98 protein-coding genes, 2 tRNA genes and 14 pseudogenes (1 of these 114 running past the window's edge) are annotated in these 115,343 nt (G+C 34.2%); 56 read left to right on the plus strand and 58 right to left on the minus strand.

Annotated features, from left to right (window positions below; genetic code table 11):
* Positions 1 to 191: 191 nt before the first annotated feature.
* From wVul_RS00005 to wVul_RS00030, 5 genes and pseudogenes are all read right to left on the minus strand, one after another.
* A pseudogene (locus tag wVul_RS00005) lies at positions 192 to 738 on the minus strand (IS256 family transposase); the annotation flags it as partial.
* Positions 739 to 987: 249 nt separating this feature from the next.
* Positions 988 to 2,256: an IS4-like element ISWpi18 family transposase gene (locus tag wVul_RS07940; RefSeq protein WP_076611312.1), complete on the minus strand. Its 1,269-nt coding sequence runs from the start codon at positions 2,254 to 2,256 to the stop codon at positions 988 to 990.
* Between the two features lie 89 nt (positions 2,257 to 2,345).
* Positions 2,346 to 3,062 carry a hypothetical protein gene (locus wVul_RS00020; protein WP_153295345.1) on the minus strand — a complete coding sequence of 239 codons (717 nt, stop codon included), beginning with the start codon at positions 3,060 to 3,062 and terminating at the stop codon, positions 2,346 to 2,348.
* A 564-nt stretch (positions 3,063 to 3,626) separates the two neighbouring features.
* The gene (gene ykgO, locus wVul_RS00025) at positions 3,627 to 3,755 is read right to left on the minus strand and encodes a type B 50S ribosomal protein L36 (protein ID WP_047758654.1); all 129 of its coding nucleotides are present in this window, start codon (positions 3,753 to 3,755) and stop codon (positions 3,627 to 3,629) included.
* A 69-nt stretch (positions 3,756 to 3,824) separates the two neighbouring features.
* Positions 3,825 to 4,643: a pyruvate, water dikinase regulatory protein gene (locus wVul_RS00030; RefSeq protein WP_047758655.1), complete on the minus strand. Its 819-nt coding sequence runs from the start codon at positions 4,641 to 4,643 to the stop codon at positions 3,825 to 3,827.
* 126 nt (positions 4,644 to 4,769) lie between these two features.
* Between wVul_RS00030 and ccmC the strand changes: the two genes are divergently transcribed.
* The 5 genes and pseudogenes from ccmC to wVul_RS07945 all read left to right on the plus strand — a co-directional run.
* Positions 4,770 to 5,480, plus strand: coding sequence for a heme ABC transporter permease CcmC (ccmC, locus tag wVul_RS00035; protein ID WP_047758656.1), 711 nt, complete (start codon positions 4,770 to 4,772; stop codon positions 5,478 to 5,480).
* Positions 5,481 to 6,217: 737 nt separating this feature from the next.
* A complete protein-coding gene (locus tag wVul_RS09505; RefSeq protein ID WP_202966465.1) occupies positions 6,218 to 6,790 on the plus strand; it encodes an IS110 family transposase in 573 nt (190 codons plus the stop codon).
* A gap of 268 nt (positions 6,791 to 7,058) precedes the next feature.
* Positions 7,059 to 7,457 (plus strand): hypothetical protein, encoded by a 399-nt coding sequence (locus wVul_RS09510; RefSeq protein ID WP_202966466.1) that lies wholly within the window; start codon positions 7,059 to 7,061, stop codon positions 7,455 to 7,457.
* Positions 7,458 to 7,500: 43 nt separating this feature from the next.
* Positions 7,501 to 8,489: pseudogene (locus wVul_RS00045) on the plus strand (IS110 family RNA-guided transposase).
* Between the two features lie 168 nt (positions 8,490 to 8,657).
* Positions 8,658 to 8,917, plus strand: a pseudogene (locus tag wVul_RS07945) (transposase); the annotation flags it as partial.
* A 431-nt stretch (positions 8,918 to 9,348) separates the two neighbouring features.
* Here wVul_RS07945 and tyrS read toward each other — a convergent pair.
* From tyrS to rsfS, 3 genes are all read right to left on the minus strand, one after another.
* Complete coding sequence (gene tyrS / locus wVul_RS00055; RefSeq protein WP_047758658.1) at positions 9,349 to 10,599, minus strand: tyrosine--tRNA ligase; 1,251 nt, start codon at positions 10,597 to 10,599, stop codon at positions 9,349 to 9,351.
* 83 nt (positions 10,600 to 10,682) lie between these two features.
* Positions 10,683 to 10,838 (minus strand): hypothetical protein, encoded by a 156-nt coding sequence (locus wVul_RS07950; protein ID WP_153295347.1) that lies wholly within the window; start codon positions 10,836 to 10,838, stop codon positions 10,683 to 10,685.
* Positions 10,829 to 11,146, minus strand: a complete 318-nt coding sequence (gene rsfS / locus wVul_RS00060; RefSeq protein WP_047758659.1) for a ribosome silencing factor — start codon at positions 11,144 to 11,146, stop codon at positions 10,829 to 10,831. The genes wVul_RS07950 and rsfS overlap by 10 nt, the downstream gene beginning before the upstream one ends.
* A gap of 183 nt (positions 11,147 to 11,329) precedes the next feature.
* Here rsfS and wVul_RS10360 point away from each other — a divergent pair.
* The 4 genes and pseudogenes from wVul_RS10360 to wVul_RS00080 all read left to right on the plus strand — a co-directional run.
* Positions 11,330 to 11,452, plus strand: a pseudogene (locus tag wVul_RS10360) (AAA family ATPase); the annotation flags it as partial.
* 273 nt (positions 11,453 to 11,725) lie between these two features.
* Positions 11,726 to 13,052 (plus strand): annotated as a pseudogene (locus wVul_RS00070) (IS110 family RNA-guided transposase).
* Positions 13,053 to 13,205: 153 nt separating this feature from the next.
* Complete coding sequence (locus tag wVul_RS00075; protein ID WP_047758660.1) at positions 13,206 to 13,694, plus strand: RNA pyrophosphohydrolase; 489 nt, start codon at positions 13,206 to 13,208, stop codon at positions 13,692 to 13,694.
* Positions 13,684 to 14,472, plus strand: a complete 789-nt coding sequence (locus tag wVul_RS00080; RefSeq protein WP_047758661.1) for a TatD family hydrolase — start codon at positions 13,684 to 13,686, stop codon at positions 14,470 to 14,472. Before wVul_RS00075 ends, wVul_RS00080 begins: the two co-directional genes overlap by 11 nt.
* A gap of 244 nt (positions 14,473 to 14,716) precedes the next feature.
* On the opposite strand, the pseudogene wVul_RS07955 reads toward wVul_RS00080, so the two are convergent.
* Positions 14,717 to 15,501, minus strand: a pseudogene (locus wVul_RS07955) (IS5 family transposase).
* 33 nt (positions 15,502 to 15,534) lie between these two features.
* Between wVul_RS07955 and wVul_RS07960 the strand changes: the two are divergent.
* The 3 genes and pseudogenes from wVul_RS07960 to dcd all read left to right on the plus strand — a co-directional run.
* Positions 15,535 to 15,879 (plus strand): annotated as a pseudogene (locus wVul_RS07960) (transposase); the annotation flags it as partial.
* A gap of 124 nt (positions 15,880 to 16,003) precedes the next feature.
* Positions 16,004 to 17,455 (plus strand): TrkH family potassium uptake protein, encoded by a 1,452-nt coding sequence (locus wVul_RS00090; RefSeq protein WP_047758663.1) that lies wholly within the window; start codon positions 16,004 to 16,006, stop codon positions 17,453 to 17,455.
* A 415-nt stretch (positions 17,456 to 17,870) separates the two neighbouring features.
* The gene (dcd, locus tag wVul_RS00095) at positions 17,871 to 18,428 is read left to right on the plus strand and encodes a dCTP deaminase (RefSeq protein ID WP_047758664.1); all 558 of its coding nucleotides are present in this window, start codon (positions 17,871 to 17,873) and stop codon (positions 18,426 to 18,428) included.
* 5 nt (positions 18,429 to 18,433) lie between these two features.
* Here dcd and wVul_RS00100 read toward each other — a convergent pair whose 3' ends face one another.
* Both wVul_RS00100 and wVul_RS00105 read right to left on the minus strand, forming a co-directional pair.
* Positions 18,434 to 19,438, minus strand: a complete 1,005-nt coding sequence (locus wVul_RS00100; RefSeq protein ID WP_047758665.1) for a hypothetical protein — start codon at positions 19,436 to 19,438, stop codon at positions 18,434 to 18,436.
* 299 nt (positions 19,439 to 19,737) lie between these two features.
* Positions 19,738 to 20,619, minus strand: coding sequence for a hypothetical protein (locus wVul_RS00105; RefSeq protein ID WP_047758666.1), 882 nt, complete (start codon positions 20,617 to 20,619; stop codon positions 19,738 to 19,740).
* Between the two features lie 280 nt (positions 20,620 to 20,899).
* Here wVul_RS00105 and wVul_RS00110 point away from each other — a divergent pair, with 280 nt between their 5' ends.
* From wVul_RS00110 to wVul_RS00130, 5 genes are all read left to right on the plus strand, one after another.
* Positions 20,900 to 22,153 (plus strand): ankyrin repeat domain-containing protein, encoded by a 1,254-nt coding sequence (locus wVul_RS00110; RefSeq protein WP_047758667.1) that lies wholly within the window; start codon positions 20,900 to 20,902, stop codon positions 22,151 to 22,153.
* A 363-nt stretch (positions 22,154 to 22,516) separates the two neighbouring features.
* Positions 22,517 to 23,851: an ATP-binding protein gene (locus wVul_RS00115; protein WP_047758668.1), complete on the plus strand. Its 1,335-nt coding sequence runs from the start codon at positions 22,517 to 22,519 to the stop codon at positions 23,849 to 23,851.
* Between the two features lie 268 nt (positions 23,852 to 24,119).
* Positions 24,120 to 27,323: a glycoside hydrolase/phage tail family protein gene (locus wVul_RS00120; RefSeq protein ID WP_047758669.1), complete on the plus strand. Its 3,204-nt coding sequence runs from the start codon at positions 24,120 to 24,122 to the stop codon at positions 27,321 to 27,323.
* 68 nt (positions 27,324 to 27,391) lie between these two features.
* Positions 27,392 to 28,597, plus strand: coding sequence for a hypothetical protein (locus wVul_RS00125; RefSeq protein ID WP_047758670.1), 1,206 nt, complete (start codon positions 27,392 to 27,394; stop codon positions 28,595 to 28,597).
* Between the two features lie 139 nt (positions 28,598 to 28,736).
* Positions 28,737 to 29,588, plus strand: a complete 852-nt coding sequence (locus wVul_RS00130; protein WP_047758671.1) for a hypothetical protein — start codon at positions 28,737 to 28,739, stop codon at positions 29,586 to 29,588.
* Between the two features lie 320 nt (positions 29,589 to 29,908).
* On the opposite strand, the gene dnaG is transcribed toward wVul_RS00130, so the two are convergent.
* Complete coding sequence (gene dnaG, locus wVul_RS00135) at positions 29,909 to 31,660, minus strand: DNA primase (protein WP_047758672.1); 1,752 nt, start codon at positions 31,658 to 31,660, stop codon at positions 29,909 to 29,911.
* A gap of 170 nt (positions 31,661 to 31,830) precedes the next feature.
* On the opposite strand from dnaG, the gene ubiG reads away from it, so the two are divergent.
* The 3 genes from ubiG to tsaB all read left to right on the plus strand — a co-directional run bounded on the left by ubiG (position 31,831) and on the right by tsaB (position 34,858).
* On the plus strand, positions 31,831 to 32,997 hold the full coding sequence (ubiG, locus tag wVul_RS00140) for a bifunctional 2-polyprenyl-6-hydroxyphenol methylase/3-demethylubiquinol 3-O-methyltransferase UbiG (protein ID WP_047758673.1): 1,167 nt from the start codon (positions 31,831 to 31,833) through the stop codon (positions 32,995 to 32,997).
* 125 nt (positions 32,998 to 33,122) lie between these two features.
* Positions 33,123 to 34,253, plus strand: a complete 1,131-nt coding sequence (locus tag wVul_RS00145) for a cation:dicarboxylate symporter family transporter (protein ID WP_047758674.1) — start codon at positions 33,123 to 33,125, stop codon at positions 34,251 to 34,253.
* Positions 34,253 to 34,858 (plus strand): tRNA (adenosine(37)-N6)-threonylcarbamoyltransferase complex dimerization subunit type 1 TsaB, encoded by a 606-nt coding sequence (tsaB, locus tag wVul_RS00150; RefSeq protein ID WP_047758675.1) that lies wholly within the window; start codon positions 34,253 to 34,255, stop codon positions 34,856 to 34,858. The genes wVul_RS00145 and tsaB overlap by 1 nt, the downstream gene beginning before the upstream one ends.
* Here the strand turns inward: tsaB and wVul_RS00155 are convergent.
* The gene (locus tag wVul_RS00155) at positions 34,828 to 35,457 is read right to left on the minus strand and encodes an adenylate kinase family protein (RefSeq protein WP_047758676.1); all 630 of its coding nucleotides are present in this window, start codon (positions 35,455 to 35,457) and stop codon (positions 34,828 to 34,830) included. The two genes, tsaB and wVul_RS00155, sit on opposite strands and share 31 nt — an antisense overlap.
* Before the next feature lie 243 nt (positions 35,458 to 35,700).
* Between wVul_RS00155 and wVul_RS00160 the strand changes: the two genes are divergently transcribed.
* The gene (locus wVul_RS00160; protein ID WP_047758677.1) at positions 35,701 to 36,411 is read left to right on the plus strand and encodes a class II aldolase/adducin family protein; all 711 of its coding nucleotides are present in this window, start codon (positions 35,701 to 35,703) and stop codon (positions 36,409 to 36,411) included.
* Between the two features lie 24 nt (positions 36,412 to 36,435).
* Here wVul_RS00160 and wVul_RS00165 read toward each other — a convergent pair.
* A pseudogene (locus wVul_RS00165) lies at positions 36,436 to 36,867 on the minus strand (integrase core domain-containing protein); the annotation flags it as partial.
* 234 nt (positions 36,868 to 37,101) lie between these two features.
* On the opposite strand from wVul_RS00165, the pseudogene wVul_RS09595 reads away from it, so the two are divergent.
* From wVul_RS09595 to wVul_RS00185, 4 genes and pseudogenes are all read left to right on the plus strand, one after another.
* Positions 37,102 to 37,356: pseudogene (locus wVul_RS09595) on the plus strand (transposase); the annotation flags it as partial.
* A 79-nt stretch (positions 37,357 to 37,435) separates the two neighbouring features.
* Positions 37,436 to 37,633: a hypothetical protein gene (locus wVul_RS00175; protein WP_047758679.1), complete on the plus strand. Its 198-nt coding sequence runs from the start codon at positions 37,436 to 37,438 to the stop codon at positions 37,631 to 37,633.
* Between the two features lie 413 nt (positions 37,634 to 38,046).
* Positions 38,047 to 39,513, plus strand: coding sequence for an ankyrin repeat domain-containing protein (locus wVul_RS07970; RefSeq protein WP_153295351.1), 1,467 nt, complete (start codon positions 38,047 to 38,049; stop codon positions 39,511 to 39,513).
* A gap of 50 nt (positions 39,514 to 39,563) precedes the next feature.
* Positions 39,564 to 40,367, plus strand: coding sequence for a hypothetical protein (locus wVul_RS00185; protein ID WP_047758680.1), 804 nt, complete (start codon positions 39,564 to 39,566; stop codon positions 40,365 to 40,367).
* Here the strand turns inward: wVul_RS00185 and wVul_RS00190 are convergent.
* From wVul_RS00190 to rpsD, 9 genes are all read right to left on the minus strand, one after another.
* Positions 40,349 to 40,534, minus strand: coding sequence for a hypothetical protein (locus wVul_RS00190; RefSeq protein WP_047758681.1), 186 nt, complete (start codon positions 40,532 to 40,534; stop codon positions 40,349 to 40,351). The two genes, wVul_RS00185 and wVul_RS00190, sit on opposite strands and share 19 nt — an antisense overlap.
* A gap of 2 nt (positions 40,535 to 40,536) precedes the next feature.
* Positions 40,537 to 40,872, minus strand: coding sequence for an ankyrin repeat domain-containing protein (locus tag wVul_RS07975; protein WP_153295354.1), 336 nt, complete (start codon positions 40,870 to 40,872; stop codon positions 40,537 to 40,539).
* A 26-nt stretch (positions 40,873 to 40,898) separates the two neighbouring features.
* A complete protein-coding gene (locus tag wVul_RS00195; protein WP_153295356.1) occupies positions 40,899 to 41,117 on the minus strand; it encodes a hypothetical protein in 219 nt (72 codons plus the stop codon).
* Positions 41,118 to 41,169: 52 nt separating this feature from the next.
* Complete coding sequence (lipA, locus tag wVul_RS00200) at positions 41,170 to 42,033, minus strand: lipoyl synthase (protein WP_047758682.1); 864 nt, start codon at positions 42,031 to 42,033, stop codon at positions 41,170 to 41,172.
* A complete protein-coding gene (gene rpmB / locus wVul_RS00205) occupies positions 42,026 to 42,340 on the minus strand; it encodes a 50S ribosomal protein L28 (RefSeq protein ID WP_047758683.1) in 315 nt (104 codons plus the stop codon). Before rpmB ends, lipA begins: the two co-directional genes overlap by 8 nt.
* Positions 42,341 to 42,394: 54 nt before the next feature.
* Positions 42,395 to 42,718, minus strand: a complete 324-nt coding sequence (locus tag wVul_RS00210; protein ID WP_047758684.1) for a DUF721 domain-containing protein — start codon at positions 42,716 to 42,718, stop codon at positions 42,395 to 42,397.
* Between the two features lie 246 nt (positions 42,719 to 42,964).
* Positions 42,965 to 43,159, minus strand: coding sequence for a Fe-S cluster assembly protein IscX (gene iscX, locus wVul_RS00215; protein WP_047758685.1), 195 nt, complete (start codon positions 43,157 to 43,159; stop codon positions 42,965 to 42,967).
* A gap of 20 nt (positions 43,160 to 43,179) precedes the next feature.
* Positions 43,180 to 43,266: transfer RNA gene (locus wVul_RS00220), tRNA-Leu, on the minus strand.
* A 10-nt stretch (positions 43,267 to 43,276) separates the two neighbouring features.
* A complete protein-coding gene (gene rpsD / locus wVul_RS00225; RefSeq protein ID WP_047759056.1) occupies positions 43,277 to 43,891 on the minus strand; it encodes a 30S ribosomal protein S4 in 615 nt (204 codons plus the stop codon).
* Between the two features lie 105 nt (positions 43,892 to 43,996).
* Between rpsD and tkt the strand changes: the two genes are divergently transcribed.
* Positions 43,997 to 45,958: a transketolase gene (tkt, locus tag wVul_RS00230; RefSeq protein WP_047758686.1), complete on the plus strand. Its 1,962-nt coding sequence runs from the start codon at positions 43,997 to 43,999 to the stop codon at positions 45,956 to 45,958.
* Positions 45,959 to 46,320: 362 nt separating this feature from the next.
* On the opposite strand, the gene wVul_RS00235 is transcribed toward tkt, so the two are convergent.
* On the minus strand, positions 46,321 to 48,273 hold the full coding sequence (locus tag wVul_RS00235; protein ID WP_047758687.1) for an AAA family ATPase: 1,953 nt from the start codon (positions 48,271 to 48,273) through the stop codon (positions 46,321 to 46,323).
* Positions 48,274 to 48,558: 285 nt separating this feature from the next.
* Between wVul_RS00235 and wVul_RS00240 the strand changes: the two genes are divergently transcribed.
* A complete protein-coding gene (locus wVul_RS00240; protein ID WP_047758688.1) occupies positions 48,559 to 49,479 on the plus strand; it encodes a ribose-phosphate diphosphokinase in 921 nt (306 codons plus the stop codon).
* Positions 49,469 to 49,822, plus strand: coding sequence for an Asp-tRNA(Asn)/Glu-tRNA(Gln) amidotransferase subunit GatC (gatC, locus tag wVul_RS00245; RefSeq protein WP_047758689.1), 354 nt, complete (start codon positions 49,469 to 49,471; stop codon positions 49,820 to 49,822). Before wVul_RS00240 ends, gatC begins: the two co-directional genes overlap by 11 nt.
* A 41-nt stretch (positions 49,823 to 49,863) precedes the next feature.
* On the opposite strand, the gene wVul_RS00250 is transcribed toward gatC, so the two are convergent.
* Positions 49,864 to 51,114, minus strand: a complete 1,251-nt coding sequence (locus wVul_RS00250) for a Tol-Pal system protein TolB (protein ID WP_047759057.1) — start codon at positions 51,112 to 51,114, stop codon at positions 49,864 to 49,866.
* 205 nt (positions 51,115 to 51,319) lie between these two features.
* Between wVul_RS00250 and wVul_RS09410 the strand changes: the two genes are divergently transcribed.
* Positions 51,320 to 51,472 (plus strand): hypothetical protein, encoded by a 153-nt coding sequence (locus wVul_RS09410; protein ID WP_179943839.1) that lies wholly within the window; start codon positions 51,320 to 51,322, stop codon positions 51,470 to 51,472.
* A 109-nt stretch (positions 51,473 to 51,581) separates the two neighbouring features.
* Here the strand turns inward: wVul_RS09410 and wVul_RS00255 are convergent, their stop codons facing one another.
* The 4 genes from wVul_RS00255 to wVul_RS00275 form a co-directional block, all read right to left on the minus strand.
* Complete coding sequence (locus wVul_RS00255; RefSeq protein WP_047758690.1) at positions 51,582 to 53,216, minus strand: ribonuclease J; 1,635 nt, start codon at positions 53,214 to 53,216, stop codon at positions 51,582 to 51,584.
* Between the two features lie 169 nt (positions 53,217 to 53,385).
* Positions 53,386 to 54,498, minus strand: a complete 1,113-nt coding sequence (gene dnaJ, locus wVul_RS00260) for a molecular chaperone DnaJ (RefSeq protein ID WP_047758691.1) — start codon at positions 54,496 to 54,498, stop codon at positions 53,386 to 53,388.
* Positions 54,499 to 54,580: 82 nt separating this feature from the next.
* A tRNA-Arg gene (locus tag wVul_RS00265) sits at positions 54,581 to 54,658 on the minus strand.
* Between the two features lie 766 nt (positions 54,659 to 55,424).
* Complete coding sequence (locus tag wVul_RS00275; RefSeq protein WP_047758693.1) at positions 55,425 to 58,406, minus strand: AIR synthase-related protein; 2,982 nt, start codon at positions 58,404 to 58,406, stop codon at positions 55,425 to 55,427.
* 107 nt (positions 58,407 to 58,513) lie between these two features.
* Here wVul_RS00275 and wVul_RS00280 point away from each other — a divergent pair, with 107 nt between their 5' ends.
* Entirely contained in the window at positions 58,514 to 61,105 is a 2,592-nt protein-coding gene (locus tag wVul_RS00280; protein WP_047758694.1) for a PD-(D/E)XK nuclease family protein, read from the plus strand.
* Here wVul_RS00280 and wVul_RS10195 read toward each other — a convergent pair.
* Positions 61,062 to 61,250, minus strand: a complete 189-nt coding sequence (locus wVul_RS10195) for a ribose-phosphate pyrophosphokinase-like domain-containing protein (RefSeq protein WP_410543403.1) — start codon at positions 61,248 to 61,250, stop codon at positions 61,062 to 61,064. The two genes, wVul_RS00280 and wVul_RS10195, sit on opposite strands and share 44 nt — an antisense overlap.
* Positions 61,251 to 61,421: a ribose-phosphate pyrophosphokinase-like domain-containing protein gene (locus wVul_RS10200; RefSeq protein ID WP_238580331.1), complete on the minus strand. Its 171-nt coding sequence runs from the start codon at positions 61,419 to 61,421 to the stop codon at positions 61,251 to 61,253.
* A 402-nt stretch (positions 61,422 to 61,823) separates the two neighbouring features.
* Between wVul_RS10200 and wVul_RS00290 the strand changes: the two genes are divergently transcribed.
* From wVul_RS00290 to wVul_RS10205, 3 genes and pseudogenes are all read left to right on the plus strand, one after another.
* A complete protein-coding gene (locus wVul_RS00290; RefSeq protein WP_047758695.1) occupies positions 61,824 to 64,265 on the plus strand; it encodes a coiled-coil domain-containing protein in 2,442 nt (813 codons plus the stop codon).
* Between the two features lie 145 nt (positions 64,266 to 64,410).
* Positions 64,411 to 65,796 (plus strand): class II fumarate hydratase, encoded by a 1,386-nt coding sequence (gene fumC / locus wVul_RS00295; RefSeq protein WP_047758696.1) that lies wholly within the window; start codon positions 64,411 to 64,413, stop codon positions 65,794 to 65,796.
* 529 nt (positions 65,797 to 66,325) lie between these two features.
* Positions 66,326 to 66,512, plus strand: a pseudogene (locus wVul_RS10205) (hypothetical protein); the annotation flags it as partial.
* 94 nt (positions 66,513 to 66,606) lie between these two features.
* On the opposite strand, the gene wVul_RS00300 reads toward wVul_RS10205, so the two are convergent.
* On the minus strand, positions 66,607 to 66,858 hold the full coding sequence (locus wVul_RS00300) for a hypothetical protein (protein WP_047758697.1): 252 nt from the start codon (positions 66,856 to 66,858) through the stop codon (positions 66,607 to 66,609).
* A 236-nt stretch (positions 66,859 to 67,094) separates the two neighbouring features.
* On the opposite strand from wVul_RS00300, the gene mtaB reads away from it, so the two are divergent.
* Both mtaB and wVul_RS00310 read left to right on the plus strand, forming a co-directional pair.
* Entirely contained in the window at positions 67,095 to 68,321 is a 1,227-nt protein-coding gene (gene mtaB, locus wVul_RS00305) for a tRNA (N(6)-L-threonylcarbamoyladenosine(37)-C(2))-methylthiotransferase MtaB (RefSeq protein ID WP_047758698.1), read from the plus strand.
* A 60-nt stretch (positions 68,322 to 68,381) separates the two neighbouring features.
* Positions 68,382 to 69,299 (plus strand): P44/Msp2 family outer membrane protein, encoded by a 918-nt coding sequence (locus tag wVul_RS00310; protein ID WP_047759058.1) that lies wholly within the window; start codon positions 68,382 to 68,384, stop codon positions 69,297 to 69,299.
* 283 nt (positions 69,300 to 69,582) lie between these two features.
* Here wVul_RS00310 and wVul_RS00315 read toward each other — a convergent pair whose 3' ends face one another.
* The 3 genes from wVul_RS00315 to wVul_RS00325 form a co-directional block, all read right to left on the minus strand.
* Positions 69,583 to 70,086 (minus strand): protein-disulfide reductase DsbD domain-containing protein, encoded by a 504-nt coding sequence (locus tag wVul_RS00315; RefSeq protein WP_047758699.1) that lies wholly within the window; start codon positions 70,084 to 70,086, stop codon positions 69,583 to 69,585.
* A gap of 273 nt (positions 70,087 to 70,359) precedes the next feature.
* Positions 70,360 to 72,018: a chaperonin GroEL gene (groL, locus tag wVul_RS00320; protein ID WP_047758700.1), complete on the minus strand. Its 1,659-nt coding sequence runs from the start codon at positions 72,016 to 72,018 to the stop codon at positions 70,360 to 70,362.
* 90 nt (positions 72,019 to 72,108) lie between these two features.
* Positions 72,109 to 72,399: a co-chaperone GroES gene (locus wVul_RS00325; protein ID WP_047758701.1), complete on the minus strand. Its 291-nt coding sequence runs from the start codon at positions 72,397 to 72,399 to the stop codon at positions 72,109 to 72,111.
* 124 nt (positions 72,400 to 72,523) lie between these two features.
* On the opposite strand from wVul_RS00325, the gene ygfZ reads away from it, so the two are divergent.
* Positions 72,524 to 73,321, plus strand: coding sequence for a CAF17-like 4Fe-4S cluster assembly/insertion protein YgfZ (gene ygfZ / locus wVul_RS00330; protein WP_047758702.1), 798 nt, complete (start codon positions 72,524 to 72,526; stop codon positions 73,319 to 73,321).
* Between the two features lie 105 nt (positions 73,322 to 73,426).
* Here the strand turns inward: ygfZ and wVul_RS00335 are convergent, their stop codons facing one another.
* A complete protein-coding gene (locus wVul_RS00335; RefSeq protein ID WP_047758703.1) occupies positions 73,427 to 73,699 on the minus strand; it encodes a type II toxin-antitoxin system RelE/ParE family toxin in 273 nt (90 codons plus the stop codon).
* Positions 73,696 to 73,947, minus strand: a complete 252-nt coding sequence (locus wVul_RS00340; protein ID WP_047758704.1) for a hypothetical protein — start codon at positions 73,945 to 73,947, stop codon at positions 73,696 to 73,698. Before wVul_RS00340 ends, wVul_RS00335 begins: the two co-directional genes overlap by 4 nt.
* A 125-nt stretch (positions 73,948 to 74,072) precedes the next feature.
* Between wVul_RS00340 and wVul_RS00345 the strand changes: the two genes are divergently transcribed.
* Positions 74,073 to 74,294, plus strand: a complete 222-nt coding sequence (locus tag wVul_RS00345) for a hypothetical protein (protein WP_047758705.1) — start codon at positions 74,073 to 74,075, stop codon at positions 74,292 to 74,294.
* Positions 74,295 to 74,709: 415 nt separating this feature from the next.
* On the opposite strand, the gene tatC is transcribed toward wVul_RS00345, so the two are convergent.
* Both tatC and gap read right to left on the minus strand, forming a co-directional pair.
* Positions 74,710 to 75,459 (minus strand): twin-arginine translocase subunit TatC, encoded by a 750-nt coding sequence (gene tatC, locus wVul_RS00350; protein WP_047758706.1) that lies wholly within the window; start codon positions 75,457 to 75,459, stop codon positions 74,710 to 74,712.
* 3 nt (positions 75,460 to 75,462) lie between these two features.
* On the minus strand, positions 75,463 to 76,434 hold the full coding sequence (gene gap / locus wVul_RS00355) for a type I glyceraldehyde-3-phosphate dehydrogenase (RefSeq protein ID WP_047758707.1): 972 nt from the start codon (positions 76,432 to 76,434) through the stop codon (positions 75,463 to 75,465).
* 159 nt (positions 76,435 to 76,593) lie between these two features.
* Here gap and wVul_RS00360 point away from each other — a divergent pair, with 159 nt between their 5' ends.
* The 4 genes from wVul_RS00360 (at position 76,594) to wVul_RS00375 (ending at position 81,285) form a co-directional block, all read left to right on the plus strand.
* Positions 76,594 to 76,953, plus strand: a complete 360-nt coding sequence (locus wVul_RS00360; RefSeq protein ID WP_047758708.1) for a hypothetical protein — start codon at positions 76,594 to 76,596, stop codon at positions 76,951 to 76,953.
* A gap of 249 nt (positions 76,954 to 77,202) precedes the next feature.
* A complete protein-coding gene (locus wVul_RS00365) occupies positions 77,203 to 78,051 on the plus strand; it encodes a hypothetical protein (RefSeq protein ID WP_047758709.1) in 849 nt (282 codons plus the stop codon).
* A 468-nt stretch (positions 78,052 to 78,519) separates the two neighbouring features.
* A complete protein-coding gene (locus wVul_RS00370) occupies positions 78,520 to 79,053 on the plus strand; it encodes an HK97 family phage prohead protease (protein ID WP_047758710.1) in 534 nt (177 codons plus the stop codon).
* Positions 79,054 to 79,170: 117 nt separating this feature from the next.
* Positions 79,171 to 81,285 (plus strand): coiled-coil domain-containing protein, encoded by a 2,115-nt coding sequence (locus wVul_RS00375; protein ID WP_047758711.1) that lies wholly within the window; start codon positions 79,171 to 79,173, stop codon positions 81,283 to 81,285.
* Here the strand turns inward: wVul_RS00375 and wVul_RS00380 are convergent.
* The 3 genes and pseudogenes from wVul_RS00380 to wVul_RS00385 all read right to left on the minus strand — a co-directional run bounded on the left by wVul_RS00380 (position 81,278) and on the right by wVul_RS00385 (position 84,025).
* Positions 81,278 to 82,438 carry a CCA tRNA nucleotidyltransferase gene (locus tag wVul_RS00380; protein ID WP_047758712.1) on the minus strand — a complete coding sequence of 387 codons (1,161 nt, stop codon included), beginning with the start codon at positions 82,436 to 82,438 and terminating at the stop codon, positions 81,278 to 81,280. The two genes, wVul_RS00375 and wVul_RS00380, sit on opposite strands and share 8 nt — an antisense overlap.
* A 147-nt stretch (positions 82,439 to 82,585) precedes the next feature.
* Positions 82,586 to 82,666: pseudogene (locus tag wVul_RS10365) on the minus strand (WPE palindromic element domain-containing protein); the annotation flags it as partial.
* A gap of 210 nt (positions 82,667 to 82,876) precedes the next feature.
* On the minus strand, positions 82,877 to 84,025 hold the full coding sequence (locus wVul_RS00385) for a hypothetical protein (RefSeq protein ID WP_047758713.1): 1,149 nt from the start codon (positions 84,023 to 84,025) through the stop codon (positions 82,877 to 82,879).
* Positions 84,026 to 84,129: 104 nt separating this feature from the next.
* On the opposite strand from wVul_RS00385, the gene ychF reads away from it, so the two are divergent.
* Positions 84,130 to 85,224: a redox-regulated ATPase YchF gene (ychF, locus tag wVul_RS00390; protein ID WP_047758714.1), complete on the plus strand. Its 1,095-nt coding sequence runs from the start codon at positions 84,130 to 84,132 to the stop codon at positions 85,222 to 85,224.
* A 115-nt stretch (positions 85,225 to 85,339) separates the two neighbouring features.
* Here ychF and wVul_RS00395 read toward each other — a convergent pair whose 3' ends face one another.
* The gene (locus tag wVul_RS00395) at positions 85,340 to 86,695 is read right to left on the minus strand and encodes a hypothetical protein (RefSeq protein WP_047758715.1); all 1,356 of its coding nucleotides are present in this window, start codon (positions 86,693 to 86,695) and stop codon (positions 85,340 to 85,342) included.
* 142 nt (positions 86,696 to 86,837) lie between these two features.
* Complete coding sequence (gene glpX, locus wVul_RS00400; RefSeq protein ID WP_047758716.1) at positions 86,838 to 87,752, minus strand: class II fructose-bisphosphatase; 915 nt, start codon at positions 87,750 to 87,752, stop codon at positions 86,838 to 86,840.
* A gap of 40 nt (positions 87,753 to 87,792) precedes the next feature.
* On the opposite strand from glpX, the gene wVul_RS00405 reads away from it, so the two are divergent.
* Complete coding sequence (locus wVul_RS00405) at positions 87,793 to 89,325, plus strand: ankyrin repeat domain-containing protein (RefSeq protein ID WP_238580333.1); 1,533 nt, start codon at positions 87,793 to 87,795, stop codon at positions 89,323 to 89,325.
* 463 nt (positions 89,326 to 89,788) lie between these two features.
* Here the strand turns inward: wVul_RS00405 and wVul_RS07990 are convergent, their stop codons facing one another.
* The 7 genes from wVul_RS07990 to secG all read right to left on the minus strand — a co-directional run bounded on the left by wVul_RS07990 (position 89,789) and on the right by secG (position 97,694).
* Entirely contained in the window at positions 89,789 to 91,057 is a 1,269-nt protein-coding gene (locus tag wVul_RS07990; protein ID WP_076611312.1) for an IS4-like element ISWpi18 family transposase, read from the minus strand.
* Between the two features lie 713 nt (positions 91,058 to 91,770).
* A complete protein-coding gene (locus tag wVul_RS00420) occupies positions 91,771 to 93,762 on the minus strand; it encodes an FAD-dependent oxidoreductase (protein ID WP_047758717.1) in 1,992 nt (663 codons plus the stop codon).
* 235 nt (positions 93,763 to 93,997) lie between these two features.
* Positions 93,998 to 94,819, minus strand: a complete 822-nt coding sequence (locus wVul_RS00425; protein ID WP_153295360.1) for a hypothetical protein — start codon at positions 94,817 to 94,819, stop codon at positions 93,998 to 94,000.
* A gap of 198 nt (positions 94,820 to 95,017) precedes the next feature.
* The gene (locus tag wVul_RS00430; protein ID WP_047758719.1) at positions 95,018 to 95,425 is read right to left on the minus strand and encodes a nucleoside deaminase; all 408 of its coding nucleotides are present in this window, start codon (positions 95,423 to 95,425) and stop codon (positions 95,018 to 95,020) included.
* A 17-nt stretch (positions 95,426 to 95,442) separates the two neighbouring features.
* Entirely contained in the window at positions 95,443 to 95,736 is a 294-nt protein-coding gene (locus wVul_RS00435) for a hypothetical protein (protein WP_047758720.1), read from the minus strand.
* 30 nt (positions 95,737 to 95,766) lie between these two features.
* On the minus strand, positions 95,767 to 97,374 hold the full coding sequence (locus tag wVul_RS00440) for a CTP synthase (RefSeq protein ID WP_047758721.1): 1,608 nt from the start codon (positions 97,372 to 97,374) through the stop codon (positions 95,767 to 95,769).
* Positions 97,374 to 97,694, minus strand: a complete 321-nt coding sequence (gene secG, locus wVul_RS00445) for a preprotein translocase subunit SecG (protein WP_047759060.1) — start codon at positions 97,692 to 97,694, stop codon at positions 97,374 to 97,376. The genes wVul_RS00440 and secG overlap by 1 nt, the downstream gene beginning before the upstream one ends.
* 116 nt (positions 97,695 to 97,810) lie before the next feature.
* On the opposite strand from secG, the gene wVul_RS00450 reads away from it, so the two are divergent.
* A complete protein-coding gene (locus tag wVul_RS00450) occupies positions 97,811 to 98,335 on the plus strand; it encodes a gamma carbonic anhydrase family protein (RefSeq protein WP_047758722.1) in 525 nt (174 codons plus the stop codon).
* Here wVul_RS00450 and wVul_RS00455 read toward each other — a convergent pair.
* From wVul_RS00455 to wVul_RS07995, 4 genes are all read right to left on the minus strand, one after another.
* Positions 98,325 to 98,690: a hypothetical protein gene (locus wVul_RS00455; RefSeq protein WP_047758723.1), complete on the minus strand. Its 366-nt coding sequence runs from the start codon at positions 98,688 to 98,690 to the stop codon at positions 98,325 to 98,327. The genes wVul_RS00450 and wVul_RS00455 overlap by 11 nt on opposite strands.
* Positions 98,691 to 98,741: 51 nt before the next feature.
* Positions 98,742 to 99,452: a hypothetical protein gene (locus wVul_RS00460; RefSeq protein WP_153295362.1), complete on the minus strand. Its 711-nt coding sequence runs from the start codon at positions 99,450 to 99,452 to the stop codon at positions 98,742 to 98,744.
* Positions 99,453 to 99,675: 223 nt separating this feature from the next.
* Entirely contained in the window at positions 99,676 to 100,443 is a 768-nt protein-coding gene (locus tag wVul_RS00465; protein ID WP_047758724.1) for a hypothetical protein, read from the minus strand.
* Between the two features lie 730 nt (positions 100,444 to 101,173).
* Positions 101,174 to 101,335, minus strand: coding sequence for a hypothetical protein (locus tag wVul_RS07995; protein WP_153295364.1), 162 nt, complete (start codon positions 101,333 to 101,335; stop codon positions 101,174 to 101,176).
* On the opposite strand from wVul_RS07995, the pseudogene wVul_RS08000 reads away from it, so the two are divergent.
* From wVul_RS08000 to wVul_RS09620, 8 genes and pseudogenes are all read left to right on the plus strand, one after another.
* A pseudogene (locus wVul_RS08000) lies at positions 101,335 to 102,008 on the plus strand (transposase); the annotation flags it as partial. The gene wVul_RS07995 and the pseudogene wVul_RS08000 sit on opposite strands and share 1 nt — an antisense overlap.
* A gap of 47 nt (positions 102,009 to 102,055) precedes the next feature.
* Positions 102,056 to 102,598: a CDP-diacylglycerol--glycerol-3-phosphate 3-phosphatidyltransferase gene (gene pgsA, locus wVul_RS00485; protein ID WP_047758726.1), complete on the plus strand. Its 543-nt coding sequence runs from the start codon at positions 102,056 to 102,058 to the stop codon at positions 102,596 to 102,598.
* Positions 102,599 to 102,687: 89 nt separating this feature from the next.
* The gene (locus wVul_RS00490) at positions 102,688 to 103,668 is read left to right on the plus strand and encodes a hypothetical protein (RefSeq protein WP_047758727.1); all 981 of its coding nucleotides are present in this window, start codon (positions 102,688 to 102,690) and stop codon (positions 103,666 to 103,668) included.
* Positions 103,669 to 103,736: 68 nt separating this feature from the next.
* Entirely contained in the window at positions 103,737 to 104,423 is a 687-nt protein-coding gene (locus tag wVul_RS00495; protein ID WP_047758728.1) for an outer membrane protein assembly factor BamD, read from the plus strand.
* Positions 104,424 to 104,430: 7 nt separating this feature from the next.
* Complete coding sequence (locus wVul_RS00500; protein WP_047758729.1) at positions 104,431 to 105,162, plus strand: YebC/PmpR family DNA-binding transcriptional regulator; 732 nt, start codon at positions 104,431 to 104,433, stop codon at positions 105,160 to 105,162.
* Entirely contained in the window at positions 105,159 to 106,340 is a 1,182-nt protein-coding gene (locus wVul_RS00505; protein ID WP_047758730.1) for a peptidoglycan DD-metalloendopeptidase family protein, read from the plus strand. Before wVul_RS00500 ends, wVul_RS00505 begins: the two co-directional genes overlap by 4 nt.
* Positions 106,324 to 107,187 (plus strand): SPFH domain-containing protein, encoded by an 864-nt coding sequence (locus wVul_RS00510; RefSeq protein WP_047758731.1) that lies wholly within the window; start codon positions 106,324 to 106,326, stop codon positions 107,185 to 107,187. The genes wVul_RS00505 and wVul_RS00510 overlap by 17 nt, the downstream gene beginning before the upstream one ends.
* Positions 107,188 to 107,308: 121 nt before the next feature.
* Positions 107,309 to 107,485 (plus strand): PQ-loop domain-containing transporter, encoded by a 177-nt coding sequence (locus wVul_RS09620; RefSeq protein ID WP_237350145.1) that lies wholly within the window; start codon positions 107,309 to 107,311, stop codon positions 107,483 to 107,485.
* Positions 107,486 to 107,977: 492 nt separating this feature from the next.
* On the opposite strand, the gene wVul_RS08015 is transcribed toward wVul_RS09620, so the two are convergent.
* Both wVul_RS08015 and wVul_RS00520 read right to left on the minus strand, forming a co-directional pair.
* On the minus strand, positions 107,978 to 109,429 hold the full coding sequence (locus wVul_RS08015; RefSeq protein WP_153295366.1) for an ankyrin repeat domain-containing protein: 1,452 nt from the start codon (positions 109,427 to 109,429) through the stop codon (positions 107,978 to 107,980).
* Between the two features lie 78 nt (positions 109,430 to 109,507).
* Entirely contained in the window at positions 109,508 to 110,662 is a 1,155-nt protein-coding gene (locus tag wVul_RS00520) for a Bcr/CflA family efflux MFS transporter (RefSeq protein ID WP_047758732.1), read from the minus strand.
* Between the two features lie 125 nt (positions 110,663 to 110,787).
* Here wVul_RS00520 and ubiE point away from each other — a divergent pair, with 125 nt between their 5' ends.
* The 4 genes and pseudogenes from ubiE to wVul_RS10375 form a co-directional block, all read left to right on the plus strand.
* On the plus strand, positions 110,788 to 111,486 hold the full coding sequence (gene ubiE, locus wVul_RS00525; RefSeq protein WP_047758733.1) for a bifunctional demethylmenaquinone methyltransferase/2-methoxy-6-polyprenyl-1,4-benzoquinol methylase UbiE: 699 nt from the start codon (positions 110,788 to 110,790) through the stop codon (positions 111,484 to 111,486).
* A 602-nt stretch (positions 111,487 to 112,088) separates the two neighbouring features.
* Complete coding sequence (locus tag wVul_RS00530; protein WP_047758734.1) at positions 112,089 to 113,195, plus strand: D-alanyl-D-alanine carboxypeptidase family protein; 1,107 nt, start codon at positions 112,089 to 112,091, stop codon at positions 113,193 to 113,195.
* A gap of 369 nt (positions 113,196 to 113,564) precedes the next feature.
* A pseudogene (locus wVul_RS10370) lies at positions 113,565 to 113,693 on the plus strand (WPE palindromic element domain-containing protein); the annotation flags it as partial.
* Between the two features lie 557 nt (positions 113,694 to 114,250).
* Positions 114,251 to 114,379 (plus strand): annotated as a pseudogene (locus wVul_RS10375) (WPE palindromic element domain-containing protein); the annotation flags it as partial.
* 234 nt (positions 114,380 to 114,613) lie between these two features.
* Here the strand turns inward: wVul_RS10375 and wVul_RS00535 are convergent.
* On the minus strand, positions 114,614 to 115,343 hold the 3' portion of the coding sequence (locus wVul_RS00535) for a DNA recombination protein RmuC (protein WP_047758735.1). 602 nt of this gene lie beyond the right edge of the window; 730 of the gene's 1,332 nt are visible here — the last part of the coding sequence; the start codon falls outside the window, past its right edge — the gene reads right to left on this strand; the stop codon is at positions 114,614 to 114,616.

Below are 115,343 nucleotides of genomic sequence, written 5' to 3' on the forward strand. Positions count from 1 at the left end.
TTATTTATTTTTTTTTTTTTTTTTTTCAAAAAAAATTTCCCTTTTTTAATTAAAAAAAAAATTTTTTTCAACCATTTTTTTTTGGGGCTTAGGAATAACCATTTTTTTCAAAATGAATTTTTTTTATTTTTGATGGCAACTTTTAACATAACCTGTTATTTTTGCCATTAGGAAAACACCATTATTTTATTGGCGGTGGGAAAGCTTTTTTTATCCCATTTACACCAGCTATTCAGAATGTCCTTCTATACCTCTCTTTTTTAGGTCATTTAATACACCCAACCAGAAGTTAGCTCCTTCGCTTTCAGCTAAATAAAAGCCCAGTACTTCTTTTTTACCATTTTGGTCTATGCCCAATATATTGTACATACATTTACTTACACAATGCCCATCCTCCTTGACCTTAAAAAACATGCCATCCATGAACACTATCGGGTATACAGATTGCAGTGGGCGACTGCGCCATTCATTGATTATCGGTAGCAATTTGTCGGTAATACTTGATATTTCTGCTGCAGATATTTTGTGATCATAAATTTCCTCAACATGTGACGCTATATCTCCATACCACTGGCAAATGTGCTTAAGACCTTTGCTTCAAGTTCGGGATGTAGGCTTGTTTGTCTTTTTCTAACTACTTGAGGTTCAAAGCTTCCCTCCCTATCTCTTGGTGTTAACAATTCAAATGAGCCTGCACTTGTACGTAAAGTTTTTCCCATTTCTTCGATTATCCTGTTTTCTTTTCCCTTACTATAGGTGTTGTTTTTACGCGTCCAGGGCCTCGTCAAGCTCCACGCCATTAAGGTAAGGGAAAGAGAAGTTAAGATTTGACAAAAAATTTGAAGAGATTGATAATTATGGTAAATATTAGGGTGAATTTTTAAGAAAAGGGAGTCTGAAAAATGCAAGTTATTTAAAAAAGTAATAATTGCAGGTTATTTTGCAAAGAATGTACTAATGCAATGATACTGAAAAGATATCTTGAATTTAAAACACATGTTTTCTAGCTCTTTTCTGGTAGTTGAGTGAACGAATATCAGATATCTTATGACGATCAACTCTTCTCCCTTTTCTTACCACTAAAGTGTTCATCAAAAATAACTGTGATAGTCGATCCATAATGCAGTCTATGTCTGACTCTGTAGAAAAAATATCAAAGGCTAAGTTTTTAATCGCATTAAATGAGACAGATTTATTGATGCTTTTTTTTAGTTTACTATTCTGTGCGCTCAATGTCTCTTCATCATCTTCTATCATGATACTTTCTAGATTACTGATGAAGATAGTTGACCAAAAATCCTGCTTGATAGTTTCAATACTTTTTCCTGTGAAATTCTCTAAATTTAATCTTCCCTTCAGCCTAGAAAAAAATGTTTCTACTCCCCAGCGCAAGTAATATAATCTCTCAAACTCTTCGACTGTAAAACTTTGCTCATCTAACAGAGATGTTACTAACACTTCAACTTCTCCAGAAGAAAGTATTATTTTGACTAACCTGAATTTCATCTCATCAGGTAATCCTAGCTTTCGTAGCTGTCTTGCTACTTTAATAGGTGCTACCACCATACTAGATGGGCTTTCCGGCTTAAACATAGCGTTTATTTCATTGAAAGACGAACTTGGACAGCGAATTATATAATTGATTTTCCTTCCTGTAAGCTCAGCAAGAAATCGATAAGATACGTATCCTCTATCACAGATTAACAAATCGTCTGATTTTATGGATTCAAGCATACCGATCGCTAAATCAACCTCATAGCTGTCACCTCTACTTAGCACAGATTTTATTGCAATATTATTTAGCACATCGTAGCAAACTTCAAAGGTTGCACTTGTATAGTCTTCAAATCTCTGGATTCCATTCCATACTGCTCTTGAGCCAAACTCGCCTATTATTTTGTCGCTCTTTGGCAGAATCAGTATTGAAGCATCAAATGCAAGTACTCTGAAGCCATGGTGGGTTTTAAATTCCTGATCTTGGTAGTATAGGGAAACTATATCATCATTTAACTCTGAAAACGCAGTATGCTTTAGCTTCTTTCTTGCTTGAGTAAATGCACTTGCCGTAATTGTGTAATCTTTTCTTGTATGCAGAACAAACTCATTAAGCATTACTTGTAATGACTTTACACTCTTTCTAAAAATCAGGAGAAATACATTAATGAAGGGCAGCTTTCTTTTTCGTGAGAAGTCTTTTGAGGATGCTCTGTGTGCGTTTATAAAGTTTAAACTCATCAATTTATTTTTTATAAACATGATTATTCTTTTTTTTACTCATGTCATTACTTCTTTTAATTTGTGGATCTTACCTGATTTTACAATACAGTCCATCACTTTCCCTTAACTTAATGGCAGTGGAGTTGACTAGGCCCTGCACACGTTTGAGCAAGAAGTAGAGTAAATGACGTGAATACAGGGAGGAAAACGAGCAAGGAAGAAGTCTGTAATGCTATTTTTATATTTCCTGATATTATAATCTTTTTTGCTTTATTATTAAGACTTTGATATATATTCTCAATATTAGTGTCATCCTTAACATAAGCTGTTAGTTTTTTTTCGATTATCTCTATAAGCCCACTATTTAGTATAGAGAAATACTGGGGTGGATAAAACCTTAATTTTACTTTATCACCGTTGAGAAGGTTTTTGATGTTTTCTTTGCATAATTTAATTTTCTCGACCTTAGATGAAATTTCGGTTATTTTTTCACTCTTTGTAACAAGTACTTTACCCTGTTTAACATCCACTTCTTTACCAGATAACTCAGATGTCTCTTTGCGCAATAGCTTCTGCTCGTCTTGCAGCTTTTTTAGCCCCTCATCCATTACACCTTGCAACTTTTGATTTATCTTATCCAGGTCTCCTTTTGCTTCTTTTAGTAAATTTTTATAAGTAAAATACTTTAACAAAATAGGTAAAATTGAAGAGTCTTTCCTATAAGCAAAAGCGAAGACATTCAAGGTAACCTGATTAGGTATTATTTCTTTTGGTAAAACTACTTTACGTAGATCCTCTGAAACTATATCTGCTAGGTAAGCTTTATAATCTTTTTTTGTTACCATCAACTGATCTATAAAGTTCTTTGTTACTGAATACCTTAGCTAATGCTTTCGTGTCAGATTCTATAATATTGCTCAACATTAAAACTCCCTAATTCATCGTTTTGTACATACAGCTTAATAGTATTTTAATGACATGTCAAATTAATGTAATTATTAACTATATTATTTAATTCATCAAGCTCTATCTAAATAATGGTTATGCAAGAAGTCTACTCCTATTGTACGTCAAGAACAACCACAAGTTCATTAGGGCTCACATAAACTAAAGCATTTTTTGCTCGCTCATCAAGCAAATCCAAATCTAAGCTTTCCTAATATAAACCGAATACTTTGTTGTTCAACTTTTCCTTTTCAAAAGAGATAACCTTTAGCAAAAGTTTATTGTAATTGATTTCTTTTTTAAAGTGGATTAATGTTAACAAGCCATGTTTGCCTGTAATCGTGCTAATACTAAAATATAATGTAAGAGAAGAAATGAGCAAGGCTATACTCAAGTATAACAACTTTTCTTTCTAGATACAACCACCATGCTTCCATATATGATATGAGAAGGTGAATAAAAAGCTAAGAACCTTGACGCGCTTTACATCTTGGCTTTACCTTATTTATAACGTAAATCTTACCATCCCTTTTCACAACTTTACAATTTTTATCTCTATTGCGATAAGATTTTAGCGACGCTTTAACTTTCATATCTATATTAAGAACTAAATTACCCTACATTATGATTATTTATAGAGAGTTAGTCAATTGGTAAATTTTTCACATTTTATTAAAATATTGTATAATTGTTGCTGATACTTCCTCGATTGATTTACGCGTAACATCAATAATTAGCCAATTATTCTGCTTAAAGAGTTCCTCTGCTTCTTTAATTTCCTTTTCTACTTTTCTAGGATCAGCATATATATTATTATCTTTGTTATTAATTGAAGTAAGTCTATTTTTGCGTATTTCTACTAGTCTACTTGGGTTTATTGTTACTCCTATCGCCAGCTTATTTTTTAATTTTGCCGAATCGACATAAAAGGGTACTTCACTAATAAAAGGAACATTTGCAACCTTGTAGCCTCGATAAGCTAAATACATACTAGTGGGAGATTTTGATGTGCGTGAAACTCCAACCAAAATTATATCTGCTTTATCAATATCTTGAATGTTTTGTCCATCGTCATGATTGATAGTGTAGTTTATTGCCTCAATGCGCTGAAAATATTCGTTATTTATCTCAGTATGCAAGTCAAGCTTTTCGTCTTTTTCAATTTCAAGATAGGATGAAATTTCCTTAATAATATGTGATAATATTGCTCTGTAGGGAATTTTCAGCTTTATACAGTTATCTTTTAGATATTTTCTTAGCTCATCATCAGTAATAGTGCATATAACAAAATTATGCTCATCACTTTTTCTATTAATTTCCTCCAGAATTTTGTCAATCTGCTCTTCTCCTTTTACGAAAGACCAAACATATTCGATCGTTTCTACAGAACGAAAGTGTTTCAGGGCTGATTTTGCAACTGATATAACAGTTTCACCACTTGAATCTGATACTAAGTGTAGATTAAGCTTTTTAAGGGTCATATGGCAAATAGGCAACCTGCTCTGAAATTATGCTAATTTATTGACCTACGTAAATATAGAAAAACTATCTTGTTGATAAAAGTCAAACTAATTGGTAAATTCTTAACACAATTATCCTCAAAACAAATGTTTTTATTAAAGCCTACAAATTTCACTTCTTTTTCTAAAAAAGCACTACCTTGGCTTGGGGTTATTTGTTTCGCATGTTTTTTAATTGGAATGTTTTTGGCGTTATTTTTTTCCCCAGAGGATTATAAACAAGGAAAAATTGTACGAATTATGTACATTCATGTGCCTTCTGCATGGCTTGCTCTTGGAATATATGGACTTATTGCATCACTCAGTTTCATTTCGTTGGTGTGGAACAATAGCATTGCTAGTATCTTGGCACATGCTGCTGCTCCTGCAGGGACAGTCTTTTCGGCAATATGTTTAATCACAGGCAGCATTTGGGGAAAAGGAACTTGGGGCACTTGGTGGGTATGGGATGCAAGGCTTACTTCAATGCTGATTTTATTTTTCCTATATGTTGGCTACCTTTCATTGTGGAGCGCTTTTGACAATAAAGCAAGGGCAGAAAAATCAGCAGCAGTATTTGCCATTTTTAGTGCTATAAATATTCCCATAGTAAAATTTTCTGTGAATTTATGGTCTACTCTTCATCAGCCAGCAAGTATTCTAAGAAGAGGTGGAGTAGCAATAGAAAGTTCTTTACTGTTGCCACTCATTGTAATGTTTATGTTTTATGCCACATTTTTTTTAGTAGTGTGGATACTGTACTCACTTTACTTAATTAATTTGTACAAAATAAAAAGAGAAATCAGTATGCGGTATTAGATAGTCTTGCAATTCTATAGAAGAATATGCTAGAGAAAATTAAGCAAAATACCTTTGGTCATTTCAGATACCCATAGGCATCAAGTTAAGAGAATACGCCCAATATAGCAACCATTTAGGGTAGATATCTTATTTGTTATATTTATTTTTTAAGAAATCTTGATCTAAAATAAGATAATTTTTTTTAAGAGTCTATAAATTACTAATTTTATTGTTTAATGTCTAAAATAGTTTTTACCGCTTCCCTTCTTGTATCTTGTAAAAAGCATCTAATGTTTTAAGCTTAAGCATTAGGTGGAGGAGGGAAGAACTCTGTTTCTCCTCTTAGATATAAAATCTGTAAGAAAGATAAGAGTTCCCTCCTCAAAAGTATAGGCTGGACGGTATCGTAGAAAGACCTAAATGGCTCTAATTCTGTATCCACAAGGTTAGCATCGGACAGATATAAAACCTGTCAAACCAGAAAGAAACTCCTATTTTCTACTTTTTTGAATATAATTTTACGGAGAAGCGCTTCTGCAGTTATAGCCGAGTAGGCAATGGTGCCTTAGTGCCCGTAGGTTAGCATGGTTTTGGAAAGAAAACCACTGATGGAGTCTTTGAGACTACCTCGATTAGAAGAGCGTATAATTCAACCGTTCCAAGCTGAAGTGCTTTTCAATTATTATATGATGGAGGTTAGAAATGGCAAAAACAAAAAGTAAATTAGAGGTCTGATGCGGCAGGAATAGATATCTGTGCATTATGTATGTGTACCAGAAGGAAGAGATAAACAGAATATACAAAAATTCTGCTGCTTCACAGAAGATCTTTATAACTTAGCAAAGTGGTTAAAGAGGTGCAAAGTTACTACAATAGCCATGGAATCAACAGGAGTGTATTGGATCCCCTTGTTTCAAGTACTTGAATCATATGGATTTGAAGTAAAATTAGTAAACGCAAAATATGTTAAGAATGTGCCTGGAAGAAAATCTGATGATTGCCAGTGGTTACAACAACTGCATAGCTATGGACTGCATTTAGACCAGATAATCAAATTTGTGTATTACGCAGGACAACGAGATAACCTAATAAAAAGTGCAGCAGCACACATTCAACGTATGCAAAAAGCGTTAATTCAAATGAACATTCAATTGCATAAGGTGATAAGCGATATAACAGGAGTTACTGGCATACAAATTATTAAAGCAATACTTGAGGGTGAAAGAAATCCAGAAAAATTAGCTGAATTAAGAGATGGACGAATAAAAAATGATAAATCTACCATTGCAAAAGCATTAACTATAGAGAGGAACACCTGTTTACACTAAAACAAGAGTTTGAGCTATACAATATTTATCAGGAAAAAATAGCAGAATGTGATAGAAGTATTGAAGGATATTATAAAACATTTGAGACAAAGTCAGGTGGGAACAAGCTATGTAATAAAATAAAGCGTAAGTCTACAAAACATAGGCCAAATTTTGCTATACACGAAGAACTGCATAGAATTACAGGTAGGGATTTCACAAAAGTTCCAGGACTTGATGTAGTAACCATACAAACAATAATTTCAGAAACTGGCATAAACCCTAATAGATGGCGGACAGAAAAACACTTTTCATCGTGGTTAGCCCTGCCAATAAAATTACAGGAGAAAAAGTGTTTAGCACAAGAACGCGTAAAGTCATTAATCGTGCTGCAAATGCATTTCGAATAGCTGCTCACTGTGTATCAAGAAGCAACAGCGGAATAGGTGCGTACTGTAGAAGAATAAAGAGACGACTAGGTGCACCAAAAGCAATCACGGCTACCGCAAGAAAACTAGCATGCATTTTTTATAGTATGCTAAAGTATGGGCAAGAATATGTTGAAAAAGGAATGAACTATTATGAAACACGTTACAAAGAGAGAGTTAAAAAAAACTTGATCAAAAAAGCACAGGAATTTGGCTACATCTTAGTTCAAAAAGATGAACTGGTTGAGGGAGTTTCTTAGAAGCCTTACTTTTCGTTTTAAATGGTAATGTATGGGGTTATATATGATCAACAACTTTCTTGGAATTGATGTATCAAAAGATCGCTTTGATGTTTTTCTTTCATTCATAAGTAAAAAAGAAAAGCGTGAAACTAGGAAAAGGAGCTTTAAGAACGATGATCTTGGGTTTCAAGGTCTGCTGAGTTTTCTACAAAAGCATAATGTGGAAGAAGTAAAGGCATGCATGTGGTTGTTATAGCGAAGCTTTGGCTGAATTTCTGCACAATGCTGGACATTTTGTTAGTGTTGTAAATCCTTATTGTATTAAATCTTATACAAGGAGTAAGCTCGTAAGACAAAAGAATGATCAGACTGATGCAGAAATTATTGCTGATTATTGCCAAAGACAGGAACCAACTCGTTGGACACCACCTTCTTCTGAAATGAAAAAATTAAAACATCTTTATCGTTGCTCAGTTGCGTTAAAAGAATTAGTAAATAACCACCTAGAAAAAAAAGAGAGACTGCCTAAAGAAGTTGCAAATGCTTGGGAGGATCTTGCAACGAATATAGTTAAAAAAATAGAAATAATAAAAAACTCCATACGCAAACTATTAAAGCAGCACAAAGAATTGTTGGAAAATTTTCAGCTTCTATTGACTATTCCAGGAATAGGAGAGGAATCAGCAATAGCTATTTTAGCTGAAATCCCTGACATAAAAGCTTTTAGAGATGCCAGGCAATTGGCAGCATATACAGGAGTTATACCGAAAAATATAACATCAGGTTCATCTGTACATTCTAAACCAAGATTAAGTAAATCAGGTTCACAAACATTACGTAAGGCCCTTTTCTTTCCTGCCATAGTAGCCAAGAATCACAATCCTATCATTGTGAGTTTTTGCCAAAGACTAAAGAAGAAGGGTAAGCATAATATGGCAATTGTGGGAGCGTAAGCTACTCCATATCATTTTCGGTATCCTGACATCCAAAAGTGCTTTTGATCCAAATCATATCAAGAATTACAGAACTAGGATGTTGACTGTAGTTTAAAATCAAAAAATGCTTCCAATCCATTCAACATATTCACTAACTGTAATCTGTGTACTGTTACACAATCAGAAGTATTTTTTGATTTTATGATACAGCTTGAGTAATTTTTTTGTTGACTAGCAAGACGGTATCTTTCTTATGCCACTTTTCCTTAACTTGACGCCTATGCTCTTCAATAGAGGCCTAAAACTCGTCACTAAAGTGAAGAAAGGTATGAAAAACGCACTGATTTCGCTGAAAGAGAAGATTTTGCTAAGAAAAAGATCGATTGTTGAGACGGTTTTTGATTCCTTGAAAAACAAGTTTGAGATTGAGCATACAAGACACAGATCACCAATAAATTTCCTAATTCATGTTTTTCTGTCTTGATTTCCTATTTCATGCAGTCGAAAAAGCCCTCTATTTCTACTCCTTTCTTTGCTAGCTAATCCATAGTTGGGGTCTTAGGGTCGCAGCTGTACGGACATTATGATTTAAGCATATCAGATCTCAGTGCTCAGACACTAGCTGAGTTGGTGAATGTAAAAGTAGCTAATTTTTTGTGTTAAAATGCAGCGTTTTTGATGATGATGGAAAAATGAATCCCAGTGTTACGCACTGGAATGACATCATTTACTACGCAAATTGCCACAATGTTCGTACAGCCACGCACTTTATTTGCACATTAGCCAACTTTCCTGAACAGATACGAAATATGTTTTGTAAATGCTCGTTAATTGTTCTAATGCATGATACAAAACATCAGTCCGTATATCTCCATTTGAAGTTGTATATAATAGAATTTCGCTTTCTAATATCTTTTCAGTTGTTTTATACACAATTTCTCATTTGTATGAAATTTACTTTCTCGCTTCAAAATCTAACCCACCACAACTTTGATATGACGTTTCTTTCCTGCAGATAATTTGATAAATGGCTGACCTTTAAAGCTCTCGAAATTTATTACATGATCAATATTGTTTACAACATTATCATTAATCTTGCATCCATTGCCCTGTATTAAACGCTTTGCTGCACTTTTTGAAGGTTCAAAACCGGTGTCATGCAGCAGGTCTATCAAGGGTATGCCACTTGCAACTTGTTCTCTTGTGATAGTGTAACCAGAAAGCAATGAACTGTCTTCATTTTCAAAAGCAGAGATTGCAGCAGATCGTGCAAGTTCTGCTTCTTTGCAACCATGACATATTTTTGTCACTTCTGTTGCCAAGACCTTTTTTGCTTCATTTATTTCTTGATCCTTCAAGGACTCTAGTTTTTTAATTTCATCAATTGATAAATCGGTAAAAAGTCTCAAAAAACGACCAACATCTTGATCATCAACATTGCGAAAATATTGCCAATAATCGTAAGGCTTTAGCATACTGCCATCGAGCCATATAGCTCCACTTTCAGTTTTGCCCATTTTTTTTCCTTGTGCATTTAATAAAAGAGGCATGGTAAGACCAAACAGCTCAGGTAAATTCAACTTTTTGCCAAGTTCAATTCCGTTTACTATATTTCCCCATTGGTCTGACCCTCCGATCTGCAGACGACAATCATATTTTTTGTTTAATTCAGTAAAGTCGTAAGCTTGCAATAGCATGTAATTAAATTCCAGAAAGCTTAAGGTTTGCTCTTTATCCAGCCTAATTTTCACACTATCAAAACTTAGCATACGATTTACAGAAAAATAAGCTCCTATATCACGCAAAAAATCTATGTATTTTATGTTATCCAACCAATCTGCGTTATTTACTATCATTGCACCAGTCTTGCTGTCATTAAAAGACACCATTCTCTCTAATATTCCCCTTATACTGGATATATTTTGATTGATGTTCTCTACGGGCAAGATGCTTCTTGTTTTATCTTTGAAGGATGGGTCACCAATTTTTGTTGTACCACCTCCAAGTAGGACTATCGGCTTATAACCAAATTTTTGCAGGTGACGGAGCATCATAATCTGAATTAGGTGACCAGCATGAAGACTTGGTGCTGTGCAATCAAACCCAATGTATGCGACTATATAATTGCTTTGCAATAATAATTGATCTAGTCCTTCAATGTTTGTGCACTGATATAGATATCCTCTTTCTTGAATGAAGTTTAAAAATTCGGACTTGTGTTTCATTTGTACCTCAGCTTACACTGTTATTAATGTGAAGGCAGTTTTCACAGAGAAAGATGTCATCCCAGTGCTCAGACACTGGAAACTTAATTATAAACAAATACACTATAAAACGTTTTCGATATGAAAAACTGGATTCCAGCGTCACGCGCTGGAATGACACTACCATCTACATAGGAGTTGCCTTCAAAATTACCACATTTGAGCAATTGTATACCAGCTATCTGGATAATCAATTCCATAACTCTTCTATTTTATAATACTCCCTTACTTCTGGCCTGAATATGTGAACCATTATGCCTTGAAAATTCACAATTACCCAATTACCTTCATCCATACCTTCTACATCTATTTTATCATATTGCTTAAGATTTTCCATTACGTGCTCAGCTAACGCTTTCACATGGCGGCTCGAATCACCAGATGCAATGATCATATATTTTGCAATGACGGTTTTATTCTGCACATCAAAAGTAACTATATCGTGACCTTTGTTTTGATCTATTACATCTACAATCGTACTTTTTATTGACTCTGTATCACCAGTCATTATTCTAAACCATATAATTTATTTATGATTATACACTCAAAACTTCTGAATGTGAACTATTTTTGATATGCTTTTAGCATAACGTTTATAATACATATTCTTTTATTTGTAATGTATGATAGCTTTCTGATGATATGATCATTTACTTAATCAGGTAGTGGCAAACTTACGATTGTAAAAGAGATGTGTAATATTATTGATGGGGTGATAGTAGACAATAACCTGTTTAGTAATATTATATTTGATATGATTGACTTAAGAAACGCTGAGGTTACAAGTGAAATATGGGAAAAAATTTTTGTGATTAGCATCGAACAGGCAAAACCTGTCAAACCAAAAAGAAACTCCCTAATTTAAGTTTTTAGTAATTTGTTGGTATAATTGCGTAGGAAGCACTTCTGCAGTTATGACCGATATCCCAATGGTGCCACAGTGCCCGTTGGTTAGCATGGTTTTGAAGGTGACGGTTAAACCATTGATGGAGTCTATTCAGACTACCTCGTTTAGGAGAGTGCCTTAATTTTACCGTCTCAAGCTGAAGCGCTTCTTCAATGATAAATTATATACTAAAGATATAAAATGGCAAAAGTAAAAAATAAGTTGGAAGTAATGAACCCTAATGCGGCAGGAATAGATATCTGTACATTATGTATGTGTTCCAGAAGGAAGAGATGAGCAACATATCCAAAAGTTTGGTTGTTTTACAGTGGATCTGCATAACTTAGCAAAATGGTTGAAGAAGTGTGAAATTAAAACGGTAGCTATGGAATCAACGGGAGTATATTGGATTCCTTTATTTCAAATACTTGAATCATATGGATTTGAAGTAAAATTAGTAAACGCGCGGCATATTAAAAATGTACCTGGTAGAAAATCTGATGTTCAAGATTGCCAGTGGTTGCAACAGTTACATAGCTATGGACTGCTCCAAGGATCATTTAGACCAGATGATCAAATTTGCGTACTGCGTGGCTACGTCAGACAACGTAATAATCTAATCAGAAGCGCAAGTACACACACTCAACGCATGCAAAAGGCATTAATTCAGATGAACATTCAGTTACATAAGGCAATTAGTGATATTAATGGTGTAACAGGTATTAGGATTATTGAAGCGATAATTGAAGGTGAAAGAGATCCTGAAAAATTAGCTGAATTAAGGGATGGACGAATAAGAAATGATAAATCTACTATTGTAAAGGCATTAACCGGTGACTACAGAGAGGAACACTTGTTTACACTTAAGCAAGAATATGAAGCATATACTTTTTTCCAGGAACAAATAAAGGAATGTGATAGAAGCGTTGAAAGCTACTATAAAACATTTGAAACAAAATCTGATGAGAGCAAATCAACAAGTAAAGCACAAGGCAAGCAAAAAAATGATCCAAACTTTAATTTGCATGAAGAATTATACCGGGTTATCGGGATAGATTTTACTAGAGTTCCAGGATTCAGTGTACTAAGTATACAGACCATAATCTCAGAGACTGGTATCAACCATAACAAATGGCCAACATTTTCGTCTTGGTTGGGGCTGAGTCCTGGTAATAAAATCACTGGAGAGAAAGTGTTTAGCACGAAAACTTGTAAAGTCGTAAATCGTGCTGCAAATGCCTTACGGCTTGCTGCACAATGTGTATCAAAAAGTAATACTGCTCTTGGTTCACAATGCAGAAAGTGGAAAAAACGACTGGGAGCTCCAAAAGCGATCACTGCTATGGCAAGGAAATTAGCATGTATCTTTTATAATATGCTAAAGTATGGACAAGAGTATGTCGAAAAAGGAATTGATTCTTACGAAAAACTTTATCAAAACAGGGTTATGAAAAATCTGAGTAAAAAAGCTTCTGAATTTGGCTATATCCTGGTAAAAAAAGATGAGTTAGTTCAAGGAGTTTCTTAGGAGAGAGAATATGTTAGCAATATTGGAAAAATACCATAAAGCATTATATATTTACAAATGAAAGGAAGTTGCAGAAAAAATTGTTGAAAGAATAAATGGTATATAAAGTAGTTGGAGCTTCTATGATAAATAATTTAGTAACAGAGAGTATTTGTGATTAGGCAAGAGAAAAAGTATCGCCCTTGTGTTGGCATAATGCTATTTAATAAACAGGGGAATGTTTTTATTGGAAAACGCTTTGACAGTGACTCTTATTGGCAGATGCCACAAGGGGGAATTGACGATGGTGAAGAGCTAAAGCAGGCAGCACTACGTGAGCTATTGGAGGAAGTTGGTACTGATAAAGTAGAAGTTGTGACTAAAAATAAAGAGTGGATACACTACAACTTACCTGAGGAAATTATACCAACATGCTGGAATGGGAGATATTCTGGCCAAAAGCAAAGGTGGTTCTTAATGAAATTTTATGGAGAGGATAAGGATATTAATATTAACTATACTGATCATCCAGAGTTCAAGGAGTGGCGTTGGCAAAATGTGGATGATTTGGTAGCCAGTGCCATACCGTTCAAAAAAGAAGTTTATAAAACAGTGATAGAAGAGTTTTCTTCTATCATAAAAGGATCTATTTATGATAGTTGATTCTCATTGTCATCTACTTTATTTTTCTGATGATGAAATACCGAAAGTAATTTCAAGGGCAGAACAAAATGGTGTGAGAATTTTGCATAACATATGCATAAGCGTTGATGATATTCCTAAGTTATTAAAGATCTCTTCATCCTATGATCAAATCTACTACTCTGTTGGTATACATCCGCTTGATGCTACTGTGGAAAAAGGTGAGTGTATACATGTTGATGAATTGATGGAGTTTACTAAGGATCAAAAGGTAATTAGTATCGGTGAAACCGGATTAGATTTTTATAAATCTGATAACAAAAGCAATCAAAAGAAAAGTTTTGCATCACACATAGAAGCGGCAAGAGTAACAGGATTACCTTTAGTTATTCACACTAGAAGTGCTGATAGTGAGATGATTGATATGTTAAATTCAGAGATGAAGAATGACGCTTTTAATGGAGTAATGCACTGCTTTGCTTCCTCTAAAGAGCTTGCTTATAAAGCTATGGATTTAGAATTGTACATCTCATTTTCTGGAATTATTACTTTTAAAAATGCGAGCTTACTCAGAGAAATTGCACAAAATGTACCACGTGAGCGTGTTTTAGTTGAAACTGATGCACCTTACCTGTCACCTGAGCCTTATAGAGGAAAAAAAAATGAACCGGCAATGGTAAAATATGTTGTGAGTTGTTTGGCAGAGCTGTGGAATGAGTCACCGGATGAAGTAGCAGAGGTAACCACTAATAACTTTTTTAGGCTATTTACAAAGCTGATCTATAAGAAAATTTCGTAAACTCTCTTTTGCCGCTTGATTTTCGTTATAAATTAAGCTGATATTGAAGATTTTTTCAGCTTTTATAACTATAATCCATAAGCTTACACCTAAGATCGAAAAAAGCACAGAAAAATGAGTATTGCTAAAATTAAAATATTCAAAAAACCTAGTATATAGATTAATCATAAAAAAAATTACGCCGATGTTGCACATAACAGAATTATTATGCTTTATTCCATAATAAATTGCTCTAAGAACCTGTTTAAAATCTTTTGAGGAGTAAAGCAGTGAAAGCAAGAACGACCATTTGCAAGCTGGTGTTGAGTTTACGTTCGCAATTTTTCCACAATCGTCTGCACTTTTCCAACCAAGCAAAAGAGCGTTCAACAACCCATCTCTTTGGCAATACAACAAAAAAATGTAATTCACTTCGCTTTATTACCTCAACAGTTGCACCAATGGTAGCTTTTATTTGAGTTGCAAAATTTTCTCCTGTATAGCCGGCATCAACAAGTATATTTGTAACTGCCGAGAGGTTTTCTTTAGCGTTCTCGACCATTTTCACAGCACTGCTACGATCAGTTGCTTCTGCAGTTGTCAGATGAATTGCGTGTGGTAAATCTTGAGTATCAACTGCTATATGACGTTTTATACCAGAAATCTTTTTACCAGCATCATATCCTTTCTTTTCAGCGGTATCTGTGTTTTTAACACTTTGGGAATCAATTATACAGAAGCTTGTTTTCTCTTTCCGACCATTGTTCTCTCCAACTAATTTTTTTTAAGACCAGTTCGAGTAAACTTGGTTCTTCTCCATTTTTCTTGTTCCAGATTTGAAAATAGTAATATGTATTTTCCCATCTTGGTTGGCAGCATTCTCCACTGGCAGGAGCTTTTTAGGACGTATAACACTCCACAAAATACTTCATATAAATCAAGCTTTCTTGGTTTTATTTTCTTCCTGCTACTCTCCAGAATCGTCCTGATCTTTTCAAATTGTTCTCTACTTACATCGCTTGTTTTGCATAGATATACCTCATTTTTAATCTATGCCTATTCTACCTCATCTATCCGAGATTCTTAACATGTTCTAAGAAAACTCAACGAATCAGTATGATTGCAGCCTTAAATGGAAGAAAGGTAGTTGTTCCGTTAACATTTGAAGGCCACTGTAATATGTTAATAAATGGTTTGAGCAGTTTTTGACACCGATCTGGACAAACTTTGATAATGCTACTTTTCATAAGTCTAATAAGATTACTGAACTTGCTAAAGGAGTTGGTGCAGAAATTTTATATCTACCGCCTTATTCTCCCGATTTTAACAAAATTGAGCATTGTTGGTTTGCTATAAAAAACAGAGCTAGGAAAAACATCCCTCTATATCACATCTTTTCGTCATGCTGTTGATTCTGCTTTTCTATAAGCTTTTCGGACTATTATGAAAAGAGCTATAAATTTAGTTACTGTAGATACGCATATTAAGTCAAAAGAAAAAATTAGCAAAGCGGTTGAAATTTAAATAACATATAGCTTTCGCGGTGCTACCTATGGAAAATCTGCAAACTTTACGTTCAATTGCGTTTATTGTGGGAATTTTCCTATTGTTGTTTGGCTTAGCAATGCTTATTCCTGCTATTACTAATAATTATCTAGGTTACGAATGGAAAAATTTTCTGGTTGGATTTATAGTTACCTGCACATTTAGTGCAATTTTTATTTTACTGGGTAAACTAAATAAGTTACATGGAATGCCAGCAATTTTTGCGATTACCAGTTGTACCTGGATTGCATTATCTCTATTTGCAGCTATTCCATTCTATCTTGATAGTCTAAGCTACATCGATGCACTATTTGAAGCAGTATCTGGGATTACAACCACAGGAGCAACTGTGCTCAGTGACATTGAACAACAATCTCCGGGAATATTGCTATGGAGAGCAATGCTGCATGGTATAGGAGGATTTGGAGTAATTACTATAGGAATTGCAGCTTTTCCCATATTTAAGGTTTTGAGCTTAAATAATTTACTCTATTCTGAATATTCAGATGCTATCAAAAGAAGGTTGCCACATACGCGAAGCGTAGTGATACATATTGCAGAAATATATTATGGCTTAATTTTATTGTGCATATTTTCCTATTATCTAGCTGGTATGCCATTATTTGACGCAATATGTCACGGAATGTCCGCTGTATCAACTGGTGGATTTGCTAACTATAACGATTCTATAGGTCACTACAATAACTCTATGTTAGAAGTCATAACAATCATTTTTATGATTTTGGGTTCTCTACCTTTTCTTAGCTATTTAAAAATTATAAGACAATTAGACGTTTACCATGATGAACAGGTCTCTTGCTTTATTAAGATATTGATTATCTCATCTTTGTTTGCTTATTTTTGGTTATATAAAAATTTTAACTTAGGAGCATTTTTATCATTTAGGTACAGCACATTTACTATTACCTCTTTTATCACATCAACTGGCTATGTAATGTGCAACTACTTGGATTGGAGCTTTATTTCAGTCTTAGCTTTTTTTCTAACCTTTATTGGTGGGTGTAGTGGTTCTGCCAGTGGTGGAATCAAAATCTTCCGTTTGATCATTTTTCTAAGGTCTATAAGGAATTACTTTAGCTCTTTATTCAATCCAGGTGCAAATGATAGAGTAAAATTCAATGGTAAAATCCTGAAGAATGATGAAGTTCAATCTGTCTTTACGTTTTTTGCAATTTACATATTAACGTTCACTGTATCGTCAATAGTGATGTCTTACTTAAGCAATGCGGACTTTGTAACTAGTATTAGCTCAGTTTCTGCAATGCTTACAAACTCTGGTCCAGGATTCAGTAACCTAATAGGTCCTTCAGGTAATTATTCCTCCTTTAGTGGCGGAGTAAAACTGTTTCTATCATTTTTAATGCTACTTGGCAGACTTGAAATATTGCCAATTTATTTTTGTATAGGTAGCTTATTATTACTTAGTAGGAAAAATTAAAGCGAACATCTTGCATGTGATTTTTACTGAGAGTCATTTAGGTCTTGACAAACCTCTCTATGACGATTACCTTAACCTTAAGGGTATTTATACTTGTTTTTGACCTGCAGGCTCAACAACAAAAATTCAGTAAAAAACTTAGGGTACTTATTGGCGGATTACATAAAATTATAGCGGCTGCATGTCTTTTTTATTTTTTCTACATTCAGCCAAATCGCGCTTATTTTAAGCGTTAGCACATTATTACAGCGCCAGTTTAAATTATTATAGGGTCAAACTCACTACATGGGGATTCTTTTGCCTTTTTTCTATTTAGTAAATTTATTAACATTTCTCATTACAGTCAAGTAACACAGTTTACATTTAAATTTTATTTCATATTATTGTAAGTATTACAAAACTTTAAGGAAAAATTATGGCAGTTATGCCAGATAAATGGATAAGGGACAAAGCTGAAAACTCTGGAATGATAGAGCCTTTTGTGAATCATAAAAGCAGTAAGGGTGTCGTATCTTTCGGATTATCGTCTTATGGATATGATGCGAGAGTAGATAATAAGTTTAAGGTTTTTACTAATGTTAATTCAGCTGTTGTAGATCCCAAGAATTTTTCTGAGAATAGTTTCATAGATAAGGAAACAGATGTATGTATAATTCCACCAAATAGTTTTGTACTTGCCAGCACAGTGGAATATTTTCGTATACCAAGGAATATACTGGTAATTTGTGTTGGTAAATCAACTTATGCAAGATGTGGTATTATAGTAAACGTCACACCTTTAGAACCTGGATGGGAAGGTCACGTCACACTTGAATTCTCAAACACTACTCCACTTCCTGCAAAAATTTACGCTAATGAAGGTGCATGCCAATTTGTGTTTTTAAGCGGCGAAGGTGAGTGCGAGAAATCATATGATGATATGAAGGGAAAATATATGAACCAACATGGTATCACTTTGCCGCTGGTGAAATAATCACCTTAGGTAAAGCGTGATATTGTTTCGTTGTACTGAAGATTACTAAGATGAGTTTTAACTAATTCATTATATTCTTTATCGCCTAAAACTGCACGCGCAGAGTGGTTTTTAAATGATTCTATAAAGCTAATAAAGAAATTTGTAGAAGGATTACTTAAAGCTTCTGCAACTTCTTTTTTTTCTTTGTCATTGGAAAGCTGATTAAATAGTTCTTCTCCCTTTTTTTGCAACTCATTTTCGAATTCCTGCTTTATAGTATCCTTATTCGCTTTTTGCAAGAAGTTAAACTCTTCAAAAGTGTACAAGGAAGAGACAATGCTATTGAAGGTGCCAGTAAAACATGCATTTCCACCACGCACTCCGTATTCTGTTTGCGATTCTACTAAATGTTTAACCAGTTGATACTTTCTCTGTAATATGCGGATATTAATATTTATATTACGATCAGCACTTTTTTTATTTTCATCATTACAAGCTCTCCAGACCAAACTTAAAACTTGCTTCAATGTTAACTTGCTTCCACTATTTAGGTCGGAGTTATTCTTTATACGCTTCAAACACTCAAGTGCATGTTTTTTCTCATCTTCTGTAAGTTGGTCTTTATCTGCAGCTTTCTGCGCTCCATTTGCTATACACTCTAGCTCATTGATAAAATTTTCTATTTCTTGTGTAAATCCATCTTCAACATCAAGCTCACCATAGTTTTCTCTTAGCTTTTGAATGTTGATACTGATTGCATTATTTACATCAGTATCATGTGTTGTTTGTGGAATACGTGCTGCCTCCATAAATGCTTCAGCCCTTTGCCCTAACCATCCTGGCATTTTGCCTCCTGCAAGAGAATATAGCTTTAGAATCAATACTAGGACAAGAACAGTAAATGCTATAAGTAATGCTATAGCTAAACCGATGACAAGCCACCTCACAGGAGCTAGTAAAATATCTCTTGCTTTTTTTAATTTTGACGGTCTTTGTACGTTATCTGGTGTATTTACCACTGCTGGCATAATTAGTTTAAGTTAATATTAATGCTGCTATTGTACTATATTTTCCTTTGTTTTTCAACAAAATTTTTATCCCCGTGCTTTCTCATTCTTTCTCATAATTGCTATAGATGCATTTTTTTATTAAAAGCTTGAGTTAATTTCTGTAAGTTTTCCTTTTTAAATTGGTATCCTCTCAAGTAGCTGACACTGGTTTCACTTACACAATGTCTGTACTACAACGCGTTCATATAGTTGCACCACAGACAATAATTCTCAAATCGGGAAAAATTACTACTTGTGTTGTGAGCTACCAGGATGCTCTATAGACAATATTCCATGATTGCCAGAGAGCAAAGTGCGTATGAGTCACTTTGCATTAGTGCTTGTTTTGCTTCTTGTTGAGTATTTTCTGTACGCATGCTCATGCCAAATTGCAAATCTAAACCATTTTTTGGAAGAAGATCGCATTGAAGTTTGAAACCAGTAGCAAAACTTTTTTGTTGATCACAAAGATCTCCAATCATGATTCCTTGCATGCTTACACTACAGTCATTTCCAACTGTTCGTATCATTGCTTTACCATCTCGTATACCATTATTGTTTATGTTTTTTGCCGTGATAGTCTGGTCTATAGCTTGCTTACCTTCCACTACTCGAGATATTACTTCTATATTTGGTTGATTATCACTTCTCATTAGTGGTTGATCCTGTTGCCCTAGCTTATTAACTGCTTCTTTAACACACGTATTGTATTTTTCGCCACTATTTATCTCAATTTTATTTACTGTTTGAGCTTCACCTTTTTCTATGTCTTTTTGACTAAATATATCTTTATTGATAGCTCGAAAAATAAGAAGTGGTATCAGTGAAGTTATTAGATTTAATATAATGCATGGAATTAAAATCGCTGCTGCAGCTGTACAGATTAAGATTCTAGCTACGCCTTTTGCTACTTTAGATAATTTAGAATCGTTTCCTTGAGTATTAACAGCATTCAAAAAGAGCATAATCAAACCAAAAAGTAATGCTGTTATAGCAGTTGGTACAATGACTGGAATAAGCAAAAAAGCATTGATTAACTTTTTTCCAGAACTAGTTGATTTACCATTCAGTGATGTAAGATAGTTTTGGCCAGCATTAGTAATCCATTTTACACCAGATAAGACTCTTTCACTATTTTTTTTTGAAAGCTCAAATTTCATTTTCACTACCGTTTTTATTTCTAATATTATATTACAGAATTAGTATTACAAGGTCAACATAAATTTTTTACTTCCATGTTTTTCTATTGTTGTTTATAATGACTATAGTTACATCACATATTTCTCTCAATTAAATACATCAATTATTTACTGCAAATTACTGGGCTTTGCACATTATCCTATAGTTTGGTTATAATCTTTTCTCAATAACTCCTAAAAATATATTTACTTTTGTGTGTAATTGTGTAGTAACTGCGTCATAAGGTTATAGGAGGTAACAATGAACTTTAAAAATTTTAGAAAAATATTAAGTGCAATTGATAAGGATGCAAGTGTAAATAAAGATAACGTAATTAATAAAATAAAAGAAGTATTACAAAGGGAAGATGCAAACACGTATCAAGAGTGGGAAAATAAAAATTTTAGTATAAATCACATATTTACTCAAAGTGATCCTGATGCCGAATTTACATTGTTAATTGTAGCTGCTGCAGCTGGCTATAAGGATTTAGTGAATGTTTTATTAGATAGGCATGCGGACGTTAATGTAGAAGATGAAAATAAGGAGACTGCTTTGCATCATGCCGTTTGTAGTAGATGTGTAGGTGCAGTAAATGCTCTACTAAATAGAGGTGCAGATATTAATGTAAAAGATAGAAGTGGTAAGACTCCTTTGCATTATGCTACTATATATAACTTCATAGATGTGGTAAATGCTCTACTAGAAAAAGGTGCGGATGTTAATGTAGAAGATGAAAATAAGGGGACTGCTTTGCATCATGCCGTTCGTAATGGATTTGTAGATGCAGTAAATGTTCTACTAAATAAAGGTGCAGATATGAATGTAAAAGATAGCAATGGTCAGACTCCCTTGCATTATGCTACTGTGTATGACCTCGTAGAGGTAATACATGTTCTACTAAAAAGAGGTGCGGATGTTAATGTAAAAGATGGAAATATTTGTACTCCTTTGCATTATGCTACTGTAAATAACTGTGTAGAGACAGTAGATGCTCTATTAGTGAAAGGCGCAAGTGTTCATGAAAAAGATAGTTTGCAGAGAACTCCTTTACATTATGCTGCTACAAATGGCTATGTAGAGATAGTAAATGCTCTATTAGCTCAAGGTGCAAATGTTTATGAAAAAGATGAGCAGCAGAAGACTCCTTTCTATTATGCCATTATAAATCATCAGGAAGACACGGTAGAGGATATAAAATGGTTTTTGAAAAGTAAGGTAGTTGGAGATAGTATAATTGTTAGCAGTTCAGTTGTAGTGTTAGGGAGTGTTGTATCAGCGACGCTTTTGGTAACCGAGACAGTGGAAAGTACATTAACATCTGTTGCGACAGCAATAGCTACGTTTGTAACAACAGCATTAGCATCTGGTTACGCTAAATATGCAATATCGAAACTTAATGCTGAGATAAAAGAAATAAAAGAGCGACAAAACGTAATGGAAGGGCGGCAAAGCTTAGGAGAGTGGCAAAATGTAGATCTACAAGAAGTGTATATACATAATGCTCTTTTGTAAATTTTCACTTCCGCACTTTTTCAGTGTTGCTTATAATAACTATATCTACATAATTTAGTGATGTATTTTTCTTAATTCAAAGCTTCAATTATCTATTTTAAGTTATTGAGTTTCTTATTATAATATCTGTCATTCCAGGGTGCTTTTTTTGTCATCCCAGTGCGTGACACTGGGATGAAGGAAAAAAGAACACTGAATTCAAAATACAACGTCGTACATACCATCTGATATCTCTTAATACCGCATAATACCTCAATTATAGATTGATTAAGGACACCTTGAGTTATCTCTTTAGTTAGTCTTACTTTACTATAAAAAGCTTGTACTCTTTAAATCTATTGTTTATAAATTATAAGCTAGAATATGTTTAGTAGAACTAATATGCCTTTTCTTATAGCTGGTGCTATTGCTTCTCTTATATTAATTACATCTGGAGTTTTTGCTGTAGCTCCTTACGTTGCATTTTTATCTTCAGTTGCAGCTTTAAATATAGCTCCCCCTGTTATTTTTATTTTATTTGCGCTTTCTGCAGTAGTAATTGTGTTTTCATATAAAATGATTAAACAAAGTAAAAAATCTCAAGAAAACTCGAAAGCTGAAGTCAAAGAGCTAAATAAAGAGTCAAATAAAGAAGAAAATAAGCTAACTCCAATTAAAGAAGAATTAGAGAATGAAGAGGCTAAAGAAAATAAAAAGAAGCTTAGTGATCTAGAAAAAAAAGTCGAGAGAATTTCAGATAGTTTTGTAACGAAAGATAAAGTGGAGGGGTTAGAAAAAGTGGTTGGTGACCTTTCTGCACAGTTAATTAATAGTACTGCAATAGATGAAGTAGAAGAAAAGTTGAGTATGGAATTTTATGCAAAAGGTGAAGAAAGAGGGTGGAATACAACATTTAGTGATATTATATTGCCAAATGACATAAAAGAAAAATTGAAAGGGATTTATAAGTTACAAGGCAGAGGATATCTCTTGTACGGTCCACCAGGAACTGGTAAGACTAGTATTAGTAAGGCAATTGCAAATCAAACTAAATCTCTGTTTGCGTTTATGTCTGTTTCTGCATCTTGCTTGTCTAATCAATCAAATATAGATCAGGTTTTTGAGAAAGCAGAGGCAAACAGTCCGTGTATAATTTTTATAGATGAGATTGACGGCATTAGCAAAAAGCGCACTTCCATTGAAAATGCAGGACCTTTAACTCATTTACTCACTAAATTGGATCGAGAGTTTTTATCCTCAAAAAATATAACGGTAGTTGCTGCAACTAATCATAAGAATCATTTAGATCCTGCGCTTATTAGGGGTGGTCGTTTGGAGTGTATTGAGGTTCCTGGGCTGGATAAAGACGATACGCGTCAAAAAATATTACAAGAATGGCTCGAAAAATTAAAAGATAGAGATATGAAAATTCTTGTACAGGCTAGTAAGGGATTCGCAATGGCAAATCTGATTTGCTTAATCAATAAAATAAACGAAACTACAGAAAAGGAAGGCAAAATAAAATATTTTCGCACTTTCTGTAAAGATTTCAAAAAGGAGCATAACATAAAAGATGAGCTAGATAAGAAACATAGTAACGGAAAAACTAAAAACAAGGATATAAGTCTATCATCTGGAAGCTTATCTAGAAGTTCATCAGTAAGCTCTTTATTGAGTGATGTATCTTCTCGAGAAAGTAAGCGGCAAATCGGGGAATAAAGAGAATTACTACACAGTCTGGGATGACGCCATGCAAGTGACACAATTCGAATCATGTCATTCCAGTGCGTGACGCTGGAATCCAGAAATAAAGAACAATGGATCCCAGTGTCACGCACTGGGATGACAGGAAAAGGGCTACTCGGATGACATCCTTTTTTTCCTGGATACCAGTCGCATGACACTACTATATAGTAGGTCCCAATTTCATCCCAGTCTGGGATCTTCTTTCAAAAATTCAAAACAATCTATCAAAAAGGAGAATATTATGTCTACAATAATTTTATCATCAATTTTAAGTAAAGCGGGCAGTATTTTTGGTCCAATTGGCCAGATTGTCGGCTCAGAACTCGGTGCTCTGCTTGGTGCACAGCTGGGTAATGCAATATTTGGTCTTGATGTCGAACAAAAGGTGACACATGGGGCGAGACTAAAGAATCTGCAAGTCCAAACCTCAACCTACGGCAAAGCAATTCCAATTATCTATGGTACTTCTCGTGTTGCAGGGAACATTATTTGGTCACAGCCAATCAAAGAAGAATCAATAACCACCAAAGTTGGAAGGGGTATAAATGTTGCGTACAACTACTATGCAACGCTTGCAATTGCAATCTGTAAAGGGGGAGTAGAAAAATTAAATCGAATCTGGGCGAATACAAAATCGCTTAGTTTTGATGAAATAGATTATACTTTTTACCACGGCAAAGAAGACCAAAACCCTGATCCGTTTATGTCATCAATCGAAGATGATATACCAGCCTACAGAGGGATATCTTACATAGTAATCAAAAATTTTCCTCTAGCAGACTATAACAATCGTGTTCCAGTTTTTACATTTGAAGTGCAAACTGCACTGAAGCCCAGTGGGTTTTCAGTGGCGGAAAATATTGCGAATATCAATATCATACCAGGTTCAGGTGAATTTGTGTATGATACGAAAATACAGAAGAAAATTGCGCGAGAAAAAATAAGCAGTAGCCAATATATTCCATACGGACTTGCACAAAGAGTAAATCACAATAATCACACGAAAAAGAGCGATGCAATGCTTTCTTTGGATCAATTGAAAGAAGGTTTGCCGAATGTTGAATGGGCATCGGTAGTGGTTAATTGGTTTGCAAGTAGTTTAAATATCAAAGATTGTAAAATATATCCTGCAGTTGAATTTCAAGATGATTCTGCGATAGTGCCTGATGATTGGCAAGTGGGAAATATTACCAGAGGTAATGCGCAGCTTATTTCAAGGGATGACAATGGCAATCCAAGATATGGCGGCACAGTTAGTGATGCAGCGCTAATAAGATATATAGAAGAGCTGCATAGCAGAGGTTATAAGGTAATGCTCTACCCAATGCCTTTGCTTGACACAGAAAACAAAGAGTGGCGAGGAAATTTGAGCGGACCCCCTGAAGATATAAGTGATTTTTTTGAGAATCAGTACAATAAATTCATAGAACATTATGCGATCATTGCCAAAAGGACTAAAGTAGAAGGGTTTATCATTGGTTCTGAGTTTGCTCAGCTTACAAAAGTAAAAGATGCTCAAGGTAATTATTCTGCAGTGGCAGAGCTGGTCAAACTTGCAAAGCGAATAAAACTTCAGCTTGGGAAAGAAGTAACTGTAACTTACGCTGCCGATTGGAGCGAGTATCATTCATATGATGGTTGGTATAATATGGATGAACTTTGGTCTTCGGAATTCATCGACGTTGTTGGCATCGATGCTTATTTTCCACTTACCGATGGCGAAGAGCCTCCTTTTGGCTATTCTGCGGAAGATGTAATCGATGGTTGGAGCAGTGGAGTGGGGTATGACTATTTCTATGATTACTCAAAGAATGAACCTGAGAAAACAAAGTATAATGACAGCAGATACGCATGGAAAAACATAGAAAAATGGTGGAGTGAAGCTCATGTAAACCCAGATGGCAGTAAAACAAAATGGCAACCAAAGATGAAAAAAATATGGTTTACTGAGTATGGATTCCCCAGTATGAATGGTTGCACTAATGAGCCAAACGTATTTGTTGATAAAGGCAGCATAGAGAGCAAATATCCACGATATTCAAACGGAGAGGTGAGCTTTCTTTCACAAAAAATTGCAATTGAAGGCACACTAAAAAAGTGGCGAGATTCAGAAATGGTGGAGAAAATGTTTCTCTGGGCATGGGATGCAAGGCCATTTCCATATTTTCCCAACTTGTGTGATGTGTGGGCTGACTGCCATAACTGGCAGACCGGGCATTGGACTGAGGGAAAAATTTCACAGCTTAATATTTCCGATATTTTGTCTGATCTATTGCAAAAGGCAGGCTTAAAAAGCGATCAGTTTGATACAAGTGATGTCAAAGGATTGTTGTCTGGGTATGTAATAAACGATCAACAACCTGTACGTTCAATTATTAAAATGCTACAAAGTTGCTATTTTTTTGATGTTGTTGAACAGAATTCTAAACTAAAATTTATTCAAAAGGGCAGGGGAGTTACAACTGAGATATCAGTTGAAGAAACTGTTTTCAATCACAATCCCAGGCTGATACAGCTTAGTCAATTAGATTTAAACAATAGGATTAACATCGTTTATTTTAATCGCAACTTTGGTTATCCAATTGATGTTAAATATGCTGAGCTGCCAAGGCAGGGCAATGCTGCAACGGTTGAAATACCGCTCATTATGGAGGAGGGGGAGGCACAAAATATAGCTGAAGTTTTACTTTATTCTTCATGGCAAGAGAGAAATATATACAACTTTAAGTTGCCGATAAAATATGCGTGGCTTGCGCCAAGCGACTTGATAATGATTTTAGACGGTGAGAAAAAATATACGGTAAGAATTGTAAAGACGAAATTTGAAAGCATGGCTATTCAAATCATTGCTGTTGGTTACGACAGCTCTATATACAAGCTCTCTTTTCCTTCAACAAGATCACTTATGCTCAAAGAATATCCTCCTTCTCATATTAGTAAAACTATCATAGAAATGATATATTTACCGTATGTTAAAGACGATATCGCAAATTTTACTTTAATTGGCGAAGAAGAGAATTGGAAAGGAGCAACGCTCTTTATTTCGTGCAATGATAAAGATTATAAGCCTATCGCAAGCGCAAACAAACAATCTACTTACGGACATGTAATGGAATCTACCAATGACGAAATTGTAGTGGTATTACGCTTTGGTGAGCTGAATGTCATTAGTCCAACTGTGTTAGCACTAGTTGGCAAAGAGGTAATAAAGTTCGAAAGTGCCAAGCTTATAGATAAGAATAAATATCAGCTTAGTAGCCTTATTAGAGGGCAAGAAGGCACTAAGAAACATGAACACACTGCAGGTGAAAAATTTATTTTACTTGATGATTCAATAATATCTTTTGAAGTGCAAAGGGGGAAAAAGTTTTACCTGAAAGCAGTCACCTACAGTGATTCATTGAATAATACGGAAGCGAAACTATTGATCAAGAACTTCAGCTAACCAACAGGTATATTGATTTGCACTTTATTAAAAAATCCACTATATTATTAATATAGTAAGGTAAAATTATGGCTAACAATATAAAAGAATTATCAAATGAAGCACCAATAATACTAACATGGGTGCCAAGAGTACGTGGTGCATCTTTACCAGATGGTAAAAATAGTACCCTGAATTATTTAGAAATAATTAAAAATCATAAATTAACAAATAAAGAGGAGCGGGACATATATTTGGTTATCAACAGTCCTGGGTTCGAAGAAAATCAAATAGATAGTTTAAACCGTGAACTGGAAGGAATTGAAGGAGTTCATGTTGTAGATTTACACCAATATGACTGGAGCGAAATAGATACAGGATGGAAAATAGATGGCAAAGATATTAGTATAAAAGACTTCTTTAGAGACATGTACAATATGCAAGAAGAGCAAAGAATGTATTTTGCCATTGAAATAGATACTTTTAGATTAATTGCTCTAGCGCTACTGAAGCAGTTTACGGAACATGAGGGTGGAATATATATAGACTTTGATTCTTTAGAAGCTATTAATAGTTTGAGTATAAGAAGATTTGGTTGTATTCGATCTGTTAGTATAGGGAGAGATATAGAAATCCCTATGGGAATTTTGTTAGGAGATATTCGGCAAATTTTCGTTCGTGATAAAAAGGGGAACGAATTAATGTATAATGATATAATGGACATAGAAGATTTCAGTAGTGACGATGAATATAAAGTTACAAAGTTATGTGCAAATAATGATTGTATTGCAATAGATAGTCCAGATATAGTAATTAATATTTTACCTTTATATAAAGATAAAATATTAACTCAAAAAGTGATGTGTCAAAAGATTGAAGAAGACTTATCTTTAGTAACAGAAGCGAAGCTTGATGAAGAGGTTTCTGTATTCCTGAGTAATGAAGAACATAGAAATGCTCTAGTAGAAAGGAAAAAGGAAAATTTAAAAAGTTGTATTACAAGCTTTAAAAACAATGGAATACAAGCGCTATATAATATGAAAAATTTTGGCTGCATTGTTGGTAAATTTAATTTAGCTCAAAAAAGCGTAGTAATGACTATTAGTGAACAGTTAATTGGCGAGGAAGTAAGTAAGTGCCGATTATTCTCTTTTGGCTGTAATTATGGTAATTATGTTCCCTTACAGATGAGCAATTTATCTTGGACAAGAGGGAATGATTTATACTATGCAGAAAGCAATTTGGAAGAAACAGAAGTAGACCAGATGGCAATGGAAAAGCTATCGCTTGCATAACAGTTATTAAGAACTTTCTATATTAAAAATAGAAAGTTCTTTAAAGCAAAACTTTAACTTATGACGGAGGCAAAAGTTCTAAAAATTGACAATTAACACAATATTTGCTAACATTAATATAAATAACGTGTAGTACAATATGTCAAAAAAAATAGTTAATTCGTTAAAAACTAAAGTAAAAGAGCTGGAATATAATTACTTAAAAGCTCAAACAACAACATCAGGAGGATGGAGTGAAGTTAACTCTGGCGATCTGACATATAAAGATCTTAACAGAATGGATAATATTATAATTAATGATAGAGTAATAACCAATGAAGTTATTAGTGGGCTGTTAAGAAACGCAAATGGAGCAGAGAGCAGTCGTTTATCTCTCAAGAGAGTCTTTATAGGAATGTTTGAGTACGCTGGTGCAACAGTTCCAAATGATTTGATTATTGAGGAGCTGATAACTAATTATAATCAGGCGGGTTATCCTGGCTTTTTTAGACTCTTCTATAATGAAGCATTAAACTCTTGTGATTTAATTGCATCTTGCTCTGAAAGGATAAGTATTCACATGGAGTGCAATGATCCTAATTATCTCAGATGCTTTTCTAGCACAGAAAACGTGAGAGTGCTTTACTCTACAGACGGTTGTATGTCATTAGATGAGCTATGCGATTTATCTAGCTCAATTGAGTTTCAACTGCAATTTAAGGATGGAAATGTGACATATGAAGATGGTAAAGTGCTGCTTACAATCCCTAAAGAGTTAGAAGATTACAAAGCTGGTGATGACAGTCTGCTCGATAAGCTTGCTGATGTTATTAATAAGATTGTTGAGTATTTGAAAAAGCTCTGCGAGAAATTGGGCTTTAAGTTTGATACAAAAGTAGAGTATAATTCTGAGTGTAATATAAAGATAGAGCACAAACTTGGCAAGCCACTGAAGGCGATAGATGAGCCAGATGTATATGCCGTTAATGGATTAAAGCCCAAAGCACAGTAAAATTATCTTCTTTTAGGTAATACAGAAGCGAAAAGATCTTGGTTGAATCTTTTTACTAAGGTTTTATTATAGTGTGAGCATTAATGTATTGAGATGGTTGGCGATGTAAAAAAATTATCTTATTTTAGATCAAGATTTCTTAAAAAATAAATATAACAAATAAACCTTAAATGGTTGCTATATTGGGCGTATTCTCTTAACTTGACTCGTATGCTTTTTTGAACGTTCCCTTTAATTTTACAAAACATGAAATTTCTTATTGACAATAATCATAGGAGATTGGAATGACAAGAGGGAAACATATCGTATAATATAGCAACTTACTTGTGAATAAACTCCATTTGCATTTCTTGTATACTACTTTCTATTTGTTTTATTTGCTCTATCAATTTTTCCTCTAAATCTAAATTACCGCTCAACCTTGCTTTGATTTTTTCCTTTTGTAATACATTTAATTCTTTGAGTAATACTATGTTATTCCATACAATTTCTGCAGATTTTCTCTCGTTTAATTGGCTGCTCAGTACATTAGTTTTTTCAAGTATAAACTTTGTGACGTTAAGTTGTTCTAATTTTTGTGATAAAACTTTTTTACTGAGTTCGCTTCCGTTATTTGTTACATCAATTATACACTGTTGTAATCTTTTCATTTCTATATTAGTAAATTCAAAATGGGAGAATTGCTCGAAAAGTATAGGACGATTTAAAAGTTCAGGGAAGTCTATTACTATACGCAGGATTATAGCCTGATTTTGCTCTGCTTCAATCAATTCTGGAGATTTGTTATGAAGATACTCACCTTTTGTTACTCTAGTTTTACTATTAAAAATCTGTTTTTTGAAGCTACTTCTTAGTTCACTAGCCTTATTGTAAAAATAATCTCTATAATACCTTCTAATACTGCTGTTGCTAATAGTATTTACATATTCCATGAACTTGTGCTCAAGAATTGAATATTTTTCCGGAGCAAGTTTTTCATAATTTTGCAAGTTGCTATCGATTATGTGATGCCATAAATATTCAGAATGCAGTTTTGTTGAATGGTCAAGAGCAGTCAACACGTCTTCTTTTTTGTATGCCAGTTCGTTACATATATCGTATGGATCTTTATTACTCGGCAAAGTCACGAACTTCAATGTGTATCCAGGCTCCAGTATCGGCAGAGCAAGTTCTGCAACTCGGATAGCAGCATGACGTCCGGCACTATCGCCATCCATACAGATGGAAATTTCTTTAGCAAATTTCCAAAGATTTTTTATCTGCTCTGCAGAAATTGCAGTGCCAAGCGGAGCAACTGTATTGCTAATTCCCGCTTGATGTAGTGCTATCACATCCATATACCCTTCAACAACAAATATGTGTTGTTTTTTGCGTATTTCGCTTAAGGCAAGGTTTAGCCCGTATAAATTCTCCCTCTTTTTGAAGAGCTGACTCTCTGGACTGTTTAAATATTTTGGTTGTTGCTCAGGACTCAGCGCACGTCCACCAAAACCAACAACTTTTCCTGCAATGCTCTGTATAGGAAACATGAGTCGATCATAGAAATAATCACGAAAATTTTTATTTATCAACCCAATATCAGCTAAAATTTTGTCTTCAATACCGAAAGAGTTCAAATATTCTCTCAAACCAGAGCTTGGCGCATAACCTATTCTAAATTTATCTATGATTTCAGGTAAAATCTTGCGCTGCTTAAGATAATCGACCACTCCCTGATTTTTTTGTGTAAACCAATTTGCAGCTAAATTCAGTGCTGAAAACAACTTGTCGTTTTCTTTAGCAACGCTGAGGTTTTGGGGTAACTCAACACCTGCAACAGACGCCAACTTTTCCAACGCTTCCTTAAAACTTAAGCCCTCAATTTGTGAAATAAATTCAAACGCATCACCATGAGCTGAGCAACCGAAACAGTAATATAAGCCCTTAATATTGCTGACCGAAAAAGATGGAGTTTTTTCGTTATGAAATGGGCAGAGTCCAACAAAACTATCTCCTCTTTTTATTAGCCTGACTTTTTTGCCTACTATGTCGGACAACAATAATTTTGACTTTATAATATCTATATGATCCATTTTACCGAATTAGTAGTGGTAGGATAAAAATTATATAGAATTTATGCTGTCCTGACTCGAAATTTATTTCAAGCTTCGAAGCTTTAAAAAGGTCAGGAGTACTAGACTGCTTGACAAAAAACCCAAAATAAATTATCCATGTTAGATGCCTTGAAGTCATAGTTTCTTATATGTCAGATGTAATATCGATTGCCTCGGACCATGCCGGTTATGAATTAAAATCAGAGATAAAGTCTTACCTAGAAACCCTGGGTTATGCAGTGGTAGATTGTGGCTGCACTGCTGAGCAAAAGAGTGTAGATTATCCAGACTATGCTGTCAAAATTGTAGAAGATATAACAAATAAAAAAGCAAATTACGGGATATTAATTTGCGGTACGGGCCTTGGTATGAGTACCGTAGCAAATCGTTTTGAAGGAATCTACGCCGCTTTATGTAGTAGTGTTGAGATCGCAAAATTAGCTCGCGAGCATGGCAACGCAAATGTACTGTGTCTTGGTGCAGGATTTACTGCAAGTGAATTAGCAAAAGATATAGTAAAAAAATTCCTCGAAACAGAATTTTCAAAAGAAGGCAGGCATAAAAAACGTCTTGATAAGCTTAGCAATATCAGTAAGAAAAAAAAAACACAAACTTATAACGAAGATGAAATATCAAAATTCGCTAAAATAGCAGGTGAATGGTGGAATGAAAATGGCAAATTCAGGCCTTTGCACATGATGAATCCTGTGAGAGTATCATACATTATTGAGAAAATAAAAGAGTTAAAAAAATGCGATTTAAAAGAACTATCATTACTTGATGTTGGGTGTGGTGGTGGCATTTTGTCAGAGTCAATGGCGCGTATTGGCATTGACGTTGCAGGAATAGATGTATGTGAGGAAAACATAAAAGTAGCACAGTCACACGCAAAGAAAGTAGGATTAAATATAGAATATACACACACTAGCATTGAAGAGCTAAGCAATAACAAGAAGTACGACGTGGTTTTGTTGATGGAAGTGGTTGAACATGTCGATAATTTAGAGTTTTTCATGAAAAGAGCAATAGCACTGTTGAAGCCAGAAGGGCTAATTTTTATATCGACAATAAATAGAACTATTAAATCCTTCTGTCTTGCAATAGTCGGCGCAGAGTACATATTAAACTGGCTGCCTAAGGGTACTCATAACTGGAACAAATTTCTCAAGCCGTCAGAAATTGCAAATTACCTAAGAGAAAACAATGTTACGCTGCAAAACATGGCTGGTATGGAGTATAACGTAATAAAGCGTGAATGGAACTTAGCCAAAGGTGTGGATGTCAATTATATACTTTGTGGAAACGTTATAATTTAAAATAATTTTGATTTCATTCAAGCACTAAGGATGGAAGAAAGTAATGCAAATATTTTAGGCAGTTTTACTTTACTTAGCAGCTAATTTACCATATGTATGTCCATAGGATATTGCTATATTAGAATATGTTACAACTATTCATCTTACTTGCTGTTATTACTTCAGTTGCACTCTTTGGTTGTTTGGTTCCAATGGAAGTGAAAGCCTTCTTGTATTCAATGAGCCTTAGTATAAAAGAGGTTTTGCTATTTATAATGCCTTTTATTGTTTTTGCATTAATCTTTAGCAGTGTTAACAATTTTAAGCAGTCGGCTATAAAGTTTATATTGTTACTTATTATAACGATTTTCTTGTCGAATCTGGCTTCAAGTTTAATAGCTTATTCTGTTGGGCATTTTATCATACAAAACACTTATTCAATACAAGATATAACGTATGAAGAAACAATTGTTCCTTTATGGTCGTTTAGGCTGCCTGCATTGCTTTCTAATTTTTATGCCCTTGCTTGTGGATTTATGTCCAGCATAGTAGTGTCCACACTTTTACCCAAGAAAAGCAAAGAGCTCTCGAGCAAAATATCAGACTTAACTCTTTTCATTTTGAAGACATTTTTGACGCCGATTATTCCAATATTTGTACTTGGGCTTGCTTTAAAAATGCAACATGATCAGGTTTTATCTATAATATTTAAGGATTACTCAATAATTTTCATTATTATAGCATCTGTAACCTACCTTTATGTTTTTCTCTTATATGGAGCAGCAAATTCATTCAAGATCACAAGCTGGATAGCTAGCATGAGCAATATGATACCGGCATTTATTACTGCAATGAGCACAATGTCTAGTAATGCAACTATGCCGCTTACTCTTGAAGGAAGCAAAAAAAATGTAAAGCAACCTGACATAGCATCGTCTGTTGTGCCAATAACTGCTAGCTTTCATTTAGTAGGTGATTGTTTTTTTATCATAATATTATCAATGATAACTGCCTCCGGTTATTCATTATGCACAACAGACTATGTAACTTTCCTTTTCTACTTTTTGTTATTTAAATTTGCTATCGTTGCAGTTCCAGCGGGAGGGATTATGGTAATGCTACCTATTCTTGAGAAGTATCTTAAATTCTCTCCGGAGATGCTTTCATTAATCACAGCATTGTATATAGTGTTTGATCCAATAATAACTTCAGCAAATGTTATGGGTAATGGTGCATTTACTATGATGTTTACAAAACTCTATGATAAACTTAAGTAATGTCCATTCTAGCGATTGACACTGTAGGTACTGGTAGTTCAATAGCAATAGTTGATTATGATGGTAATTGTTTTATAGAGCGCAATTCCGCCAGCAACAACCATGCAGAATCATTTTTTCAAATTCTGAATACTTTGTTTGATAAGCACAATTATAATTATGATAAAATAGATCATTTAGTGGTAGTAGTTGGACCAGGAAGTTTCACTGGAATTAGAGTTGGTATATCAGCAGCACAAGGTATAAACCTTGCTGCAAATAAGCCATTATACGGAGTTAGTGCGCTGGAGATTCAAGCATATGCAATATCGTTGCTTTGTGCAAATAGCAAAAAAAATATTAAAGCTATAATTGAAGATGATCAAAGGTTTTATACGCAGTTATTTGATTTCAATTTGTCACCGCTATCAAATCCAGCTGTAGTAAGTGAACTCCAGTCTGAAACGGACTGCATTACATATATGGATTGCAGTTTACCGAAGTTAGATGCTAGCTATGCAGGACTATTAGTCCGTTATAGACTAGAAAATAAACAAAAATTAAATGGAGTCGAAGCTCTATATTTAAATGAGCCTCAGTATATGAAATTGTCGTCTTTTGTGTAAACGCTGTCAATTTGGCTAAGTCTGTACATATGACTTATTACTTCTTCGGCTACTTCTTTTATGCTCATATTTGAATTTTCTATCTCTATAGCATTCGGTGGTACAAATAAATCTTCTACCCTAAATTTAATACTATTTATATTAATAACCTTTCTATTTTTTCTTTGCTTTTTTAATGCATTACGCTCTTGTAATGTCAATGGATTACATCTAAGTATTACAGGAAGGATTTTTGTGCCCATTTTTTTACTAAGCTCTACTACTGAGTTATAAATTTTTACGTTGTAATCATTATTTTTCATTAACTCATCAATAAATATATAATTTTTTGAGTCAATTGGATAGGCTTCTATTGCCCGAAGCATAACGTGTACAGTGTTATATATTTTATCTTGAACTTCTTTGGGAGTTTGATTATGCTCAAAGGCGTCATTGTATATTGGGCAAATTTGAGTGCTGTTATAAAAGTGACTATTTACAATTACTGCATTTATCGTACTGGATAATGTTACTGCTGTGGAAAGTTTACCACTTCCTGAAAGACCAGTGATATATATAAAGAACTTTATTAGCTGGTTTTTTATGTGAATATTTACCATATTATTTTTAATGTTAAAACCTACATTTATAATAACATAAAAATAAAGCTTTAAAACATATGAGATGTTACATAAAAAGTCATTTTTATAGTTAAAATATTATGTAATCTAAAAACATAAACTCTAATCACTTAAGACAAGTGATAGTGCAAGAGTGCTTAGTATTTAGACGTAGGCTTACTTTTTATTTTATAACAAACTTTTTTTCATGTATAAATCTTTAGAAAATCTTAGTCAGTGGTTATGTTGTTAACAAATAGTGAGTTGAAAAGAGGCCTAGTCGACGCCTATCAGATCTTGTCTTACCTTAAACTAGATGATCATACATATACTCATCTCTCCGTACGTTCTGAAGATAAAAAGTCATTTTATGTTTATCCGTTTGGTATACGTTTTGACGAAGTGGATGAAAGTTCACTAATGAAAGTATCTTTTGATGGAAATATAATCGAAGGTAAAGAATATCAATATAATAAAACTGGCTATGTAATCCATGGCTTTATTTATCAAGCAAGGCAAGATATTCAAGCAGTTTTTCACCTGCATACACCTTCTATTGTAGCAGTTTCTTCTCTCAAGGATGGACTACTTCCAACAAGTCAGTGGGCACTACACTTTTATAATAAGGTATCTTACCATGATTATAATTCCCTTGCACTTGATGATGCGGAAGGAAAGAGATTAATAGCTGACTTTAAAGAAAATTTTGTGATGTTAATGCGCAATCACGGATCTATAACATGTGGTCGGACTATACAAGAAGCAATGTTTTACACATATCACTTAGAACAGGCTTGCAAAACTCAATGCTTGACGCTAGCAATGAATAGGGAGTTGTCAATTCCAAGTGAAGAAATTTGCTCAAAAGCTGTAAAGGATCTTTTGTCTTTCGAAAGCAATCTTGGTGAGAGGGATTGGCACGCATGGGTTAGGCTGATTAAAGGTAAGTTATAAGAGGTGTAATAGTTTAGACTTAGTCTAATAGACAAGAATTAACTGACAGAAAAATTGAAAATTAATATCAGCATTTTGTTTAATGCTACTAATATTTTTCTGAAAAGCAACATGCATGCTATCAAAAAACGTTTGCATAGCAATATTTACCCGAATGTGGTCGAGATCTATTGTAAGAATGCATCCAATTGATCCACATCTAGCTGAAGTTCTGCCAAAGGGGTATAAATTTTCTTCCTGAAGATAATATTGTAGCATTCATCTTCTATGAAACCTTTCACATATGCCATTGATCTGTGGAGTTAGTTCTAGAATGGTTAATATTTTCAACTCCCAAATATAGTATAGGTCTGCCACAATACTCTGTACCACGGTCAGTCAAAACGCGTAGCAATCTGTTTCATCAAAAAATGGTACGACCCTGTCATTAAGAAGATCTGCAGCTGTTATGGGAGTGTTAAATAAACCATAGGCGTCAAGTTAAGGAAAAGTGGCATAAGAAAGAAGAGAAGCGGTAAAAATTATTTTAGACATTAAACGATAAAATTAGTAATTTATAGACTCTTTAAAAAAAAATTATCTTTTTAGATCAAGATTTCTTAAAAAATAAATATAACAAATAAACCTTAAACGGTTGCTATATTGGGTGTATTCTCTTAACTTGACGCGTTTCAGCCTATACTGTTGAGAAGGGAGGCATTTCTTATCATGGATTGTGCTAGTTGGCATAAGTCAAAAAATTTAAAGATACCTAAAAATATCAACATTATATACCTACCTCCATACTCACCTGCTGTTGAGAGGCTTTGACTATATATAAAACAGAACATTTTGCGCAATAAAATATACGATACAATTGCTCTGCTTGAGGGTGCTTTGTGCAAATTTATTACTTCTCTTGCCAGCTCCACAATTAAACAACTCTCCTATTTGACTGGCCAATAATGAGAATTGGTATAAGAAGAGAAATTTGAAAGATTGTCTTACAAGCTTTTAAAATAATGGAATACAAGAGCTATATAATATGAAAAATTTTCACTACATTGTTGGTAAATTTAATTTAGCTCAAGAGAGCGTAGTAATGACTATTAGGAAGCAGTTAATTGGTGAGAAAGCAAAGGCAAATGCCGATTATTCTCTTTTGGCTATAATAATGGTAATTATGCTCCCCCAAAGATGGGCTATTTATCTTGGACAAAAGGAAAAGACTTATACCACATAGAAAGTAGATTGGAAGAAGCAGAAGTAGATCAGACAGCAATGAAAAAGCTATCATTGAAATAAAAGGTTTATAGTAGATTTTTGGAACTTTCTATCATCAAACAGTGCGGAGTAGGGGATGTGTTCTTCGAAATGCAGCTAAGAAAAAGATTTTGCATTAAAGCAGTGACTTACGATTGGATAACACGAAAATGAAGGTCTTGATCTTAAAGTTTAAAATAAACAATTCAAGATAAGATATTGAAATTTGCCCTTCTATAGCTTTACTAAAAACATATACACATTCATTCTTTAAGAAAGTAAATTAAAAATTTTTATAGAAGCCCACTAGCTTGATTGTTCAATATTAAAATCATTGCATTTTCGTTAAATATATGTAGGATTTAAGTATGAGTTTTAACTGTGAGGTATGGTGTGATAGAAAGTGAATTTGAAGTGATATTACAGGAGTTAGAGCGTAACTCAAATATATACAGCAACGATATAGCTACAGTAATAGCAGATGAATTACAAGAATATAGTTCAAGAAGGTCAAATGAAATTAGTGAATGCCGTGAATCTATTCAACATAAAATGCAGCTACTGAATTACGACTACAATAGAGAGATACAGTCATTAAGTAATGATTATAATAGAAAGATAAATTTGTTAAAACATAAGTCTGATGATGAATTATTAAAGGAATTATATAACAATAATAGGCCTAATAATGAATTGAAGTGTGACACACCTGATTACGACTGGGAATATAGAAAACATAATAATGATCTGGAATATAGTAAAGTAAAATTTGATGTAGAATTCAAGAAATACGAGGAAGAGCTCAAAAAATTAGAGCAGGAACGTCATAGTATAAAACACATGATGCATGAATATGATCAGTGGAAAAAATGCGGGTTCGATATAAATTATGTTTTTAAAGATAGTTCAAAAGAATTTACATTACTACATTTTGCTGCGAGTTTTGGAGATACAAATATTACAAAATTGCTGTTAGAAGAAGGAGCAAGTATTGATATAAGAGATCAAAACAAAAATACTCTCCTGCACCTAGCTGCTTCCAATGGTCATACAGACACAGTAAAACTTCTAGTGGAAAAAGAACCAGACCTGAGTGTAGTGAATGAAGAAGGAAATACTTCCCTGCACCTAGCTGCTTCCAATGGTCATACAGACACAGTAAAACTTCTAATGGAAAAAGGATCAGATCTGAGTGCGGTAAATAAGAACGGAGATACTCTCCTACATTTGGCTGCTTCCAATGGTCATACAGACATAGTAAAACTTCTGGTGGAAAAAGGATCAGATCTGAGTGCAGTAAATAAGAACGGAGATACTCCTTTAAATATTGCTTTCTATAACAATCACACAAAAATAGTTAAGTGCCTAATGGAAGAAGAGCCAAGAATGAAAGAAGTCGTAGAGCATTTAGTGAGATGTGTAGTAGAAAGCAAGACGCACAAGTTACTAAAAGGTAGTACTTCCTTACACCTAGCTGCTATTTACGACTGTACAGAAATAGTAGAATCTTTACTGAAAAAAGGGAAAAGTCCTTTATCGAAGGATATTGATGGTAAAACTCCAAGAGAGTTGGCTACAGACGAAAATTTGGTACAGATTTTTAGGGTTGCAGAAATAAAACAACAAGAATATGATGCAACCAAGTGGGGTATTGTTAGTGGTGGATCAACAGCAGCACTTGGTGCAACTGTAGCGGCAACGCTCTTTGCAACAGTATTTACAGTTGGATTTCTGCCTATAGTGGGAGCAGTTGCTGCAATTACAATATCTGCGTTAGCAATTGGTGGAGCTACATATATGGTTTTGAAGCCTAATACTGAACAAAAAATAAGTAACAAATTGCAAACCTTTGAAGCATAACCTTTACTTATGATTGAACTAAGAATATGTATATAATATAAAATTGTGATATGGCAAAAAAAATAGTTAATGCATTAAAATCTGAAGTAGAAAAGCTCAAGTATGCTGATTTAAAATCTGTGCCAATAAAATCAGATTGTTGGAACTCTGGTTACAACACATATATTGACCTTGGTAGATCGCACAACCTTACTATTAACAAATATAAAATAGCCAATGAGCTTATCGAGGAGCTGTATTCAAAACATAAAGATCTCATTTTAGGGAATGAAAAAAGAAAAAGGGATTATCGTTTATTTCTTAAATTAGTTTTTATGGAAATATTTATACATGCTGGTGCAACAGTTCCGAGTGACTCTATTATGGAAGAATTGATAACTAGCTATCATCAAGAAGGGTATAATCATTTTCTGTTTCTTCATATATTAAAGGCTCTTTCTTCACTTGGCTTGCTTATGTTAGATTCTGACGTGATGATAACTTATAGTATGGATTGTCATAACTCCAATTGTCTAAAACTCAGTTTTAGCATGGAATGTATAAAGGTACGCAGCAGTGACCTTGTTAATGATATCAAAACACCAGGTTTTCACAGTTCAATAGAATTTAAACTGAAATGTAAAGGTCGAAATGTAACATATGAAGATGGTAAAGTATCTCTTACTATTCCGAAAGAGCTGAAAAATTATAAAGCAAGTGGTAGAAATTTTTTTGACATTACTATTGAGCATTTCCAAGAATTTTGTGGGAATTTAGGATTTAAATTTGAGACAAAAGTAGAACATACTCTAGGTGAACCACTGAAAGTGTTAAGTGATGTAAATGTGCTTTGCGCTCAGTTAGAATTAGGTTGAAATTTTAACAGCAGCAAGCCTGTTAAGATCTTCTTCAGCGTAATAACTTTGATGTGATTCTTTTCTCTTATCTTTAGAGCTTTATCTAGCAATTCAGGAACACTCAAGGCCATGTTAACCTTTAAATATTCACATTTGCTGCTTAAGATAATTTTCTTTGCACTCAATTTTAGAGCGAATTACCTCTCCCTTCCATACTGGACTGCACAGTAACACCTTCTAAATTAGTAAAAGTATACTCTACTAGAAAGCTTAAAATCTCACGCCTACCTCTTTCAGCAATTAAATGTAAAGGTATTGCTCCATAATTGTTCTCTACATTAATACCAGCTACTCTCTCTATTAGAGATCTTACTACATCAATATTACCATTCCTAACAGCGAGGTGTAAAACTGTTTGTTCTGTTACATTATCACTAGTGGGTGCTTCTCTATACGTATTAGTCTCTTCTTCTGATGTTCTTCCTCCAATATCTCTAATAGCGGTTTCTAACTCTTTTAACATTGCGTTATTTAATCTTGACCTTTCACTTAATCTTGTATTACTCCCTGACTGTCAGCAATAATTACATAATCTAAAGCTGTAAGACTCTTATAATTAGTGGTAATAATATTGTTAATATAATCTCTTCCTAATTCATTAATAATCTCCAATGCTCTTTCCAAGTTGGATCTAATATCTTCAATAGTAATAAGAGAAATTTTTTCAACTAATTCTTCTTGTAATTCTTTTATACCCACACTACTCACTATATAAATGCTTATATTTTAATTATATTACAGTAATTAATAAAAGTCAGTATTAATGACGAGCCTTGAGCCTGTTAAAATCTTCTTCAGCGTGGTACGATGACCGCGTCAATGGGCTTGATGCAACTACCAAAAAGCCTTTGGAATAAGCAATATATTTATAATGCTCAAACTCTTCTGGGGTAACATATCTATCAATCTTTGCATGCTTTGGAGTTGGTTGCAAATATTGACCAATTGTAATGAAGTCAACTTCGGCACTGCGTAAATCATCCATAACCTGAAATATTTCTTCTTTTGTTTCTCCAAGACCAACCATAAGCCCTGACTTCGTGAAAAGCTTAGAATTGATCTGTTTCACCATCTTTAGCAAATATAGTGAATGAAAATAACGAGCTCTTGGTCTTATTTTTGCATACAGCCTTGGTACTGTTTCGATGTTGTGGTTATAAACATCAGGTGATGCAACAGCAATTGCTTCAAATGCTCCTTTCTTATTTAAAAAGTCTGGAGTTAAAATTTCTATTGTTGTTTCTGAAGTTATTTTTCTAATTTCCTCTATACACCTTATAAACTGATTTGCACCGCCATCTGATAAATCATCGCGGTCAACAGAGGTAATGACAACGTGCTTTAAATTTAACTTTTTTATTGCTTTTGCTAAATTTTCTGGTTCATGAGGATCGAGCTTATCAGGAATGCCAGTTGCAACGTTGCAAAACGCACAAGCACGAGTACAAACAGAACCAAGGATCATCACAGTAGCATGACGTTTATTCCAACATTCACCAATATTTGGACATGCAGCTTCTTCACATACCGTATGTAAGTTATGTAGCTTAACAGTGTTTAAGGTCTCATTGAATACTTTACCAGCTGGAGCTTTTGCTCTGAGCCATGTAGGCTTACTATGCATCTGAAACAGCTAACTCCACCTCTTGTTTTGCTAAAACTTTCTTTAATCTTCTTTTTATCTTTTGCGCTTCTTTACTTAGTTTAATTGTTTTTGTATTGAGCAAGAAAGCATCAAGATCACCTTTGTAATCTATAGTTCTTAAAGTTCTTGTTGCTATACGAAATTTAAACTTTTTGTTTAATATATCACTCATCAATGTAACTGGATGCAAATTTAAGAAAAAGGCACGCTTTGTTTTACGATTTGAATGCGATACCTTATTACCAAAGGACTTTTTTCTATTTGTTAATTCACAAATTCTACTCACTTCAATATACCAATTTATCCTATGTAACTAGGTTAACCTTATATAGTTAAATAGTCAACTCCCTTGCTTGATTTTTATGCCGTATACTGCTTTATAGCCAAAAAACACCGTAATTTTTTCCATTACAAGAGAAACCATATGCTGCATTTCCAATGCTTTACTGCCATTTGTTACTACCAAATACAGCACACCCGAATTTACATTTTGTGCGTATGAGATCTTTTGTGGTTTTGTACATTCTGCTATTTCCTCTCCAACTATACTCTTCCAGTTTAAAATAAGACGTATTTCATTTTTACTAATCTTATTTTTCATGCATTTTAATGCATAGTTTTCTATTATAGATTTTAATTTCTTTGGCCCGCTATATTTAAACATCTTTTGCCATGGATTCTAGTGGTAAATGATTCATAGAAAAACTTAAAAGTGAAGTATACTATACCATAGTGGCAAAAACAAGTTGACACTTAATGCTAAAATCATTATGCCATAAAAAGCAGTATTTTTATATTTCAACTTAGCATTTGCCAGAAATTTTGTATAGTATAGTATTTCTAATAGAAATAAGATTATTTTTTACCGTATACCATAATGTTCATGCAGTTATGTCTGAACTATGTTTTTCTAAGATCTTTCTGTAATCCAAGCTGCTTGAATGGCCTCTAGTATTTTTTCGTTACAATGCTTTTCATCATCATCAAACTCCTCTAAATCCAAGACCTTTCTTTTGAGCTCAGTGAATCTGATACTTATTATATCCTCGCTTGGAAATTTCTCTTCTAGAGCTTCTGCAATATCTTCTATATCAAGCCATTTCATACTTTTTCAATCAATTAAACTGGTGCCCATGGGGAGACTTGAACTCCCAAGGTCGCAAAACCCACGGATTTTAAGTCCGCTGCGTCTACCGATTCCGCCACACGGGCCTTTTTTTATCTATCTAGAATAAAATTCTACTACTAAATTGACTTCCATGTCTGCTGAATAGGGAACTTCAGAATATTGAGGCACTCTCAAATATTTCACTGAAAGTGCTTTACTATCTGCCTCTAAATAATCTGGAGCTTTGTGCTCTGGTTTTTGTTCAGCCTCTACTACTATAGGAATTTTTGCTGCTCTTTCCCTTATTTTTACTATATCACCGGGCTTCACTCGATAACTTGATATGTTAACTACCTTATCATTAACTGTGACATGTTTATGAGATATAAGCTGTTTTGCTGAGTAAATTGTTGGCACAAAACCAGAGTGATATAAAACAGAACTTAACCTTGATTCTAGGGCACCGATAAAATTATCAGCCGTATAACCCTTTCTCTTGTAAGCATCTAAAAACGTACGCCTAAGCTGCTTGCTTGAAATTGCATAGTAGAATTTAAATTTTTTATGTGCGGCAAATTGCTTACCAAAGTCAGATAATTTCTTGTATCCAAGAATACCATGTTGACCTGGAGGGTACTTTCTCTTATTTACTGGATCTTTTGCTCTACCCCATAAATTTACACCATACCTGCGGCAAATTCTGGACTTTCTCTCAATAGTAGTTGTCATACAAAAATTCTCACAATTTAACTCTAAATTATTAATGATTTTAGCATTAAGTGTCAACTTGTTTTTGCCACTATGGTATAGTATACTTCACTTTTAAGTTTTTCTATGAATCATTTACCACTAGAATCCATGGCAAATGCTGTCCGCTTTTTATCAATTGATGCAGTACAAAAAGCAAATTCTGGACACCCAGGCATGCCACTTGGCATGGCAGATGTTGCAACTGTTTTATTTGCTAAGTATCTAAATCATAACCCTGATGATTCTAAATGGTTTAGTAGAGATCGCTTCGTCCTATCAAATGGTCACGGTTCAATGTTGCAATACTCTATATTATATATGACAGGCTATATTAGTATAGATGAGCTAAAAAACTTTAGGCAACTTACATCCAAAACTCCAGGTCACCCAGAATTTGGCTTAACTTCCGGAATAGAAGCAACAACAGGCCCGCTTGGTCAGGGGTTTGCCACTGCTATTGGCATGGCACTTGCTGAATCGATTCTTGAAAAGCAGTTTGAAATCAGTCACTACACTTACGTAATGCTAGGAGATGGTTGTCTTATGGAAGGTATAAGCCATGAAGCAGCGTCCCTTGCTGGGCATCTTAAATTAAATAAGCTGATAGCACTTTTTGACGACAATGACATCTCTATAGACGGCTCTACTAGCCTCTCTTGCTCTGATGATGTAGAAAAGCGTTTTTCAGCGTATGGATGGAATGTTGACAAAATCGATGGGCATGACTTTGATGCTATATCCCTTGCAATAGAGCAGGCGCAAAAGTCTGATAAACCTACACTAATCTGTTGCAAAACTATTATCGGAAAATTTTCGAGCCGTGCTGGCACATCTTCTGCTCATAGTGGTGCCTTTACAGAGGAAGATGTAAAACAGATGAGAGAAAAATTAAATTGGAACTATGAACCATTTCATGTACCAGAAGATGTGAAAAACGCTTGGATGGAAACAGTTAAGAGGGCAAAACAAAACTATACATCCTTGATCAATGAAGAACTACAAAGAAGACTTGAGAAACGTTTGCCGAATAACATCGAGAGTGATTTGGCTAACCTGAAGAAACAAATATGTGAGCTCATGCCAAACGAAGCTACTCGATCTTCTTTCGGCAAAGTAATGGAAATATTGACTAAGTCTATGCCAGAACTAATTGGTGGCTCTGCTGATCTTACCGGTTCAAATTGTACTAAATATAAGCACATGCAGGCAATAGATAGTAATGATTATGGTGGCTCTTATGTACACTATGGAGTGAGAGAGCACGCTATGGCAGCTTGTATGAATGGTATGGCTCTTCATGGTGGGATTATTCCTTATGGTGGAACTTTTTTAGTATTTTCCGACTACTGCCGCCCTGCTATACGTCTTTCAGCCTTGATGAAACAGCAGGTTATATATGTAATGACTCATGACTCAATTGGAGTAGGAGAAGATGGTCCAACTCATCAGCCAATAGAGCATTTAGCCTCTTTGCGAGTTATACCAAATCTATATGTTTTTAGGCCAGCTGATGCAATTGAAACTTTAGAGTGCATTAGCATTGCACTTGAAAAAAAAGAGTCACCTGCACTATTTGCGCTTTCAAGGCAAAATATTAATTACATGCACTCTTATACTGACCAATTGGCCAACCTATCAAAATTTGGTGCATATATACTATGCGAATATTCAGGGAAGCTAGAAGTGACGATATTTGCTACCGGATCTGAAGTTGAAATTGCAGTTGAGGCAAGAGAAAAATTACAGGAAAAAGGTGTAGGTACAAGGGTCATTTCTATGCCGTGTTGGAGGCTTTTTGACGAGCAAAGTGATGAATATAAAGGGGTAGTATTAAATAATGACAGCATCAAAGTTGCAATTGAAGCTGGAAGTGAAATGGGTTGGCATAAATATATAGGTTCAAACGGTATATTTATTGGTATGAAAAGTTTCGGAGAATCAGCACCTTATAAAACACTTTACAAGCACTTTAATATCAACGCCGATCATGTAGTAAAATGTGTTTGTAAAAACGCTTATCATTCCACTGCGCATAAAATTACTTAATGAACTCGGCCAGTGCCGTTATTATGATGTGTATAACAATGTTACAAAAAATAATATCATAGAATTCAAGAACTAGGGAATTACTACATACTAAAAAAAGCAGAATGCTGTTTATGAAAATAAATGGCAAACATCCAACATAACAATTTCTATTTGTAAATCAGGTGAAGTCAAACCTATAAAAAATTTGGGAGTGTTCACACGCGTCAAGAAAGGTAATTTTTTTTTAAAAAATATCTTAAATTATTAATCAAAAGCTACCTTACTCTACACTTCTGCCATTTTCTCTAATTTAAGCTACAGCACCAGCAAGAACTTTTTAACTTGCCAAACATGTGAAAATTTAAAATCCTAAAAACCATTTAAGCAACTACAAGATTAGTAGTTTGATCAATTTCAACATTACTAAGTGTTGTATTTGCCTTATACAAACAGTAACATCCTGCTGCAAGAAAAATTAATGCAGCTACAGCGAATGAAAGACACATTGCTAAATGAAACATTGTCAAACTTGCACCAACAGCAGATGCTCCAGATAATACAAAAGAAATAGAGGCGTAACTACCTTGCCTTTTACTATTGTTGCTTGCTCCTAAGAATTTTTCATATTTACTATTTAGCTCTTTATTTTTACCTTCAAATTGTTTTTGTAGATCTTTAACACGATTCTCTAATGTGCTTTCATGTTTCTTGAGTTCGGTTACCATACTCTCTAGTGTATCCTGTAATTGAGTGTGTTCTTCAGTACATTGAGTTATTTTAGTTAATTCTTTTCTTACACAATCTAGGCCCTGTTCTAAGTCACTATTCCTAGAGTCAAGTTCTTCAAATTTTTCATCGTATTTTTCCTCTAGAACGTTAATTTGAGTTTGTATATCCCCAAATTTCGCAGCTGCTATTTTACTCCATTGCTGTAGAGTACCTACAACATCTGAACTACTATTTGCAGAGCTATGACTTTCTACATTATCTGCATTATCAATATGAACATCACTGCTACAATTGGGTAAGACAAGTTTAGGACTATTAAGTAATTCTAGATCACCATTAACTTGCTTACCTTCAGGCTCTTGAGATTTCTTCCTCTTAAGATCATTAATTGCCTTAATGAAGTTACTCATACTAATAGTGACTTTTCCTTCTTTAATGTTAGAATGATATATAATATCCCATGCTGTTCTATTTATTAAATTTTCTAACTCAGCTCCCGAGAAACCATCAGTTTTATCTGCAAGTTTTTTAGTATCTACTGTAACTTTCAACTTTTCATTATCTTTGAATTTTCTTATATACAAGTTCAATATATTCTCACGCTGGGTCTTATCTGGCAAAGGAATTTCAATATGATTAGAGAGACGGCCTGGCCTAATAAACGCTTTGTCTAAAACATCTTTACGATTAGTTGCAGCAATTACTGTTACACCTTCTAGTGGGTTGAAACCATCGAGCTCGATTAAAAACTGATTCACAAGGCTGTCGCATAATTGAGCATGACTAGAACTACCACCGCTACCACGTTCTGTAGCAATACAATCAATTTCATCTATAAAAACTATGCAAGGAGCATTTGCTCTTGCCTCTTTAAAAAGTTTTCTTACGTGCGCTTCACCTGCACCAATATACGATTTCAGAAATTCAGGGGCAGAAACACTAATAAACTTTGCGTTAGCTTGACATGCAATTGCACGAGCAATTTTGGTTTTACCATTTCCAGGTGGACCATAAAAAAGATAGCCTTTTTCTGGTTTGTAACCTGTCTTTTGAAGTAATGCTTTATTTTCTTCTGGAATAAAATCAAGGATCTTGTTTAGCTCCTTTCTCAAGCTTTCTGGAATTATAATCTCATCAAGTGTTGTTTTACTTTCCGATTGAGTTGGATCAAAGATTTCTATTGGAGAGCCACCTTGTTCATTTATCAAGCTCATTGTATCAAAATCTCCTTTACCTTTAATGCTAGTATTGTTATTATCTAAACGACACAAAGTAAGTTTTTTAATATTAGTTAAAGCTTTTGCTCCTTCATCACCAATTTTGTTACCAAGCAAATCAAGTTCAGTAAGGTTTATAAGATTACCATTAGCTAAAGCTTTAGCTCCTTCATCACCAATTTTATTCGATTGCAAATTAAGTGAAGTAATGTTTATAAGATTACCATTAGCTAAAGCTTTTATTTCTTCATCACCAATATCACAGATTTTTAAACTAAGCTTTGTAATATTAGGACTGCTCTGTAAAAAGCTTACTAATTCACTTACGGCTATTTTTTCAAGTAGCAACTCAAGAGAGTCGCCTTGAGCAAATTTACTAAAATTCATTTTGTTTCTTCATTAAATATATAAACATTTTAGTCTATATTTTAACAATTATCAAATTTTTTATAAATTTAATGAGAAATTATAGAAAATGCTCAGCATCACAAAAAATTTACTTTATTTTTAAGCAGAAAAACAGTACGTATCTTTGTGAGAATGAGTTGCATGATAAGGAATGGTGAAATGTTTTGTAGCAACTTTTTCGTTTCTATGATCCACTTGGCGGCAAGAATAAAGTTTTAATCATTCCATGGTTTCTGTATAATTTTCAAAACTTAATTGGTATATATGAAGGTAATAATAGGTAGCGCTAGTAAACGATTAGGAGATTCAATAGCAAGTGGTCTACATGCTCAGCTATTCCCTACTCAGGTGTCAAGATTTGCCGATGGCGAGGTAAATGTAGAAGTAGCAAATGATCTACGTAATCAAGAAGTATACGTAGTACAATCTCTTTCTTCCCCTGTAAATGATAACCTTATGGAGCTTCTGCTTACAATTGATGCAGCAAAGAGATCTGGAGCTAAGAGAATAACGGCTATTATTCCTTATTACGGATACAGTAGGCAGGATAGGGTTATTAAAAACAATAATATGCAATCTGCTTTAAGTGCTAAATTAACTGCAAATCTTGTTCAAACTGCGGGTGCAAATAGTGTTGCTGCTATTGATTTGCATTCAAGTCAAATTGAAGGTTTTTTTGATATACCAGTTACTAATCTAATCTGTTTTGAAGTATTTGTTAACTCTATATACAAGGAAAATTTGGCAATAGTTGCGCCTGATGTTGGAGCAATTGGCAGAGCTCGTGCTTTTGCAAAGATTTTAGAGGAAAAATACAAGTTGGATAATAATATTATTGTAGTAGATAAATATAGAGAAAAAGCAGGTACATCTCAGGTAATGAATGTAATCGGAGAGGTTGCAAATAAAAATTGCGTCATTGTTGATGATATAGTTGACTCTGGCGGAACATTATGTAATGCAGCCCTTGCTTTAAAAGACCGAGGAGCAAAGTCTGTAGTTTCGTGCATTACACACGGCATACTTTCAGGTAATGCAGTTGAAAAAATCTCTTCCTCTTCTCTGGATAAATTAGTAATTACGGATACTGTACTTCACAAATTCGAAAAAACTGATAAGATAAAAGTTGTTTCAATTGCAAATATTTTAATTTGCTTCATGCAAGGAGGTAAAAGTGTCAGCTAGGTCAACAGAAGATGTTATCACTTCGCTAATAGAATTTGCAAACAAGAGAAAAATAACAATTACTAGGGAAGAAATGCTTAAAACTGCACAGCTTGTGAGGATTAAGTTATCCGATGATGAGATTAAGTACTACTCTAAAGAACTGACAATGCTGGATTGGATACATGATACTTTGTTGAAAGTTAATACTGAAGGTGTTTCTCCTATGCGTTATGGCAGTATAGACAAGGACATTCATGTACGCGATGATGTTATAAATTCTCAAAACATTAAAGAAGAGATATTGTCCAATACAAAACCTGAGCATGGGTATTTCGTAGTGCCAAAGGTTATAAACGATTAAGGTAAAATAAGGCTCATATCAAATCTATAATAGATCTACTTTCAAAAATAAGACCAATCCGGTAAAGAAGCATTTGTGGGAGTGGAAACCATTTTTTGATTTTTCTTTACTAAGTCTACTAAATATAGTTTAGAGTTGCTTGGTGATTCTGTTCTTGTAAAAATGATTTCTCTACCATTTGGTAGCCATGCCGGAGATTCAATTTTATGCCCCTCTGAAAGCAGACGTTCTTCTTTGCCATCTGGCTTCATAACTCCTATGTAAAATTTTCCTGACTGAATCTTTGTAAAAGCTATCAGATCTCCTTTTGGCGACCAAACAGGCGTAGCATATCTTCCACTTCCAAAACTAATTCTTTTAGGTTTTTTACTTTTGTTAGTAAAATCGATAACGTACAGTTGCTGACTCCCACTTATATCAGAGCTAAAAGCCATATACTTTTGATCTGGAGAAAAAGAGGGAGAAGTGCTTATAGCTGAACCTTTAGTAATTTTTTTTGTTCGTTTACTACTTAAGTCTAGAGATAATATATTCGTTTCACCACCCAATGAGTGGGAAATTAAAAGAGATTTACCATCAGGAGAAAATCTTGGTGCAGAAATAACTCCTTCAAATGCGCTGATTATTGATTCAGTGTTATCTTTTAAATTTTTTAATATTATATAACTTTTACCATTTGTGTATGAAATATAAACAATACCCTTTCCATTTGGTGAGAATCTCGGTGTTGACACAAATTTATCACCATTTGTTAAGTATCTTATATTACTTCCATCTTGATTCATCACAGCAACTTTACGCACAGATTTGTAATTGCTATCTTTTTCTTCAGCAATATACGTGATTTTTGTGTTGAAGTGACCTTTCTCGCCAATTAATCTATCATGTATCACATTTGAAACAAGATGACTAATTTTCTTCCAGTCTTTTGCTGGAAAAACAACCGACTGAGTAAGCAATTCTCTTTTTGTAAAACTGTCAAATAAACGAAACGATAGCTCTAAATTTCTGTTTGATACTTCACTTAAACTTACTGTGACTATGGTATCGCTTTTCCAAGTCTCTATGCCACATTTTACATTAAATAAGCCACTATTAGATAGATTTGTTTCAATTACCTTTGTGATGCTTTCACTTAGTTTGTTTTCCACTTCTGTCTTGCATGCACATTTAGATACAACAAGATCAATATTACCAATATTGCTTTTTTTTATATCAACATATAAAACAGCTTTTGTGGTATAAGGAATAAATAACGAAATAAATAACACCAACTGAACGAATAGCTTCATTAGATTTCTTGCATTACTTTCTGTCATCTCAGCAAATAGTTTATTTTTGAAGTTAAACTGCACGACAATAGAGTAAATCAATTTCTGATGTCATTCCAGTGCTTGACACTGGAATGACATCAGAAATTTTGCAAGTAAGCGCACTGAGATGGCAAGCATAAAAGTAGCTGTTTTATGCTAAAACAAACGTCTTTGACAAGGTTGCATGAAAAACTGGATCCCAGTGTCTGGGCACTGGGATGACATTCTCCTGGTGGAGATTGCTCTAAAACTACAATGTTCGTGCAGTTGTATGCCTGGGCATTGGGATGACACCCTTCTGGTAGACTCAAATCACAATGTTCGTATAGTTGTGTGATTTGACACTGATTTGTTTTTACGGATTCCAGTATTGCATGCTGAAATAACATCAAAGAATACATTGTTAACTTCTTACTCAAATAATGGTTAAAAAAAGAGGTATATTTCTATACCTGTTCTATCTGGACTTCAATTATAGGTCTTTTTAGTAAATATTCCTTTAAGATACTAAATATTGAACTTTCAATCTTATTTCTTATTTTTTTTATCGGTTGTGGGCTAAATGCTGACTCAACCTTCTCTATGATCTTTTGCATAATGGCTGCATCTTCTTGCGCTTCGAAAACACCTGGTGCAAATACTTTTGGCTTAGCAAGCAATTTATTTTTCTTGTTTACGACTGCTGTCACTACGATAACTCCAGCATCTCTCATTTTCTTACGCATTTTTATAACACTGCACTCCGGATGACGCAGCAACATACCATCAATACCAAAGTAGTCAACATCGATTGAATCAACTTTTTCTCCGTTCTTCAAATTAACAATATCACCTGGTGCAATCATTATTGCTTTTTTCACACCGCACTCTTTAGCGAACTTTACATGTGCATCCGTATGAATATACTCACCATGAACCGGAATAGACATCTTAGGTTTTATCAAAGAGTACATTTCCCTTAGCTCTGCTTTTACTGGATGTCCGGAAGCGTGAACATTCTCTGTTTTTTCAATAACAACTTCTACTCCCATCTCAATAAAGGCATTGAGCATGTTATGTGCACGAGTTTCATTGCCAGGAATGATTTTTGACGAAAAAATCATTGTATCACCTTGCTGCATTTTAAATGCTTGATGACTCTTATTAGCAAGCCTTGAGGTTGCTGCCAGTGGCTCACCTTGACAACCTGTGCAAAGTAGCACCAGTTCTTCCCTTGGAAAATTTACTGCTTCCTTTGCTTCTAGAAACTCAGGAGAATCAGTTAAATAACCACTATCTTGAGCAACTTTCACTATTCTCCATAAGGATCTACCAAGTAAAACCACCTTCCTATTTAGTGCTTGTGCAGCTTTAGCGATAGTCTCAATTCGCGCCACATTTGAAGCAAATAGCGACACAGCAACCAATTTTTTAGACCGCTTTATTATGTTATAAATATTATTATAAATTTCACCTTCTGACTCAGGGTGATGCTTGCTTAATATATTGGTTGAATCGCAAATTGCTGCAAGCAGGTCACCTTTATCGCCAATTTCTTTTAGACGCTCTATATTAGAAGTTAATCCAACAACAGGTTTTGGATCAAATTTCCAGTCTCCAGTATGAAGCGCACTACCTACTTCAGTGCTAATTAATATTGAATTTGCCTCAGGAATTGAATGAGTTATGTTTATAAATTCAACAGTGAAAGGACCAAAATTTATACTGCCATTTATGTCCACCTCTTTCATAGGCACTATACCTTCCAATCGAAATTCCTTTAGTTTCTCCTTGAGAAAATTAACCGTAAACTTTGTTGTATATATGGGACATTGCAACTCTTCCCACAGATGAGGTACTGCACCACAGTGATCCTCATGTGCATGTGTAATTATTATTCCAAGCAAATCTTTTTTTCTTTGAGCAATAAAATCTATATCAGCAATGAGCAGCTCAACACCTGGCATAGTTTCATCTGCAAAACCAACACCAAGGTCGATCATAATCCACTTGCCTTGGTAATGATATAGGCTAACATTCATCCCGATTCTTCCTACTCCTCCAAGTGGAAGAAATAAAAACTCATTTTTGTTTATGTTCATTAATTTTAAATTATTAAAATGTGAGGATAGCAAAACTTCGACCTTAAATAAAGAAATTTATCACTTTTGCATAACTTTAAGAAATCTTTTTACTAAAAGAGAAGGCTTTCAAATTGCTAAAAAGAATTAAGTGTAAATAGCTATTTCTTTATGTCATCTAACAGATTTCTCATTTTTTTTTTACTTTTCCAAAAAATCCTTCGGATTGTTGCACACTTGCATTTTCTTCTTCAAGCGCTTTTAATAGCTCAATTTGCTTTTGAGTTAAATTCTTTGGATTTAAAGTCTCAACTATTACTTGTACGTATAAATCGCCACGAATATGTGAGTTCATATATGGCATACCTTTTTCCCTATAACGTAGTTTAGTACCGGTTTGAGTGCCTTCAGGGACCTTTACTTTTATTTTAGTTCCATCAATTGATTGGACATCAATTTCACCGCCAAGTACTGCTAGTGTCATTCTTATAGGCACTTTACAGTGTAAATCTGCTCTATTGCGAGTAAAGATTTGATGAGGAGCTATTTTCACACATACATATAAATTTCCGCTTTTTCCACCTCTTGTTCCAGCTTCTCCTTTACCGCTTACCCTTACTTTAGCTCCCTCTTCTATGCCCTTTGGAATTGAAACGGATATATTTATTTCATCTCTTTTACGTCCATTCCCACCGCATTTCTTACACTTATTTTGTATTAATTCTCCTTCTCCATAGCATGTAGTGCACGTCCTTTCAATGGTAAAAAAGCCTTGTTGAGCCCTAATCCTACCGCTTCCCTGGCATGTGTGGCACTGAGCTGGTTTTATTGCTCCTTCGCTACCTGTGCCTTGACATGTATTACATTTTACATTTGTTACATAAAGTATAGGTGCTTGTATTCCTTTAAACGCCTCTTCTAAGGTAATTTCAAGGTCGTAGCGCAGATCTGCTCCAGATATTCCTGTCGTACTTCTTTTTGCTCTTGACCTACTTGTACCACCACCGAATCCCCCACCAAAAAAATCATTAAATATATCGCTAAAATCCCCTCCAGCTTGGCTGAAATCAAATCCACTAGAAGCACCTTCATGACCATAACGATCATAACCTGCTCTTTTTTCAGAATCGGATAGAACTTCATATGCAGCTGTTACTTCTTTAAATTTTTCCTCTGCTTCCTTATTACCAGGATTTCTATCAGGGTGATATTTTAATGCTAATTTTTTATATGCTTTTTTTATCTCATCAACACTAGCATTTCTGCTCACCTCTAGCAGATCATAGTAGTCTTTTTTGCTCATATGTAATAGTTCAGTATTTAGCCTTTAAAGATAGGTATTGCATATATCAATTTCAAGTATGACTCCTATTTCCTATAAAATATGGTGCACCCTGAGCGACTTGAACGCCCGACCTTTTGATCCGTAGTCAAATGCTCTAATCCAACTGAGCTAAGGGTGCTTGCACAAAATTGACTTTAGCAGGTTTTGTAGTTTAGTTCAATTGATTTGGCTAAAAATAAAACCTTTACCATACATGAAACTTATAAAAAACTGCATTAGCTCTCTTGAGAAGAATTTTGAAATTCCAGCCACTTTAATTTTATGATTAACTTAGATATAACAAGTTATGTAGAAATCTTAAAATATTTCTTATTTATTAAGCAGAATAAATACATTCCTGTAAATAAGCAGATACTCAATATCGATGCATAAGAAAATTTAAAAGTTAAATCTCGAATATATATTGATAAACATTTACCTGAAGAAAATCTGTATAGTAGCCCAACACACACAACGGTACTATCAATAATTGATGCTATAATTAAAGTAACAAAATTTGCCATATGAAAATTCAACTTGGACTTTAGTTCTTCAAAAATAATTATGCTTGAGAGAAGAGAGACTAAAATTGCAGTATATAAAACCAATATCATCAAACTAAAATTTTGTAATTTAAAAAGACAACATATCACTGTACATGCTATTAAGCTGTACGTAGCTTTGCTTCTACCATAAAATTCAACCATTGAGTTGACAACTAAAGCAGCTCCCACAAATAAAGCAGCACATATCATTAATTTATTTGAAGCGTTGAGTAAAGAAAGACTGATAAACAAGAGTATCGATAAAATAGACATGGTTACCTACCCAGAAATAATATACGTTTATTCTAAGTAAACATTACGTATAGTAAAAGAGTTATTAAGCATAATACAAAAAATATTTTATATTATGCTACGATAACTGCTTCCTAAATCTTTCAGATCTACTTTTAAGATATCCTTTATGTTTAGAAATTTCTCTTCTGTCACTTTGCCAATACATGAAAAAACTATACCTTTAAACAATTTTTCAAACTTCCGCTGATTTTGCGGAGCAATGGTTACTAATATTCTACTTTGCGATTCAGAAAACATTATTATCTTGTTTATTAGATCTATATTCTGTGTTTTTCCTACTTTCACTATTGAAAGATCAACTTCAGCACCAAGATTACCTGCAATTAGCGATTTTGCCAAAGCAACAGCCAATCCTCCCAAATTTGGTGCAATTGCAGAGGCAATTATGCCATCTTTTATTGCCAAGTTGTAGAGCTCATACAACTTCTTGGCTTTTTTTGCATCTACTTTTGGTACGTTGTTATTACCTATTCCACTATATAACTGATATTCAGACCTACCAAGTTCATCGAGTGTTTCTCCAAGCACGTATATTAAGTCTCCTGGTATTTTCACATCAAGCGATACTGCATTTTCAATATTTTCTATAATTCCAATTGCTGAAATGAGTAACGAAGGTGGTGCAGATATCATCACTTTCTCGCCATTTTCATCATATCCCTTGAAGTCATTGAACATACTGTCTTTTCCTGATATGAATGGCGTTTTAAATGCAGTTGCATAATCATAACAAGCCTCCGCAGCTCTCTTTAGTTGCCAAAGCCTTTCTGGATTGTAAGCATCACACCAGCAAAAATTGTCGAGCAACGCCAAGTGATTTATATTTCCTCCTGCAGCTACATAGTTGCGTATTGCGATGTCAATCGCGCATGCTGCCATATGGTAAGTGTCAATTTCTCCATAACTTGAGCCAAACCCCTGTGATTTCACAACACCTTTGTTTGAAGAAAGAACCGGCCTTGAAACAATTGCTTCGCTGCACACTCTTCCCTTGCCCTGCAATGGTTTCAGCACTGACGAGCCCTGAACTTCATGATCGTATTGTGCCACTATGAACTCTTTGCTGCATATGTTTGATCTGCTCAGCATTTCTTTTAGCTCAGTCTCTTGATTTATTGTATTGCGTGTTGGAATGACAGCAGGCTCCTTAGAATACGGCTTTGTCTGTAAATGCATTTTAGGGTTGCCATCATGCAAAAACTCAGTTTCCATATCCATTATTACTTTCCCTTTTGGACATTTAACAATAGCTTTACCACTATTGCTGAACTCTCCAATTACGCTGACTTCCACATCATGTTTTTTCATAATCTGCTTGAACATAAGGAGATTTTCTTTCGGCACTGCTAAGGTCATTCTCTCTTGTGATTCTGATATCCATATTTCCCATGGAGCCATATCATCGTTTTTAAGTAGAACCTTGCTTAGATCAACTTCAAATCCATCTTTTCCCATTTCACCTATAGAAGATGACAGCCCTCCTGCTCCGTTATCTGTTATTGCATTGTAAAGACTGAGGTCTCTTGCTTCTATAACTGCATTGGACAATTTTTTTTGCGTTATAGGATCACCAATTTGCACAACTGTTGAAGGGCTGCTTCCTGACAGCGCCTCTGAGGAAAATGTTGCGCCGTGAATGCCATCCTTTCCAACTCTTCCGCCAATAATTACAATTTTATCGCCATTTTTGGGTTCTTTTATGTGTGAAGGTGCATTATTTATATTGCGTGGAATGATCCCGACGCTTCCAACAAAAACTAACGGCTTTCCACAGAACCTATCATCAAAATATATCGATCCAAGTTGCGTTGGAATACCAGAGCAATTACCAGCAACATTAACGCCATGGATCACTTTTTTCATTATATATTTTGGCGGTAAGATTTCATCAGTGCGCTCTTTGTCTCTATAAAGTTTGCCTTTTGCTTCTTTGGTAAAGCAAAAATAATAAGTGTTCATTATAGGTTCTGCACCTTTGCCGAAACCTACTATATCGCGATTAACTCCAAGCACTCCAGTCATTGCTCCACCAAATGGATCAAGAGCTGAAGGACTATTGTGGGTTTCAACTTTGTCTACAATCAAGTAATTGTCATCGAAGATTATTCCTCCTGCGTTGTCGGAGAAAACTGATACACATATGTCAGAATTTATCTCACGCGTTGCACGCTTAATATAATGTGCATATAAGCCGTCTTTTATTTCATCAATAGAAGAGCAAAAGATGTTGTGCTTACAATGTTCAGACCAAGTCTGTGCAAGAGACTCAAGTTCAATATCATATGGATTCCTACCGAGCTTTTTAAAGTAATCCTTTATAGCTTTCATTGCTATCAGAGAGAGCCCTAAAGTGCCATTACCATCGATTCCATCTCTGCTGATTTTTTCAAGCTCTTGGTCACTCACGTTGAGGTCAACAGACTTAGTACTATCCTCTGTCATCCCAACCCTACCTTCTGTCATTCCAGTGCTTGACACTGGAATCCAGTTTGCATTATACAATTGCTTGAAATTTTCTGGATCCCAGTGTCGGGGCACTGGGATGACACCAGATGTTGTATTCGATTTACCATAATATTTCCGGCTGTAGTTCTTGCAGATAAGTGTACAATACTCAGTAATAGGGTTGAACTCTTGTTTTATATCGTCTTCAGTTGCTTGACTTAGAATCAATTTTGAACTTCTTGCTTTTATATGAACATCTTCATCGACATAGCCTTTGCTTATTAAATACTCTCTAACAATTTGTTTCGCTGTGTTGCCTACATTGTCGGTAATGCCAGGTAAGAAGCTTATCTCCAAGCCCCACTTTGCTTGTGGTTCTATGAAGTCATATTGAACTTCTTCAAGGTCTTCATTGTAGAAATAATAACGGCAGTCTTGTATGACTTTATTATAAAATAGCCCACAAATTTCTTCATGTAATTTTGATGGTAATTTTTTGCTTATGTAAATCGAGTAAACATTAACTACTCTTTTGCGGCCAACTTGCTCACATTTATTTAAAACTTCTATTCTGATAGTCATGTAATGTCATGAAAGATTTTAATATATAATAGCATAAGAAACTGCAAGCACATTTATATTTTAGATAATTTCTGTACAATAAAGCATCGTGCTAATAGTCATTTTTCATGGGAAAAGTTTTTACCATTAACGTAGATGCATCCTTTTTCGATGTGCTAGTCCAGCATATATTTTCTGGATATGAAAGAAAAGAAATTCCTGAAATAAAGATCATACTTCCCTGCAAGAGGGATGTGATAGCATTACTGAGTGCATTCAAGAGTTGCAGCGCTATAATTTTGCCAGAGATAGTTTCACTAGAGAATATTGATGAAGAAGATTTAATATTAAATCTTGATAGAGTTAAAGTTATCAACCCAACAAAGAGAATGCTGCTATTGATTCAATTCATATTGAAGTGGAATAAAAAAAACAATGATAATTTTCCAATCGATCTAGCTTGCAGTTTGCCATCATTGCTTCAATATACCCAAATAGCGGATTATTATCAGCTCGATGAGCACTCAAAGAAAATGGAGAATTTCATAAATTTACTTATTGAAACATGGAGTAAAATTTTAAAAGATTTAGGAGTAGTAGATATATTAGAACATAAGAGTGATTACATAAACAATATGATAATCTCTTTACAAGAAGACCAACATATAATCTTTGTTGGAATTGGAAAGGATAAGTCGTTAATTAAGGCTATATATGACCTGCCGTTTGGAAAAATAATTTTGCCTAATCTGAATTTGAAAATTAAAGAGAAAGACTGGAAATTGCTTGATAAAAAACACTATCAATATTGTCTGAGAGATCTGCTCGATTATTTAAATGTGGATAGAAGGGATGTTAGCTGCTTGAACACTATAGAGAATGAAATAACTGACTATGTCTTTGATACAACTGCCGATCTAAGCAAAGTTAGTAATGGACATATTGGCAATATTGAAGTCATCACTTGCGATTCCAGAGAGGAAGAAGCGCAAGTGACGTCACTGATTATAGAGAATGAAGGTTACGAAAATGTTTCTTTGTTTGTCTTTGATAAATTACTTGCAGCTCGTATGGCGTGCACCATATCGAAAAACTATTCTTGTATAACGCTCCTATTTTACAGCATTGAAGTTTTGACCTCAAATTGGAACAGTGTGGCGCTGCTTTCGCTACTAAAACATAGTCTAGTGACTTTTGGTTACACTCAAGAAGAATACACTTGTATTTTGTCTGAGTTTGAGATAGAAGTATTGCGTAGCTTCAGTACAAACGGTCTGAGCGATATTATAAATGCTATCAATGCTCATAGAAAGCTAAAATATAAAGAAGATATATTAATTATTATCAATAGCTTAAAAGCTATACTTAATTCTCTACTTAATCTTATAAATCACCCTATTTCTGATATAGTAGCAGCTCATTTGCAGTGTATTAATGTGCTTTCTAATGTGAATTTTTCAGAGCTAAATGGTGAAATAGGTAATTTTACTCGTGATTTCTTGAACGCATGCGAAGGTATAGCAATTGATTGTTCCTTGGAGTTGTATAGTAAAATTCTGATATTATTTTTAAAAAGAAAGTTTTTTTCTCCAGAAAATAACTGCGATAAATTTAGCTTATATCACAATAAAGTTGTAATACTTGCTGGATTTAATGATATACCAAATTTCCAGAATCCGTTTTTGAATGCACTGACTAGAGAAAAATTCAACCTTCCTTCTGTGCAAGAAGAGCAAGGGTATTTTTTGTATACTTTGCGCAATTTATTTGGTGCTGGCAAGGTTTATATTACGAGGCTAATGAGTGATAGAAAATCAATTCTATTGCGCCGTTTGGAGGTTCTGTTACAAGAACCAAAATATCCTTACCGCGATTGGCTAAGAATATTAAATACACCTGAGTGCATTGTTCCATGTACTCAGCCTATGCCAAAACCTCAAACTGAAGTTAGGCAAGCAAAAATGCAGGTAATGTCTTGCAGCGCAATAGAAAAGCTAATTCGTAATCCTTATTCATTTTACGTTGAATATATACTGGGCCTTAAACAATTAAGAGACTTAAATTTCAAGCCATCGATATTGGAATTTGGCACTATGGTACACAACATTCTTGCAAGATATTTACGTGACAGAAAATTCCCAATGAGTGTTGCACGAGAAGTATTCTCGTCTAGTCAGTTCCACTTTTCAAATATATGGTGGGTAAGACTGCAAAGGGTAATTCAATCTTTTGTCGAATTTGATGAAGTGAGAAACAATCATGTCGAGTTAGAGAAGGAGTTTTCTTATCCAATATTTCATGATCAGTGTCAAGCTACTCGAGTGACAGAAGAAATTTCACTGACAGCAAGATGCGATCGACTTGAGTATCTACCAAGTGGACAAGTAGCAATTATAGACTATAAACTTGGTTCACCCCCTTCCAATGAAGAAGTTATGTCAGGATTTTTTCCGCAGTTAATTTTACAAGCTTTAGCAGTGGAGTACACAACAAAAAAAGAAGTCTCGGAGCTTGCTTATTGGAAACTTGATTATGATAAAATAAAGGTTATTGCTTTGAAAGATTATAGACAAAAAATGCACGAATTTCAGAATATTCTACCAAATTTCTTATCTAATTATTTAAGAGATACTACTCCCTTCATTGCCTCTCCGTATTTCAATAAATTCCTAAGATTTAACAGCTACAAGCAACTAGAAAGGATAGAAGAATGGTTGTAACTAATTTAGCACTTAAGGCAGATTGCATATTATTGTTTTTAATAACCCTATCCTGCCTACTATATTCATAATAAGGAACAATTGCTGTACTCTCTTGACCTCTTTGCTGCATCAATTGTAAGCAAAAGCTCAATAAGATTATCATTTACAGGTGGAGAAATACGCATACTTCTTGATTATGTAGACCATTTGCTACTTCTACATTTACCTTACCATCGGCAAATCTTAACACCCGAGTAGGGAATAGTTGAACATTTAGCCCACTCGCTATTGAATTTTCTAGTCCTTTGCTGGCACCGCCTATTATTGCTTTCATATATACTCATTGAGTTTTTAAAACTATACAGAAATCATGGAATGATTGAAGCTTTATTCTACTAAATAATCTTCCTCCTGGATGGTTGTGAGCTGATGTTATTGATCTTGCTAACGCTTTTTTAGACAAGGTCAAACCAAAGCTTTTGAAGGTAGCACCTTTATAGTTTTCGCGTCCAATAAAAATTCTTGCATAGCTTAAAATGTAGTGCTAATATTAGTATAGTAATACAAATAGATAGTGAGGAATAATAAGCAAATAACTAAGGCCGGGTTTAATACTCGCAGTTACTCCTAACGCAACTAAATTTAACTACAAAGGTTAACATAAAAGGAGTTCTGATAGCTTAGTCATTCCTAAAGTAGATGTATTACCAGAACAATGTAGTAAAGGGGGTGTACTATGTCAACAAATTTCCTGATATTAAAAAACATATTAGCAGAGCTGAAAAGAAAAAATAGCATTACTGTTTTAGGAGAATACTATCAGGGCAAATGGGAGTTTTATGACTCGTTAATGGATTTGGCAAATGATGAAAAAGCGTATAAAGACCTTATAGAATTAGCAAATCAGGCAAAAAAAGCTGTAAGTAAGTATTTTAGAAGGAAAGACATAGAGCTTCAAGCTTTTTATGTAGGGACTGAAGATGCTAATAGAGTGTTAAACATTAACCTTACTAATTACAATAGAAGTGAGCCAATAAGAATTAGCGATATCTTGCAGCAAGAAAGGGATATTAGCGAGTTGAATATCTATTGCGATAAAAAGCATAACATATACGCTTATCGAAAAGGTAAGGAAAGACATTATGAATTTAAAGAGGACGCATATTATGAAATGACAAGCACTTGGCCTGTGCAGGACAAGCATGGGAAAACTTTTACCTGTACTATGGTTATGAATGTAAGTAGTTCTGGTATAACTGAAGTATTGCAGTTTAATGGTAAAGATTTTGAATCGCCACCTAAGGAGTTTTGGAAATTAATAAGACAAAATGAGGAATTATATATTCAAGGCCTCTCTCTACATGATGCTGTAAAAGCATTATTGGCAAAGAATAAAAATGCTTCAGCTGTTAGTAATCTGCAAAATAACGAACATAGCCAAGACGAAAAGCTGAAAGACCTTGAAAATGATATTAAAAACAGCTCTATTCTTTCTCTCATCGGCAACAACGTATCAACTCAAACAGAGATTAATCCACAGCAGATTGCAACTCAGGTGATTCATCCAATTGCAATTCAAACAGAAGTTAATTTACAGCACACTGAAACTCAGACAGAAGTTGCTGTGCAGCACGTTGAAACTCAAACGGGAATTGGCTCTCAACAAGCTGAAATTCAGAATTTGCAAGAAGTTGCAATTCAAGCAGAAGTTAATCTGCGAGAAGCTGCAGTGCAAACAGAAGTTAACTCACAACAATTAGATCAAAAGCTTACAAAGGCTGAGCAAGAAACTAGAGAATTAAACGAGCAGAGGAACCATTTACAATATAGGCTCGATGAGGCTAAGCAAAAAAATGTGGAGTTAGAGAAGCATAATAGTGATTTACAGAATGAACTTGGAGAAGAGAAGCAAAAAAACGTAAAATTGCAAATTGGACTAACACAAAAAGATGAGAAGCTAGAAAATATATCAACAGAGCTGCAAGAAAAAGCGCAAGAACTTGAAAGTGTTCATGAAGAAAAGAAAGATCTAAAGACAAAGCTGGAAGTTGCCAATGCAGAAAGAAGAGAGTTGATAAATGAGCTAAGCAAATTGCAAAACGCATTAGTTCATCTGGAAGAAGAAAGGTTTCATTTGAAAGACGATCTTGATCAGTTAAGAAGCGATAATGAGAGTATAAAGAAAAGCAAAGAGGAGCGAATATCAGATTTGGAAAAAAAGTTATTATCATTGCAAGAAGAAAATCGAATGTTAAGCAATCGTATAATTAAGCAAGGAAAATCAGAACAGGAATTCATGGAGGCTAAGCAAAAAATTGAAGAATTAGAGAAGTATAATAAAGAAAAGCAAAAAAATGCAAAATTGCAAGCTGAACTGACACAAAAAAATGAAAAGCTAGCAAATATGTCAACAGAGTTGCAGGGAAAAGCACAAGAACTTGAAAGTGTGCATGAAGGAAAGGAAGACCTAGAGAAAAAGTTAACAATTGCTAATGCAGAACGAGAGAAACTGAAAAGTAAAGTGAATCAGTTAGAAGAAGAGGCAAATGAAAATGAAAATGAAGTAGACCGCATGAGATATCAACACGATAAATCGTTAACGAATTTAAAATCTCAAATGCGAAGCTTAGATGATGAGTACAACACAAATTTGGAATCTTATAAACAATGTATAGATCAACTAAAGTATGAAAATGGAGAGTTAAAGAGCAAGCTAGAGCTTAAAGATGAACAGAGTGAGAGGCAAAGAGAACAGTTACGGCAGGAGATAGAAGAAGAAATAACAAATGAATATCATCCATTACTGGAATTAAAGTTTAAAGAATATGACAATAAGATTGAGGAATTGATGCAAATAGTTGCAGATAAAGTTCAGGAAATTGAAAGAATAAATAAAGAAAAAAAAGAGCTAAACGATAAAGTGCAATACTTAAATAGCCAAGTAGAAATGTTAAGTTTAGCGAATGATCAACTATTTATTAATAAACAGGAGGCTTTGTGTAGTCATTCAAAAACGTTTTATCACCTTACAGAAAAAATTGATGATTCAGAAAAAAAATCTAGATCTTCAAGCTTTAATAGCGTATTTAATAGCGATGATGATGATCACTGTAGTTCACCTCTAGGTCCCATCAGCAGTACCTCAAATGTGTGTATTAATAAGCTGAGACAATTGTAGTTGAGTTAATGCCCATAGTGATAGCAGTGGCAGTTACATACAAGATCTAGTATTGAAATGGATGGAGTTTGGAAGATAATAGGCAGTTGACACTGAAACCCAATATGATTTACATATGTAGTGTCAAGTACTAGAAGGAGGAAATATGGATAAAAAAGTTAGAATAGAATCAGATAGCTTAGGAGAAGTAAAAGTACTAAGTGAACATTACTGGGGAGCGCAGACTCAACGTTCTTTGGAAAATTTCAAAATTGGCACAGAGAAAATGCCGGAGCCTCTGATTAAAGCGTTAGCAATAGTAAAACTTGCAGCAGCACATGTTAACATGAAGCAGGGTAGCATAGATAGTAGGGTAGGGGACGCAATCTGCACAGCTGCAAAGGAAATAATAGACGGTAAATTCAATAACGAATTCCCGCTTGTTGTTTGGCAAACAGGGTCTGGAACGCAGACCAATATGAATATAAATGAAGTGATCAGCAATCGTGCAATAGAGATTTTAGGCGGTGATTTGGGTAGTAAATCTCCAGTGCATCCGAACGACCATGTGAATTATGGTCAATCATCAAATGATACTTTTCCGACAGCAATGCATATAGCAGTAGCAGAGCAAATAAACCGCTTGCTTATTCCCAATCTTGAGGAATTATATAAAGCGCTAAATAATAAGGTTCAGGAATTTAAAGATATAATAAAAGTAGGACGTACTCATCTGCAAGATGCAACTCCTCTAACACTTGGACAGGAATTTTCTGGCTATACGGTTCAGATTAAAAAGGGAATAGAGAGAGTAAAGTCAACTAACGTATATGAACTTGCACAAGGTGGCACTGCGGTTGGCACGGGACTCAATACTAAAAAAGGCTTTGCCGAGGATTTTGCTAAAGAAGTGGCAGGAATCACCAATCTTCCGTTTATTTCAGCAAAAAATAAGTTTGAAGCGCTAGCAGCAAATGATGCTTTGGTTGAGCTCAGTGGAGCACTCAATACAGTAGCAGTCAGTTTGATGAAAATTGCAAATGATATAAGGTTACTTGGTTCTGGTCCAAGATGCGGAGTTGGAGAAATAATGTTACCAGAAAATGAGCCTGGCTCTTCAATCATGCCAGGTAAAGTGAATCCAACTCAATGTGAAGCAGTAACTATGGTATGTGCTCAAGTTATGGGAAATAATGTTGCTGTGACAATTGGCGGCTCAAATGGTCACTTTGAATTGAATGTGTTTAAGCCAGTGATAATTTACAATGTTTTACAGTCTATAAGACTTTTAGCTGATGCAAGTTTAAATTTCGCAGAAAAATGCGTAGTTGGTATTAAAGCAAACAAAGAAAGAATAAAGGATTTACTGAATCAGTCGTTAATGTTGGTCACTATATTAAATACACATATAGGATACGATAATGCAACAAAAATAGCTAAACTTGCTTATAAAGAGAACATCACTCTAAAAGAAGCAGTGGTAAAACTTCAGCTACTCACTGAGGAAGAATTTGAAAGGATAGTGAAACCAGAAAAGATGATAAATCATTAGTGCCTACTCCTCTATTCTTTCGTCTGCTAGATCCAGAGTATAAGTAGCGTAGATACTGCTAAAGAAAAAGCCAGGAATGTTCAAAAAAGTGTGTCAAGCCTCCATTTTTTATATCAATTTATTACTTTTTTTTCAGTTTGATACACTTTTTTGAACCATAGGCGTCAAGTTAAGGAAAAGTGGCATAAGAAAGAAGAGAAGCGGTAAAAATTATTTTAGACATTAAACGATAAAATTAGTAATTTATAGACTCTTTAAAAAAAAATTATCTTATTTTAGATCAAGATTTCTTAACAAATAAGATATCTACCTTAAATGGTTGCTATATTGGGCGTATTCTCTTAACTTGACGCATATGCTTTTTTAAACATTCCCAAGAAACTTGGGATGAAGCTTATTCTGACATTTATGTAATAAAGGATATAGATGAATTTGCATGGTAGTATAGTAAGCTTCAGGGTTTAGCAAAATTGTTGGACTGCTTTTTATTTATATCGCTTAAGGTTAATATTTTTTATCATTGGCCTTAAGCCTTTTTTCTCAGGAACGCAACATTAAAATGTTAAATAATCTGACTGCATATCTGCAAATTCTTTCCGTGAGCTCCAATTCTAGCGATTCTGTTTTAAACAACAAAATTATAGTGTTTACTGGTAAGCTACGTGCTATGAGTAGAGGAGAGGCAAAATAAAGCTCTGGGGGCAAAGATCAGTTCAAAGTCTTATGTCCCCCAACTTTTGCAGTTATTAATTCACTTGCAAGTTATTTAAACAGAATACACATGACATCCAATAACGATGATAACCTATATTATAACACTTCGAGATCCGTAGAATAGGGCTGGCTAAGGTTCTCGTACATTCCTGTATGCTGAGAACATAAAAGCTCTTTTGATTCTATCCCTAAATCCTCAAGCATTTGCTCCTGTTCAGCTATAAGTTCTAGTAGTCCTGTTCCTCCACTTTGACTTATTTCACTTCGTTCAAGACACATAAGTTCTTTTAACTCTGCTATGTCCTCTCTAGAAAGCTGATTTTTTTCAGAAAAAGTTGCTTCACTCATATAGTCCTCTTTAATTGATAAAAAAGTACTTTATACAATGAAATAACTAAGATAATCTAAATTCTTGTGTCATATTTACAACTCAGTATAGTTATATGGTACATTTCAGATAAGGATTTAGTGCTCTGGCTATATTTCTCTAAACGCAGCACATAATTCAGCAAGCACTTATTTACCAAAAAATAGTCATTTTGTTTGGATATTTGATATAATTTAGGTCTATTGAAGCAAAGAATATGAATGAAGTGATAACATTTGGTTGTCGTCTAAATTTTTACGAGAGCGAGTTAATCAAAGAAGCGTTAAAAAAAGCAAAGAGAGAAAATGTTGTTGTAGTGCATAGCTGTGCAGTGACAAACGAAGCAGAGCGTCAAGTAAAGCAAAAAATACGTAAGATTTATAAAAATGACCCAAGTAAAGAAATTATTGTAGTTGGCTGTGCTGTTCAATTAGATCCTAAGTCTTATAGTGATATTCCTGGTGTAAGTAAAGTGCTGGGTAATCAAGATAAGCTAAGAGCTAAAAATTATCTACTAGATAATGATGAAATCTTAGTCAGTGATAACCAAGTAGAACCTGTTCTGATTAATGGATTTAAAGATAAATCGAGGGCATTTATTGAGATTCAAAATGGTTGCAATCATAGCTGCACATTTTGTTCAATTACTGAGGCAAGAGGGAATAATCGATCTGTGCCAATAAACAGTATTATAGAGCAAATTAAGATTTTTATAGACAATGGGTATCAAGAAGTGGTGTTTACAGGTGTTGATATTACTGACTTTGGTACAGATTTGTTTGATAAGCCATCACTTGGTTCAATGATTAGAAGAGTTTTAAAGGATATACCACAGTTAAAGAGACTAAGACTTTCCTCTATTGATGTTGCTGAAGTTGACAACGAATTAATGGATTTAATAGCTAATGAGTCAAGACTTATGCCTCATTTACATTTGAGTCTACAATCTGGTAATAATTTAATACTAAAGAGAATGAAGCGTCGTCACAACAGAGAACAAGTGATAGAATTTTGTCATAAAATGAAGAACTTGAGGCCTAATATAGCATTTGGTGCTGATATTATTGCTGGATTTCCAACAGAAACTAACGAAATGTTTCAGGATACAGTTGATCTACTAAAAAAAATAAATGTAGTTTACCTGCATGCTTTTCCATATTCAGAGCGGAAAAACACGCCTGCTGCACGAATGCCGCAAGTACCGGAGAATGTGCGTAAAGAACGAGTAAAGCATCTAAGAGAGATAAATAAGGAAATAATGAGCAATTTTTATCAATCTTTGATCGGTACTAAACAAAACGTTCTGGCTGAGCAAAATCATGTTGGTAGAGCAGAAAATTTTGCATTAATAAAACTTACATCAAAAGCTCAAGCTAAAAATATTGTAAAAGCTCATGTTACAGGAACAGAAAATAATTATTTAATTGGAAATATTCTTTCTTAATTTTTGTACATAAAAGAAATATATGATATAAGTAGTTATGCTATAAATAACAATTCATTGGTGATGAATAAAATATCTATTACTTTATTTTTCATTTTCATTACATGTGTCTATTTTTTTATTGCTTATGTCAGTAACAATACACACATTGAGCAAGTGCAACCCTTAAAATTAGAAACAGACAATAATGAAAGTGTGATACATTCTGAAGAGGTTGCTGAAAAAGAAATACCAATAAAATGTCAAGAACTTGAAAGTAATTCACCTTCTATTTTCCAAGCAGCTGATCAGAAAAATATGTGGCCACGTATTGCAGATCAAGCTGAGCCTACAAAAAAGAAATCAAAAAAACTTGATTTTTATGTTAGCGCTAACGGTGGTAAGGTATACCATGATAATTCAGAAACATTTGTAAAGGGTATACAAGCAATAGGAAAAAGAATCCTAAACTTGATCGAAGAGGATCATTACATTAACATTATCGTGAAAAATATAGCAACAAGGGAAATTGAGAAAATTCTGGATTTTAATGGTACGGTTGATTTCCAGTGGCTTAACAGCATATCTTTAGGTTACTATGCTGGAGAAAATGGCCGAGTTGATTTTGAGACCATATATTCTAAAGTTAATATTGAAAATAGTAATTCTCCTCCGGTATTTGATAAATCAGCAAGTGTGTCTGCATTTTTATTAAACTTCTATTATAACCCTAATATTCAAAATACGCAATTTGCTCCGTACATTGGTCTTGGTATAGGACCAACAGTTTTTAGATTAAAAAAGATTAATGGGTTGCCCCAAAATTCAATGCCACTGGATATTCCTTGGTTTGCTTATCAAATAAAACTTGGTGTTGATTATTCAATAATTCCAGAAGTTAAAACCTTTCTCGGCTATCGTTACTTTAATATTCCAACACCTGTTGCAGACGACATATCCACTCATAATATTGAAGCTGGTTTGATATTGAATTTTTAGTAATACAGGCAATGGCGTCAACTTAAATTAGCAAACTCTCCTAAATTATGATACCTTATGAAAAAATTCATGCCTTTTATTATTTGATCTGCAAATTCTTTATTAAAAAATTCAGAAAAATGCTGTATAATTACCCATAAACTTTGGTAGAACTTATCAAAGTTTAGTCAACCCAGAAACTTCACAACAGCTTATTGAATGAGCTAAAGCCACTAAACAATCTGTTCAAAAATTAGCAGGAATAATATTTTTAAACTATTGCCTTACTTGCCCACTGAGAACTCTATTTTTCATACCACTCATTTATGAGTTTATTGATATCAGAGTCTATAAAATCCTTTAGCGGTTGCCTGGTTTTTACCTCAGCATTTTTAGGGATACACCTATCTTTACATATTGCATACTTTATATGAAAGTTAATATCAACGTATTCCTGATTTGGAACTATATTAGTTTTAAAGGGAAATAACACCATATCTTCATATACGTTACTAACAAATGTAACTTGTCCAACTTTATCTTCATGTTCCTTGGGAGTAGGCCAATGGATATCTATATTTGATGTGTTACCCTTACAATCAAAGGAAGTGGGAAGGCCGAAATCTCCAGGATCTTTGTAATATATATGCCAACCCGGTTTTATTGTAACCTTTATTGCGCCTTCAATGGCGAGATTTGCTTCATTTACTTTACCAATGAGCAGATCAAATTTTGCAACTTCTTCTTCAGCATGCAATTGAGTGCAAAAAAAAAGCAAAAGTAGCATTGAATGTATACGTATTTTCATAAATACTCTATTTACGAAGAAAATAATTTGAATTTTAGCTGTTATAATAAATAATATTATATAAATTATTTATTAATATAGTATTATACTAATACAAGTATACCAGCAATTATAACTTTCATATGCTATTTTTTATTGTTAAGCAGTCACAATATAACGAATATAAATAGTAGTGCATTTCTACACCAAACTTACTATCTTTAATAAATGTAAGATTTCCGAGAACTGGAAAGATACCTTGGAGCAAATTGCTCCAAGGCTTGTTTTATTTATTTAGAATCCATTCATTCCACCCATTGCTCCTGCACCCATAGGTGATGAAGCATTGTCTTCTTTGTTTGGTAGATCAACTATCATAGATTCCGTAGTAATGAGTGCACTTGCTACAGACACTGCTGTTTCAAAAGCAATACGAACTACTTTTGCCGGATCAAATACACCAGATGTTGATGCATTAGCATAGTTCATAGTCTCAACGTTGTATATAAGCTCTTTATCATTCTGCTTAATTAGATGATCAATGATAACAGCAGATTCAAGACCAGCATTTTCAACTAATCTTTTGATTGGAGAGCTGAGAACTTTTTTGACAATGTTAATACCTATTTGTTCTACATCGTTTGCACCTTTTAGCTTATCAAGAACAGATGCAGCGTAAAGAAGTGCAACTCCACCACCTGGAACTATACCTTCTTCAATTGCAGCTCTTGTTGCATGCAGCGCATCTTCGACTCTATCTCTACGCTCTTTAACTTCCACTTCAGTTGCTCCACCAACTTTGAGCACAGCAACACCACCTGATAATTTTGCTAAACGTTCTCTTAGCTTTTCTTTATCATAATCAGAGGTTGAAGTTTCAATTTGAGACTTAATCTGGTTAATTCTAGCATTTACTCTGTTTTGTTTATCACAGTCACTGTCTTCACTAACAATTGTAGTATTGTCTTTAGTGATTTTAACATTTTTAGCAGTACCAAGATCTTCAAGAGTTAGATCTTCCATCTTGATTCCAAGCTCATCTTTTATGACATACTTAGCACCTGTTAAAGCTGCTATGTCTTCGAGCATTTCCTTTCTCCTATCACCAAAGCCTGGAGCTTTTACTGCAGCAACTTTTAGACCACGTAATTTGTTGATCACTAAAGTGCTTAATGCTTCACCCTCAATATCTTCTGCAATAATAAACAAAGGTTTACCGGACTTGAAAATAGTCTCAAGAATAGGAAGTAAGGATTGAATAATATTAAGTTTTTTTTCCGTAATCAGTAAATATGGATCATCAAGCTCCACGCTCATCTTTTCATTATTTGTGATAAAGTATGGAGAGAGATAACCGCGGTCAAACTGCATACCAGTTGTAAGTTCGACTTCTAATTCTTTTGAACCCTTACTCTCTTCAACAGTGATAACACCTTCTTTTCCAACCTTTTTAACAGCATCAGCAATGCTACTACCAATATCTTTATCACCATTTGCAGAAATTATTGCAACTTGTTCAACTTCATCCATTTTCTCTAAAGAAATTGTGCGAGACATCGACGTAGTTTCTTTTAATACCACATCTTTTGCCTTCTGTATTCCATTCTTAATACCAACACGATCATTTCCAGCTGCAATTAACTTTGAAGCTTCCATTACCATATTGCTAGTTAGTATTGAGCACGTTGTTGTACCATCACCAACTTTGTCATTACATTGAGAGCAACTCTGAGCAAAGACATTTACTATTGCAGCGTGTAATGGTTTTTCAGGCTTTATGCCTTTCATTACTTTATAGCCATCTTTTGTGACTTCTGGTCCACCATATGGCTTGCTAATTCCTACTGTTTTTCCCCTAGGTCCTGCAGTTACTGCTACCGTTGAGTCAACCATTGCTGCAACTTCACGAAAGGCTTCTTGTAACTGTTCGCCTGATACTACTATATTAGCCATTTTTATCACCCCTTAAATTAATAAAAAATTTAAAATATTAAAATACATAATGCACTTATATAGCGCATTAATTTAGTAAAATAGAGATAACTATTTGATAACAGCGAGTATATCTGACTCCTTCATTACGATATACTTTTCATTATCATGCTCTACTTCTGTTCCAGCCCATTGGCGATAGAATATTTTATCACCAGCTTTTACAGTTAAAGCTACGCGCTCTCCGCTTGAGTTGCGTGAACCACTGCCAATTGCTATAATTTCACCTTTAGTAGGCTTCTTTTCAGCGCTTGACGGAAGTACAATTCCACCTTGTTTTTCTTCGTTGATAGGCTTTACTAATACACTATCATCTAATACACTTAAGTTTACGTTTGACATTTGTCTTTCCTCATTAACAAACTAACCTACAATTCTATGTAGTCATCTAAAGGTTACATTTCAAGGGTTGGGGTTAGTAAGATACAAGAAAAAGTGTATAATTTAAGGTTTGAATAGAAGTTTTATGGGTTACATACCGCTACCAAATCGTGGTGTAATATCTTTATATGGACCAGATACAAGAGGTTTTTTGCAGGATATTATAACAAATGATATCAATAAGTTAGATAGTCAAAAGGCTATTTACTCTTTATTACTTAGCCCTCAGGGAAAATACCTATACGATTTTTTTCTTATTGAGTATGACAAATATATTTTTCTTGAGTGTGAAAACACTCATCTGCAGCAAATAATTGAAAAACTAGATTTGCTCAAAACTTACTTGAGAGTGAGGATTAAAGATGTTAGTTCGTTGCATGAGGTTGGAGTCTTGTTTAATACTAAATTAGTGGAGGATAGTAATGAATCGCAAGTTATTTTCCAAGATCCAAGACATAGATCTTTAGGAATGAGGATTATACATAAGGGTAAAATAAAGGAATTAGCTGGAGATTTTACTCAATATGAAAAAGTTAGAATTCAAAATCTTATTGCAGATGGAGCGAAAGATATGGTGCAAAATTCGTCATTCCCGCTGCAATACTTAATTGATAAGATAAATGGCATAAGCTTTAATAAAGGGTGCTATATAGGTCAGGAAGTTGTAAATCGAATGAGCAGACAAGAAGCATTCAGAAGGAAACTTTACCTCGTTGAGGGAGAAAATGCACTTCCAAATATTGGCACTAAAGTAATTAGTGAAAATAATGAAGAAGTAGGGGAACTGCGCTCTAGTGTGGACAATATTGGACTTGCATTGCTTAATACTGAAAAAAGCCATGCAAATTTATATGCAGGTGGAGTTAGCATTAAGACGTTATAATGGGAATCAATTTTTCGTGTTTACCAATTTAGATTGCTGGCTAGCTATAAATCAAATGTTAGGAGGAGTGGCAGTATTGTAGGTAAATTTGTAGTATAACTGACTTTAATTTTTCTTCCTATAAGATTCTTTTCTGTGTTTTATTGAAGTGATAGTTACTTCGCACTCTGCAATGTCTACTGTATAGATAATACGATAATCGCTAACTTGTAGCCTTCTGTGCCCTTTAAGTTCGTAGAGCAATGGTGCACCAACTTTCATTGGTTCATCTGCAATTCGCTCGTCTATAGCTCTTATAATACTTTTCTTGATTGGTGACGATAAAGCAGGGAAATCTTTCTTAACAACGTTTTCTAAATAAGTAATCTTATATTTCAGTTTGTACCCTCAACTCTTTTAGCTAATACTGTATCCCAGTTTATATCCTCGCTTCTAATCTTTTTCGTGCCTGGAACATCAAGCTCAGCAGCACGCTCGATTAGTATTCTATCTTCCTCAAGTTCAATTGCTTGTTGCATTAACTTCTCTGTTAATTCTTTTACAGATTTGTTTCTTACTTCAGCAAGTCCAGTAAGGCACTTCGAAGTTTCTTTGCTGAAAGTTATACTAAATCTTGAATCTGCCATAAGTTTTACCAAAAAAGTATAGTAATAACTATACAACATTTTTCTGAAATTTTCAATAAAAAAAACGTATCTGAAAAGTAATTATACTATTATCGATATAGTATTAATACTTTAAGGAAAATATTATGGTAAATGATTTAAAACCTAAACAAGATTTGATTCCATCGATACTTAGGGCATACGATCCACATCATGATTGCCACAGAAATTGTGAAACTATACATCCTTTCAAGGCATGCTGCGAGTATTTAATATCAGTAAAGAGAGAAGATGGTAGCAAAAACTATCTGTGGCTGCTCTTTAGCAGTGTTAATCGCTTGGTGTTGGGGCTATTCACAACATTGTGAATAACTCAGTTGATAATCCAGTGGAATACGTAGTTTACGCGTTATTAGTACTTGAGCATTTTTCGATGCTAATCTGGAGGTGCAACAGGCACTTTTTTATGCTGTTTGAGAAGAGCAAAAATTGCATTTTCTCTTGCTGAAAGCTTGTGTTGCTTATATTTTCCATAATGTATATTATGTAATTTTCGATACTAATGACTGTAAAGCTTCTAGGTCATTTTTGATTACTACACTAATGTTAATTTGGTCTAACGCCTTGTGACTACTGTTAATTTTGGTAGACTTTGTCTCGCCGGGATGCCCATAAGGTAGCTAGTAAAGGGCAATTTACATAATTCCACTATCAATGTTAATATACTCAAGCAAGAAAAAGCGCTCTGGTGTTCATCCTTTTTTTATAGCTAATATTCTTGATTCAATCCTTTGCTTTCTTCTCAATATATCTACATATTAGGATAGAGAGCTCGTATAATACCAGCATTGGAATTGCAAGCCCTACTTGGCTTAGTACATCAGGTGGAGTTAAGATTGCGGCAATAATGAAAATTACCACTATTGCAATTCTGCGTTTATTTGACAAACTTTGTGCAGTGAGTAGCCCTACCCTCACCATTAAGGTGAGTATGACTGGAATTTGAAATGCAGTACCAAACGCAAACATGAATTGGAGAACAAGGTCTAAATATTCACTAACTGATGGCATAAACTCTATCGGTATACCGAAAGACTTTCCACTATGTTCAAAAGCAATAAAAAATTTCCAGGCCAAGGGAAATATGTAGTAATAAACTACAGCAGCTCCCGTTATAAACAAAACTGGTGTTGCAATTAAGTATGGCAATAACACTGCCTTTTCGCGTTTATATAACCCAGGTGCTAGAAACATATAGAATTGCCATGCAAACACAGGAAAAGAAAACAAAAGTGTACTCATTATTGCAACCCTGAGATATACGAAAAACGCTTCTGTTAAGTCTGTATAGATTAGAGAAAAATCATCGCTATCTTTTGTAACTTCTATTAAAGGTGCAAGTAAAAAACGGTATATATTTTCTTTAAAGTAGTAACAAAAACCGAAAGTAACACAAAAAAATAGAAAGCAAAAAATAACCCTTTTTCTGAGTTCCGCAAAGTGCTCATAAAATGAAGCATATTTTTTATTCATACTTTACAATAATGCTATGTCTAACATCCTTAGTGAAAAAGCCCATTCATTATCGTACCACGCTGCAACTCTACAGATATCACCTGTGACATATGTACCAGCTAAATCCACAATTGCACTATAAGGGTTATGAACAAAGTCTATTGAAACTAAAGGTTCTTTACATATGGAAAGTACATGATTTGCTGAATTCTTAAACATTTCATTTATTTTTCCAACTGTTACCTTCGTATCAGTCGTAAATTTAAAATCAACCATAGAAACATTGCTAACTGGAACTCTAATGGCAGTGCCATCTAGCTTTCCTTTTAACTCAGGAATAACAGAACCAATAGTTTTTGCTGCCCCAGTTGTAGTTGGCACCATAGACAGGCCACAAGCCCTTGCCCTGCGCAAGTCTTTATGATTGCCATCAAGAATATTTTGATCATTTGTATAGGCATGTATAGTGGTCATAAAACCGCTTTTTATACCTAAATTAAAATGTAAAACGTGTACAATTGGAGCCAGACAGTTTGTAGTACAAGAACCTGCTGAGATCACTTTATGCTCCTTTTTGAACATATCGTTATTTACGCCGTAAACTATAGTTACGTCAGCATCTGAAACTGGAGCAGAGACAATTACTTTTTCTGCATTATGCTTTGCTGCTTTCGCACGCTTGTTGAATGCACCAGTGCATTCAAGTACCACATCAACATTCCAAGGAATATTCTCAGGATTCCGTTCTCTATATAAAGAAAACTTTTTACCATTTATAGATAGCCAATTTCCAGACTCGTTAAAATCAATATCACCACTGAATTTACCATGAACAGAGTCATATTTAATCAAATGTGCATGCTGCTCAGCACTGAGTGACCCATTTACAGCTACGACTTCTATTTGCTCACCATATTTTTCTATTTCAAAAATAGCACGCAATACACTTCTGCCTATTCTACCAAGACCATTAATTCCTACACGAATTGTCATTTTTCCATCTTAAAAGTTTAATTATAGGGAATATTGCCTGATATTTCATTCTATTCTTTTAGTTGTTAATCCTAATGTTATAATATATTGATGCTTATCTTGACTAAAGAAACTGTATCACTTAATTAATAATATCTAAATTTTAACTTGGAGTAGGTTATGCATGGATTACCAATGACAAATTCAGATAATCAGTATCAGCAAAGAAAAATAGAAGCATTGCAAAAAGAAAATAAAGGACTGTCAGAAAAAGTGAAAACACTACAGAAAATGTCAGTGCTGCACAATGAAATGCTAGTAATGCTACAGTGGAAATCAATAACAGAGAAACTGCGCACAGAAATATTAAAAAAACTGCTAGAAGCACCTCAAGAAGCAGCAGCATTTCAATTAGAAGAAAGAGATGAAGATCAGCAAGTAATAGAAGACATACTGGATATGCAAGAAGAATTTGAATCTTCACAAAATTTGGAAAATGCTACCACTGAACAACAAAATATGCAAGGACAGAACATATAGCTCTTTCCTACTCTTCAGAGTTAGCTAAATAGCTGACTCTGAAAAGTAGATAACAATTAGGGCTTCTTTTACCTTTTTTATTTAGTAAATTCCTTAATATTTCTAATTATAAAGAACCCGTCAGTTATTTTTGTATTTTACGGCTAAGGATATTACTCTTTGGTATTTTATTCTTTAATATCTTAATAATTAACTTGATTAAGTAACTATAGCACTATATTATTTAACTAAATATTAATGGTAATTATCATGGATTTAAAAAACTTACAACAAGAGTTGCTTGGAATAATTTTTTTCATACTTGCACCAATTAATGCAGAAGAGGAAAAAGATATGAAAGAGCGAGCATTAAAGATTATTGATGAATTAAAAGATCATATTAATGATGATATAGAAATGAGTGATCTGAGAATGCCAATTTTAGGCTACATTATCCTTTGTGATAGTCAAGATAACGTAAGGTTAAATAACAGATCATTGTTAGACTTAGAAGATGCCGTCAAAAGTATTGGAGGGAAAACTTCACAAGAGTTAGGGCGAGTAAATCAGATTCCACAGCAACCAAATAGTATTGGGTTAGCGTTAGCAGAAGCTGCAATACAATATGAGGCGCATGTGAGAGAAATGGAAGAGAGAAATGTAAGGATTATCACCTCAATTGGAGTATTAGGTATAACAGCCTTAGGAGTGAATCTTGGAAAATCAAAAGTGAGTGAAATTATTGGTACAACACTTGGAGGACTATTATCCATGCCAATAATGGTCATGTTACCAGCATCAATAGCAGTAGCGTTAAAAAACAGGAATTCAGGGCTTAGAGAAGTAGTACAATATTCTCTTGATGCAACAAGTAAACCATCGAGGATTGGGTTAGTAGCAGCTTTAGGAGCAGGCGCGATGATGTTAATTAACAATATAACTAGCAGCAGCGCTGAAACAAATATGGAATTATTAGGCCCTGGTTTTATAGCTGCAACTGGAGCTGGAATTGGTGCTGCATTGTCAACAGCTTTAGCGAGAAGGATGTTTGCTACTATCTCTACAAATTTGGAAAACGCTACCACTGAACAACAAAATATGCAAGGACAGAACATATAGCTCTTTCCTACTTTCTCCTTTATTATGATCCCAGGTGACACTGGGATCTACTACGCAAATTATCTATAATGTTCATATAGTTGTAACTTAACCTACTAATTGCAAATCATACAGCTGGATTTTGCAGTCTAGAAAAGCTCAATTTATTTTCTTTTAGTGATTAATTGTTAGTTTAAGTAATTATATTAATATAATAAATATTTCCTTAATATACTAGTATTTACCTTGACTACACAACTATAGTGCTGTATCATTTACACTTAAGCTTTAATAGTGGGGTAGTGATGGACACACAAGAATTAGAAAATTCACAGGAAAGTTTGTTGACTAGCTCCCCTACCCTTCTGTATATAAAACGACAAATTTTATAACTAAAAAAAGTACTTCCCCATTTTCAGAGCGCTGCATATAATAGAATTATATCGCAGTGCGTTGCAAAACAAAATTCCCAATACTACAGGAGGCTTTATGAATAAGAAATTTTTCTATTCACCATTGTCAATAAAAAGCATAGGAGAGAATGGTGTATTTTCTGGCTATGCGAGCGTTTTTAACATAGTTGATAAGCAAAATGATCTGATATTACCTGGAGCATTTAAGGAAAATTTAAATAAAAACAAGATAAAACTTCTTTGGCAGCACAATCCAAGCGAACCTATAGGTAATATTATAGATATTTGCGAAAATGATGTTGGCCTATATATAACTGCACATTTGCTTTTGGGTATCCAAAAAGCAGAGGAAATATATTTAATGCTCAAAACTGAGACTATTAACGGGCTTTCGATTGGTTATATACCTATAGAGTATGATGTTGATCGTGAAAGCGGAGCTCGAGTGTTAAAGCAAGTGGAATTATGGGAAGTTAGTTTGGTCACTTTTCCTGCAAACTTGGCAGCTCAGGTAATTAATGTGAAAAATCAGCACAATGAACAAGAAATGTTAGCAAGAGCAATAGAAAAAGCAAATTCTGTGCTTACGAACACGTGTATTTCTGCTTGAAGTGTGTAAAACTTTACCATAGTTTTACATTTGTATTAATATTTATTTAATATTAATACAAATATATATAATTTTATTACCATTAAAAATTTCAAAGTAAGAAAATGAGGTAATTTTATGCTGAATACTAACAATATAGTTAACTACAAAATTAATATTAAACAAAAGGAAAAAAAATACAGCTTATCTACTGTGCTTGCTTGGCTATATCTAAAAACAATTGGACGAATACTGCCAAAGAGATGGAGTAAATGGGCAGAGAATATCCTATATTACAATAAAGTTATTGCAGATCAGACTGATGCTCTTAAAGCAGTAGATCAAAGTATTCAAGTTCCTGAAGTTGTAGCACAAGAGATTCAGAGTGAGATAATGAGTGAAGATGAAACTACATTTCAATATATGGCAACGCAAACAGACGGTCTTATAACAGTAGATGAAAGTGTTCAAGTTCCTGAAGTTACAAAAGAAGAGAGTGAAGATGAAGGAGTTTATTTCAAAGTAAGTGGTGAATCCACTGATGAAGACTGCTCTGATATTGAGGTGGATGAAGAAGAAGAGGTAGATAATCAAAACGAACTCCTTTGGGATAATGGACCACAAACAATATCCATAAATGATTCAGTGTCAGAAGAAACTGAGCAATTAAGATCACAACTTGAAAGTGATTATGTAGAACTAAAAAGCGTTACAAATCAAATAGAAAAATTACATGAAGAACAAATAAAGGAAAATTTAGTAGAGATGGAAAAAAAAGACGAAAAAATAAGCAGCTTAACGCAATTAAATAAAGCTTTAGAACAAGATAAAAAAGCAATGAATGATAAAAATAAAACCCTACAAACAGAAGTAATAGAACTTAAGAGTAAGTTAAAAAGCAAAATTAGTAACTTAAGTCGAGAAAAAGAAACTCTACAATCAAATGTAAATATATTGACTGTTCAATTACAAAGCGCTCAACAACAATTGGAGAGAGAGAAAATTGATTTAGAAGATAAATTAAAAGATTCAAGTAGTAAGTTAAGTGCTGCTGAAAAAGAGAACAAGAGGTTAGAAAATGAAGTTACCAAGTTACAAGAACAAGTACGGACATTAGAAGAAAGTAAAGAGTGGGAATCAGCTGGAATAGATGATAGCTTAAAGGAAACTTCTTTTGATCTAACAGAAATGTTAAAAGAAGAACTTGCAAAGCAAGAGAAGCAAATTGAGCAGTTACAAAAGGAACGGAAGCAAGCAGAAGATCAATCGAAAATTGATATTAAAAAACTACAGGAAGAAAAAGAAGGTCTATTGGTTAAAATAGATAAATTGAGGAAAAAATTAGAATCTTCGCACAGTGTTGCACTATCATCGATTCAAGCACATTCAGAAACACTTGGAGAAAATTACGAGTTAAAAATACAGAAAATTGAAAATTCAACAGCTGGAGGTGAACAACAAAATGGAAAGTTAACAGAAGATACACAAGAGCAAACAAAAGCTAAAGAGCTAGATACAATGAGTAGAGTATCTATTGCAAAGTCAACTACCAAATCAACTCTTTCAAAATTGTCTAACAAGCTTTTGAAGAATGAGAACCTCGATGCCTTTTTATCTGATCAAAATAAAGAGTTGAAAAAAAGTTTTCCTGAATTTGAAAAGAAACACTTTTGCCATAACGTGCTTAATGAAATTATCAAGTCTCTATCAAATCAAGATGATGGTAAATTTGAAAGCAGTAAGCTGCTTGAATTATTAGAAAGCAATTTGAAACAATCCGCAAGGGAGATCATAGAAACTCAGGTTAAAAAAGTTGTCAACGAACATTGTAAAATTGGAAAAAATATAGGTAAAGAACTACTAGATGGAATGTTAAAAGATAAGTTATTACCTTCTATTAATGAATGCATGAAAAAATTAAGGTGGGATGAAAAAGGTGCTGCTGCAATCACAGATTCTGTCTTGCAAGATTTTCGCGGCAGAAATAATAGCAGTAATGATTTAGTCAGAGAAGTTACTGTGAAGGAGCTAACGCAAGGTAGAATGAATTGTTTTTCAAATAAGATTCAAGGATTACAACTGGCATTAAGTATTAGAGATAAATTTTTATCTCCAGACCAGAAAATGTGCAGTAAAATTCCAGGAGAAAAAAATGAATACCAATTAACAGAAAAAGCTAAAAAGCCTAGTTCTTCCATGAGTCACACTAATAGTACTCTGTTAAGTATGAAGCAAGCAGCAACGTCTAAATAAAACTTTTAGCATAAAGTATCAGCTCCTCTTTTGTTAAAGTGTAGGAGCTGTTTTCCCAGTGTTGTCTTAGCAATTCTAAACTCCTACCCAAACTTTTTCCTGGCTGGTGACCTATACTTATTAAATCATTGCCAGATAAAGGAAATTTTGGAATATTGAATGTATTAGCAAATGAAATATATTCATCAACATTTGTTTCAGACTCAATACCACAAATCTTCATTAAATCACAATATAATTCTATACCAAATAAAGATATGTATTTTTTTTGCTCTTTCTCTGAAAGCTCTGTTTTGATATTGCTCGATAGTAAAAATAATAGCTTTTTCTTTTGCTTATTTGAAAGACGTAAAAACTTGCTCACGTCTTCTCCAAGACTTCCGGCAGTCCTAAGAAGCAACGCTAATTTTACTAATGCATCAGCGCCGAGAAGAAGTTTTGAGAATAAAATTTCACATTTTACTTCTTTTGGAATAATTTTTTGTAGAACATCAGATTTTTGCATGCTCTTAAGTGTTGGAACAGGATCATTGCACTCCAGCAGTTTAAATACTTCTTCTCTTATTCTCTCTCCAGAAAGATTTTGGATCATGTGTGAATATTTTTTGCATACATCTAATATTTCATCACTTAAATCTCCTATGCATATTTTAGCGTGAAAACGAAATGCTCTTAAAATACGTAGATAGTCTTCTTTAATTCTATCTTCAGCGTTGCCTATAAAGTTTAACCTTCGCGCCTTCAAGTCCTGAGTGCCACCAAAGTAATCGTATATATGGCCATGCTTGTCTGCATAAAGAGCATTAAACGTAAAGTCGCGCCTTGAAGCATCAGCTTGCCAATCATTGGTAAATTCTACCTTTGCATGCCTACCGTCACACTTTACATCATGCCTTAGTGTCGTAATTTCAAAAGACCTCTGATTTAAGATTGCAGTGATAGTTCCATGTTTTAAGCCAGTTGGAATAGTTTTTATATTACGGAGTTTTAACGCTTTAATTGCTTGATCAGGCAGAAGATTGGTAGCAAGGTCAATGTCGTGAACGTCACGCTGCAAAATTGAATCTCTAACACACCCACCAACAAGCCTTGCCTCACCACCAAATTTCTCTATAGCATCAATAATTACACTAGTTTCGTGATCAATTCGCATTTAGGTTATACACATTGAAGATCATGTTACACAAAATGCAAAATTTTTGCAAAAAGCCCCATATAAAAATATATAGGCAGGAGAGTGGTAAAATAAGGTAGGCAAAGTAAAAGTAAGTCTACAACAAACCCAGTGTCCAGACACACAACTGTACGAACATTGTGGTTTGTAGGCAATTCGCGTAGCAGACGGTGTCATTCCAGTGCTTGACACTGGAATCCAGTTTTTTCATGATCATCAAAATGTTGTATTTTAACATAAAACGGCTACTTTTCTGCTTACCAACTTAATAAAATTCCTGGATCCCAGTGTCAAGCACTGGGATGACACCATTGTATCGTATAAAAACATCTAAGCTTAAGCATTAGATAGAAAAGTTTGAATAACACCACTTTTACTTAAATCTTCACACATTAACCATGCTTCTGAATAGAGCTATTATTTCACAAGTATTTGTTGCTGTTGACTAGATAGTCCTTGTATTTTTGCTTCTTCCATGCTACAAGATGGACTCAAAAACTTCTGCTTCTCAGAGCGCTCTATGCGCTGCTTTATATCACTAACGCACTGCTCTATAACATCGTGAACTCTTCCTCCAAGATTTTCTCTCAATAATTCATCAAACCTCTTCTCAATTTCTACCCTCTCAGAGATATCCTTTGGAAGGTTACAATACTCTAAGATCTCATCTATCTGAAGTTGTTTTGCTAATAGAAAGTCTTCTTGCTCTTGAACTTCCTTAGTTACAACCTTAGCTCTAGAGTAATGATTCCCCCCAAGATATATTGTTTCTCGCTCTTTACTACCCCATAACTTATCGTTTAATTTATAACTCTCACGATTACATACCTGATTTAGTTGTATCATTTCAGGATTTGGTTCAAACTTTTCTCTACCGCTAACTTCACAATGGACATTAATTTCAATGTTAGCTAAAGAAGCTAATATCTGAACTTCTTCAATGAAAGGAAAATAACTTTTACTTTCTATTGCTTCTAGATAAGCTCGGTAGAGCTCAGGCTCATTAAGAAATAAGCATGTACTAAAATCACTGTTATATTCGGCATTATAGTCATTTTCACCAATGCCATAAAGAGCTTCTGCATATTCACTTAGATTAGACATAGCCTGATCATGCGATATATTAAATTTGCTAACAGCTTTACTTACTAACCTCTTCACATTACCTTCAGCATTTTCAATTTTCCTATTTGTTTGCTCAACCAGCTCCTTTATTTTATCAGACTTGCCAGTTAAATCCCCTGGCTTATTAAAAAACATATTAAAAACCTTTTCTAGCTGATCTTTTAAAGGAGCTGGCATACTTGCATTACCTAAAGATGTAAATCGACTTAAAAATTTGTGCCATTCCATTCTCATATCTTGCGCTCTTTCAGCCTTATATGAACCGGAGCTGTTATCACCAAACACTGCATGGAAAAAGCAGTTGCCATCACCCACAGTATCATATTTAACTACTTGGCTATTAGAAAGTTCTTCTTCTACATCACTCCCTGAAATCTTGCGCCTTTTTGCATCAACATCAAGAGGATTGTTTGGTAATTTTTGTTTCTCAGCTATAATCATAATTTTTACCTTCTTAAGCTATATACTAATAAAATTGTTAATAACTAATTAAGTATAGCAAAAATTTTTTAATTATGCAATAATTATAGTTTTATATAGTAAATATGAGCTTTAATTGTGGCATAGTTGGACTGCCAAATATAGGAAAATCAACCTTATTTAATGCGCTTACAGAGTCAAGTGCAGCGGAAGCTGCAAACTATCCTTTCTGTACAATCGAGCCAAATGTTGGCAAAGTGCCAATAAGAGATCAACGCTTAAAACAAATCGCCGCAATTGCTCACTCAGAGAAAATAATCTACAATCAATTAGAAGTTGTGGATATTGCAGGCCTGGTAAAAGGTGCGAGCAAAGGTGAAGGGCTCGGAAATAAGTTTTTGAGTCATATCAGAGAAGTTGATGCTATCGTTCATCTGCTCAGATGCTTTACAGACGACGACATTAGCCACGTGCACAATGAAATAGATCCAATATCAGATGCTGAAGTGGTGGAAATGGAATTAATTCTAGCTGATATTGACAGTATAGAAAAAAGGCTACCACAACTTGAAAAAAAAGCAAAGCAAGGTGATAAAGAACTAAAGAAACAGCTTGAGTTGACTCAGGAAGTTTTAGCTACCTTAAAACTTGGTAAGCCTGCAAGAAGTTTGGAAAACGCGGATGACACTGAAATGAAGTCGCTTCAATTGCTGACAACAAAACCTGTTATGTACGTCTGTAATGTTGAAGATACGCATATCATAACTGGTAATGAACTATCTAAAAGGGTGGAAAAAATGGCAGAAGAAAATAAAAGCAAATTTTATTGCATTTCAGCAAAACTTGAAGCAGATATTGCAAATCTTGGTAGCGAAGAAGAAAAACAGAGTTTTTTATCAGAATTTGGCTTACAAGAATCAGGACTTGATGGAGTAGCGCGTATTATGTATGAAGTGCTGAGTATGATAACTTTCTTTACTGTGGGCCCTAAAGAAGCACGTGCATGGCCAGTAAAAATAGGATCAACAGCTGACAAAGCAGCAGGTGTAATTCACACTGATTTTGAAAAAGGCTTTATAAAAGCAGAAACGATAAGCTTTGCAGACTATATAAGATATGGAAGCGAATCAGCCTGTAAAGATGCAGGCAAAATTCGCTTCGAAGGCAGAGACTATATAGTGCAAGATGGTGATATAATGCACTTTAGGTTTAATTTGTAATTAATACACAAATCCTTAGCACCTTCCTGATGCAGCCCGTGAATTTTCATAACTACACGGCATAATTGCAATCCCACTACTATAAATATAATCTATTATACCAGTTCCATCAAAGTCAGTCATATAATCTTGCAATACGAAATTTTCTTATCTCTTCTTCATCTATCTCCTCTTCAGATAAAGGAGAGAAAGAGAATCGCCCTATCTTTACGTTATCAAGTTTACTTCCAGGGGTTTCATCACATCTCTTTATTATCTCTTCCTGCGATTGTACATCTTGTTTCAGATATTCTGCTAAAAACTCATGTAAAGCTTTACCTTCTATAAGCACATCTTCGTTTTGCTCAGCTAATTTCAAAATTTCGTCTAATTCAACATCTTTATCATTAATAGTTGCCTTCCCAATCTCAATTTTCCCAGAATTTACATTTAAACTAATAAAGCAGTTAACTTTCTCATTTTTTGCACCCCATCTAATTTCCAAGTTGCATATTGCATCTTCTTCAAAGCAGTAGTTTCTTTGTTGCTTTTCATTCTTTTCAATCGTTACGATTCTTTTACCATTACTGTGTATTTTTACTCTTTCTACCTCATTTTTATTCTTTTCCATCCTTTCAATTTTGTCAGTGAAAAGACGGCTGGTTTCTAAACTCTGTCCAGGTTTAATAATATTTATACTAAGATTATTATAATGATTAACAAAACGCCCTGCCTTTTCATCTGGCCAATAACATCCATCAAAGAAACCTATTAGATTATCTTCTCCTAGCAATTCTTTTGCATCATTCATCCCTTCATTCATTCGAAGAAGATACCTACCTAACCTATTTTCAAAATTCTTTTTCTGATCTTCATTAGTAAACTTCTTATCTAATATATTCATTATTTCTTTTTGCTTACTTAATATCGCATAGTTGAAAAGAAAAATATCCTTTTTTCTTCGATAATAATTTGCTATTTTATCAAACGGATCTGCCGGACGGCCGCCATTATAATTTACAGAATCATTAGAGTCTTCACATTTATTGCTCTCAAAATTGAACCTCAATTTTTCAAAATCTGATAATACTTCTTCTACATTATCTTTGAAAAACTCAAGTTTATCTTGAAGCTTTTCTCCATAACTCATCCCTTCTCTAATCCTAGAATGAATATACTCACCCAATCTCTTTCTAAACTCTTCTTGTTTTTTGAGATCAGGAAGCTTATTATCTAATATATTGACTATTTTATTGTACTTATTTAACACTACATAGTCAAAAAGGCCCCTCTCTTTTTTATACTTCTCTGCTATTTTGTTAAAACACTTATTATCATTATAATCTAATTTCTCAAAATCCCGGAGTACACTCTGCATTGCAGGATCAATTTGAGAATTTGTTTTAGGAGGTGGGGTAACTACGTTTTCTTTTCCTTTAGGAAGAAAATTATTGTTTTCCTCAGACTTATTGGTAAATAACCAACTAAACATTCCATACCTCTTATTATATTACTATATAAACTTAACTATAACTTAATGCCAAATGTTGTAAAGCTAAAATTAATATGTAAACTCATTTTTTTATAGGACAGCTATAGATAGCTTCTACAAAAAATTTTCAATTAATAAATGTTCAAGATATTGATTTTGTTTGTATTTTTATTACCTTACCAGGCAATATTATTAATGAATGAGTCAGACAAATATCTTGGCTAAATTTTACTCCATCCACAAATTCTCCACTTGTTACTCCAGTTGCGATAAAAACTGATTCACCTCTTACCATATCTTTTATGGTGTAGATTTTTTCTGGGTCATGAATATTCAGACTTTTTGCTCTTTCTTTTAATTGATCCGTGTCAAATATTAATCTTCCCTCCATCTGTCCACCGATTGAACTTAGCGCTGCAGCTGCAAGCACTCCCTCTGGTGCTCCTCCTGTGCCAATGTACATATCGTGATTGCCATTTATTAGTGAAACTACGGCCGCAACATCACCATCATCTATTAGCTTAATTTTTGCTCCTAAATTCCTGATTTTTAGTATCAATTCATCATGCCTTTCACGATTAAGTATAGTTACTGTAAGATCATTTACTTTACATTTTTTTGCCTTGGCTAAATTGTCTAGATTCTTCTCAATGCTATTTTTTAGTGAGACTACACCCTCTGGAACTACTGCTATTTTTTCCATGTAAACGTCAGGTGCATGCAAAAAATTGCCTTTTTTCGTTGCAGCAAGAACGGACATTGCTCCTTGTTTATAATGAGCGCAAATCGTAGTGCCCTCAAGTGGATCAACTGCAATATCAATCTCAGGACCACTTCCTGTGCCAACTTTTTCTCCAATATATAGCATCGGTGCTTCGTCCCTCTCCCCCTCGCCTATCACAATCGTACCATTTATTTCCATGTAGTTTAGCACCTTCCGCATTGCATCAACTGCAACCTGATCGGCCTTTTTTTCATTCCCTAATCCTGCCAATTTATGTGCAGCACTTGCTGCAGCTTCAGTCACTTTCACTAACTTGTAGGCTAAATCTTCCATCATTTGCTCGAGAATCATAAATCAATATATATCATGCCATTTGAGACTGCAAGATTACTTGACTGACTTTGATGGAACTGGTATAATAAGTTATATTTATAGTAGTGGGATTGCAGTTATGCCGTATAGTAATGATGATATTAGAGAGTTATATCAAAAGATATGTCAGAGTATAATGAATAGCAATAAATACGGTTACAAAATTACCAGCCTTGAAGATTTGCAAAAAGAACCAAAGTGGAAGGAAGTTAATTTTCAAGATAAATGTGAAGGAGGCCATTCATTAGGAGATTTACTTTTAAAACTTGCAGATGAAAATGACAACCTACGTGTTAGGGAATTTTTCCTTAAAAATGGATTCGAGCTTCCTGAGGAAGAGAAGGAGCAAAACACACCTGATGTGGAGGAGAGTAGAGCAGACAGTAATGAAGTAGGTTCTAGTAACTCTAAAGATACTCAATTTATCACATTGTATAGTAGTGATGGTGTTAGAAATTTGTATCTAAAGATAGATAAGATTATAAAACAGAAGCCTCAAATAAGTCTCAAAGAATTAAGTAAAGAGTTAAATATAGAAATTGATCTAAAGCAAAAATTTCATAATGGCCATGCGTTGGGGGATTTACTATTAGCACTTGCAATTGAAAAAAGTAATCTAGATTTCATAAAATTTCTCTTTAAAAATGAGCTAAAAATTATTAATATTGTTTCTCAGCAAGAAGGAACATACCATATTTCCAAAACTAGAGATGGTCGAGCTGTATTAGGTCATGCTATTTATTCTGGCAATGCCGAAGTTTTAAATCTACTTTTACAAAATATTGACGTAGAACAATTAAAGCTAGAACCTGAAAGCGAGCTATACAAACAGTGTCAACTGTTAAAAGACAATGCATTATTTACTGCTGTTGAAAAAAGTGACGCTAAAGCAGTGAAACTACTTATAGCATCTGGAGCAAACCCCGAGGCTCAGGAAAGTGGTAGAGAAGGACGCAGGGTGTTAAACATGGCTATGGACAATAAAAAGAATGAAGAACTTGTTACGTTACTCTTGTCAGCAGAGACAGAGGAGAAACAAGAAAAGCAAAAAGCACCTAATGTAGAGGGAAATATAGAAGGGTCTAGTAGAAGTAATGGAAATGCTGATAATAGATCTGTAGCAACAGTGCCTCCAGTTAGTACTAATGGTGATAATAACAAAAATGAAACGCTTGTATCAACAAGGAGTGGCCCAACTACTGCACCAAATAGTGGTAAGGGAACTAATAGCTTCACAAATCCTCAATTTTCTCCACAAAATGAACAAGAAACTAAATATAAAGAAAGCACAAAGGATTTTTACACCTCATTAGCAAAAGATGTTGTTGGAGTTGTTATCACAGGATTATTCATTACTGCTGCTGTGATGGTTCCATCTGTAGCTGGTGCAGTAGTTTGTAGTGTTGCAGCTACCTTGATTGCAATAGTAACCGGATTACATATAGCAAGTTCTACATTGCCAAGTTATAGAGAAATGAGAGAAAATAAGGTTGAATGTGTAAATTCAAACCTGTTAAGAATCTCTAGATCATGAGGTAAAATAGGCATAGATTAAGAATGAGGTATATCTATGCAAAACAAGTGATATAAATCGAGAGCAATTTGAAAAAATCAGGCCAATATTGGAGAGCAGCAGGAAGAAAACAAGACCAAGAAAAATGTGAGCTATATTTTTCAATAAAGAACTGTATTGACAAACAATTCCAGACTTAGTATATAGCTTTTGCTGACGTTAAGGAGAAATGACACAGACTAAGTATAGTATTGCAAGACATCATTAGGAATAGGGAGGGTATGCCAGCACTGCCATTAAGTTAAGGGAAAGAGAAGTTAAGATTGGACAAAAAATTTGAAGCGATTGATAATTATGGTAAATACTAGGGTGAATTTTTAAGAAAAGGGAGTCTGAAAAGTGCAAGTTATTTAAAAAAGTAATAATTGCAGGTTATTTTGCAAAGAATGTACTAATGCAATGATACTGAAAAGATATCTTGAATTTAAAACACATGTTTTCTAGCTCTTTTCTGGTAGTTGAGTGAACGAATATCAGATATCTTATGACGATCAACTCTTCTCCCTTTTCTTACCACTAAAGTGTTCATCAAAAATAACTGTGATAGTCGATCCATAATGCAGTCTATGTCTGACTCTGTAGAAAAAATATCAAAGGCTAAGTTTTTAATCGCATTAAATGAGACAGATTTATTGATGCTTTTTTTTAGTTTACTATTCTGTGCGCTCAATGTCTCTTCATCATCTTCTATCATGATACTTTCTAGATTACTGATGAAGATAGTTGACCAAAAATCCTGCTTGATAGTTTCAATACTTTTTCCTGTGAAATTCTCTAAATTTAATCTTCCCTTCAGCCTAGAAAAAAATGTTTCTACTCCCCAGCGCAAGTAATATAATCTCTCAAACTCTTCGACTGTAAAACTTTGCTCATCTAACAGAGATGTTACTAACACTTCAACTTCTCCAGAAGAAAGTATTATTTTGACTAACCTGAATTTCATCTCATCAGGTAATCCTAGCTTTCGTAGCTGTCTTGCTACTTTAATAGGTGCTACCACCATACTAGATGGGCTTTCCGGCTTAAACATAGCGTTTATTTCATTGAAAGACGAACTTGGACAGCGAATTATATAATTGATTTTCCTTCCTGTAAGCTCAGCAAGAAATCGATAAGATACGTATCCTCTATCACAGATTAACAAATCGTCTGATTTTATGGATTCAAGCATACCGATCGCTAAATCAACCTCATAGCTGTCACCTCTACTTAGCACAGATTTTATTGCAATATTATTTAGCACATCGTAGCAAACTTCAAAGGTTGCACTTGTATAGTCTTCAAATCTCTGGATTCCATTCCATACTGCTCTTGAGCCAAACTCGCCTATTATTTTGTCGCTCTTTGGCAGAATCAGTATTGAAGCATCAAATGCAAGTACTCTGAAGCCATGGTGGGTTTTAAATTCCTGATCTTGGTAGTATAGGGAAACTATATCATCATTTAACTCTGAAAACGCAGTATGCTTTAGCTTCTTTCTTGCTTGAGTAAATGCACTTGCCGTAATTGTGTAATCTTTTCTTGTATGCAGAACAAACTCATTAAGCATTACTTGTAATGACTTTACACTCTTTCTAAAAATCAGGAGAAATACATTAATGAAGGGCAGCTTTCTTTTTCGTGAGAAGTCTTTTGAGGATGCTCTGTGTGCGTTTATAAAGTTTAAACTCATCAATTTATTTTTTATAAACATGATTATTCTTTTTTTTACTCATGTCATTACTTCTTTTAATTTGTGGATCTTACCTGATTTTACAATACAGTCCATCACTTTCCCTTAACTTAATGGCAGTGGTCGTTAACCTGGGATAAACCTATCGGAAACTTGTTTACTGGGTAGGTGGCGTCCGGCATAAAAGTGGCGTGAATCTATTTTGGGCTATTGCGTGGAACTGCGAGAACCTGTCGTTTCGATGATAAGGGAGAAATCCAAACTCTGAGGATGAGAGTACCGATGCGAAAAACAGGGGCGGATTAGCTCAAGAAGTTTCTGTAATGGAGATGGAGCGAAGGGATTTAGTTTAGTCATTTGTTAACCAGAAATGGGATGAGCAATTGATTAAAACAGAGTCCTTGATTATGCTATAATTAGTAGCAAGAGCCGAATAATGGGAGCTGTGTGAGTCGAGAGGTTCATCTGCGAGAGGCTAGCGGGGAAGTTCCGCCGGTCTACTCTCCAGTTTACTGCAAAAGTTGGTATTGAAACTGATAATAGGTATGGAGACAGGAATAAGATTGCTGCAGTTGTTACTCCTGAACAGTATAAGAATTCTGAAGCTGATTGGATGCCTTTTTGATCCTGCATAAAATATTTTTTTCATAATAAATTATTGAACAACATCTCTTATTATGAATAAATCACAAAAAGAGATGAAAACGTGACAGAATTGAAGAATATCAATTTACCTAATAGTGAGTCTTATAAGGATTTTGTAATGTATTACTATCTTTTACATTATCAATAACTGTGCCTACTACACTCTGTGATTTAGTTCTTTCTTTTTTCTCTGGAGTTTTTAAAGCAGTTTTTTCTTGCTCTGGAGTTTGACTCTGTGTTAAAGCACTTTCCTCGTTCATTAAGCCTGTGGCCCCACTTTGCTTTAGAATATTATTGCTAATTAAGTTTACAATAAAGTGCAGTTCGACATCTTTTTTTATAAAAGGTTCTGTTATTTTTGTCAGTTCATTTATTGCATTTATCTTCTCAACAGGGGACGTATCTTCTGCACATATATTTGCTAGCTGATTTAATAACTTATCTTTTTTAAGAGCATTATCACTAAAAATACTGATAATAAACTCTTTTATTTTTTTGATATATTTCAGAAAGAAATTCCTTGTTTTACCTAGCAAAGTTTTACTCTCCACTTCTTTCTGTGATTCTTTATACTTATTTAGTAATTTTGCAACTAAATCTATCGTTTTTTGCTTATCTACATTAGCACCTGATATATTTTCCTTTTTTATAATTTCAAAACAGTTTGAGAAAAACTCATAATTCTTTTTATATAATGGACGTACATATACTCTTTCTTTTATGCTCTCACCTGCTACAGCAGAAGAAACAGTAAACTTGCTTATTAATTTCGCTAAAAAATTGTATCGAATGTTTTTGTGCTTATTGCCTTTTATTTCATTTTTTATACCTCTATCTCTTTCTAGCTCAAACTCCTGCAGCACGTATTTCCAATTATCTAACCTTTTATTGAGCTTATCTAATTCACGGCTGATTTGTTTGTGTTCAGCTCCAAAAAATCCAGTCAGCTTTTCTGTTTTGCGGCTTGTTGCATTATAATAAAAGCAGCCATAGCGATTTACTTTGGTTACCACTAAGTATGAATTTCTTCCATAAGCTTTATGCACTTCTACAGGATTTAGATGTGGATTATCTTGCCTAAATTGTCCTTTAATTTCCTCAGTCTCCTTCTTGCTTAAATCGTGTATTTCAATTTTTCCATAACAGCTCGATAATTTCATAAAGAATTTTAAAGCATATTCCAAACCAAAATTTAAAGACCTAAAGAACGCTAAATTAACTGCTGCATCACCAAGGCAAATATAATGATCTTCACTCCTCTTTTTAGCATAGCCGCAATTTATTTCTATCTTTTTTACTACTACACTATTTAGGTCTACTTCCCAATCCTTCAGTATAAGAGTTGATATGATAGAAGATATCGGATAAAGTATTTTGTCTGGCACTTGATTAGAAGCTTGAAAAGGATATAAAGGGTTTGTGTTTATATTAGGATAATTTTGATCAAATGTCTTTGCTAGCTCATTACTTATAAAGACCGGAATTGTTACATCAGTCACTTCACTTTCATGTTTACTTGCCACAATATCAGCAAGCTTTATATCTCCAATATTCTTCATTACTTGATGCAAAGCAGTAGGCTTACCATTCTTTGCTTTAAGGTTGATGTACATTGCATGTTGAAGTGGAATAGTAACCATGTTATCTCGATTGCTGCCGAATTTATTAGTCCGAAGCATGCTATTACTTCCTGTACAATCCAGTATTATTGGATTCTCATCCTTATGCTTTTCATCTACTTCCTCAAAGCTTTTTACTTTCTCCATTTTATACTCAACATTGCCAGTTGATAGTGCTTCTTCTTTGAACTTTTTTTCTAGATTTTTTATAACTATCTTATTGCCACTTTTCTTTAAGTCCTTGTTCAGCTCTTCAAAGAATTTACTATCTATCTCCAATCTATCAAAGATTTGCTGAACCTTTTTAAAAAATCCATTATCTATTTTGACGTTAATCTCTCTTGTAAATTCTTCACGTTTTTCATAAACAGTAACTTTTACACCAAGCCGTGAAGTTAGCACTGCCATAAACGACCCAACTGGACCAGAACCAACTATAACTACATGACCAACATTAGACATTACTTTCCCCACTTTTTTAATGGTACTACTATAGCATAAATGTCAATTTAGTCAATATTGAAAATTTATAAACATGGATCAATCTTCTGAAATTCTTTGTTTTTTCTACGCTAATTTTAATAGCATTTCTACTTTTCTTTCTATACTATTCTTAGCGTGATGCAAACTTTAGTATGGTTATATAAATTAAGCAAGTATCCTTCTGTATTTTTCGTAAAACATTAACTAAAGAAGTTTAGCTAGCACTTAAGTTAATGGTAGATGGATTAAGCCGGTAGCCTGACCAGTTACATGCTTGTATCACATCATCGCGTTTTATATTTAGTCCCAAGGTGCTAGCTAGCTTTTCTGCTATTGTTTTTTGCATTCTATTAAGAGGTCTGCGTACTTGCTGTTCTGGGTCTTCAATACCTAAACTATCTGCTATTTGAATGATACTAAGAAATTTATATTCTTTAGCTGCTTCCAAATCACGTAAAAATTGTTTAAGTAATACTCTAAAGATGCGGATGCTTGAAGTTGCTTGTTTGCCTATAATTTCAACGTCATTAACATAAATAGTATTATCTATAATTTTCAACCTTAATATTTTTTTCTCCTGATGAACTGTTTTTTGTAGTGGAATACAAGGAAATGCTTGAAAAGAAACGTTAGGTAATAATTCTGGTACTCCTTTTTCAACTGCTTCGCTTAGTATTTGATCTAGAGTTCGACATTCGCAAATTAAATCAGCCATAGGAACAATGTATAGATTTAACAACGATTTAAAGTTTTTTTCGTTGAAACTGATCAAAGCAGTAGGATTAGTTTTGAGCTTATCTAAAGTTAGATATGATTTATCAGAACAACAATCCGAAATAATTAAGCTGACAAGGCTTGTGCCAACAATAACATAATAAACCCCTGTTGCTACTTTATTCGAAGTGATGTTTAAATTTGCCAATTGTTCTTCAAACCATTCAATAACTTTCAAATGATTAACATTTATCTCTAGAGAATGGTAACGTTGCTTCTCGTAGGTATCAGGCAGGATATCACGATTACAGAGGTCATACATTATGGGGTCATCATATTCCTCATCATATTCCTCATCGTAGTCACTTGCGATTTCTAGCCTATTGTCACAGAAGGGATCTATGGAAAAACTCCTTATGAAAAGTACTTAGAACTTATTTATCAGACTCCACTGCAGTTGATACAATTATAATACAGATTTTACTCAAAAAATATTGAAATACTCTCTATGAATCACTCACTAAGCTCTTAGTTTCTCAAAGAAATCTTTTAACAAAAGAGAACATTCTGTTTCCAATATTCCACCATAAACTTCAGGTATGTGGGTACAGAATTGAAATATTTTAGCACCGTTTTCAACTCCTCCGCCTTTGGGATTGTAAGCTCCAAAGTACAACCGTTTAATTCTTGCAAAAGAGATAGCCTGAGCACACATCGGGCACGGCTCTAACGTTACATACATGTCAGCATCATAAAGTACTGATGTTGAAAATGCTTTTCTAATCGTTAACATTTCTGCATGTGCAGTTGGGTCATTAGATATATTGTGTGCAGAGGAGATGATATTGTTTCTACTCACTATTACAGCACCTATTGGCACCTCACCATTTTTCTGAGCAAGTTTGGCTTGCTCTATGGCAAATTCCATGTATTGGTACTTAAACATTAGGTGCTTAGACAAATATAATTTTCTTTTCTTGATTTTTCTATTTTTTGTAGATTATAGACTTTACTAGAGACCATTGTCCTTTTTACAGGGCCTCGCTTTAAATATTTTTTTATTTCTTCTACCGATTTGAGTTCGTTTACGGCTACACCTACTTCTTCCATTATATCAATTATGTCCTCTATAACTTGATCCTCCTCTAATTTATATATTATTTGCTCTATATGCCTATGCAACTTCTCGAAGGTTACAGGTCTATATGTGATGGTGTCTTTACTGTTTCCTAGTAGCATTTTTTACCTCTCTATTCAGAATCTTATCTATTAAGTTCTATTGTCAATAGCTGCCTTAATAAATGATGTAAAGAGAGGATGAGGAGAAAACGGCTTTGATTGAAATTCTGGATGAAACTGCACACCAATAAACCACGGATGATTCTCTAACTCCACTGCCTCTATGCACGTTCCATCTTCTGATATGCCACTGCATAGAAGCCCATTTTTTTCCAAATCATCTTTATAATCTGAATTGATTATGTATCTATGCCTATGCCTTTCTGAAATAGTAGTGTTACTATATACATCCATCATTTTAGAGTTTGCATTTATATTACACTTGTACGCCCCAAGTCTCATGGTTCCACCAAGATCGTCGTCCTGATCGCCAGCTAACTTAACGATTGGATGTTTACAGTTATGAAATTCTTCAGAGTGTGCATCTTCAAGCTTAATAACATTGCGAGCAAATTCAATTACTGCGAGCTGCATACCAAGACATATTCCTAAAAATGGAATATTATTTGTACGGGCATAGTTTATTGCTAATATTTTACCTTCTACTCCATTATCACCAAATCCCCCTGGAACAAGGATTGCATGAGAATTCCGTAGTTTTTCTCTTATAAACTTTTCATCTATAGATTTTCCATTCTCTTCTCTTGAGTTGACCCAATTTACCTTTATTCTGGCTTTATTGCTAATTGCGCCATGATTTAGTGCTTCAATCAGTGATTTATATGCGTCAGGAAATTCAGTATATTTCCCTATTATGGAAACAATAACTTCTTGTGTTGGGTGTCTCATAGAGTGTACTATTTTGTCCCATTTAGTTAAGCGTGGTTTTGGCTTACTCAAATGAAAGTGGTCCAAAATTTGTGTACCAAGCCCACATTGATTATACAAGATCGGCAGCTCATATATATGATTTATATCAGGAGCAGGTATTACATTAGATAAGGAAACATTGCAAAGATTAGCTATCTTTTCTTTTTGATTATCGGAAATTTCTTTTTCACAGCGACATACTATAATATCCGGTTGTAATCCCGCAAAGTTTAATTCTCGAACTGAATGCTGTGTCGGCTTCGTTTTTAATTCTTGCGCTGCAGTGAGATATGGTATTAAAGTTAAGTGGATAAGGATAACTTTTTGCTTTCCTAATTTGTAATTAACTTGGCGTATGGCTTCCAAAAACGGTTGGCTTTCAATATCACCTACAGTTCCACCTATTTCACATATTATAAAATCTAAATCTTCCGTACCATTAAAAATAAACAACTTAATTAAATCTGTCACATGAGGAATGATTTGTACAGTTTTGCCTGAATAATCACCACGTCTCTCTCTCTTTAGTAACTCATGGTACACTTTACCAGTTGTTATATTATCGTCTTTAGTTGCTTTAATTCCAGTAAAACGCTCATAATGCCCAAGGTCTAAATCAGTTTCGGCGCCATCCTCAGTAACGAATACTTCCCCGTGCTGAGTTGGACTCATTGTTCCAGGATCAATGTTTAGATATGGATCAAGTTTTCTAATATGGATTTTAAAGCCGTATTCTTGAAGAAGTGCACCTACGCTTGAAGCAACTAAACCTTTACCAAGCGATGATACAACCCCACCTGTAACAAAAATAAATTTAGCCTCTTTCATTAATTTTCAAATGGAACAGAAGTGGATTTGTTTTCTTGTTTTTTTTCTAATATAATCTTTTCTGCAATCGATTTTTTATGTACGTCTTTTGAGCATAATCCTGACAATAGCAATGTGTTTATAATAAATAATCCAGCAACTATAGCCGTTATTCTGCTGAGTGGATTTTCAGAAGACTTTACTGGAATTATCGAATTGACTCCTTGCTGTGAACTACTAAAGCCACTTAATGAACTACTTCCAGGTGGCTGTAGGAGCACTAAAATTACCAATACAACAACTAATATTATTTGAAGTACACTGAGTACTGTTACTGACATTATGAGTAGAGCTAAAAATAAAGATTTTAGGAGCGTAAGGCTCATAAGTCAAGAATATCTTTACCCGAGTAACTTGACTACTGGAATCCAAATATGTATTAAACCTTATTTAAATTATGAGCTATCACATTTTAAAATATAAAGATTATGAACCAAAAATAGATGAAAGTTCTTTTATTGCAGGTGGTGTGTGTATCATAGGTAAGGTTGAAATAGGAAGGAATTCGAGCATCTGGTTTAATTGTGTGGTTAGAGGAGATGTCGGATCAATCAAAATAGGCGATGGAACGAATATTCAAGATGGTACCGTAATTCATGTAGATAGAAACCCAGGTGGTGATACGATTATTGGCAGTATGGTGACAGTAGGACATTTTTGCGTATTACACGCATGCACGGTGCATGATAAAGCGTTTATTGGTATGGGCTCTACCATAATGGATCATGCGATTGTGGAGTCTGGAGCTATGGTAGCTGCTGGCTCACTGGTGACACATGGAAAAGTGATAAAAAGTGGGGAAATATGGGCTGGCAGGCCAGCAAAATTCTTCAAAAAGATGTCAAGTGAAGAAATAAACCACATTACACAATCTGCACAAAATTATATCATGCTAATGAAAGAATATAAAACTACATGTTAGGCTGAAACCTTTGACTCTGATACACATTTTCCACATCAACTACTTCGAAATGTTCAGGATCATGATCCACTTTTTCTTTAACTTCTACTTTACTGTTTTGTAATTCATTAATTATTTTACCATTTATTAAAATATCTCTAATATGAAAACTCGTCTTCTCCTTTTTACCTATTACTTTATCTAGTATATCATTAACTATGTTACCAAAAATTGATGATACGCAAGGAATTTCTAGTGTTTTAATAGTGGATTTTTCATCTTTTAAATTCTTTATACTTTCTGGAATAGCATTTTTATTGATTGAGAGACTTAAACTTTGCCCTTCTGATAACTTGATTGTAAAAGTGGGAAACAAAGCTTTCGGTATTCTACTTGACTTCTTTGTCTCACTTTCTTTTATTTTGTTTCAAACAGTACGATGTAGAAACCAGAAATTAGGATTAAGGTTGATACTATCTGGCTTCTCTAGAAGCATTACTATACCAGGCGTGCTTATATCACCATTTTTATTTCTATACTGGAAAAGATAGTCTATTGACTCTTGCTTTTTACTTTCAAAATAAAATGGCATCCATAGCCGCATGTGATTAGAACTAATTTTGATACTAGATTGCTTACTCTCAAGATTTAGTGTACAAGCTCTACTTTCTCTATCATTGCTTAGCTGAAGACTTGCAAGTTGATAATTACCATCATTATAATGCCCAGACAATTTGTTTACTGAATGTTCAAATATTGCAATTGCAAAAGTATTTGAATGGTTAATAAATTCTTGTACCCTTCGCAAATTTTTAGCACTATAAAAATTATTGCTTTCATCTCTTTCTATGTTAGCACTATTTTCCTGTTCATCCAAACTCTCAACAGCGTCAAAGTATTCCTCTCTATCTAATTCTTGCTCTTCTAGATCATCATACCATATATCCTCTAAATCAGTTTCATTATCTTGCGCTTCTATTTTGTTCTCTATACTTATTTTTTTTGTATGGTCATTTCCATTGCTAGCGGTTGTTTGATGATGTGTGTTGTGAATTTGAAAGAAGCTCTTTATTTTTAATATTAAGCTAATCCATGAAAGCCTGATTTGATTAATTAGCAATCTAAAGCCTTTCATCATTTTTTACCTCTAAACATACTACTAAAAATTGTAACAGAATAAGTTAAATATGTCAATAAGATACACGAACACTTGCCTAGTTGTACTAGCTAGGACTTAATGGCAACACTTAACAACTTTGTGAACTTCAACATAGGAGTTTTCTGCATTTCAACCAAATTAAAAGGAGAACATCGTTGATGTTCTCCTTTTAAGAAGCAACTTAAAAAGAATTGATAAAATTTTATCCATCAGATTGAGGAAGTGAATGACTAGTACTACTTATGTGTGATTCTCTTGATTCATCTACTTTAGTATTAGGTTCTATTGTTTTATATGTAACGTAACCGGCTACGAGTGCAGATACTGCTGCCATACTGATTATTGCTAACATACTTAGTCTAGTTGTATGCTCAAGTACAGTACTTGTTACCAACCCAGCAGCAAGACTAACACCAATAACAGTAGTGTACAACATTCTAGGATTTGAATTAGGCATATAGCTCACTAACTCTCTGCAACACTCTGCTGATTCTTTCTTTATGTCCTTGAGCTTATTTAGATCTTCTTCTTTTATTTTAGCACTTAATTCTAGTTTCTTATATAATTCTTGCATTTCTTTTGCTTGCTTTTCTATTTGTTCAGCAAATTTTATTGTTTTTCCTCCTCGTAATTGTGTTATTTTTTCCTTAAGTAGTAACATTGGTATTGGCGTTGCTATTTCTTGTACCTCTTCTTCTATTTCCTCTCCCAACTTCACTATTTTTTCTATTTCTTCTTCTGACAGTTTTTCTGAAATTTCATGGTCTTTTTTTAATTCTATTTCAAGCCGTCTTTTTTTTAATTCTACTCTTGTATCTTCTAATACTTTTGATGCATTCCATAGCTTTTCACCAGAATTCCGACTCCGTTTTGGTAACATGGACTGATTATTTTTGAACTTTTTTGGCGACACAGACTGAGTTTTACTTTCTTTGAGCACCTTTGCCCTTTCACTAGAGTTCATACCCATAAATAAACCTCGCATATTAAATAATACTATTACATAGTACCTTCAAAGCTCAAAGTCAAATAGTATCTTTACATAAATAACTCATAAACAGAAAATTTTAGTCATATTTACTCTGTACTATGGTTTGAGATGGAATAATAACTTGCTTCAAACGTGGGAAGGCAGTACAACTATGTCAAGTTACTGAACTCTCATTTGCTATTCCTTGTGGTTCTTGTGTTCCATAAAGTTGAGCACTAGGTTTAAGTGCTACACTGGTAGCTATGAGTACAGATATTTTTTGTATTAAACAAGACTTAACTTAAAAAAAGTAAGTTAAAACAACATAAAAAAAGGAGTGTTAGATATGAGAAACAAAAATACTGAAACCAAAATTAGGATTATCAAAACAGCTTGGTCAATCGGCCGCTACAGTGGGGCTAGAGACATTTTTAGTCAGAACTGTGATGCCTGCGTTCCTTTGGCCTAAGGTCAGAATAAATTTGAGTGGATTTCCCAATGCGTCAACAAGTGCATGAATTTCAGTTCTCCGCCCTAAGGCCTCTTGAGCCTGAGAATCTTTTCTATATCCAGCTGAACATGAATGAGATCTGATGATTGTTCCATCAATTATGGAGATTTCCAAATCTGGATCTTGTTGTGCATACTTAAGTAATTTTACCAAAATTCCCTTTTCGCACCACTTTTTAAACCTCCTATGTATACTCCTGTAATTACCGTAAATTCTTGGTCATTGGCAGCCATTTTGCCACACTGCTTCCATAAATATTCTTAACTTCTCCTCATTTTTACTGTGTATTCCTTTTGTGCTCTTTAAAAATGCAAAATTTGCTTCCAAATTTCTTTTTTTATGTGATATTTCATACGGTAACTTCTCTATATTTATGATCATATAGAGAAGAACACTTGTTTGTATTGAAACAAGAATATGCAGCATATACTTTTTTTCAAACCGAATGTGATAAAAGTATAGAAAATTACTATAAAATATTTGAAACAAAGTTGAATGAGAACGGAACATTGAATAAAATAAAAAAGCGGAAGCAGAAGAATAGTCCAGATTTTGCCGTAGACGAAGATTTATATCGAATAACGGGAATGGATTTTACTAAAGTTCCAAGACTTGATGTATTAAGTGTACAGACTATCATTTCAGAAACAGGTATAAATCGCAATAAATGGCAGACAGAAAAGCATTTTTCTTCATGGCTCGGGTTGAGTCCTACTAATAAAATTACAGGAGGGAAAATTATTGGAACAAGAACACGTAAGGTTATAAATCGTGCTGCGAATGCCTTGCTGTGTATCAAGACTGCACTTGGTGCATACTGCAGGAGGTTTTAAAGAAGCGACTAGAGATACCGAAAGCAATTACTGCTACAGCAAGAAAATTGGCATGTATTTTTTACAATATGCTAAAATATGGAAAAGAATATGTAGAAAAAGGAATTGATTATTATGAGAAACTTTATCAAGACAGGGTTATGAAAAATCTAAGTAGAAAAGCTTCTGAATTTGGCTATATCCTGGTAAAAAAAGATGAGTTAGTTCAAGGAGTTTCTTAGGAGAAAGGATCAGTTAATTGAAGGAGTTTATTAGGAGAGTGATGTACATGCTTAAGAAAAACGTGCCTAATTTGCTAACAATTTCTCGTGCGCTCGCAATACCGGCAATAATATTAAGCTTTTATATAGAAAGTAAGTATGCAAATCTAATAACAATATTGATCTTTATGTTTGCGTGCATTACAGATTTTTTTGATGGTTATTTAGCGCGTGCATGGAAAGTCCAATCGAATTTTGGCAAGTTATTTGATCCAATTGCCGATAAGTTAGTAGTAGTTTCAACAATAATCATGCTAGTCTATAAGCAAAAGATAGATGATGTTACAATTATACCGTCAGTTATAATTGTTTGTAGGGAGATATTAGTTTCAGGTCTGCGGGAGTTTTTGATAGCTAAGAACGTTATCCTACCTGTGAGCAAAGCTGGGAAAATTAAAACATTTTTGCAGATGGTTGCCGTAGTAGCGCTAATAATGAGTGATTATGAAGCAACTAAATATGTAGGTGTGATTTGTTTGTGGGTTGCGGCTATTATGACTGTGTGGTCAGGTTATAATTACGTTCTAGTTGGCATCAAACAGATTGACTGAATTGCTTAAAAGCAGTTAATAATTTCATAATATTGACTGAGTAGTTAAAATCCTGTATAATGTATTAGTTCATAAATTAGTCGATTCATATGACTATTATTACTGCAGATAGCCTTAATACTAAGCACTTCTCTAAAGGATCAGGATTTGGAAAAGATGCTACAGTGGAGGATTTTTTTCGGGATTTTTGGTCAGGAATCGAAGAAGAAGTAGAAAGGAAAAAGAAACTTGAACAGGAGTTATTAACACTCGAAGAAGAAAAAAAAAAGAAGAAGCTAGAACAAGAGTTATTAACGTTAAAAAAAAGAGAGCTACATAGAAAATATGTATCATTGGCAACAATGGTTCCATTTGCATTATTTATGGCTATTGAACTGGAAAAAACATGTAGCGATCAGGTATTACTTGGCGTGATAAGTGGTGCGCTAAGCCACACTATATTACCTTTCATGGTCCTATCTCTTATTTGTACGCTATATTTAATTTACAATAATAGGAAAATAGCACAAAAAGAACGAGAGTTGGAGAATATTGAAAGGGGAGAAAAAGAAAAGAGAGACTCTCCTTATACAATTGATGATTACTTTAACTATGCTGATGCTGCTTTAGTTACATTAGTTATTGTGGCCAGCATAGTAAGCGAAGCATTGGAACAAGGAATAATAGAAGACGTAGTTTTTTCAATTTCCAGTCTATTTTACTTTGTGGCGAGTGCTACTCTCTGCTATTGTGAGTACAAGAAAAGTAAAAAACATGAGGTAGAAAAAGAGCAAGGCTTTGATGATAGGTCTGAAAAAAAGACAAGCAATATGTCTGCGGCTAAGTTAATTTTTGCTGGTTCTTCTTTATTACTAGTAAGGAAGATAATGTTAGTAGCATTAGCATCATCTGCTGTTGGACCTGCTTTAGGTCTAGTAGGTATTGCTCTTTTGATGGCAGGAAGTGGATTGATCATACATTCTTATAGTAGAAAGCTAGAGGACGTAGAAGTGAGTGGAAAAGGTGTTTCAACAGGTGCTGGTGCGGGTAATGTAAGGAATGGTGGCCAAGAGCCGCTTTTTGCTCGATGATAATTTCAAAAATTTGTTTATTTAGATAATATTTAGTCTATACTTTACTTTGATTGAAAAAAAATCTTATGTATAAGACTTTAACCATATGCTTTTTTCTTCTAATTTCCCCCTTTACGCAGTCGTATGCGAATGATCTTGAACACACTGAGGCCGAACTATACGAGGAAGCAGTTAGGCTTTTTGACGAGAAAAAATATAAGCAAGCTATTAGAGCATTTCAAAAGATAGAGGATTTGTATCCTTTGTCTTATTGGGCAATGAAAGCAAAATTATTGTCTGGAGTTTCTCACTATAATATGGGTAACTACAGCAGTGCTGGAAGTGATATGGATGATTATATATACACTTATTCAAATGGTGAAGATTTACCATATATATATTACTTAAGAGTATTATCTTATTACATGCAAATTAACAAAGTGCAGCTTGGGCAACAAATTGCATATAAAACCTTAGAGCTAGCTACTGAGTACATTAACCTTTTCCCAGATAGCGAGTATATAGACGAGATCAAAGAAAAAGCAAAATTAATCACAGAACATATATCAAAAAAAGAGTATTCTATTGGTGGATTTTATTTAAGGCGTGGTGAATATTTAGCGGCAATTAAACGTTTTCAAAATATGGTAAGCGATAAAGATTCTCAATATTTTCCTAGAATTATTAACCATTTAATCTCGGCTTACTTAGCTCTTGGCCTTGACTTAGAAGCTGAGCAGTATAAAAGTATGTTAGCAGAAGGTCTGAATTAGTTTTCTTATGGCTGGTCATTCACAATTTTCAAATATAAAACACCGGAAAGGCGCTCAGGATGCAAAGCGCTCTCAAAAATTTACAAAGCTCATTAGAGAAATAACAGTTGCTGCAAAACAAGGGCTGCCTGATTCTGCACGTCTTCGCTCTGCTATATTTGCTGCGCGTAAGGAAAATCTACCAAAAGATAAAATAGAAACAGCAATAAAAAATGCAACTGGTAACGTTGCTGGAGAAAATTATGAAGAAATACAATATGAAGGCTGCGGACCTTATGGTACTGCACTTATTGTTCATGCCCTAACAAATAACCGCAACCGAACTGCTTCTGAGATACGTTATATCTTTTCTCGCAAGGGCGGTAATTTGGGGGAAACAGGAGGTGTAAGTTACCTTTTCGATCATGTAGGCTTGATTATCTATAAAGCAGAGGGTATGAATTTTGAAGATTTATTTAACTTTGGAATTGAATCAGAAGTATTGAATGTTGAGGAGAATAACTCAGAAGGATTGTATATTATAACTTGTGAAGTAAAAGAATTTGGTAGAGTGCGTGATGCTTTCTATACAAAATTTGGAGAACCAGAACTTGCTCGTCTTTCATGGCAGCCAAAAGATCTGATTAAAGTTAGCGATAAAGAATTAATTGATAAATTATCTGCATTAGTTGAAGAATTAGAAGATAATGACGATGTGCAGTATGTGGAAGGTAATTTTATTTTTGCTGATGAACTATGAGGCTGGTAATACTTCTGCTGCTTTGTGCTTTACCAGCATATGCTACTGAAACATCTGCACAGCGTGTAGGGTGTCATCCCAGTGCCCAGACACTGGGATCCAGAAAAATTCAAGCACACTATGCAGCATTGTCAGTCAAAGAGCTGGATTCCAGTGTCAGCTACTTTCATGACACCACCCGCAAATTGCAATGTTCGTGCAGTTGTATGCCCAGACACTGGAATTCAATTACAAATGGACACACCAAGAGATTGTATAATAAAAACTGGATTCCAGTGTCAAGCACTGGAATGACAGAAAGCAACCTAAACCACTTTCCAGCGTTACTTCAGCACGGGATCAGGAAAAAAAAAGCTACAGAAAGTGATAGAAAGTTGTTATTCATATCCAGTGACATAAAATCCTCTTTTTTTGACACAGAAGGTTTGGCGCCAAATACAGTGATGAGATTAATCGACATATATAAAGGTTATGGTATAGATTTTAAAAAAGACATTGTGCCAAAAAGTAAGTTGGAGGTTCTTTTTGAGAAATCGCTCGGTAATCAGAAAGCTGAAGAAAAAATTTTATATACTTCACTGATAACAGATAAAAAGGCCATTAGCTTGTATCATTATGAATCACAGAGCGGCAAAGGGGGGTACTTTAATAAAGAGGGGATAAGCTTAACAAGTAGCGAAATTTTCGTAAGTCCTTTAAACGGAGATTATCGTATATCTTCGAAATTTGGTAATAGAAAGCATCCTATTCGCGGTAAAGTTGTTTTTCATAAAGGAGTAGATTATGCAGCTAAACTTGGCACTCCTATACATGCTGCTGCAGAGGGTATAATAGAATATATAGGAAATAACGGAGGTTACGGCAAGTATATTAAAGTAAAACATGAAAATGGGTATTCAACCTGTTACGCGCATATAAGTAAATTTAGTAGTGATATAAAGTTAGGCTCTAAAATAAAGCAGGGTCAGGTTATAGCTTATGTTGGCAGCACTGGTGTTGCAACAGGACCTCATTTACATTATGAAGTTATGTATAATGGTAAGCACATTGATCCGCTTACAATAGCTCATAGAACTGAGATAAAGTTGCCTGATCGTGAATTAAGAGAGTTTAAATTATTTGTAAGTAAGGTAGATAAAATAATCAGCAGAGAGGGTGCAAGTGAAAAAGAAATCTGATGAAAACAGTACAGATAAAAATACGATAAATGATAGAAATTTAAAGGCTTTTCCTGTACTAATAGCGCTAGGATTAGTTTTATTGGTACTTTTTGTAGCGTATGACAGTACAATTGCGCTTGGGGTTACTGCTGTTTCAATATTGGCTTTTTCTCAAGGATTTTTCATTAATGATCCTAATGAAGCAAGAGTGATAGAGTTTTTTGGTCATTATATCGGAACTTATTTTAAATCTGGAATATGTGTAACGCTTCCCTTTTCAAACAAACATGTTGTTTCTCTGAAATTTCAGAATATCAATACAGAAAAAATAAAAGTGAATGATGCAAATGGGAGCCCAATAGAAATATCAGTAGTGATTGTTTGGAGAGTTAGCAGTCCTGCAAAGGCATATTATAATGTTAATAATTATCATGAATTCGTTTTTGTGCAAAGTGACTCAGTAATTAGAGAATTGGCAAGCAATTATCCTTATGACAGCGAAAGCGATGAGGAATCTTTGCGTAAAAATTCTGACAGAATTTCGAATGAATTGCGGTCAATGTTACAACAAAGATTGAATATTGCTGGAATTGAGATTGCAGAAGCGAGAATATCGCATTTGGCGTATTCATCTGAGATTGCACAAGCAATGCTGAGGCGTCAACAAGCACATGCCATCACCTCTGCAAGAAAGCATATAGTGCAAAATGCAATAGGAATTATCGAAGAAGTAATAGCCCATTTTGAAAAAAATAAAAGCTTACAATTGGATGGAAAACAAAAGGTTCAATTGATAAACAATTTGCTAGTTGCTCTGATCTCTGAGCAGGATGCACAGCCGACTATTAGTTTGGATAATAATTAGCTTAGGTATACTTTTAATTCTTTTTGATTTAAGCTATATAATTATTATAGTTTAGTAATAGTTTAAAGACATTCAATATTATCAACATTTTAAATTTAATATATTAATAAAAGGAGGGTGTATGTATATAAGCATAGGAAAGTGCTTCGGTTTCATTGCATTAATTTCGTCTCTAGTTGGATTATTACCTCAAGTGTATAAATCATATATTACTAAACTTACTCGTGATATATCGATGCTGATAATTTTGTTATTTGTTCATCTTCTTGGCTTATCTATGGTCTCTATGAGGGGTTAACTTTTATTGTGCTTAGCAATATTGCTGGGCTAATAATTAACTTAACATTAATCATACAAAAATGTTATTACGATGCAAAATCTGCATCATCTACATTGTAGCATAAAACAACAATATCGTTAGTGATAGCAATAGAAGCAGTAAATGATGCTGGTGTGCATTGAGTTAAGACATTAAGTAAAAAAAGCAGAAAAACCGTGTTAACACTAATCTAAAAACTACAGGCGCCTGTTATTAGCTAAAGTAAAGGTCAAGTATCTGGAATTCTAGGCATAAAATCCTCCTGTGTAAAAAAGATTCAGAGTACACATACAACAGATATCGCTGAAGTTTTTACTGAAAAATTGGTTGAAAGGTCTGCAGACCGAGATAGATTTTGAGCTCTCTAAATATCTCCACTATCATTATAATGGCATCTTGAGTATGCGGAAGCAATTTTTTCATTAAAATAAAAAATTTTATTCTACAGCTAATAAAAATTAAGATATTCTTTTATATGATATCATCGGAATTCTCTTGATAGTTTGCTAGCTCCTCTCCTCCTGAGTTACTCAGTTGTTCTAACACAGTTGGTGGTTCATCAGATCCAAACAACCATGAAAAAAAGCCACCAAAAAATGATCCTATTAAAGAAAAAGGTTTCATAAGTATACTAAACAAATTACCAAAAAAAGAGCTCGGCTGTTCTTCACTTATTGATGATTCACTTTGTGGACTAACACTATTTTGTTTGGGCATATTAAGTGCTTTATCAGTAGGATGTCCATTATCAGCAGCTTCAATTTTTACGTCATTTCCTTCTTCTGCACTGATCTCCTGTGGTTCTTCCTTTTGTTCTTGTAAACTTAGTTGGGCATTACCTTCTTGTCCAACATCTTCCTCTTGACCTACTTCATTATCTGTCGATACTGAACTGTCATCAGTTTTTTCTGCGGCTTTTTTTAATAGAGCTTTTATTTCTTCTGCGCTAGCTAAATCAAAAGGAGTATTTCCATCTTCATCTTTTGCATTAACATCTGCTCCTTTTCCTAATAGAATTTGTACTATCTTCACATGGCCCATTTCAGCGGCATAATGTAAAGGGGTCTTTTCACTTTCATCCATTGCATTAACATCTGTTCCCTTATCTAGTCTATCTTCTAGCTGCTGAGAAAGACTGTACTTAGCAAATAAGTGTAAGGGAGTCGCTTTATATAATTCTAGTTTAACTTCATCAATACCATTGCGTTCGTTAAAGTATATTACAGAACTAAGTCTTGTTTTATTATTTATATCAGTAACAATCGCTATGTAATCTGAATCATTTTTAACAAAATCTTTTCCTAGTGATTGATAATGATCAATAATTTTCTTTTTTATTGATTGATGAGATCTTTTAATATTTTCTATAATTTCATTTGCTTCTTCTTGTGAAAAGCTGAAAGCGAAAGATTCATAATCTTTGTAGTCACTAGAAATTTTTGCTTCTAGAAGGGTATAAACTTCATTGCTTGCTGGCGAAAAAAGTGTTTCTCTTTGTGAAAAGCTGAAAGCTGGAGGATATACACTGTAGTTAAAACCTTTATATTTAAACTTAAGTGGACCAGTTCCAATAAAATTTAGATCGTAATCACTTTCTTTTAGTTGTGATAAAAAATTATTCCATTTACTTTCATCAAACTCGTTGTAACGAGGCCATGAGTAAATCAATACTTTATCTTTATCTAGATCGTAATCATTTTTAAATCGTGCATGAATACTGTTTGGCCGTTCGAATGCATAATTATATTCTTTTCCAAAGTCTTTGATATTAAGAACGTCAACTGACATACCAGGGACATCATTGCTGATATGTTTTAAGAAGATTTCCCCAACTTTATGAGTCTTTCTAGCTAATCGAGCTTTCTCACCCTGATTTAGTATGGAGCTGTTATAATATTTATAATCAAAAGAATTGCCACTCATCCTACGCTTCTCTATAAAATTGTATTATTATAGTAAAGTAGTTAATAATTTATGAGCTCTGGGTTATACAAATAATGGTTATTCTCCGTGTTTCTCAGTATATTTGAGTAAACTATATATAAGAATTGCTATTATAGAACATGCAACTGTTAACAGTAGATTCGGTAAAATACCATAACGAAAAAATTTCCCTACTATATATATTCCAATAGCTCCAAACATCATATTGCAGAATGAGAGGACTGCACTACCAAGACCTATACCTTTGATTGTTTCTAAAGCAGAAGTTACGTTATTGCTGATTACAAGTGCAAGCCCGATATTGCTTGGAATCCAAATAATTTGAAGAATAAGTATGCTCAATTTGTTTATGAGATAAAAATATATCAACAAACCATCGGATATTATCGGTAATACCAAACCTATGATTAGCATCTTGCTCACTCCTATTTTTGGTACATACCTTCTATTGATTAAAGTGCCAATTATGTAAAATATAACTATAATTGATATGAGATAGCCAAAATATTGTACTTCAACGCCTATTGATTCAAATATGAACGGGTAATTAGCAATGTACGCCCAAAGCCACATAAAAGTCAATCCATGAATGGCTGAAAACCCAAGGAAACGATAATTCTTGAACATTGACATATACTGCTTGAAGATATTGATGGCTATGTTGGTTTGGTTTTTACTTACAGTGAGCGTTTCTTGCAGCTTCAAGTAAATAAAAATGAGCATAACAATTGCTGCAATTGATATGATAAGAAACAAAAATTTCCAACTATAACCATGTGAAATTATATAACTGCCTATCACTGGAGCTATTCCAGGTGAAAGTGCTACTACCATATTTAACTTTGAGATTACTCTTGAGTATTCACTACCTGAGTACATATCCCTGATTGCTGCATATCCGACAACGCCTGCAACACCAGCTCCTGCTCCTTGTATAAAACGGATTAATATTAAAAGTATAATATTATCAGCTACGCAACACATGATACTTGCCAAAGTAAAAATTGCCATACCAATCAGCATTATTAGGCGCCTACCGTAATAGTCTGACAGTGGGCCATAAATTAATCCAGATATTGCAAATCCTACTAAATTTAAACTGATTGTAAGCTGCGCTATATTACCTTCCACCTTAAAATAATTGGCAATACTTGGCAATGCAACTGAGTATAGGTCTGTTGCCATATCGACAATTGCTACAGACAATATCATAATAAGAGAGATGATATTTTGTGAAAAAGCTGTCAACACTAATGATTTACTGGATTAAATATGTTTAATTGTAGTATATTTTTCTCATTAGTATATTAATTTAACTGCTAATCTCTGTATAAAATATGGATAAATCACAATTAGTTAAAGAGGTTTTCGATTCTGTAGCTAATCGCTATGACATCATGAATGATATAATGAGTCTTGGAATGCATAGGCTATGGAAGGAGAAGATGGTAAGTAGTGTGCATTTTAAAAAGAACTCCAAGGTTTTGGACATTGCTGGAGGAACCGGAGATATAGCTATAAGAATAGCAAAAGGGGAACCAAGTGCTCAAGTTACAGTATGTGATATAAATCAAAACATGCTAAACAGAGGATGTGACAAAGCTATAAATTCAAATCAGCTCAATTTCAATTGGGTATGTGCAAATGCAGAGAGTTTACCATTTGAAGATTCTGAATTTGATTATTATACAGTAGCTTTTGGTATTCGAAATTTTTCTGACCGCAAGAAGGCTTTAAGTGAAGCATATAGGGTATTGAAGCCAGATGGGAAATTTATTTGCTTGGAGTTTGCCCCTATGCATTATCAAAATGAGATATTCACCAAATTTTATGACTTATACTCATTTAAAGTAATTCCTAAAATTGGCAGCATAGTTGCTAAAGACAAGAGTTCTTATGAATATCTAGTAAGAAGCATCAGAGAATTTCCAACTCAGACTAATTTTAAAATGGAAATTGAAGAGGTAGGCTTTAGGAATGTTGAGTTTTGTAATATGAGCTATGGAATAGTGGCATTACACATTGGAACAAAATGAATATTAAACTCTGGTCTGGCCAGTAGTTTTTTTATTACACAATTCATAATAAACATAGGGGTAACATTGAGCATTTTCCCAACTACCGGCATAACTCTTCAGCTATGGTGGCTCTTCTCTTCTATCTTCGAGCATTGCAATAGAAGAAGTAGGAACTCATGACTCTCTAATGAGTAAAGACAGGCTGTATGCAAAATTGATGAAGATAGGGTAGAAATTTAAATCATAATGTTGTTAATATGCTGGATTTGGCAATCAAGTTATTAAATTTTTATGCTTTATAATAGTTCTATAATGTTTTTAGTGGGAAAGGCTACATCAAGTGCACAGCTGTACGAACATTGTGGCAATTCGCGTAGTAAATGGTCAGTGCGTGACACTGATCATCAGAAACATTGTATTTTAACATTACTTTTATACTCTTAAATTTAACTGGATACTAGTCTGGCATCCTACAGATAATGTTTGTACAATTGGCATCAAGTGCTGGAATGACAACAAAGGTGAGTTTTTGTCTTTTACTTAAATGGTAAGAGATTTATTGAAATACTCCTGCAAAATCATACTATTAATTAGTACACTATAAATTTAAAATTATAAATATGTTAAGCAAATTAGTAACTTTGCTATTAATTTTTATATTCCCCTTTGACTCATACTCGTACCAGTTTAGAACCAAAGCAAAGCAAGCAGTCGTTTTAGATTTAGCTTCAGACTCGTTCATTTTTGACCATAATTCTAGCGAAAAAATGGCTCCATCTTCAATGAGCAAGTTAATGACTTTATATGTGGCTTTCGATTATCTAAAGGCTGGAATAATAAACATGGAAGATAAATTTCGAGTAAGTAGAAAAGCATGGGAAAGGAAAGGCTCTTCTATGTTCCTAAAAGAAGGTCAATCTGTGACAGTAAAAGAACTACTTGAAGGGATTACAATTGCCTCAGGTAATGATGCATGCATAGTGCTAGCCGAGGGTATTGCAGGATCAGAAGAGAATTTTGTTGCTGAAATGAATGAAGTTGCACGAGATTTGAATCTTAATGATAGTCATTTTGTCAACTCAAGCGGGTGGCCAGATGAAGATCACTTTATGAGCGCAAAAGACTTGGTAACACTGGCAAAAAGGATTTTTACTGATTTTCCTGAATATTATGATCTATTTTCTGAACAATACTTGACATATAACAACATTGTACAAAAAAATAAAAATCTTTTACTTTTCCATGATATTGGAGTTGATGGTCTAAAGACAGGTCATACGAGTGCTGGTGGTTATGGCATTATAGCATCTGCAAAACGGAACGATAGGAGAATTTTTGCTGTTGTAAATGGTTTAAACACTGAAAAAGAGCGAATAGAAGAAGCCAAAAGACTAATACAATATTCCTTAAATCATTTTCACAGCAAGAAAATATTTGCTAAGGATAGTGTAGTTGAAGAAATAAATATTATTTATGGAAAAGATAAAAAAGTGCCTGTTACAGTTGCAAACGATGTTACCATAACTTATAACCGCAAATTACACGACAAAATTAAAGTGCGTATTGAATATAAAGATATGGTACCTGCACCAATTAAAAAAGGTCAAGAAGTGGGCAAAATCTTCGTAGAAATACCGGGTACTGAGCAACAAACTATACCTGTTTATGCAGCAAATGATGTACAAGAGTTGAATTATATAAAAAAAATTTTTAGAAAGTTGTTTTAATCAGCAAACATAAGTTAAGGAGACCAGAAAGAATATTTAAATGACAGCTAGGTACCCGTTCAGATGCATGGCAAATATTGAAACCCATGCTTCTTTTCTTGTCACCTAAGTAGCCTCTATTCAAGTAGCCCTTTTGTTGTCATCCCAGTGCTTTGACACACAACTGTACGAACATTGTGATTTGGGCCCATCAGGGGGTGTCATTCCAGTGCTTGACACTGGAATCTAGAAAATTTGATTGCAAATAAGCACGCTATACAACACTTTTGATGAAATTGAACAACGAAACTGGATCCACAGCTGTACGAACATTGTGATTTGAGAATAATCTCCGCCAGGAAGAGTGTCATCCCAGTGCTTTGGCACTGAGATCCAGAAAACTTAATTTTAAATAAGTACACCAGATAGCTGTATAATAAGAACTGGATTCCAGTGTCACGCACTGGAATGACATCATTTATTATGCAACATCGTGTCACATTGCAACGTTCGTACAGTTGTGTGCTTTGACACTGGGATCCAAGAAAATTCACAAGCAAGCTATTCGGTAAGCTTATGCTAAATTTGATGAGCTTAAATGGAAAAATGGATCCCAGTGTCAAGTTCTGGTTAATGTTCGTACAGTTGTGTGCTTGACGCTGGGATATTTGTTCCTATTTTCTCGTCTATCTTATTTTGCCACTCTGCTGAACAGATACAGTTAAGGAGACCAGAAAAAATATTTAAATGACAGCTAGGTACCCGTTCAGATGCATGGCAAATATTGAAACCCATGCTTCTTTTCTTGTCACCTAAGTAGCCTCTATTCAAGTAGCCCTTTTGTTGTCATCCCAGTGCTTTGACACACAACTGTACGAACATTGTGATTTGGGCCCATCAGGGGGTGTCATTCCAGTGCTTGACACTGGAATCTAGAAAATTTGATTGCAAATAAGCACGCTATACAACACTTTTGATGAAATTGAACAACGAAACTGGATCCACAGCTGTACGAACATTGTGATTTGAGAATAATCTCCGCCAGGAAGAGTGTCATCCCAGTGCTTTGGCACTGAGATCCAGAAAACTTAATTTTAAATAAGTACACCAGATAGCTGTATAATAAGAACTGGATTCCAGTGTCACGCACTGGAATGACATCATTTATTATGCAACATCGTGTCACATTGCAACGTTCGTACAGTTGTGTGCTTTGACACTGGGATCCAAGAAAATTCACAAGCAAGCTATTCGGTAAGCTTATGCTAAATTTGATGAGCTTAAATGGAAAAATGGATCCCAGTGTCAAGTTCTGGTTAATGTTCGTACAGTTGTGTGCTTGACGCTGGGATATTTGTTCCTATTTTCTCGTCTATCTTATTTTGCCACTCTGCTGAACAGATACAGTTAAGGAGACCAGAAAAAATATTTAAATGAAGCTAGTCTACTTTCAACCCCTCAGCATGTAAACTGCGTGGTAAAGACTCCAGCTCTTTTGCAGCGGCTAGTTCTTTATTTTTTGCATGTATACCAAGCTTATTGAATTCCCGAGCAGCAGGAAGCACTCTCGCTTCAAGTGAACCAGCAGTTTTATTGTAATGATCTACAGCGCTTTTTAAGCTCCTGCGTAAATTGTCAAAGTTTTCACCCATCGTGCAGATTCGCTCATATAAAATATGGCCTAGTTCACTTATTTTTTTCGCATTTTCGGCTATCATTTCTTGCTTCCATCCATAGGCTACTGCCCTAAGCAGCGCGATTAAAGTGATCGGTGTTGCAATAATCACTTTTTTTTCTATTCCAATTTCTATCAAAGCTGGCTCACATTCCAGTGCTGCACTGAAAACCCCTTCTCCTGTTAAGAAAAGCACCACAAGCTCTGGCGTATTTTCAAATTGGTTCCAATATTCCTTTCTACCTAGATCATTTATATGTTTTTTTATTGCCAGAGAATGATTCTTCAATTTTTCCCTTTGTATCTGCAAATCATTTTGTGACATAGCATCCATATAAGAATCAAGTGGTACTTTAGCATCTATTATTATTTGCTTTCCAGATGGCATTTTTATTATTAAATCAGGACGTAACAAATTGTCCTCATTTTTATCAATTACTGAGGCTTGAGTAAAAAAATCGCAATATTCAATCATTCCCGCCATTTCTACTACT

This window comes from Wolbachia endosymbiont of Armadillidium vulgare str. wVulC (assembly GCF_001027565.1).
In the GTDB taxonomy this organism is placed as follows: Bacteria; Pseudomonadota; Alphaproteobacteria; order Rickettsiales; family Anaplasmataceae; genus Wolbachia.

What these genes read in the sequence shown, in the direction of transcription:
- iscX (WP_047758685.1), bottom strand. Translation starts at nt 43,159, where the DNA reads ATGAAATGGCTTGATATAGAAGATATTGCAGAAGCTCTAGAAGAGAAA.
- wVul_RS08015 (WP_153295366.1), bottom strand. Translation starts at nt 109,429, where the DNA reads ATGAGTGGCAATTCTTTTGATTATAAATATTATAACAGCTCCATACTA.
- wVul_RS00325 (WP_047758701.1), bottom strand. Translation starts at nt 72,399, where the DNA reads ATGTCAAACGTAAACTTAAGTGTATTAGATGATAGTGTATTAGTAAAG.
- wVul_RS00345 (WP_047758705.1), top strand. Translation starts at nt 74,073, where the DNA reads ATGGTAAATGATTTAAAACCTAAACAAGATTTGATTCCATCGATACTT.
- wVul_RS00090 (WP_047758663.1), top strand. Translation starts at nt 16,004, where the DNA reads ATGGAAAATCTGCAAACTTTACGTTCAATTGCGTTTATTGTGGGAATT.
- wVul_RS00100 (WP_047758665.1), bottom strand. Translation starts at nt 19,438, where the DNA reads ATGCCAGCAGTGGTAAATACACCAGATAACGTACAAAGACCGTCAAAA.
- tyrS (WP_047758658.1), bottom strand. Translation starts at nt 10,599, where the DNA reads ATGAAACACAAGTCCGAATTTTTAAACTTCATTCAAGAAAGAGGATAT.
- rsfS (WP_047758659.1), bottom strand. Translation starts at nt 11,146, where the DNA reads ATGACTGGTGATACAGAGTCAATAAAAAGTACGATTGTAGATGTAATA.
- wVul_RS00430 (WP_047758719.1), bottom strand. Translation starts at nt 95,425, where the DNA reads ATGGAATTTGCCATAGAGCAAGCCAAACTTGCTCAGAAAAATGGTGAG.
- wVul_RS00385 (WP_047758713.1), bottom strand. Translation starts at nt 84,025, where the DNA reads ATGATTATAGCTGAGAAACAAAAATTACCAAACAATCCTCTTGATGTT.
- wVul_RS00395 (WP_047758715.1), bottom strand. Translation starts at nt 86,695, where the DNA reads ATGTTTAGTTGGTTATTTACCAATAAGTCTGAGGAAAACAATAATTTT.
- tkt (WP_047758686.1), top strand. Translation starts at nt 43,997, where the DNA reads ATGAATCATTTACCACTAGAATCCATGGCAAATGCTGTCCGCTTTTTA.
- wVul_RS00275 (WP_047758693.1), bottom strand. Translation starts at nt 58,406, where the DNA reads ATGACTATCAGAATAGAAGTTTTAAATAAATGTGAGCAAGTTGGCCGC.
- wVul_RS00425 (WP_153295360.1), bottom strand. Translation starts at nt 94,819, where the DNA reads ATGTATGACCTCTGTAATCGTGATATCCTGCCTGATACCTACGAGAAG.
- pgsA (WP_047758726.1), top strand. Translation starts at nt 102,056, where the DNA reads ATGCTTAAGAAAAACGTGCCTAATTTGCTAACAATTTCTCGTGCGCTC.
- wVul_RS00440 (WP_047758721.1), bottom strand. Translation starts at nt 97,374, where the DNA reads ATGAAAGAGGCTAAATTTATTTTTGTTACAGGTGGGGTTGTATCATCG.
- wVul_RS00370 (WP_047758710.1), top strand. Translation starts at nt 78,520, where the DNA reads ATGAATAAGAAATTTTTCTATTCACCATTGTCAATAAAAAGCATAGGA.
- wVul_RS00125 (WP_047758670.1), top strand. Translation starts at nt 27,392, where the DNA reads ATGGCTAACAATATAAAAGAATTATCAAATGAAGCACCAATAATACTA.
- ygfZ (WP_047758702.1), top strand. Translation starts at nt 72,524, where the DNA reads ATGGGTTACATACCGCTACCAAATCGTGGTGTAATATCTTTATATGGA.
- ccmC (WP_047758656.1), top strand. Translation starts at nt 4,770, where the DNA reads ATGTTTTTATTAAAGCCTACAAATTTCACTTCTTTTTCTAAAAAAGCA.
- wVul_RS00110 (WP_047758667.1), top strand. Translation starts at nt 20,900, where the DNA reads ATGAACTTTAAAAATTTTAGAAAAATATTAAGTGCAATTGATAAGGAT.
- wVul_RS07990 (WP_076611312.1), bottom strand. Translation starts at nt 91,057, where the DNA reads ATGTTTATAAAAAATAAATTGATGAGTTTAAACTTTATAAACGCACAC.
- wVul_RS00185 (WP_047758680.1), top strand. Translation starts at nt 39,564, where the DNA reads ATGGCAAAAAAAATAGTTAATGCATTAAAATCTGAAGTAGAAAAGCTC.
- wVul_RS00155 (WP_047758676.1), bottom strand. Translation starts at nt 35,457, where the DNA reads ATGGTAAATATTCACATAAAAAACCAGCTAATAAAGTTCTTTATATAT.
- tsaB (WP_047758675.1), top strand. Translation starts at nt 34,253, where the DNA reads ATGTCCATTCTAGCGATTGACACTGTAGGTACTGGTAGTTCAATAGCA.
- secG (WP_047759060.1), bottom strand. Translation starts at nt 97,694, where the DNA reads ATGTCAGTAACAGTACTCAGTGTACTTCAAATAATATTAGTTGTTGTA.
- wVul_RS00340 (WP_047758704.1), bottom strand. Translation starts at nt 73,947, where the DNA reads ATGGCAGATTCAAGATTTAGTATAACTTTCAGCAAAGAAACTTCGAAG.
- wVul_RS00495 (WP_047758728.1), top strand. Translation starts at nt 103,737, where the DNA reads ATGTATAAGACTTTAACCATATGCTTTTTTCTTCTAATTTCCCCCTTT.
- dnaJ (WP_047758691.1), bottom strand. Translation starts at nt 54,498, where the DNA reads ATGAGCAAAAAAGACTACTATGATCTGCTAGAGGTGAGCAGAAATGCT.
- ubiE (WP_047758733.1), top strand. Translation starts at nt 110,788, where the DNA reads ATGGATAAATCACAATTAGTTAAAGAGGTTTTCGATTCTGTAGCTAAT.
- glpX (WP_047758716.1), bottom strand. Translation starts at nt 87,752, where the DNA reads ATGGAAGATTTAGCCTACAAGTTAGTGAAAGTGACTGAAGCTGCAGCA.
- wVul_RS00420 (WP_047758717.1), bottom strand. Translation starts at nt 93,762, where the DNA reads ATGTCTAATGTTGGTCATGTAGTTATAGTTGGTTCTGGTCCAGTTGGG.
- rpsD (WP_047759056.1), bottom strand. Translation starts at nt 43,891, where the DNA reads ATGACAACTACTATTGAGAGAAAGTCCAGAATTTGCCGCAGGTATGGT.
- wVul_RS00210 (WP_047758684.1), bottom strand. Translation starts at nt 42,718, where the DNA reads ATGTTTAAATATAGCGGGCCAAAGAAATTAAAATCTATAATAGAAAAC.
- wVul_RS00315 (WP_047758699.1), bottom strand. Translation starts at nt 70,086, where the DNA reads ATGAAAATACGTATACATTCAATGCTACTTTTGCTTTTTTTTTGCACT.
- wVul_RS00115 (WP_047758668.1), top strand. Translation starts at nt 22,517, where the DNA reads ATGTTTAGTAGAACTAATATGCCTTTTCTTATAGCTGGTGCTATTGCT.
- wVul_RS00520 (WP_047758732.1), bottom strand. Translation starts at nt 110,662, where the DNA reads ATGATATTGTCTGTAGCAATTGTCGATATGGCAACAGACCTATACTCA.
- wVul_RS07950 (WP_153295347.1), bottom strand. Translation starts at nt 10,838, where the DNA reads ATGGAATTGATTATCCAGATAGCTGGTATACAATTGCTCAAATGTGGT.
- wVul_RS09510 (WP_202966466.1), top strand. Translation starts at nt 7,059, where the DNA reads ATGGCGGACAGAAAAACACTTTTCATCGTGGTTAGCCCTGCCAATAAA.
- dnaG (WP_047758672.1), bottom strand. Translation starts at nt 31,660, where the DNA reads ATGGATCATATAGATATTATAAAGTCAAAATTATTGTTGTCCGACATA.
- wVul_RS00145 (WP_047758674.1), top strand. Translation starts at nt 33,123, where the DNA reads ATGTTACAACTATTCATCTTACTTGCTGTTATTACTTCAGTTGCACTC.
- dcd (WP_047758664.1), top strand. Translation starts at nt 17,871, where the DNA reads ATGGCAGTTATGCCAGATAAATGGATAAGGGACAAAGCTGAAAACTCT.
- wVul_RS00375 (WP_047758711.1), top strand. Translation starts at nt 79,171, where the DNA reads ATGCTGAATACTAACAATATAGTTAACTACAAAATTAATATTAAACAA.
- wVul_RS00255 (WP_047758690.1), bottom strand. Translation starts at nt 53,216, where the DNA reads ATGAACATAAACAAAAATGAGTTTTTATTTCTTCCACTTGGAGGAGTA.
- wVul_RS00290 (WP_047758695.1), top strand. Translation starts at nt 61,824, where the DNA reads ATGTCAACAAATTTCCTGATATTAAAAAACATATTAGCAGAGCTGAAA.
- wVul_RS09620 (WP_237350145.1), top strand. Translation starts at nt 107,309, where the DNA reads ATGTATATAAGCATAGGAAAGTGCTTCGGTTTCATTGCATTAATTTCG.
- wVul_RS00080 (WP_047758661.1), top strand. Translation starts at nt 13,684, where the DNA reads ATGATAGTTGATTCTCATTGTCATCTACTTTATTTTTCTGATGATGAA.
- wVul_RS00280 (WP_047758694.1), top strand. Translation starts at nt 58,514, where the DNA reads ATGGGAAAAGTTTTTACCATTAACGTAGATGCATCCTTTTTCGATGTG.
- wVul_RS07995 (WP_153295364.1), bottom strand. Translation starts at nt 101,335, where the DNA reads ATGATCATAAATATAGAGAAGTTACCGTATGAAATATCACATAAAAAA.
- wVul_RS00300 (WP_047758697.1), bottom strand. Translation starts at nt 66,858, where the DNA reads ATGAGTGAAGCAACTTTTTCTGAAAAAAATCAGCTTTCTAGAGAGGAC.
- wVul_RS00465 (WP_047758724.1), bottom strand. Translation starts at nt 100,443, where the DNA reads ATGGGTATGAACTCTAGTGAAAGGGCAAAGGTGCTCAAAGAAAGTAAA.
- wVul_RS00020 (WP_153295345.1), bottom strand. Translation starts at nt 3,062, where the DNA reads ATGGTAACAAAAAAAGATTATAAAGCTTACCTAGCAGATATAGTTTCA.
- wVul_RS00435 (WP_047758720.1), bottom strand. Translation starts at nt 95,736, where the DNA reads ATGCTACTAGGAAACAGTAAAGACACCATCACATATAGACCTGTAACC.
- wVul_RS00460 (WP_153295362.1), bottom strand. Translation starts at nt 99,452, where the DNA reads ATGATGAAAGGCTTTAGATTGCTAATTAATCAAATCAGGCTTTCATGG.
- wVul_RS00365 (WP_047758709.1), top strand. Translation starts at nt 77,203, where the DNA reads ATGGATTTAAAAAACTTACAACAAGAGTTGCTTGGAATAATTTTTTTC.
- wVul_RS00505 (WP_047758730.1), top strand. Translation starts at nt 105,159, where the DNA reads ATGAGGCTGGTAATACTTCTGCTGCTTTGTGCTTTACCAGCATATGCT.
- wVul_RS10195 (WP_410543403.1), bottom strand. Translation starts at nt 61,250, where the DNA reads ATGATAATCTTATTGAGCTTTTGCTTACAATTGATGCAGCAAAGAGGT.
- wVul_RS00175 (WP_047758679.1), top strand. Translation starts at nt 37,436, where the DNA reads ATGAAAAATTTTCACTACATTGTTGGTAAATTTAATTTAGCTCAAGAG.
- fumC (WP_047758696.1), top strand. Translation starts at nt 64,411, where the DNA reads ATGGATAAAAAAGTTAGAATAGAATCAGATAGCTTAGGAGAAGTAAAA.
- wVul_RS00250 (WP_047759057.1), bottom strand. Translation starts at nt 51,114, where the DNA reads ATGAAGCTATTCGTTCAGTTGGTGTTATTTATTTCGTTATTTATTCCT.
- wVul_RS00500 (WP_047758729.1), top strand. Translation starts at nt 104,431, where the DNA reads ATGGCTGGTCATTCACAATTTTCAAATATAAAACACCGGAAAGGCGCT.
- wVul_RS10200 (WP_238580331.1), bottom strand. Translation starts at nt 61,421, where the DNA reads ATGAAAGCAATAATAGGCGGTGCCAGCAAAGGACTAGAAAATTCAATA.
- wVul_RS07975 (WP_153295354.1), bottom strand. Translation starts at nt 40,872, where the DNA reads ATGTTAAAAGAGTTAGAAACCGCTATTAGAGATATTGGAGGAAGAACA.
- wVul_RS00530 (WP_047758734.1), top strand. Translation starts at nt 112,089, where the DNA reads ATGTTAAGCAAATTAGTAACTTTGCTATTAATTTTTATATTCCCCTTT.
- wVul_RS00160 (WP_047758677.1), top strand. Translation starts at nt 35,701, where the DNA reads ATGTTGTTAACAAATAGTGAGTTGAAAAGAGGCCTAGTCGACGCCTAT.
- wVul_RS00130 (WP_047758671.1), top strand. Translation starts at nt 28,737, where the DNA reads ATGTCAAAAAAAATAGTTAATTCGTTAAAAACTAAAGTAAAAGAGCTG.
- mtaB (WP_047758698.1), top strand. Translation starts at nt 67,095, where the DNA reads ATGAATGAAGTGATAACATTTGGTTGTCGTCTAAATTTTTACGAGAGC.
- wVul_RS09410 (WP_179943839.1), top strand. Translation starts at nt 51,320, where the DNA reads ATGAAAAACTGGATCCCAGTGTCTGGGCACTGGGATGACATTCTCCTG.
- wVul_RS00105 (WP_047758666.1), bottom strand. Translation starts at nt 20,619, where the DNA reads ATGAAATTTGAGCTTTCAAAAAAAAATAGTGAAAGAGTCTTATCTGGT.
- wVul_RS07940 (WP_076611312.1), bottom strand. Translation starts at nt 2,256, where the DNA reads ATGTTTATAAAAAATAAATTGATGAGTTTAAACTTTATAAACGCACAC.
- ykgO (WP_047758654.1), bottom strand. Translation starts at nt 3,755, where the DNA reads ATGAAAGTTAAAGCGTCGCTAAAATCTTATCGCAATAGAGATAAAAAT.
- ubiG (WP_047758673.1), top strand. Translation starts at nt 31,831, where the DNA reads ATGTCAGATGTAATATCGATTGCCTCGGACCATGCCGGTTATGAATTA.
- wVul_RS00450 (WP_047758722.1), top strand. Translation starts at nt 97,811, where the DNA reads ATGAGCTATCACATTTTAAAATATAAAGATTATGAACCAAAAATAGAT.
- ychF (WP_047758714.1), top strand. Translation starts at nt 84,130, where the DNA reads ATGAGCTTTAATTGTGGCATAGTTGGACTGCCAAATATAGGAAAATCA.
- gap (WP_047758707.1), bottom strand. Translation starts at nt 76,434, where the DNA reads ATGACAATTCGTGTAGGAATTAATGGTCTTGGTAGAATAGGCAGAAGT.
- wVul_RS00120 (WP_047758669.1), top strand. Translation starts at nt 24,120, where the DNA reads ATGTCTACAATAATTTTATCATCAATTTTAAGTAAAGCGGGCAGTATT.
- wVul_RS00360 (WP_047758708.1), top strand. Translation starts at nt 76,594, where the DNA reads ATGCATGGATTACCAATGACAAATTCAGATAATCAGTATCAGCAAAGA.
- groL (WP_047758700.1), bottom strand. Translation starts at nt 72,018, where the DNA reads ATGGCTAATATAGTAGTATCAGGCGAACAGTTACAAGAAGCCTTTCGT.
- wVul_RS00240 (WP_047758688.1), top strand. Translation starts at nt 48,559, where the DNA reads ATGAAGGTAATAATAGGTAGCGCTAGTAAACGATTAGGAGATTCAATA.
- wVul_RS00030 (WP_047758655.1), bottom strand. Translation starts at nt 4,643, where the DNA reads ATGACCCTTAAAAAGCTTAATCTACACTTAGTATCAGATTCAAGTGGT.
- wVul_RS00380 (WP_047758712.1), bottom strand. Translation starts at nt 82,438, where the DNA reads ATGCGAATTGATCACGAAACTAGTGTAATTATTGATGCTATAGAGAAA.
- tatC (WP_047758706.1), bottom strand. Translation starts at nt 75,459, where the DNA reads ATGAATAAAAAATATGCTTCATTTTATGAGCACTTTGCGGAACTCAGA.
- wVul_RS00235 (WP_047758687.1), bottom strand. Translation starts at nt 48,273, where the DNA reads ATGAATTTTAGTAAATTTGCTCAAGGCGACTCTCTTGAGTTGCTACTT.
- wVul_RS00490 (WP_047758727.1), top strand. Translation starts at nt 102,688, where the DNA reads ATGACTATTATTACTGCAGATAGCCTTAATACTAAGCACTTCTCTAAA.
- lipA (WP_047758682.1), bottom strand. Translation starts at nt 42,033, where the DNA reads ATGCATAGTAAGCCTACATGGCTCAGAGCAAAAGCTCCAGCTGGTAAA.